At 55.3% G+C, this 115,343-nt stretch carries 100 protein-coding genes, 2 pseudogenes and 1 riboswitch (2 of these 103 only partly in view); of the genes and pseudogenes, 49 read left to right on the plus strand and 53 right to left on the minus strand.

Features of this window, described 5'->3' with window-relative positions; translation table 11 throughout:
• The 14 genes from BY447_RS21755 to BY447_RS21820 all read right to left on the minus strand — a co-directional run.
• Positions 1-936: the 5' portion of an amidohydrolase gene (locus BY447_RS21755; RefSeq protein WP_110332212.1), read on the minus strand. The gene continues 204 nt to the left of window position 1, outside the view; the window shows 936 of its 1,140 coding nt (coding positions 1-936); the start codon lies at positions 934-936; the stop codon falls past the left edge of the window.
• A gap of 11 nt (positions 937-947) precedes the next feature.
• Complete coding sequence (locus BY447_RS21760) at positions 948-2,039, minus strand: alkylhydroperoxidase domain protein (RefSeq protein ID WP_110332213.1); 1,092 nt, start codon at positions 2,037-2,039, stop codon at positions 948-950.
• Positions 2,036-3,043, minus strand: a complete 1,008-nt coding sequence (locus BY447_RS21765) for a putative FMN-dependent luciferase-like monooxygenase (protein ID WP_110332214.1) — start codon at positions 3,041-3,043, stop codon at positions 2,036-2,038. Before BY447_RS21765 ends, BY447_RS21760 begins: the two co-directional genes overlap by 4 nt.
• Positions 3,040-4,659 carry a dipeptide ABC transporter ATP-binding protein gene (locus BY447_RS21770; RefSeq protein WP_110332215.1) on the minus strand — a complete coding sequence of 540 codons (1,620 nt, stop codon included), beginning with the start codon at positions 4,657-4,659 and terminating at the stop codon, positions 3,040-3,042. Before BY447_RS21770 ends, BY447_RS21765 begins: the two co-directional genes overlap by 4 nt.
• A complete protein-coding gene (locus BY447_RS21775; protein ID WP_110332216.1) occupies positions 4,656-5,501 on the minus strand; it encodes an ABC transporter permease in 846 nt (281 codons plus the stop codon). The genes BY447_RS21770 and BY447_RS21775 overlap by 4 nt, the downstream gene beginning before the upstream one ends.
• On the minus strand, positions 5,498-6,439 hold the full coding sequence (locus BY447_RS21780; RefSeq protein WP_199226967.1) for an ABC transporter permease: 942 nt from the start codon (positions 6,437-6,439) through the stop codon (positions 5,498-5,500). Before BY447_RS21780 ends, BY447_RS21775 begins: the two co-directional genes overlap by 4 nt.
• A gap of 12 nt (positions 6,440-6,451) precedes the next feature.
• Complete coding sequence (locus tag BY447_RS21785) at positions 6,452-8,086, minus strand: TIGR04028 family ABC transporter substrate-binding protein (RefSeq protein WP_095707820.1); 1,635 nt, start codon at positions 8,084-8,086, stop codon at positions 6,452-6,454.
• Between the two features lie 213 nt (positions 8,087-8,299).
• A complete protein-coding gene (locus BY447_RS21790) occupies positions 8,300-9,529 on the minus strand; it encodes an MFS transporter (protein WP_110332218.1) in 1,230 nt (409 codons plus the stop codon).
• Positions 9,530-9,606: 77 nt separating this feature from the next.
• Positions 9,607-11,961, minus strand: coding sequence for a GNAT family N-acetyltransferase (locus BY447_RS21795; protein WP_110332219.1), 2,355 nt, complete (start codon positions 11,959-11,961; stop codon positions 9,607-9,609).
• A gap of 1 nt (position 11,962) precedes the next feature.
• Complete coding sequence (locus BY447_RS21800) at positions 11,963-13,255, minus strand: lysine N(6)-hydroxylase/L-ornithine N(5)-oxygenase family protein (RefSeq protein ID WP_110332220.1); 1,293 nt, start codon at positions 13,253-13,255, stop codon at positions 11,963-11,965.
• 1 nt (position 13,256) lies between these two features.
• On the minus strand, positions 13,257-14,819 hold the full coding sequence (locus tag BY447_RS21805; RefSeq protein ID WP_110332221.1) for a pyridoxal phosphate-dependent decarboxylase family protein: 1,563 nt from the start codon (positions 14,817-14,819) through the stop codon (positions 13,257-13,259).
• Between the two features lie 539 nt (positions 14,820-15,358).
• Positions 15,359-16,732 carry a PTS ascorbate transporter subunit IIC gene (locus BY447_RS21810; RefSeq protein WP_013196307.1) on the minus strand — a complete coding sequence of 458 codons (1,374 nt, stop codon included), beginning with the start codon at positions 16,730-16,732 and terminating at the stop codon, positions 15,359-15,361.
• A gap of 39 nt (positions 16,733-16,771) precedes the next feature.
• On the minus strand, positions 16,772-17,044 hold the full coding sequence (locus tag BY447_RS21815) for a PTS sugar transporter subunit IIB (RefSeq protein ID WP_003855084.1): 273 nt from the start codon (positions 17,042-17,044) through the stop codon (positions 16,772-16,774).
• Positions 17,045-17,091: 47 nt separating this feature from the next.
• Entirely contained in the window at positions 17,092-17,541 is a 450-nt protein-coding gene (locus BY447_RS21820) for a PTS sugar transporter subunit IIA (protein ID WP_110332222.1), read from the minus strand.
• A 433-nt stretch (positions 17,542-17,974) separates the two neighbouring features.
• Between BY447_RS21820 and BY447_RS21825 the strand changes: the two genes are divergently transcribed.
• From BY447_RS21825 to BY447_RS21900, 16 genes are all read left to right on the plus strand, one after another.
• A complete protein-coding gene (locus tag BY447_RS21825; RefSeq protein ID WP_061060761.1) occupies positions 17,975-18,709 on the plus strand; it encodes a GntR family transcriptional regulator in 735 nt (244 codons plus the stop codon).
• Positions 18,710-19,165: 456 nt separating this feature from the next.
• Positions 19,166-20,164 (plus strand): MsnO8 family LLM class oxidoreductase, encoded by a 999-nt coding sequence (locus BY447_RS21830; protein ID WP_110332223.1) that lies wholly within the window; start codon positions 19,166-19,168, stop codon positions 20,162-20,164.
• Positions 20,165-20,183: 19 nt separating this feature from the next.
• Positions 20,184-21,335: an amidohydrolase gene (locus BY447_RS21835; protein ID WP_110332224.1), complete on the plus strand. Its 1,152-nt coding sequence runs from the start codon at positions 20,184-20,186 to the stop codon at positions 21,333-21,335.
• Between the two features lie 80 nt (positions 21,336-21,415).
• Positions 21,416-22,729, plus strand: coding sequence for an LLM class flavin-dependent oxidoreductase (locus BY447_RS21840; protein ID WP_061060764.1), 1,314 nt, complete (start codon positions 21,416-21,418; stop codon positions 22,727-22,729).
• A gap of 11 nt (positions 22,730-22,740) precedes the next feature.
• Entirely contained in the window at positions 22,741-23,682 is a 942-nt protein-coding gene (locus BY447_RS21845; protein WP_110332225.1) for an ABC transporter substrate-binding protein, read from the plus strand.
• Between the two features lie 10 nt (positions 23,683-23,692).
• Positions 23,693-24,211 carry a GNAT family N-acetyltransferase gene (locus tag BY447_RS21850; protein ID WP_110332226.1) on the plus strand — a complete coding sequence of 173 codons (519 nt, stop codon included), beginning with the start codon at positions 23,693-23,695 and terminating at the stop codon, positions 24,209-24,211.
• 9 nt (positions 24,212-24,220) lie between these two features.
• Positions 24,221-25,147, plus strand: a complete 927-nt coding sequence (locus BY447_RS21855; RefSeq protein WP_033785119.1) for an amino acid ABC transporter permease — start codon at positions 24,221-24,223, stop codon at positions 25,145-25,147.
• Positions 25,131-25,925: an amino acid ABC transporter ATP-binding protein gene (locus BY447_RS21860; protein ID WP_110332227.1), complete on the plus strand. Its 795-nt coding sequence runs from the start codon at positions 25,131-25,133 to the stop codon at positions 25,923-25,925. The genes BY447_RS21855 and BY447_RS21860 overlap by 17 nt, the downstream gene beginning before the upstream one ends.
• On the plus strand, positions 25,922-26,821 hold the full coding sequence (locus tag BY447_RS21865) for an ABC transporter substrate-binding protein (RefSeq protein ID WP_110332228.1): 900 nt from the start codon (positions 25,922-25,924) through the stop codon (positions 26,819-26,821). The genes BY447_RS21860 and BY447_RS21865 overlap by 4 nt, the downstream gene beginning before the upstream one ends.
• Positions 26,822-26,972: 151 nt before the next feature.
• Entirely contained in the window at positions 26,973-27,533 is a 561-nt protein-coding gene (locus BY447_RS21870) for a non-canonical purine NTP pyrophosphatase (protein ID WP_110332229.1), read from the plus strand.
• A complete protein-coding gene (locus tag BY447_RS21875) occupies positions 27,530-28,324 on the plus strand; it encodes an SIR2 family protein (protein ID WP_010247078.1) in 795 nt (264 codons plus the stop codon). The genes BY447_RS21870 and BY447_RS21875 overlap by 4 nt, the downstream gene beginning before the upstream one ends.
• Positions 28,325-28,480: 156 nt before the next feature.
• Positions 28,481-28,822, plus strand: coding sequence for a YebG family protein (locus tag BY447_RS21880; protein WP_013196294.1), 342 nt, complete (start codon positions 28,481-28,483; stop codon positions 28,820-28,822).
• A 715-nt stretch (positions 28,823-29,537) separates the two neighbouring features.
• Entirely contained in the window at positions 29,538-30,869 is a 1,332-nt protein-coding gene (locus BY447_RS21885) for a carbohydrate porin (RefSeq protein WP_323859539.1), read from the plus strand.
• 163 nt (positions 30,870-31,032) lie between these two features.
• Positions 31,033-31,863, plus strand: a complete 831-nt coding sequence (gene licT / locus BY447_RS21890; protein ID WP_013196291.1) for a BglG family transcription antiterminator LicT — start codon at positions 31,033-31,035, stop codon at positions 31,861-31,863.
• A 138-nt stretch (positions 31,864-32,001) separates the two neighbouring features.
• Positions 32,002-33,861, plus strand: a complete 1,860-nt coding sequence (bglF, locus tag BY447_RS21895) for a PTS beta-glucoside transporter subunit IIABC (protein ID WP_110332231.1) — start codon at positions 32,002-32,004, stop codon at positions 33,859-33,861.
• A 12-nt stretch (positions 33,862-33,873) separates the two neighbouring features.
• Positions 33,874-35,268, plus strand: coding sequence for a glycoside hydrolase family 1 protein (locus tag BY447_RS21900; protein WP_110332232.1), 1,395 nt, complete (start codon positions 33,874-33,876; stop codon positions 35,266-35,268).
• Positions 35,269-35,326: 58 nt separating this feature from the next.
• Here the strand turns inward: BY447_RS21900 and BY447_RS21905 are convergent, their stop codons facing one another.
• On the minus strand, positions 35,327-36,454 hold the full coding sequence (locus tag BY447_RS21905) for a Fic family protein (protein ID WP_110332233.1): 1,128 nt from the start codon (positions 36,452-36,454) through the stop codon (positions 35,327-35,329).
• 520 nt (positions 36,455-36,974) lie between these two features.
• Here BY447_RS21905 and BY447_RS21910 point away from each other — a divergent pair.
• On the plus strand, positions 36,975-38,915 hold the full coding sequence (locus BY447_RS21910) for a methyl-accepting chemotaxis protein (RefSeq protein WP_033785110.1): 1,941 nt from the start codon (positions 36,975-36,977) through the stop codon (positions 38,913-38,915).
• 70 nt (positions 38,916-38,985) lie between these two features.
• Here BY447_RS21910 and BY447_RS21915 read toward each other — a convergent pair whose 3' ends face one another.
• Genes BY447_RS21915 through BY447_RS21935 form a run of 5 tightly spaced genes read right to left on the minus strand, consistent with a single transcriptional unit; the run spans position 38,986 to position 44,015 of the window.
• Entirely contained in the window at positions 38,986-40,068 is a 1,083-nt protein-coding gene (locus BY447_RS21915) for an ABC transporter ATP-binding protein (RefSeq protein ID WP_110332234.1), read from the minus strand.
• A gap of 2 nt (positions 40,069-40,070) precedes the next feature.
• On the minus strand, positions 40,071-41,018 hold the full coding sequence (locus BY447_RS21920) for a carbohydrate kinase family protein (RefSeq protein ID WP_110332235.1): 948 nt from the start codon (positions 41,016-41,018) through the stop codon (positions 40,071-40,073).
• 2 nt (positions 41,019-41,020) lie between these two features.
• Positions 41,021-41,860 carry a carbohydrate ABC transporter permease gene (locus BY447_RS21925; protein ID WP_110332236.1) on the minus strand — a complete coding sequence of 280 codons (840 nt, stop codon included), beginning with the start codon at positions 41,858-41,860 and terminating at the stop codon, positions 41,021-41,023.
• Positions 41,850-42,758 (minus strand): carbohydrate ABC transporter permease, encoded by a 909-nt coding sequence (locus tag BY447_RS21930; RefSeq protein WP_110332237.1) that lies wholly within the window; start codon positions 42,756-42,758, stop codon positions 41,850-41,852. The genes BY447_RS21925 and BY447_RS21930 overlap by 11 nt, the downstream gene beginning before the upstream one ends.
• Positions 42,759-42,767: 9 nt before the next feature.
• Positions 42,768-44,015, minus strand: a complete 1,248-nt coding sequence (locus BY447_RS21935; protein ID WP_110332238.1) for an extracellular solute-binding protein — start codon at positions 44,013-44,015, stop codon at positions 42,768-42,770.
• A 306-nt stretch (positions 44,016-44,321) separates the two neighbouring features.
• Here BY447_RS21935 and BY447_RS21940 point away from each other — a divergent pair, with 306 nt between their 5' ends.
• Positions 44,322-45,491, plus strand: coding sequence for an ROK family transcriptional regulator (locus tag BY447_RS21940; RefSeq protein WP_033785102.1), 1,170 nt, complete (start codon positions 44,322-44,324; stop codon positions 45,489-45,491).
• Between the two features lie 37 nt (positions 45,492-45,528).
• On the opposite strand, the gene BY447_RS21945 is transcribed toward BY447_RS21940, so the two are convergent.
• The 3 genes from BY447_RS21945 to BY447_RS21955 all read right to left on the minus strand — a co-directional run bounded on the left by BY447_RS21945 (position 45,529) and on the right by BY447_RS21955 (position 48,549).
• A complete protein-coding gene (locus BY447_RS21945; protein ID WP_033785101.1) occupies positions 45,529-46,803 on the minus strand; it encodes a Glu/Leu/Phe/Val family dehydrogenase in 1,275 nt (424 codons plus the stop codon).
• A gap of 465 nt (positions 46,804-47,268) precedes the next feature.
• Entirely contained in the window at positions 47,269-47,658 is a 390-nt protein-coding gene (locus BY447_RS21950) for a DUF1090 domain-containing protein (RefSeq protein ID WP_033785099.1), read from the minus strand.
• A 120-nt stretch (positions 47,659-47,778) separates the two neighbouring features.
• Positions 47,779-48,549, minus strand: coding sequence for a MerR family transcriptional regulator (locus tag BY447_RS21955; protein ID WP_013196278.1), 771 nt, complete (start codon positions 48,547-48,549; stop codon positions 47,779-47,781).
• Positions 48,550-48,909: 360 nt separating this feature from the next.
• Here BY447_RS21955 and BY447_RS21960 point away from each other — a divergent pair, with 360 nt between their 5' ends.
• Positions 48,910-49,305, plus strand: a complete 396-nt coding sequence (locus BY447_RS21960; protein WP_041456513.1) for a hypothetical protein — start codon at positions 48,910-48,912, stop codon at positions 49,303-49,305.
• Positions 49,306-49,348: 43 nt separating this feature from the next.
• Here the strand turns inward: BY447_RS21960 and BY447_RS21965 are convergent.
• Positions 49,349-49,808: pseudogene (locus BY447_RS21965) on the minus strand (DUF1348 family protein).
• 55 nt (positions 49,809-49,863) lie between these two features.
• A complete protein-coding gene (locus BY447_RS21970) occupies positions 49,864-50,298 on the minus strand; it encodes a 6,7-dimethyl-8-ribityllumazine synthase (protein ID WP_033735722.1) in 435 nt (144 codons plus the stop codon).
• A gap of 388 nt (positions 50,299-50,686) precedes the next feature.
• On the opposite strand from BY447_RS21970, the gene BY447_RS21975 reads away from it, so the two are divergent.
• Positions 50,687-51,394 (plus strand): phage antirepressor KilAC domain-containing protein, encoded by a 708-nt coding sequence (locus BY447_RS21975; RefSeq protein WP_013196273.1) that lies wholly within the window; start codon positions 50,687-50,689, stop codon positions 51,392-51,394.
• Between the two features lie 135 nt (positions 51,395-51,529).
• Here the strand turns inward: BY447_RS21975 and BY447_RS21980 are convergent, their stop codons facing one another.
• Positions 51,530-52,327 (minus strand): MetQ/NlpA family ABC transporter substrate-binding protein, encoded by a 798-nt coding sequence (locus BY447_RS21980; protein ID WP_013196271.1) that lies wholly within the window; start codon positions 52,325-52,327, stop codon positions 51,530-51,532.
• Between the two features lie 274 nt (positions 52,328-52,601).
• On the opposite strand from BY447_RS21980, the gene BY447_RS21985 reads away from it, so the two are divergent.
• Positions 52,602-52,985, plus strand: a complete 384-nt coding sequence (locus BY447_RS21985; protein WP_110332239.1) for a cupin domain-containing protein — start codon at positions 52,602-52,604, stop codon at positions 52,983-52,985.
• A gap of 167 nt (positions 52,986-53,152) precedes the next feature.
• Positions 53,153-53,734 carry a DJ-1/PfpI family protein gene (locus BY447_RS21990; protein ID WP_110332240.1) on the plus strand — a complete coding sequence of 194 codons (582 nt, stop codon included), beginning with the start codon at positions 53,153-53,155 and terminating at the stop codon, positions 53,732-53,734.
• 62 nt (positions 53,735-53,796) lie between these two features.
• Here BY447_RS21990 and BY447_RS21995 read toward each other — a convergent pair whose 3' ends face one another.
• Positions 53,797-54,483 (minus strand): molybdate ABC transporter substrate-binding protein, encoded by a 687-nt coding sequence (locus BY447_RS21995; protein WP_110332241.1) that lies wholly within the window; start codon positions 54,481-54,483, stop codon positions 53,797-53,799.
• The gene (locus BY447_RS22000; protein ID WP_110332242.1) at positions 54,483-55,532 is read right to left on the minus strand and encodes an ABC transporter substrate-binding protein; all 1,050 of its coding nucleotides are present in this window, start codon (positions 55,530-55,532) and stop codon (positions 54,483-54,485) included. The genes BY447_RS21995 and BY447_RS22000 overlap by 1 nt, the downstream gene beginning before the upstream one ends.
• Before the next feature lie 286 nt (positions 55,533-55,818).
• A riboswitch (guanidine-I (ykkC/yxkD leader) is annotated at positions 55,819-55,917 on the plus strand.
• A 60-nt stretch (positions 55,918-55,977) separates the two neighbouring features.
• Here BY447_RS22000 and BY447_RS22005 point away from each other — a divergent pair.
• From BY447_RS22005 to uca, 6 genes are all read left to right on the plus strand, one after another.
• On the plus strand, positions 55,978-57,033 hold the full coding sequence (locus BY447_RS22005; protein ID WP_110332243.1) for a putative urea ABC transporter substrate-binding protein: 1,056 nt from the start codon (positions 55,978-55,980) through the stop codon (positions 57,031-57,033).
• A gap of 24 nt (positions 57,034-57,057) precedes the next feature.
• Entirely contained in the window at positions 57,058-57,873 is an 816-nt protein-coding gene (locus BY447_RS22010) for an ABC transporter permease (protein ID WP_110332244.1), read from the plus strand.
• On the plus strand, positions 57,870-58,655 hold the full coding sequence (locus BY447_RS22015; protein WP_110332245.1) for an ABC transporter ATP-binding protein: 786 nt from the start codon (positions 57,870-57,872) through the stop codon (positions 58,653-58,655). The genes BY447_RS22010 and BY447_RS22015 overlap by 4 nt, the downstream gene beginning before the upstream one ends.
• Positions 58,652-59,380 carry an urea amidolyase associated protein UAAP1 gene (locus BY447_RS22020; protein WP_095707790.1) on the plus strand — a complete coding sequence of 243 codons (729 nt, stop codon included), beginning with the start codon at positions 58,652-58,654 and terminating at the stop codon, positions 59,378-59,380. Before BY447_RS22015 ends, BY447_RS22020 begins: the two co-directional genes overlap by 4 nt.
• A gap of 10 nt (positions 59,381-59,390) precedes the next feature.
• Positions 59,391-60,026 (plus strand): urea amidolyase associated protein UAAP2, encoded by a 636-nt coding sequence (locus tag BY447_RS22025; protein WP_033785086.1) that lies wholly within the window; start codon positions 59,391-59,393, stop codon positions 60,024-60,026.
• 110 nt (positions 60,027-60,136) lie between these two features.
• Complete coding sequence (uca, locus tag BY447_RS22030) at positions 60,137-63,748, plus strand: urea carboxylase (protein WP_110332246.1); 3,612 nt, start codon at positions 60,137-60,139, stop codon at positions 63,746-63,748.
• A 343-nt stretch (positions 63,749-64,091) separates the two neighbouring features.
• On the opposite strand, the gene BY447_RS22035 is transcribed toward uca, so the two are convergent.
• Both BY447_RS22035 and BY447_RS22040 read right to left on the minus strand, forming a co-directional pair.
• Positions 64,092-64,874 carry an ABC transporter ATP-binding protein gene (locus BY447_RS22035; RefSeq protein ID WP_323859531.1) on the minus strand — a complete coding sequence of 261 codons (783 nt, stop codon included), beginning with the start codon at positions 64,872-64,874 and terminating at the stop codon, positions 64,092-64,094.
• Positions 64,875-65,065: 191 nt separating this feature from the next.
• Positions 65,066-66,628, minus strand: a complete 1,563-nt coding sequence (locus BY447_RS22040) for an ABC transporter permease subunit (RefSeq protein ID WP_323859532.1) — start codon at positions 66,626-66,628, stop codon at positions 65,066-65,068.
• 990 nt (positions 66,629-67,618) lie between these two features.
• Between BY447_RS22040 and BY447_RS22050 the strand changes: the two genes are divergently transcribed.
• Positions 67,619-68,392, plus strand: a complete 774-nt coding sequence (locus BY447_RS22050) for a 2OG-Fe(II) oxygenase (protein WP_110332249.1) — start codon at positions 67,619-67,621, stop codon at positions 68,390-68,392.
• A 289-nt stretch (positions 68,393-68,681) separates the two neighbouring features.
• The gene (locus BY447_RS22055; protein WP_110332250.1) at positions 68,682-69,089 is read left to right on the plus strand and encodes a DUF4354 family protein; all 408 of its coding nucleotides are present in this window, start codon (positions 68,682-68,684) and stop codon (positions 69,087-69,089) included.
• A gap of 213 nt (positions 69,090-69,302) precedes the next feature.
• Here the strand turns inward: BY447_RS22055 and BY447_RS22060 are convergent.
• The 3 genes and pseudogenes from BY447_RS22060 to BY447_RS22070 form a co-directional block, all read right to left on the minus strand.
• Positions 69,303-69,617 (minus strand): annotated as a pseudogene (locus tag BY447_RS22060) (type II toxin-antitoxin system RelE/ParE family toxin).
• Positions 69,617-69,877, minus strand: a complete 261-nt coding sequence (locus BY447_RS22065; RefSeq protein WP_013196250.1) for a type II toxin-antitoxin system ParD family antitoxin — start codon at positions 69,875-69,877, stop codon at positions 69,617-69,619. Before BY447_RS22065 ends, BY447_RS22060 begins: the two are co-directional and overlap by 1 nt.
• A 181-nt stretch (positions 69,878-70,058) precedes the next feature.
• The gene (locus BY447_RS22070; RefSeq protein WP_110332294.1) at positions 70,059-71,267 is read right to left on the minus strand and encodes an aldose 1-epimerase family protein; all 1,209 of its coding nucleotides are present in this window, start codon (positions 71,265-71,267) and stop codon (positions 70,059-70,061) included.
• A gap of 366 nt (positions 71,268-71,633) precedes the next feature.
• Here BY447_RS22070 and BY447_RS22075 point away from each other — a divergent pair, with 366 nt between their 5' ends.
• From BY447_RS22075 to BY447_RS22090, 4 genes are all read left to right on the plus strand, one after another.
• Positions 71,634-72,191, plus strand: a complete 558-nt coding sequence (locus tag BY447_RS22075; RefSeq protein ID WP_033735696.1) for a peroxiredoxin — start codon at positions 71,634-71,636, stop codon at positions 72,189-72,191.
• Between the two features lie 24 nt (positions 72,192-72,215).
• Positions 72,216-73,457, plus strand: a complete 1,242-nt coding sequence (locus BY447_RS22080; protein WP_110332251.1) for a protein-disulfide reductase DsbD family protein — start codon at positions 72,216-72,218, stop codon at positions 73,455-73,457.
• A 71-nt stretch (positions 73,458-73,528) separates the two neighbouring features.
• On the plus strand, positions 73,529-74,083 hold the full coding sequence (locus BY447_RS22085; protein ID WP_013196245.1) for a sigma-70 family RNA polymerase sigma factor: 555 nt from the start codon (positions 73,529-73,531) through the stop codon (positions 74,081-74,083).
• Positions 74,070-74,711 (plus strand): NrsF family protein, encoded by a 642-nt coding sequence (locus tag BY447_RS22090; RefSeq protein ID WP_061060808.1) that lies wholly within the window; start codon positions 74,070-74,072, stop codon positions 74,709-74,711. The genes BY447_RS22085 and BY447_RS22090 overlap by 14 nt, the downstream gene beginning before the upstream one ends.
• A 12-nt stretch (positions 74,712-74,723) precedes the next feature.
• Here the strand turns inward: BY447_RS22090 and BY447_RS22095 are convergent, their stop codons facing one another.
• Together BY447_RS22095 and BY447_RS22100 are read right to left on the minus strand one after the other, a co-directional pair.
• Positions 74,724-75,110 (minus strand): VOC family protein, encoded by a 387-nt coding sequence (locus tag BY447_RS22095; RefSeq protein WP_061060809.1) that lies wholly within the window; start codon positions 75,108-75,110, stop codon positions 74,724-74,726.
• Positions 75,107-76,258, minus strand: a complete 1,152-nt coding sequence (locus BY447_RS22100; protein ID WP_110332252.1) for an MFS transporter — start codon at positions 76,256-76,258, stop codon at positions 75,107-75,109. Before BY447_RS22100 ends, BY447_RS22095 begins: the two co-directional genes overlap by 4 nt.
• A gap of 123 nt (positions 76,259-76,381) precedes the next feature.
• On the opposite strand from BY447_RS22100, the gene BY447_RS22105 reads away from it, so the two are divergent.
• Both BY447_RS22105 and BY447_RS22110 read left to right on the plus strand, forming a co-directional pair.
• Positions 76,382-77,152: a DeoR/GlpR family DNA-binding transcription regulator gene (locus tag BY447_RS22105; protein WP_107320361.1), complete on the plus strand. Its 771-nt coding sequence runs from the start codon at positions 76,382-76,384 to the stop codon at positions 77,150-77,152.
• A 157-nt stretch (positions 77,153-77,309) separates the two neighbouring features.
• A complete protein-coding gene (locus BY447_RS22110; RefSeq protein ID WP_013196240.1) occupies positions 77,310-77,720 on the plus strand; it encodes a GFA family protein in 411 nt (136 codons plus the stop codon).
• 16 nt (positions 77,721-77,736) lie between these two features.
• On the opposite strand, the gene BY447_RS22115 is transcribed toward BY447_RS22110, so the two are convergent.
• Positions 77,737-78,222: a DUF1641 domain-containing protein gene (locus BY447_RS22115; RefSeq protein WP_110332253.1), complete on the minus strand. Its 486-nt coding sequence runs from the start codon at positions 78,220-78,222 to the stop codon at positions 77,737-77,739.
• Positions 78,222-81,194 carry a formate dehydrogenase subunit alpha gene (fdhF, locus tag BY447_RS22120; protein WP_110332254.1) on the minus strand — a complete coding sequence of 991 codons (2,973 nt, stop codon included), beginning with the start codon at positions 81,192-81,194 and terminating at the stop codon, positions 78,222-78,224. The genes BY447_RS22115 and fdhF overlap by 1 nt, the downstream gene beginning before the upstream one ends.
• Positions 81,195-82,002: 808 nt before the next feature.
• Between fdhF and BY447_RS22125 the strand changes: the two genes are divergently transcribed.
• Positions 82,003-82,623, plus strand: a complete 621-nt coding sequence (locus tag BY447_RS22125) for a response regulator transcription factor (RefSeq protein WP_110332255.1) — start codon at positions 82,003-82,005, stop codon at positions 82,621-82,623.
• A gap of 28 nt (positions 82,624-82,651) precedes the next feature.
• Here the strand turns inward: BY447_RS22125 and BY447_RS22130 are convergent, their stop codons facing one another.
• From BY447_RS22130 to BY447_RS22150, 5 genes are all read right to left on the minus strand, one after another.
• Entirely contained in the window at positions 82,652-88,192 is a 5,541-nt protein-coding gene (locus tag BY447_RS22130) for a trifunctional serine/threonine-protein kinase/ATP-binding protein/sensor histidine kinase (protein WP_110332256.1), read from the minus strand.
• Positions 88,192-88,575 carry a response regulator transcription factor gene (locus BY447_RS22135; protein ID WP_033735675.1) on the minus strand — a complete coding sequence of 128 codons (384 nt, stop codon included), beginning with the start codon at positions 88,573-88,575 and terminating at the stop codon, positions 88,192-88,194. Before BY447_RS22135 ends, BY447_RS22130 begins: the two co-directional genes overlap by 1 nt.
• A 43-nt stretch (positions 88,576-88,618) precedes the next feature.
• Entirely contained in the window at positions 88,619-88,873 is a 255-nt protein-coding gene (locus tag BY447_RS22140; protein ID WP_110332257.1) for a XapX domain-containing protein, read from the minus strand.
• A gap of 2 nt (positions 88,874-88,875) precedes the next feature.
• Positions 88,876-89,097 (minus strand): DUF1427 family protein, encoded by a 222-nt coding sequence (locus tag BY447_RS22145; protein WP_095707777.1) that lies wholly within the window; start codon positions 89,095-89,097, stop codon positions 88,876-88,878.
• A 62-nt stretch (positions 89,098-89,159) separates the two neighbouring features.
• Positions 89,160-89,852: a hydrolase gene (locus BY447_RS22150; protein WP_013196231.1), complete on the minus strand. Its 693-nt coding sequence runs from the start codon at positions 89,850-89,852 to the stop codon at positions 89,160-89,162.
• 287 nt (positions 89,853-90,139) lie between these two features.
• On the opposite strand from BY447_RS22150, the gene BY447_RS22155 reads away from it, so the two are divergent.
• From BY447_RS22155 to BY447_RS22170, 4 genes are read left to right on the plus strand one after another with little or no spacing between them, the layout of a single operon-like run.
• Entirely contained in the window at positions 90,140-92,017 is a 1,878-nt protein-coding gene (locus BY447_RS22155) for an amidohydrolase (protein ID WP_110332258.1), read from the plus strand.
• A gap of 2 nt (positions 92,018-92,019) precedes the next feature.
• Positions 92,020-92,442 carry a DoxX family protein gene (locus BY447_RS22160; protein ID WP_110332259.1) on the plus strand — a complete coding sequence of 141 codons (423 nt, stop codon included), beginning with the start codon at positions 92,020-92,022 and terminating at the stop codon, positions 92,440-92,442.
• The gene (locus BY447_RS22165; protein ID WP_110332260.1) at positions 92,429-94,054 is read left to right on the plus strand and encodes an MFS transporter; all 1,626 of its coding nucleotides are present in this window, start codon (positions 92,429-92,431) and stop codon (positions 94,052-94,054) included. The genes BY447_RS22160 and BY447_RS22165 overlap by 14 nt, the downstream gene beginning before the upstream one ends.
• A 50-nt stretch (positions 94,055-94,104) precedes the next feature.
• Complete coding sequence (locus BY447_RS22170) at positions 94,105-94,926, plus strand: alpha/beta fold hydrolase (protein ID WP_033785059.1); 822 nt, start codon at positions 94,105-94,107, stop codon at positions 94,924-94,926.
• Positions 94,927-94,966: 40 nt separating this feature from the next.
• On the opposite strand, the gene BY447_RS22175 is transcribed toward BY447_RS22170, so the two are convergent.
• The 5 genes from BY447_RS22175 to BY447_RS22195 form a co-directional block, all read right to left on the minus strand.
• Positions 94,967-95,692: a pirin family protein gene (locus BY447_RS22175; protein ID WP_110332261.1), complete on the minus strand. Its 726-nt coding sequence runs from the start codon at positions 95,690-95,692 to the stop codon at positions 94,967-94,969.
• A 163-nt stretch (positions 95,693-95,855) separates the two neighbouring features.
• Entirely contained in the window at positions 95,856-96,836 is a 981-nt protein-coding gene (locus BY447_RS22180; RefSeq protein WP_110332262.1) for a LacI family DNA-binding transcriptional regulator, read from the minus strand.
• A gap of 67 nt (positions 96,837-96,903) precedes the next feature.
• Positions 96,904-97,965 carry a sugar phosphate isomerase/epimerase family protein gene (locus BY447_RS22185; RefSeq protein ID WP_110332263.1) on the minus strand — a complete coding sequence of 354 codons (1,062 nt, stop codon included), beginning with the start codon at positions 97,963-97,965 and terminating at the stop codon, positions 96,904-96,906.
• 26 nt (positions 97,966-97,991) lie between these two features.
• Positions 97,992-99,221, minus strand: a complete 1,230-nt coding sequence (locus tag BY447_RS22190) for an MFS transporter (RefSeq protein WP_107320374.1) — start codon at positions 99,219-99,221, stop codon at positions 97,992-97,994.
• Positions 99,222-99,366: 145 nt separating this feature from the next.
• Positions 99,367-100,278 carry a DMT family transporter gene (locus BY447_RS22195; RefSeq protein ID WP_110332295.1) on the minus strand — a complete coding sequence of 304 codons (912 nt, stop codon included), beginning with the start codon at positions 100,276-100,278 and terminating at the stop codon, positions 99,367-99,369.
• A gap of 232 nt (positions 100,279-100,510) precedes the next feature.
• Between BY447_RS22195 and BY447_RS22200 the strand changes: the two genes are divergently transcribed.
• Complete coding sequence (locus BY447_RS22200) at positions 100,511-101,527, plus strand: lipoate--protein ligase A (RefSeq protein WP_110332296.1); 1,017 nt, start codon at positions 100,511-100,513, stop codon at positions 101,525-101,527.
• 182 nt (positions 101,528-101,709) lie between these two features.
• Here the strand turns inward: BY447_RS22200 and cspA are convergent, their stop codons facing one another.
• Positions 101,710-101,922: an RNA chaperone/antiterminator CspA gene (gene cspA, locus BY447_RS22205; RefSeq protein ID WP_003855207.1), complete on the minus strand. Its 213-nt coding sequence runs from the start codon at positions 101,920-101,922 to the stop codon at positions 101,710-101,712.
• Positions 101,923-102,346: 424 nt separating this feature from the next.
• A complete protein-coding gene (locus BY447_RS22210) occupies positions 102,347-103,543 on the minus strand; it encodes an MFS transporter (protein WP_110332264.1) in 1,197 nt (398 codons plus the stop codon).
• Between the two features lie 304 nt (positions 103,544-103,847).
• Between BY447_RS22210 and BY447_RS22215 the strand changes: the two genes are divergently transcribed.
• Positions 103,848-104,597 carry an NAD-dependent epimerase/dehydratase family protein gene (locus tag BY447_RS22215; protein WP_110332265.1) on the plus strand — a complete coding sequence of 250 codons (750 nt, stop codon included), beginning with the start codon at positions 103,848-103,850 and terminating at the stop codon, positions 104,595-104,597.
• A gap of 104 nt (positions 104,598-104,701) precedes the next feature.
• On the opposite strand, the gene BY447_RS22220 is transcribed toward BY447_RS22215, so the two are convergent.
• On the minus strand, positions 104,702-105,595 hold the full coding sequence (locus BY447_RS22220) for an ABC transporter six-transmembrane domain-containing protein (RefSeq protein ID WP_110332266.1): 894 nt from the start codon (positions 105,593-105,595) through the stop codon (positions 104,702-104,704).
• Between the two features lie 104 nt (positions 105,596-105,699).
• On the opposite strand from BY447_RS22220, the gene BY447_RS22225 reads away from it, so the two are divergent.
• The 3 genes from BY447_RS22225 (at position 105,700) to BY447_RS22235 (ending at position 109,614) form a co-directional block, all read left to right on the plus strand.
• Positions 105,700-106,284 carry a TetR/AcrR family transcriptional regulator gene (locus BY447_RS22225; RefSeq protein ID WP_110332267.1) on the plus strand — a complete coding sequence of 195 codons (585 nt, stop codon included), beginning with the start codon at positions 105,700-105,702 and terminating at the stop codon, positions 106,282-106,284.
• 463 nt (positions 106,285-106,747) lie between these two features.
• The gene (locus BY447_RS22230) at positions 106,748-108,133 is read left to right on the plus strand and encodes a diaminobutyrate--2-oxoglutarate transaminase (protein WP_013196214.1); all 1,386 of its coding nucleotides are present in this window, start codon (positions 106,748-106,750) and stop codon (positions 108,131-108,133) included.
• 14 nt (positions 108,134-108,147) lie between these two features.
• A complete protein-coding gene (locus BY447_RS22235) occupies positions 108,148-109,614 on the plus strand; it encodes a pyridoxal phosphate-dependent decarboxylase family protein (RefSeq protein WP_110332268.1) in 1,467 nt (488 codons plus the stop codon).
• 132 nt (positions 109,615-109,746) lie between these two features.
• Here the strand turns inward: BY447_RS22235 and BY447_RS22240 are convergent, their stop codons facing one another.
• Positions 109,747-110,619, minus strand: a complete 873-nt coding sequence (locus BY447_RS22240) for a LysR family transcriptional regulator (RefSeq protein ID WP_107320378.1) — start codon at positions 110,617-110,619, stop codon at positions 109,747-109,749.
• Positions 110,620-110,797: 178 nt separating this feature from the next.
• Between BY447_RS22240 and BY447_RS22245 the strand changes: the two genes are divergently transcribed.
• Both BY447_RS22245 and BY447_RS23595 read left to right on the plus strand, forming a co-directional pair.
• Positions 110,798-111,811, plus strand: a complete 1,014-nt coding sequence (locus BY447_RS22245) for an NAD(P)H-dependent flavin oxidoreductase (RefSeq protein ID WP_110332269.1) — start codon at positions 110,798-110,800, stop codon at positions 111,809-111,811.
• A 340-nt stretch (positions 111,812-112,151) separates the two neighbouring features.
• The gene (locus BY447_RS23595; protein ID WP_013196210.1) at positions 112,152-112,286 is read left to right on the plus strand and encodes a hypothetical protein; all 135 of its coding nucleotides are present in this window, start codon (positions 112,152-112,154) and stop codon (positions 112,284-112,286) included.
• A gap of 103 nt (positions 112,287-112,389) precedes the next feature.
• Here the strand turns inward: BY447_RS23595 and BY447_RS22250 are convergent, their stop codons facing one another.
• Positions 112,390-113,703: an MFS transporter gene (locus tag BY447_RS22250; RefSeq protein WP_110332270.1), complete on the minus strand. Its 1,314-nt coding sequence runs from the start codon at positions 113,701-113,703 to the stop codon at positions 112,390-112,392.
• 206 nt (positions 113,704-113,909) lie between these two features.
• On the opposite strand from BY447_RS22250, the gene BY447_RS22255 reads away from it, so the two are divergent.
• Positions 113,910-114,221 (plus strand): VF530 family DNA-binding protein, encoded by a 312-nt coding sequence (locus BY447_RS22255; protein WP_110332297.1) that lies wholly within the window; start codon positions 113,910-113,912, stop codon positions 114,219-114,221.
• Between the two features lie 71 nt (positions 114,222-114,292).
• Here the strand turns inward: BY447_RS22255 and mqo are convergent, their stop codons facing one another.
• On the minus strand, positions 114,293-115,343 hold the 3' portion of the coding sequence (gene mqo, locus BY447_RS22260; RefSeq protein ID WP_033785040.1) for a malate dehydrogenase (quinone). 599 nt of this gene lie beyond the right edge of the window; 1,051 of the gene's 1,650 nt are visible here — the last part of the coding sequence; its start codon lies off the right edge, out of view; the stop codon is at positions 114,293-114,295.

Below are 115,343 nucleotides of genomic sequence, written 5' to 3' on the forward strand. Positions count from 1 at the left end.
CTCCGCGAGATAGCCGCTCTGCTGAGCGACGTCCAGTGCCACATCCACCCAGCCTGGCGTGTTAATCAGGGCAGGCGGCCCCTCGGTCCACTCCAGCTCCGCGGTCGCGCCAAATCCGGCGGCGATGCCCTGAATCAGCGAGCGGATGCGGTGTGGGATCTGCGTCCGAATCTCTCCATTGTGGGTGCGCACAGTGCCCTCCAGCTCAACGCTTTGCGGCAACACGTTCCAGGTATTCCCGGCGGTAAAGCGCGTCACGCTCAGCACCACCGTCTCCAGCGAGCTGAACACCCGGCTCGGCAGCGTCTGTAAAGCGGTCACAATATGGCTGGCAATCACGATCGCATCGATGCCTTCCTGCGGTCGCGCCGCATGCGCGCCTTTACCTTCAACGCGGATCACAAAGCGATCGACGTTGGCATAAAACGCGCCCGCCCGACTACGCAGCGTACCGAGCGGCAGGTCGGGCGCATTGTGCAGGCCGAATATCGCCTGTACGCCTTCCAGCGCACCGGCATCAATCAGCTGACGAGCGCCATTAAACGTCTCTTCAGCGGGCTGAAACAGAATCCGCACCCGGCCTGGCAGCGTGGCTTCCTGCTGTTTAAGCTGCAGGGCGACGCCCAGCATTACCGCGCTGTGAACGTCGTGACCGCAGGCGTGCATGACGCCCGGCGCCTGCGATCGCCACGGGCGATCGGTGATTTCATCAATCGGCAACGCATCAATATCCGCGCGCAGGGCAATCAGTGATTCGCCGTGACCGATTTCTGCCACCACGCCAGTTTTCAGCCCCAGCGGCAACAGCCGGATACCCGCCTGTTCAAGCCACCCGGCAATACGCTCAGTTGTGGCAAATTCATGGTTTGAAAGTTCCGGATGCTGATGCAGTTCGCGACGCCACTGCACCAGTTGTTCAGTTAAAGGCAATGTCATGTTTATCCCTGTTATTCCGGCAGAAAAGGCTCGCCCAGCGTCAGCATCAGGCGATTGGCCCAGGCAAAGAAGGCGGTGGACTGAATCAGGTCGAGCAGGTCGAGCGTATCCAGACCCTGCTCGCGCAGTGCAGCAATCTGCGACTGCGCAGGTTGCGCAGGGGTCAGCGACAGCGCTGCCGAAAAGGCGATGATCGGCTGCCAGCGGGCAGTGTGTCCGTGGGATAACACTGCGCCGGGCGCGACATTCAGCAGCTTCTGTATTGCGTCATCCTGCTTTGAAAGCTGGCTGGCTTTACGCGCATGAACCGAGGCGCAATAAATACAGCCGTTGACCTTACTGACCACGGTGGCGGCCAGCTCACGCTCGGCGCGCGGCAGCCCGCCAGCGGTGTAGAAAATGCCTTTGTCGGTCAGGGTACGCTGCTCCAGCAGCGGCAGGTTACGCCCCAGCAGACGGAAATAGTCGGAATCGGTGTGACCAAATTTTGCCAGTGTCGCCTGCTCCTCCTCACTGAATTCAGCCAGCGGTCTGGCGGGCAGCCACGGCTCCCAGCCGAGTTCCTGCTGCGTAAACGCGGTCAGCGCCGTTTTGCCGCTGGCGGTCTTCAGTGCCTCATGCCAGTGACCGGCGACGACCGGTGCCGCTTCAGCCGCGGCTTCATGGCCCTGCAGGCTGCGCAGGCCTGTGATTAACCGGCTCTGAAAACTGACGAACGCCACCAGCTGCGCCAGCGTGACAATGCCACGCGGACTCCAGCCCGCCTGCTTCAGCGTCTCCAGATGGGCAGGTGTAGCGGCAACCGGCTCGAAGGTGAGGCGATGCGCGAAATCCAGCGCGGCGCTAATCCGATCACTATCGGGCACGGGCTGCTGCGGCTGATAGTGCGTCTGCAGCTCCGACCGGGCATGCCAGCCTGCGACTTTTGCGGCCAGAAAGCGCCGCTCGGCTAACGGAAAATCGTCATCGCCCTGGTCAAATAACACGTTGTAGCTGCCCTGGGCATGGCGCGTCGCGGCGTGACGTGTCTGGCGCGCTTGGGCCAGTGCGGAAGCGGGATCGATATCCGCCAGTGCGGTAATTAAATCGTCAGGTTGACTCATGAAATTCTCCTGTCTGGTTCGCCAGCAGCACGAAGTGCGGGCGCAATATGTCCGGCAATCAGCTCAATCGAGCGCAGCGTGTCGGCATGCGAAGGCTCTGCTGAATGCACCTGGAATGAGATGTCGGTGACGCGAGGCAGCACGCTGTCCTGCGCCAGTGAGCGCGAGACCTGATCGATGCCGCCAACATGGGCATCAAACTGTGCCAGCAGGTCATCAAAGCTTGCCCCGCGAATTTCGCCACGGTATTGAGCAGCCTGCTTGCGAATGCCCGGTTCAGCGATCTGACGTGCGTAGTGGTCTGAATCCGCGACAAAGGCAGTGCGGGAGGCAAGAATACGCGGCTCAATTCCCGCCGGAAGTGCCGCAAGATAGGCATCAATCAGCGGATTCTGCAGCGCATCAAGCGGACGTTCTGCCTGGCCTGCTGGCCGTGGCTGGGTGCGCGACAGCATCAGACCGTGTCCGCCCTGGCCGGCACGGATTGCGCCCTCAACCGAAAAGGTGGCGATCCAAACCCGTCCAGCGAGCTGCGGCGCGGCGGGCCAGAGATGATTGTCCGGATGTCCCAGCGAATCACCGCGCCAGGCACTGAGCAGCGTATGCAGATTTTCTGCAAATGCCGCGCCGCGTTCGGCAAACGTCAGGCCAAAGGGTAAAAACGAGTCCGGCGTGCCGCCCGATCCCAGCCCGATTTCCAGCCGTCCGTCCGACAGCAAATCCAGTACTGCGGCATCTTCTGCGACCCGTAGTGCATTCTCCATCGGCAGCGTGATGATGGCAGTGCCGAGCCGGATGGTGCGGGTATGGGCGGCGGCGTGCGCCAGGAAAACCAGCGGCGAAGGCAGTCCGCCCTCATCCTCATGAAAGTGATGCTGAGCAATCCATGCTGTATCAAAGCCACAGCGCTCGGCATGCTGAATCTGTTCTGTAGCCAGCTGATAGCGCTGTTTAGCCGGGACGTTATCCAGCAGTCGGGTAAAAAATCCGAGACGTCGGCTCATGCTGACTCCTTGTGCGTTAACGGAACGAGCGGAGGTATCGCACCAATCAGTTCGCGCGTGTAGGGATGCTGAGGTGCACTGAATATCGTGACAACGTCACCTTGTTCCACCGCTTCGCCCGCTTTTAATACGGTGACGCTGTCGGCAATCTGTCGCACCGTCGCCAGATCGTGCGTAATAAACAGATAGGTCAGCCCCAGTTCGGCCTGAAGCTGCTGCAACAGGTCGAGGATTTGTGCCTGTACCGTGACATCCAGCGCCGAAGTCGCCTCGTCCAGCACCAGGATTTCAGGCTCGCAGATTAGCGCCCGCGCCAGGGCTACACGCTGCCGCTGGCCGCCTGAAAGTTCATGCGGCTGACGTGATAACAGGGAGAGTGGCAGTGCCACCCGCGAGGTGATCGCTTCCACCCGTTCGCGGCGCTGGCTGCGGTTCAGCTTGTCAAAGTTACGCAGAGGTTCTTCGATAATTGAATAGAGCGTCTGGCGGGGATCGAGCGAGGCAAAGGGGTTCTGATAAACAAACTGGATCTTACGGCGCAACTGTCGCAATGCCTCGCCGCGCAATCCATTGACCACAATGCCGTCCAGCGTCACTGCGCCACTATCGACGGTTTCAAAGCCCAGAACGATGCGTGCCAGTGTCGTTTTGCCGGATCCGGATTCGCCGACCAGCGCATGCGTGGTGCCGCGTGCCACCTGAAAACTGACGTTGTTCAGTGCATGTAATCGCTGCTGTTTACCCAGCGAAAAGCTTTTCATCACGCCGGTTGCCCGGATTGCCGGGGCAGAAAATCGGGCGGCCGCAGGTTTAACGCGGGCGGGTCGATCCGGCGCAGCATCGTTCAGTAACTGACGGGTGTAGGGATGTGATGGCGCGCTGATGACCTGGGGGGTGCGTCCCGATTCCTGAATCTCACCGTGGCGAAAAACAATGATGCGGTCTGCACGCTGCGCCGCCAGCGCCAGGTCGTGGGTAACGAACAGCACGGCGGTACTGGATTCCTGCCGCAGGTCATCCAGCAGATCGAGAATGCGCTTCTGCACCGTGACATCCAGCGCGCTGGTCGGCTCATCCGCAATAATGATCTCCGGCTGCAGGGCGAGGGCGATAGCGATCAAAACACGCTGCTTCATGCCGCCTGACAGCTGATGCGGAAACTGCGTAACCCGCTGTTCCGGGTGGCTGAGACCGACGCGGGTCAGCAGATCGATCACCCGCTGCTTGCGCTGTGCTGCCGGTAATCGCAGATGCAGGCGCAGAATCTCCTCTACCTGTTCGCCGACGGTTTTCACCGGATTCAGTGAGTTGCCAGGATCCTGCGGCACCAGGCTGATGCGCGCACCGCGCAGCGAGTCGAAACGCTTCTGTGACCACGGGCTGATATCGACGCCGTTGAGCCGGATTTCACCCGCTTCGCGGCGGCCGTTTTCCGCCATCAGACCCATAATGGCCTGTGCCGTGGTGGTTTTACCGGAACCGGATTCCCCGACCAGTGCCACCATCTCACCAGCGTGCAGTTCGAAGCTGACGTTATGCACCACCGGCTGCCACTGGTTGCCGCGGCGATAGCTTAGCGTCAGGTTGTTGACTGCGAGTAACGGCTGAGCGCTCATCGGCGTCCTCCTGAAAGTTGCTGACTGATGCGGTTTGCGGCGAGCACGACAGCCACTACCACCACACCAGGAAATGTGGTCAGCCACCAGGCGGTAGCCAGATAATTACGCCCTTCAGCGATTAGCAGTCCCCATTCCGGCACCGGCGGCGGCGTGCCGTAGCCGAGAAAGGTCAGGGTCGATAGCGCCAGAATCGCCTGACCAAACTGCAGGGCGGCATAGGCGATTACCGGGGTCAGCGCATTGGGCAGAATGTGACGCAACAGCACGCTGAAAAATCGGCCACCGCTGCCATAGGCCGCTTCGATATATTCACTGTGACGGATGCGAACCACTTCGGCCCGGGCCAGCCGGGCGAAGCTGGCAATGGAGGCGATGCCCACTGCGAGCGCGGCATTCAGGGTGCCAAAGCCGAGTAGAATCAGCACGCTCAGTGAGAGCAGCAGGGACGGGATCGCCAGCAGCACATCCACGGCGCGCATAACGATCGATTCAGTTTTGCCGCCTGTGGCGCCCGCCAGGACGCCCAGCGCAGTTCCGGCCAGCAGCCCGATCGCTACCGCCATGACCGCAGCGGAAAGCGAATGTGACGCGCCATAAATAATGCGGGCAAAGAGATCGCGGCCAAGCTGGTCGGTGCCGAGCCAGTGTCCGGTCTGCGGTGCCAGCCGCTGTGCGCCCGCGATGCCTTCCAGCGGGTTGGCCTGGGTAAAAAGGGCCGGGTAAAGGGCCGCCAGCACGGCCAGCAGCATCACGAAGACGGCGAGCCACAGGCCCGGCGCGAAGCGGTAACGCCTGAACGGGACGGATTGCCGGGCGGCCGCGTAATCAACCAGACTCATGTTGCACCCCTTAAGAGTTGTAAGCGTGGATCAAACAGCGGCATCAGCAGATCGACCAGCAGATTGATCACCACAAAACCCAGCGCGGAGATCATCACTACCGCCTGCAATACTGCGACATCCTGATTGTTCACCGCCTGCTGCGTCAGCTGACCCAGCCCCCCCAGGCCAAACACCGTTTCGGTAATCAGCGCGCCGGCAACCAGTTCGCCAAGCAGCAGACCCGCCACGGTAAGCACCGGCAGCATGGCGTTACGCAGGATGTGCCGCCACAGGACATATTGCTCGCTGGCACCTTTGGCCCGCGCCACCGCCACGAAAGGCCGGGTGGAAATCTCATCAATGCTGCGCAGCAGAATCTGAGCAAGCGGCGCTGAGATCGGAACCGCAACGGTGATGATTGGCAGAATCAGTCCCTGCCACGGCGTGGGATTGATGACCGGGATCCAGCGCAGCTGGAATGAGAAGAGTTGAATCAGGGCGATACCGAGCCAGAAGGTCGGCACGGAGATAAACAGCGCGGGCAGGGACTGCAGCAGATTACGCAGGAAGCGCAGGGCGGGCAGCCTTGAGAGGGTCGCCAGCACGAAAGCCAGCAGCGTTGCCAGCAGAAATCCGCACAGCGCCAGTCGCAGCGTACCGGGCAGGTTGCTGGTCAGCAGTTCACTGACCGGCACGCCCGCCTGCACCGAATAGCCGAAGTCGCCATGCAGCATCGCCGCCAGCGTATGCAGATACTGTTGCCACAGCGGGCTGTCTGCACCATAGGCCTGCCGCATCTCAGCAATCTGCTGGGGGCTCAGGCCGAGATCCGGATTCTGAAACTTGATCAGCACCGCATCACCCGGCAGCACCTGCAACAGCACGAATGACAGGGTAAACGCAGCCCACAGTACCAGCAGTCCCAGACCGGCGCGTTGCAGCAGATAGTGGCGCATCATTACCTCCGGTTACTGTTTTTCCAGCCAGGCACCATAGAGCGCCGGACGGCCTACCGCTTCAAAACTGACCCCTTTCAGCCAGGGCGCGCCCGCATAAACCTGCGGCTCTTCAAAGATAGGAATTACATAGGCCTGGTCCAGCAGATAGCGCTGAACATCACCGGTCAGCTGCAGTCGTTTTGCCGGATCAACTTCCGAGGAGACGTCCACCAGCAGCTGATTAAGTTTGTCATCACGGAAGTTTTTAACTTTGTCGCTGGAGCCACCTTTCTGCAGCAGGTTGTCGCGGTTAGCCGGATAGAAGCTGCTTTTGATCACGTCGGGATCGGCGCGGCCAACTTCGGTAACGTTAAGCGGCGTCTTCAGGGGATCCAGGTTATCCAGCGTTTTGCTGCCCGCATCACCGGCTTTGACGGTGAGGGCAACCCCCGCCTGTCGCCACTGCTGCGCGACCAGTTGCAGCACCTCTTTGTTCTGCGGCTGCGGCAGGGATTCATAGACGGTCAGAGCCAGTCGCTGGCCCGCTTTCTCCCGGATGCCATCTGCGCCCGGTTTCCAGCCCGCCTGGTCGAGCAATGTCTTCGCTTTCGCCAGATCAAACGTCAGTTTGTCCGCCAGATTGACGTAGCCCGCAGCGGTGGTCGCGACGACCGAGGTTGCCTGCGGATAGTTGGGTGAGAAGAGCGTTTCAACCACCTGCTTCGCATTAGTGGCGTGCAGCAGCGCCTGACGCACCCGGATATCACTCACCAGCGGGTTATCGGGGCGGAAGCTCAGGCTGTCGTTGACGCCCCGGGTCGGCGCGGCATAAACCGGGAAGTTCTGATCTTTCGCCTGCTTCTCATCATAAGCCTGCACCTGACGAATCAGTCCCGCCTGGCCCGCCAGCAGCGCACCGATGCGCACGCTGTCTTCCGGCGTCACAATCACTTTAATTCCGTCGAGGTTAGCCGGCCCCTGCTGCCTGATGTTTTTCGGGCCCCACTGGTACTCTTTGCGCGCCACCAGATCCACTTCACGACCGAGCTTCTCATCACTGACCACAAATGGCCCGGAACCGATGATATGCCGGGCATCACCCAGTTGATCGAAACTGCGTGCAAGGGTACTCAGCGACACCAGGCCGGAGCCAATCGTGGCGGTGCCCTGCAAAAATCCGGGCGAGGGTTTTTTGAAATAAAACTTCACCGTCAGCGGATCAATCACTTCACTGTGGTCGTAGTTATTAATCACTTCCGAAACCGGCAGACGCAGCGCTTTATTTCCCAGCCCGTAGGTATCAAAGTTTTTCGCCACCGCGTTAGCATCTAATGGCGTGCCGTCGGAAAAAGTCACACCAGGACGTAACTTAAACGTGTATTCGGTTTTATCGGCATTGGTGGTCCAGCTTTCCGCAATCCAGGGCTCAACCTGTAATGTTTCAGGATTCTGCCAGGTTAATTTATCGGTGATCTGATTAAGAATGCCGCCATTCGGGTAAAAGCCACCGGCGGGCGGATAGAGGTTGGTATGTGCCTGCTGTTCCAGATAAATCAGCGTGCCGCCTTTGACCGGCGCGGCCACTGCATTAAAAGTGAGGGTCCCGGCAAGTAATGTAAAAACCAGCGTCTGTGCGCGTGGTTTAAGGGGAAATAACGTCGTCATGGTGAATTCCTTTGTTATCAATTGCCTCAGCAGGCGGAATCATCATCGAATGACGCAACACACAGATAAAGTAACGATTTGGTCAAAGCTTATCTGAAAATAATAAATGCGGGAGTGAGTGGGAATTTATGGATGGTTTGAATATACGGAATGGCAAATAAACATCTGCCATTCCGCGGGTTTATATTTTCTTAACGACCTGCAGGAGCATTATTACAATTCGGCACATAATTTACGCTGTCCGGCACGCAGGAACGCACTCACCAGACCCAGCCACAGCAGCCCGCAGATCAGGTTCACCAGGCTAAAGCCGCCGGTTCCAAAACTGAAATACGCAGTTTTGGCGGCTTCAATGCCCAGCGCAATAATCAGGATGCTTATCATGCCCAGCATTGCCGCCACGCTGCCTTTTCCGGCATTGCTGGAAAACAGCGTCATGCGATACAGTCCGGCGTTAACCAGTCCGGTGCCGAAGCCGTAAAGACTCATTCCGGCGGTGAGCCACAGATAACTTTGCGGATCCAGCAGGGTAGCGACCGCCGCAATAGCCAGTCCGCAGACTACTGGCCAGGCACCAAGCCGTATCGGCTGTTCAATCGGCAGACGGCTGGATAAGCGGCCCAGCGTCAGGTTGCCCGCAATCATCGCGGCAAAGACCGGCACCTGAAGCAGGGCATAGTCGATGCGGCTGAGTTGCGCGCCGTGGATCAAAATCACGGGTGATAGCGCCACCCAGGCGATGCAGGGTACGGTGACCAGTCCGATAGCCAGTGAACCACGCATCACCTGACGATCCTTCAGCAACGCCACGTAACCACTGATAATCGATCGCAGCGACAGCGGTTTCTGACGATCGCCCGCCGTTTCAGGCATGGCATACCACAGCCCGGCCAGCGCCAGCGCCGCAACCGCGCCAATCAGCCAGAACAGGGTGCGCCATTCTCCCACGGTCAGAAAAGCCGCGCCTGCCAGCGGCCCGGCCAGCGGGGCGAGCAAGGCAACGTTGGCCATCAGCGCCATCATTTTGATGCTCAGCGACTCCGTGAACGCCTCCTGCACCGCTGCGTAACCCACCGCACCGATAAAGCAGAGGCTGATCCCCTGCAGAAACCGCAGCAGGACAAACTGCTCAATGCTTTGCACCCAGTGGGTCGCGATGCAGGAGAGCATAAAAAAGGCCACGCCGCTGAGCAGCACCGGACGTCGCCCGATGCGATCCGAGAGCGGACCCAGCAGCCACTGCAGCAGTATGCCACCGAACAGATAGGCAGTGAGCGAGGTGGATACCCACTCTGGCCCGACTTTAAATTCCTGGGTCACCAGCAGCATGCCGGGCTGGATCATGTCATGGGCGATATAGGTAGCGAACTCGAACAGCACCAGAGAAAGCGGAAAGATCAGATGTCGCCGGGTCAGCTTTGCCAGCGGTTGAAAAGAAGCCATTGAAGATTCCTGCAGTAAAACCATTAAAAAAGCGGCCACCAGGGTGACCGCATAATTATTTAGTGACAGTGTAACGCTTAGCGCCAGCGGGCAATCGGGTTGACCAGCGTACCGGCGAACTTAAGATTCTCGGCGGGATCGGAGAGGTTGATCATCTGCTGGTTATTCGCCAGCTGCAGGCGGTTCAGGCAGGAGCGGGTAAACTCGGCCGCGAACATGTCATAGCGCGCGAATTTAGTCGCATGCTCCGGATGCGCCTGCTGGTAATCCTTCACACACTGCGCCACTGCCTGCCAGAAATCGTCTTCCGGCAGCGTCTCTGACTGATCGAGAATCGCGCTGATAAAGCGGAAGATGCAGTCAAACACATCAGTGAAGATGGAGAGCAACTTAAGCTCCTCCGGCACTTCGACGGCCAGACGCTGCACGCCTTCCGGCAGCACCGCGTCCGGGTTCATCACGGCGATCTCTTCGCCGATATCCTTCATATAGGCGCTGACCGGAACGTTGTTCTCCAGCAGCATGATCAGGTTTTCACCGTGCGGCATAAACACCAGATCGTGCTGATAGAAGCAGTGCAGCAGCGGGCTGAGATAGCAGGTCAGATAGCGTTCAATCCACTGCTTAGCAGGTAAACCGGAGTCCGCGATCAGCGCGGGCAGCAGTGGCTGCTGGTGGTGATCGACGTGCAGGAAAGAGGCCATCGTCATCAGACGCTGGCCCGGTTGCAGGCTGGCGGCTGGATTATCGCGCCACAGCGCAGCAAACATCTTTTTATAGGCGGAGTCGCCTTTGATCGCCTGCTCGTAGTAGCGGTTGTGATAGCCAACCGACGCAACTTCACGCAGGATGCGGAAATCACAGCGTTTCAGCCAGTCATCGCCCGCCACCAGCTGTTCCAGCCAGCCGTTTATCGCAGGTGTTGTCGCCATGTAGTAGGGTGACAGACCGCGCATAAAGCCCATGTTAAGTACTGACAGCGCGGTTTTCACGTAACGCTTTTCAGGCTGGCTGCGGTTAAAGAAGGTACGGATGGACTGTTGCGCCTGGTATGCGTCATCGCCGGTGCCGAGATAAACAATATCGTGATTAGCGATGTCCGCTGCAAACACGGTCAGCAGTTTGTTCTGCCACTGCCATGGATGTACCGGCATCAGGATATAGTCCTCTGTCGCCAGCCCTTTCTTTATCAGCTGCGCATTGAACTGTTCCACGGTAGTGTCGCCCAGCTCATCACGCATCAGCTGCTCATAGCTCAGCTCGCTGAGGCTGGAGAAATGGGCGTTGCGGCGGTGGACCGCGACCCAGATAAGATGTACGGGCGCGGCCGCTTCCGGCGCATAGGCCAGATAGTCCTGTGCATCGAAGCCAATACGTCCGTTGTTGGCAACAAAGCAGGGATGGCCTTCGGTCATCGCTGCTTCTACCGTCTGGAAATCGGCTGTGACCAGCGCCTGGCTGTCGGGGGTATTCTTCTGCAGCTTATAAACGCTGCTGCACAGCGTGCTGCTGATCTCTTCCATGTAAGTTGCCAGCAGCGCCTGCGGAATCCCGATCTCACCGTTAAACTCAACGATAAATTTCAGCGCATCCAGCGGCAGCGCGTGACCGTTCTCCTGCTTGCGCAGGGAATCTGCGTCGATCTCCCAGTGATCCAGCGCCAGCCGCGACGCCCGGAAATGGTAAGTTGCTTCACCGCCCGGCACCGCCAGCTGATAACTGCCATCGTCCGTTTCCTGCGGCGCAATGATTTTTTCATGCGCAAACTCAGCAACTGCTTTGCGGATCAGCATGCGGTTTGCCTGCGCCCAGTGGTCGCCCGTCAGATGCGTGCCGTCTGTCAGTGATGGGAGGATGTTCATGGTCTGCGACTCCTGCTGTAACGCGTGTTGATAATCTTCCCGCTGGCAGAAGGCCAGCCAGGCAGTTTTATGGCCCATGTCGATGGTGTGCTGGTAGTGGAACCCGGCGCGCTTATTCAGCACGTGAATTTTTTCATTGCGCACGTCCGGTTCGACCACCACGCGACGCACCTCGGGGCGGCTGAACATGTAGTCCATCACCAGCGTGAAGACCTGCCAGCTGAAGGCCTTAATCGGCTTGCTGGCCGGGGCAATCAGAATGTGCATGCCGTAATCATCAGGCGCAGCCGGATAAAATTTACCGACCTCATCGTCGCCGGCGCGATAGCACTCAATCAGGCAGATGGGCTGATCGTTGCAGCAGCCAATCAGCGCGGCATGCGGATCCGTTGCCGTCAGCGTCTGGTAGAACGCCGCGACCTGCTCCAGGCTCTGCTGCTGCATGCCCCAGAAGCGGGCGTAATCACGGGTGACCCAGCTGTGGATTAGGGGGGCATCGCTCTCCAGCATGGGTCTCAGGGTGAACGTGCCTGCGGGGCGATCGGCACTGAACAGTGGTAGTGATTTCATCTCAGTGCTCCGATTTAGCCGGGAAGGTCTGGAAGGCGATCTGGCGCTCAATCGGATAGACCTCGCGTCCGGTCAGTTCACGCAGCAGCACAGAGTTGCGGTAGCAGGCCATGCCGAGATCCGGCGTGACAAAGCCGTGGGTATGCAGCTCGGCGTTCTGTACGAAGATCTGATTATGATGGTCGATGCTGTAGTTGCGCTGCACGTCGTAGCGACCTTTGTCATCCCAGCGCAGGCGTGCGGTAATGCCTTCTAAAAACATCGGCGGCTGATAGTGATAGCCGGTCGCCATCACCAGTCCTTCGGTGCGACGGGTGAAGGTGCAATCCTGCTCCTCCTGATGCAGCGTCAGCTCGAATTCGCCCTGCGGCAGCCAGCGCATCGCGGTCAGCGCCGAGTGGGTGAAGAGGTTGACGTTGAGATCACCGTCGAGCTGTTTCACATACATCAGGTCATAAATGCCATTGATTAAGCTGCTGTTGATGCCTTTATAGAGATTCTTATGGCGCGCATTCAGCTCATCACGGGTGGTGGCGGGCAGGGCATGGAAATAGTCGACCCACTCTGGTGAGGTCATCTCCAGCGTGAGCTTGGTGTACTCCAGCGGATAGAAACGCGGCGCGCGGGTGATCCAGTTGAGCTGATAACCAAAGCGGTCAATATCAGTCAGCAGGTCGTAGTAAATTTCCGCGGCGCTCTGGCCGCTGCCGAGTACGGTAATCGAACGTTTCTGCTGCAGTTCTGCTTTGTTAGCCAGATAGTGGCTGGAGTGCGTCAGGCGCTGACGATGCGGCTGGCTGCACGCTGGCATCCAGGCCTTCGGCCCGGTGCCGAGGACCAGATGACGCGCCTGATAGCGTTGCTTTTCACCACTTCGGGTGTCGGTCACCTGAAGGTGATAGATTCCGGCGGCCTCATCATAGCTGACATACTCGACATGGCTGTTCCAGCGCAGATTAGAGAGTTTTGAGCTGGCCCACTGGCAGTACTGGTTATACTCTTTGCGCATCAGAAAGAAGTCTTCACGGATATAAAAAGAGTATAACTTTCCCTTTTCCTTCATGTAGTTGAGCAGACTGTACGGGCTGGTGGGATCGGCAAGCGTCACCAGGTCGGCCATAAACGGCGTCTGCAGATGCGCATTTTCCAGCATCATGCCGGTGTGCCAGTCAAAGCCCGGATTTTCATCCAGGAACAGACCATTCAACCCCTCAACCGGCTCGCTCAGACAGGCCAGGCTGAGGTTGAACGGGCCGATGCCGATACCAATAAAATCATAAACGGGATTATTCATTTCAGATCTCTCCATGATTCGCCGCACTCAGCGCAGAGGCACGCACCTGTTCGCGGCCATAGTGCGCAATCAGACTCAGTACATCTTCAATGTCGGCCGTGGTCGTGGTGGGATTTAACAGGGTAAATTTCAGGTACTGACGACCGTCGACTTTGGTGCCCGCAATCACCGCATTACCGGAACGGAACAGCGCTTTACGGATGGCAGCGTTGATCTCGTCGATCTGCGCGTCGCTGGCATGTTTGCCGGGAACGTAACGGAAAATCTGGGTCGTCAGCTCAGGCGCATGCAGCACTTCAATGGCAGGATGCGCAGTTAACAGCTGGTGCGCGGCCTGAGTCAGATCTATCAGCGTATCGAAGGCGTCACCCAGCGCCGCCGGGCCCATCACGCGCAGTGTCAGCCACATTTTCAGGGCGTCAAAACGGCGTGTGGTCTGAATACTTTTGTTAACCAGATTGGGCGTGCCTTCCTGCTGCGCGCTGAGTGGATTCAGGTAATCTGCATGGTGCGTGACATGCTTCAGGTCATGGCTGTCGCGCACAAAGAAGGCGCCGCAGCTGACGGTCTGGAAGAACGATTTGTGATAATCGACAGTGACGGAGTCAGCACGCTCAATGCCGTTCAGCCGTGCGCGATGATTCTCAGAAACCAGCAGACCGCAGCCGTAAGCGGCATCAACGTGCATCCAGAGACCATAATCTTCACAGAGACGGGCGATATCGGGCAGCGGATCGATGCTGCCAAAGTCGGTGGTGCCGCTGGTGGCGACCACAGCAATCGGGATCAGCCCTTCACTGCGGCAGCGTACGATCTCCTCTTCCAGGCATTTTGCATCCATGCGGTAGTGGTCATCGTGATCAACGGCGATAACCGCGTCATAGCCCAGACCCAGAATCGCCATCGACTTCTGAATACTGAAGTGGCTGAGTTTCGAGGTAAACACCCGCCACTTCGACGCCGTCTCCGGCAGGCCGCGATGCTTAATCAGATGCCCCGGATGATGTTCCGCGCACCAGCTGTCACGCGCCAGCAGCATTGCCATCAGGTTGGATTGAGTGCCGCCGCTGGTAAAGATCCCATCCGATCCGGCAGGCAGACCAATACGGCCCAGCGTCCAGTCGATCACCTTCTGCTCAATCAGCGTGCCGCCGGCACTCTGATCCCAGGTATCAACCGAGCTGTTTACCGCCGCCATAATCTGTTCGGCCATCAGAGAGGGCAGCACGACCGGGCAGTTCAGGTGCGCAAGGTATTTAGGATGGTGGAACCAGACGGCGTCACGCAGATAGAGCTGACTCAACTCTGCCAGCGCGTCATCGTTATTGCCCAGCGGACGATCGAGATCGACATCGCTGAACTCCGCCGCCAGTTCGTGGGGCAGAATCCCGCTGAAAGGCTTCTCTACGCCAGTCACGGTGCGCGTCATCAGCGCCAGCACCTCCTGAGTCTGCTGCGACCAGGCCGCCAGTTGCTGATCGTTAAAAATAGCCGTTTCGGCTCCGCTGGCATTGGAGGCTTGCGCGAGGTCCAGTGCCGTCTGAGTGGATGAGCGTAAAAGCATTTTCAGTTCCTGTGCGTGAATACCAGTGACCCTGCCGACACAACGTCAGCAGCGTTAGAAATCCGCTCAACAACTCCAGTAAACATAAAACTAACTAACCAGATAAAAACCCTGACCATTACGTGGATTAGTGTTTTCACCTTAAAAAGAGAAAATACCGCATATTATTTGTGGATTTGGCAGCGTTTAACGCTTTGTTATATGCGGATGAGAGTGTAAATGTTAATCATTATCATTCAATTGTTTTGTTGTTAAATTTTATTTATTAGTATGTCTAATGTTGAAAGTGTGATTCAGATCACTTTTTGCGTTCGGAATAGTCCTTTTTTTTAAGGGAAAACAGGACCGGGTTGAATCAGAAATGAGGGGGTGCATTAGTGTGTGGGTAAAACAAAGGTGCGAAAACTGACAGAAATCGATATCAGGATGAGCGTGCTGCGGTCAGTCACCGTGGTAATAGCGGTGGTTCGGGCGAATCGGTCGGATATGAAGAACGGAAAAGGCAGAGAGCCTTTTCCGGTTAGCATTACAGCGCCTGATTACACTTCATTTGTTTCAGCAGGAACCTTCTTTTTAGCCATAAAGTTATAAACCACAAGCAGGCCAAAAATGCCGGTGATAATCAGGGTGATGGTTCCCTTATCCATAAAGTGCGCCATATTACCGAGCAGGATGCCTGTGACGCCAAAATCTGTATCCGAGAAAGTGGTGTTGGTCAGTCCAATCTGACCGAGTACCGGCAGCAGGGCGACAGGCAGGAAGGTGATCAACAGGCCATGCGCAAAGGCGCCGCAGATTGCTCCGCGTTTACCACCGGTCGCATTACCAAACACACCGGCTGTCGCACCACAGAAGAAGTGAGGAACCACACCGGGCAGAATCAATACCCAATGCAGCTGACCCAGGACAAACAGTCCGACCAGGCCACCGACAAAGCTGGAGATAAAGCCAACCAGCACCGCATTCGGCGCATAGGGGAAAACAATCGGGCAATCGAGCGCGGGTCTGGCTTCCGGCACCAGTTTTTCTGAAAAGCCGGTAAAGGCTGGGACAATTTCAGCCAGAATTAAACGCACGCCCTGCAGAATGATAAAGACGCCAGCGGCAAAGGTAATGGCCTGAATGAAGGAGTACACCAGGTAGTTCTGACCATTGCTGAAATTAGCCTCTACATACGCTTTACCGGCGGAGACCGACAGGATTAAATAGATAATCATCATTGTAAGCGAGATAGAGATGGTACTGTCGCGCAAAAAACTCAGGTTTTTTGGCATGTTCATCTCTTCGGTGGATTTCGATCCCTTACCCACCACAGAACCGATCCAGCCCGATAAGACATAACCAATGGTCCCGGTATGCGCCAGCGCGACATGGTCGCCTCCGATGATCTTACGCATATAGGGCTGGGCGATAGCCGGGAAGGTAGCCATCAGAATACCCAACAGCAATGATCCGGTGTAAATAAGCTGAAGACCTTCGAAACCAGCGACCGATAAAATAATCGCGATCATACAGGCCATATAAAACGTCACATGTCCTGAAAGGTAGATATATTTCAGTCGGGTGAATCGGGCGACTACGATGTTAGCCACCATGCCGAAGGCCATGATCATGGTGGTTGGCGCACCATATTTAGCCAGCGCGATAGAGACCATCGCTTCGTTATTTGGAATGATGCCCTGAACATCAAACGCATGCTTGAAAATGTCGCCCAGTGGCGTCAGAGAACCGACCAGAACGGTCGCGCCACCTGCCAGCACCAGAAAGCCCAGAATTGTTTTTACCGTGCCCTTAATCACATCAGGAAACGGCTTCTTCTGCGCAATCAGTCCGAAAAATGCCACCAGCCCGACAAGGATTGAGGGCACTTTCAGTACATCGACGACAAACTGCAAAAGATTTTGAGTAAACATATTAACCTCGAGGGTAAGGCGTTTATCTGATTATTAGCGTCAGTTTTTCTCAAAATACTCGCGTATTTTCTGCTCCACTTCTTTCAGGTCGATAATATTGTTAATGATGATGACCTTCTGTTCTGGCAGGTTTGCGCTGTAGGCAATATCTTTTGCCATCACAAACACATCCGCCACGTCAGGAGTAACAGAACCAAGATCCGAATGTTCAACTTCCGCTTCAACGCCGATTGTTTTAAGCACTTTCTTGATGTTCATTTCCATCATAAAGCTGCTGCCCAGACCTGAACCACACACTGCCATAATCTTCATATCAAACCTCATTCACTGTTGATTAAAAGTCGCGTTTTAACGGGCGGTCAGACGCCTGATAAAATCGTCATAAGTGCGTCCTGGCTGCTTGCATTAAAGAGCCGTGCCATGATGTTTTCATCGGACAGAAAGTCCGCCAGCTGGGAAATCATTTCGATATGGCTGTTACTGTCCGGTGCCGCAAACATAAAAATCGCCTTTACCGGATCGTTCTCTTCAGAGTCAAAATTCACTGCTGTGCCCAGCAGCACAATCGACAAGCCCAGCTTGTGTGCGCCTTCCTCAGGGCGCGCGTGAGGCATGGCAATCTGCGGCGCGATAACAAAAAAGGGACCAATCTCCTCTTTCTGTCGAATAATGGCATCAATATAATCCTGCGATATTGCGCCTTCAGTGAGCAGAGGCCGCCCGGCTATCGCTATCGCTTCCTGCCAGTTCGCAACGCGTTTAACGTACTGGACTTTCTCATTGTTTAACCACTTCGCCAGATGTGACATCGTTTTGCTCCTCCTCAGAATGCCTGAGTATGTACAGTCAGTTTTCTTAAAACGCTCCCTCCGCCACTTTTCAACTGAGCCTTCAGACCACAGAAGCTCAGGATAATGAAGGCCATAAGATTATTAAAAGAGCCACTATTCATAGCGTTACGAAAAACTTAGTTGCTGACTACGGGCTTAAGGTTATATTTCATCTTCGTCATCACATCTGTACATGTTGAAGATGTCTAGTCATCCTGATGATGTCCTTCGACGTGTACGGACACAACCTGTAAAGTTAAAATATCGCTGAACAGCCTTAACATCAGTGCCAATTTGATAAGTTGGTCACATATTCAGGTAGCCGAAGTAGTACTTATCCGGCAATGTCAGGCAGAACTGTACTGACACGGATTGATGGCGTTTCACCTTCACGCATACAGGAAGAGATTCGATGGTTGATGGCATCACAGAAAAGCAAAAAGAGGTTGTAGATTACATCCTCAATAAAATTAAGGATGATGGCCTTCGCCCCGGAGAAAAGCTGGATACCGAAATATCCATCGCAAAAAGTATCGGTATTACCCGTGCGACGGTTCGTGAAGCGACACGTATTCTGGTTGAGCAGCAGAGAATTTACCGCGTTAAAGGTTCAGGTATCTTTGTAGGTTCTACTGAAATAAGCAGCCAGGCGCACCGATACCATGTGCTTTCACCATTTGATTTTCAGGCGCAACGAAAAGGTCATAAAGGCGTCAGGAAAATCATTTCGGTCAGCATAATTAAGGTCCCGTCTGCTGATATGGCGCAGGCGCTCCGTATTAAAAACAGCGATCAGATTTATAAAATTTTACGCCTGATGTGTTTCGATGATATCCCTGTGGCTCTCGAACATATTCATCTGCCGGTGAATATGTTTAATAGCCTTGAATTCAGCAAGCTGGAAGTCTCAAAATATGCCTATATTGAAGAGGTTACCGGTAAGAAAGTGCAGCTCAGGGATCAGCATCTGACGGCCGTGAATGTTACGGATTCACAGACTCTGACGCTGCTTAACTTAGCGGCAGGGGATGCGGTCATTCAGCTCAATGAGACGGTTTTTCTTGATGATGGTGTTCCCTGTGAAGTAAATGTGGCGATTATTAACACCCGATATTTCCCGTTGAAGCAAAATTCACAGCGGCCTTAGTAACTATTATTTACGGTTAATCTTCCCGGAGAGAAAGACTATTTATAGAAGCTTCTTTTGACTATTTCTAAGGACTATCTCAATCTTATTACACTCTCTGGTCGTGATGCCATTTATAATTTTCTACCTTGTGCTGAAAAATTCAGGTACTAAATCTTTACAGCCGGATATTCCGCTAACACTAACAGAGACACTTTTCAGCTCTTCATACATAAGACGATTTTCTGCAAACCTTTGCCATTTAGCCGGTTTAAATCATATTAAAATCAGGCGGTGAACAACGTTTAACGCTGCCTGGCGGGCTGACATCCTGTTTCAGGGGCATTTATTTCTCTGCCACTGCTCACTTCTCCCCATTATGACGAATTCAATAAAGCATAAAACAATATGATGTTTTACCAATAATCGACTGCGCAGCACACTGGTCCGCAACCGGAATGAACAAGGACCAGGTGAATGGCATATCGATTAAGTCTGTTAGACAAAGCGCCCGTGCTGCAGGGCGAGTCGCCTGCAGCAGCACTGCAGCGCACGCTGCAGCTGGCGCAGTTAGCTGAGGAGTGGGGATATCACCGCTTCTGGCTGGCAGAACATCACAATACTGCGCAGCTCGCCAGTCCTTCACCGGAAGTGTTGATTGCCTGGATTATTGCCCAGACCCGCCATATTCGTGTCGGCTCGGGTGGAGTGATGTTGCAGCATTACAGCCCGTATAAAGTGGCGGAAAACTTTAATCTGCTCGCCTCACTGGCACCGGGCCGCATCGATCTCGGTGTGGGCAAAGCGCCGGGCGGACTGCCACTTTCTACCCATGCACTGCAACAGGGTGTCGATGCGGCTAAAAAAGGCAGCTTTGCCGAACAGCTTCAGCTGCTGGATAGCTGGCTTAAACCTCCACAGGTACAGCCTGATGACGAAAGTTTAGCCGCAACGCCGCTGCCATCACGTCCTGCTAACCGTTTTCTGCTGGGTGCCAGTGAAGAGAGCGCACGGCTGGCGGCCAGTCTGGGCTGGCAGTTCGTCTTTGCAGCTCATATCAATGGCGACCGCCAGTTGCTGGAGCATGCACTGAGTACCTTCTCTCGCCTCAGTAACGGCCAGCGCGCACTGGTGGCTGTTCAGGTCGTGGTGGCCGACTCGCCCGCCGAGGCTGACCTGCTGGTTTCCACGCTGCGTCATTATCATGTGTCGGTGAAAGACGGGCCTGGCGTCAACGTCGGCAGTCTTGAACAGGCTGAGCGCTATGTGCGTCAGGGTGGATATCGCGATTATCAGATTGAGCCGCGCACGCCGTCACTGCTGAAAGGCACCGCAGCACAGGTTCATGCCCAGCTGGATGCGCTGCACCATAATTTCGACATTGATGAGTTCGTTATCGACACACCGATTACCGAGCCGGTTGCCCGCCTGCAGTCACTGGAATTGCTGGCTACGCATCATCTGGTTGCAGCCTGAGTCTGAGTGGAGAGTCATCATGAGCAATGCATCACAACTGATTGAATGGCGGCGTGAACTGCATACCTGGCCGGAACTGTCGGGTCAGGAGTTCGCCACCACCGCCCGGCTGCGGGGCTGGTTGCAGGCGGCGGGCATCCGGCTGCTCGACTATCCCCTTGAGACGGGTCTTGTGGCGGAAATTGGCAGCGGAGAGACCGTCATCGCGCTGCGCGCCGACATCGATGCGTTGCCGATCCATGAAGCGAGCGGCGTGCGTTTTCACTCCCGTCATCCCGGCGTGATGCACGCCTGCGGTCACGATCTCCATAGCGCGGTGATGCTGGGCGCGGCGTTACAGCTTAACGCCGGGGCCGATCAGTTGCCTGGTCGGGTGCGCATCCTGTTTCAGCCCGCGGAAGAGATAGCGCACGGAGCACGCCAGTTTATTGACGCGGGCGTGCTGGATGAGGTGCAGGCTATTTTCGGCATGCACAACGAGCCTTCACTGCCTGTCGGCACTTTTGCCACCCGCAGTGGGGCGTTCTATGCCAATACAGACAAATTTATTATTCGCGTTACCGGCAAAGGCGCACATGCCGCGTATCCGGAGCAGGGCGTCGACAGTATTGTCATCGCCAGTCAGATTATCCAGGCCTTACAGGGGCTCACCAGCCGCAGCTTCAGTGCGCTGGACAGTCTGGTGCTGAGCATTACCCGCATCGACGGCGGCAAAAGCTGGAACGTATTGCCGGGCGGCGTGGAGTTTGGCGGCACGGCCCGCACTCACGATTTGCAACTGCGTGCGGAACTGGAACAGCGGGTGCGTACGCTGGTTGAGCATTTTGCTGAAGCCAATGGCGCGCAGGCGACCCTGAGCTGGCATCCCGGTCCGCCGGTGCTAATCAACGATGCGCACTGGGCAACCTTCAGCAGTGACGTCGCGCAGCAGGCAGGTTATCGGGTGCAGTCCGCCGAACTGCATCTGCTGGGTGAGGATTTTGCGTTCTATCTGCAACAGGTGCCGGGTGCGTTTGTCAGCATCGGCAGCGCCAGTGATTTTGGTCTGCACCATGCCAGCTTCACCCCGGATGAGGCGCTGATTGCCCCCGCCGCCGACTACTTCGCGCGACTGGCCCGCCAGGCGCTGCAACACCTCAATGCGCGATGTCGGGAAGCCATTCTGAACTGAATTCATCTGCAGCCCGTTAAAACACGGGGGTTCTGACAACCCTCGTCGGGCATCGCTACGACTAAAAAAGAGAGAGCATCATGACCACAAGACAACTTCGGCTGGGCACTATTCTGCATGGCGCGTCGGGAAACATGTCTGCCTGGCGCCATCCGGCGGCGCAGGCCGATGCCAGCATTAATCTGGCGTACGCCAAAAAAATCGCCCGCAAGGCGGAGCAGGGCAAGCTCGATTTTCTGTTTGTCGCCGACGGGTTGTTTATCAATGAGAAATCGATCCCGCACTTTCTTAATCGTTTTGAACCGCTGACGCTGCTCTCGGCACTGGCGGGCGTCACGGAACATCTGGGGCTGGTCGGCACAGTTTCCACTTCTTACAGCGAGCCGTTCACCGTGGCGCGTCAGTTTGCCAGCCTCGATCACCTCAGCGGCGGGCGTGCGGGCTGGAACGTTGTCACCTCGCCGCTGGAGGGTTCCGCCAAAAACTTTTCCCGCGAGAAACACCCGGAACACGCGTTGCGTTACCGCATTGCCGACGAGTATCTGCAGGTAGTGAAAGGGTTATGGGATTCGTGGGAGCAGGATGCCTTTGTACGGGACAAGGAAAGCGGCCAGTTCTTCGACCCGGCGAAGCTGCACACGCTTGATCATCACGGCGACTTCTTCCAGGTGCAGGGACCGCTCAACATCGCCCGCACGCCGCAGGGCCGTCCGATTATCTTCCAGGCGGGTGCGTCCGATGACGGTAAAAAGCTGGCGGCGCGCCATGCTGACGCCATCTTTACCCATCAGCCAACCCGTGAAGAAGCCCAGGCGTTTTATCAGGATGTGAAACAGCAGCTGGTAGCGAACGGTCGTCAGCCAGAGGATCTGCACATCTTCCAGGGTGTCAGCGTGATCGTGGGCGATGATGCGGAAGACGTAGAACGCCAGTATCAGACCACGGCGGCGCTGGTGTCGATTACCGATGCACTTAACTACCTCGGTCGTTTCTTCGACCACCATGACTTTTCACAATATCCGCTGGATCAGCCGTTCCCGGACATCGGCGACATCGGTCAGAACAGCTTTCGCAGCACCACCGACGAAATCAAACGCAAAGCACAGCAGCATGGCCATACGTTGCGCCAGGCGGCACTGGAAGCCGCAACGCCGCGTCCGCTGTTTCACGGCACGCCGGAAGAGGTCGCGGATGGCCTGCAGCTCTGGTTTGAGACCCACGCCACAGACGGCTTCATCATTAATGGCGGCACACCCGATACCTTTGAGCGTTTTGTCGACCGCGTGGTGCCGATTCTGCAGGCTCGCGGCCTGACGCGCCGCGACTACCCTGGCAGCACCCTGCGCGACAGCTTCGCCCTGAAACAACCCGTTAATCAGTTCACCTCAAAATAAGAGCCTACCTCATGAAAAAAACATCGCGCCTTCTTGCCCTGCTTATTCTGGCCGCCAGCAGCCATGCGCTGGCTGAAGGCACCAGCGTTTCCTATAACGGCCAGCGCGTCAGCCTGGAAGCCAATAAAGCGCCGGTTAATACGGTGAAAAATCCTGACGCCATCGCGCAACTGCCCGCGGGACATCACTTTGTGGTGCCGGGCTCCTTTACCGTGGCCGTGGCGGCGCAGAACTCCCCGCCGCTGACGGTGTTTTCCGATGACAACAAAACCCTGCTCGGCAGCGAGGTGGATATTGCCCGACTGGTTGCGGACAGCCTGGGATTAAAACTTAACATCGTTCCCACGTCGTGGGAAGACTGGCCGCTGGGTGTGGCCTCGGGCAAGTATGATGCGGCGATCTCCAACATTACCGTGACTAAAGAGCGCAAAGAGAAGTTCGACTTCGCCACTTATCGCAAGGACTCACTCGGCTTTTATGTCAAAACCAGTAGCCCGATTCAGTCACTGACCAAAGCGGAAGATATTGCCGGACTGCGGATCATCGTGGGATCCGGCACCAATCAGGAGGCGATTCTGCTGGCGTGGGATAAAGAGAATCAGGCAAAGGGCCTGAAAGCCTTTACGCCGGTCTTTACCAAAGATGATGCCGCCCAGACCCTGGCACTGCAGGCGGGGCGAGCCGATGCCTACTTCGGTCCTAACGTGATTGGTGCCTGGAAAGCGGCGCTGACCGGTAAAACCCGACTGGTCGGCAGCGTGGATGGCGGCTGGCCAAAAGCGGCGCACATTGCCGTTACGGTGAAGAAAGGCAGCGGCCTCGCGGAACCGATCAGCACCGCGCTGAATGGCGTGATCAGCAATGGCGATTATCAGAAGGTACTGAACCGCTGGGGTGAAGGCGTTGAGCATATCGATCGTTCTGAAATCAACCCCGCTGGCCTGGGCGACTAAGGAGCTGACCATGAGTGAATCCACTTTCCGCGAAGTTTCGCCGGAGGCCCCCGAGCTGCAACCCATTCTGGGTGGTCTGTTTGGTGAATACTCGGCACGTTATGGCGACTTTTTCTCCCGACGTAACGAGCAGGAGCAGGAGCTGACAGAATGGTATCTGCCGCCGCAGGGACTGTTTATTGTGCTGGAGCGCGACGGCGAAATCATCGCGATGGGCGCTTACAAACCTTATGACCCGCAGACCGCTGAGCTGAAACGCATCTGGACCCGCAGCGATCTGCGCCGTCAGGGGCTGGCGCTGGTGGTGTTGCAGGAGCTGGAACGGCGCGCCCTGCAGGCGGGCTATCAGCGGCTGTTTCTCACCACCGGCTTTCGTCAGCCGGAGGCGGTGCAGCTTTATACCGGTCACGGCTATCAGCCACAGTTCGATCTGAGCGGCGATCTGGAGCGTTACGGCCAGCCGCCACATGACGGGCGACTGCGCTTTATTAAAGTGATCGGCGTGTATAACGTCGCTGCGGCAAGTTAAGGAGTGACGATGAGTAAACATCAACATCTGCAGGTGGTCCCGGCACGTTATCCGGCGCGCACCGCAGGCGCTATCCTGGCGCTGTTTATCCTGGCGGGCGTGATTCAGTCAGTGGCCTTTAACCCGCGCTGGGAGTGGGGCGTGTTTGCCCGCTGGTTTTTTGATCCGGTGATCCTGCACGGCCTGGGTCAGACGCTGCTCCTGACTCTGCTGGGCACTATTTTCAGCCTCTTCTTTGGCGGTCTGCTGGCGCTGGCGCGTCTCTCCTCGTCGTGGCTGCTGAGCACCTTAGCGTGGGGCTACATCTGGCTGTTCCGCTCGCTGCCGCTCATCGTGGTGCTGATCATTCTCTATAACTTCTCCTACCTCTACGACACGCTGTCGATTGGCATTCCGTTTACCGGCCTGTCGTGGGGCGCGTTTCAGACGATTAACGTGCTGGGCCAGTTCCCTGCGGCGGTAATTGGTCTGACGCTGGTGCAGGCGGCTTACAGTGCGGAGATTATCCGTGGCGGGATCCTCGGTGTCGATCACGGTCAGGTGGAAGCCGCTTCCGCGCTGGGGCTTTCCGCCTCACGACGGACCTTCCGCATCATTCTGCCACAGGCGCTGCGCGCCATTATTCCGACCGCATTCAACGAAATCATCAGCCTGGCAAAAGGCACATCCGTGGTTTATGTGCTGGCGATGCCGGAGCTGTTTTACACCATCCAGATGATTTACAACCGTAATCAGGAAGTGATCCCGCTGCTGATGGTCGGTGCCGCCTGGTATCTGATTATCACCACCGTCCTGTCCGTGATTCAGTATTACGTTGAGCGCTGGCTGGCCCGCAGCGTGAACCGTGAGCCGCAGCCTTCGCGCTGGCAACAATGGCGCAACCGCGTCACGCCACTTCATCCGACCGAGGAGATCAGCCATGTCCGAAGCCATTGATTACCGCACTTCACACACAACAGGTGCCATCAGTATTACCGGCGTGACCAAGCGTTTTGGTAAACACACAGCGCTGGATGATGTTTCGCTGTCGCTGGAGCCTGGATCGGTCACGGTGATTCTGGGGCCGTCCGGCTCCGGCAAATCCACGCTGCTGCGCACCATCAATCATCTGGAGCGGGTCGACGAGGGATTCATTCAGATTGATGGCGACTTCATCGGCTATCAGCAGCGCGGCGACAAGCTGTATGAACTCAAAGAGAAGGCGATTCTGCGGCAGCGTATCAACGTCGGCTACGTGTTCCAGAACTTCAATCTGTTTCCGCACCTCAGCGTGCTGGATAACCTGATTGAAGCGCCAATCGCCCATCGTCAGCTGACGAAATCTGAAGCGATAGCGCGGGCGGGTGAACTGCTGGATATTGTCGGCCTGCGCCATAAAGCCGATGCCTGGCCACGTCATCTGTCGGGCGGGCAGCAGCAGCGTATCGCTATTGCGCGCGCCCTGATGCTCAAACCCCGCGTAATGCTGTTCGATGAACCGACCTCGGCGCTGGACCCGGAGCTGGTCGGTGAAGTGCTCGATGTGATTAAAAAGCTGGCGCGTTCCGGCACCACGCTGGTGATTGTGACCCATGAGATCGGCTTTGCGCGTGAAGTGGCGGACAACGTGGTCTTTATGGTGGATGGCCGGATTGTTGAGCAGGGCAGCACCACGCAGGTACTGAACAATCCGCGCCATGATCGCACCCGCCGTTTCCTGGCGCGTGTGTTATGAGGGCGCTGACGTTAACAGCGCTGACGCTGCTCCCGGTGCTGAGCTGTCCGGCGGCGGAGAAGCTCGATGTGCTGAAAAATGAGACGCCAATTCATGCCCCGGCGAATCCGCAGGCGATCGCGAAAATCCCGGCTGACTTTCACTTTATCGAGCCTGGCACGCTGACGGTTGCGACCGCCGTAACTAACTCACCGCCGCTATCGCTGCTGGCGTCTGACAACGTCACGCGGATCGGCAGCGATCCGGACATCGCCAGGCTGCTGGCCGACAGCCTGGGGTTAAAGCTGAAGCTGGTTCCGGCCTCATGGGAGGACTGGCCGCTGGGCATCAGCGCCGGACGCTATGATGTCGCGATGTTTAACATTGCCGTTACTGAGGAGCGTAAGAAGAAGTTCGATTTTGCGACCTATCGCGCTGATAACCACGCCTTTGCGGTAAAAAGCGACAGTAAAATCAGCCAGATCAGCAGCCCGCCTGATATTGCCGGTAAACGGATTATCGTCTCATCAGGCACCAATCAGGAGCGCATATTACTGAGCTGGGATCAGCAGAACCGGGCTAAAGGTCTGCCCGCGGTGACGCCGATTTACCTTACCGATGATGCCTCAGCAACGCTGACGCTTCTGTCGGGACGGGCCGATGCGATCTTTGGCCCGCACTCGATGGCTGCCTGGAAAGTGGCGTCACGCGGTCAGACAAAGCTGGTTGGCAGCGGACCGTTTCGCGCCTGGGTTGCCGTGACCACTAAAAAGGGGAATGGCCTGGCACCCGCATTGCAGACTGCGCTGGATGGCACCATCACAGGTGGGCAGTATCAGCAGGTGCTGGCGCGCTGGGGTGAACAGGATGAAGCTGTGACGCACTCCACGGTGAATCCGCCGGGCATTGTTTACTGAGTCGGCAGAACCGGCTCTCCTGCTTAAGCCGGTTCTGCAATCTGATGACCACAGAATTGAACTACACTCTCCAGCGTTAGTGATTTATCCTGCCCGCCTGTTTTCGTAAAAAATCCTCACTGCGTGGCGGAGTAATTGACCTGGAAGCCCCATGAAAATCAGATTCCTTTCTGCCAATGAGCAAAAGCTGGCGGAGGTGCGTAAGATACTCGAGCCTGTCGGGGTCGAAGTATTACCCATAGCCCGTCGCATCGAAGAAATTCAGACTGAAAACGAGCTGGACCTGGTGCGTGATAAACTGACCAAAGCCTTTTCGCTGATTGGGCGACCGTTGTTTGTTGAGCATACCGGTCTCTATCTGGATGCCCTCAATGGTCTGCCCGCCGGTCTGACCCGCATCTTCTGGAACCGCCTGGACGCTGAGCGCTTTACCGCGCTGGTGCAGGGACTGGACAGCCAGGCCGTGACGGCCAAAACGGTGCTCGGCTACTGCGACGGCCGCAAAATGTATCAGTTCTCGGGTGAACTGCGCGGCACCATCGCCGCGAAACCCGCCGGGACGCGCGGCTTCCAGTGGGATTGCGTGTTTATCCCCGAAGGCTATGAGCAGACTTTTGCAGAAATGGGCGAACTTAAGAATGAGATCTCGATGCGGCGCATCGCGCTGGATCGCTTCGCCACCTTTTTAAAAACCTCGCGGGGAGTGGCATGAAACCTGAACTCAAACGCGCCTATGATTCCGGCAAGCTGATTCTGTTTGCCGGTGCCGGTATTTCGCGTAATTTTGGCCTCCCCGAGTGGCATGAACTGATTGCTCACCTGGCTAACGAGCTGGGTTACGATCCCAAAATCTTCAATACCTACGGTACGCACCTGTCGCTGGCGGAGTATTACAAGCAAAAGAAAGGCTCGCTTGGCCCGCTGCGCAGCTGGATGGATCGCGAGTGGCACCGGCCGGATATCGATGTCCGGTCTTCTGAAATTCATACCATGATTACCCAGGGTAACTTCTCGCGCATCTACACCACCAATTACGATCGCTGGCTGGAAGCGGCGCACGAGGCGCACGGCGTTCCCTATTACAAAGTGGCAAACGCCGCTGACCTGGTCTCCCTGACCGAGGATAAGCGTCACATCATCAAGCTGCACGGTGACTTCGATGATGACACCTCTATCGTGCTCGATGAGAGCAGCTATTTTGAACGCCTCTATTTTGACTCACCGCTCGACATCAAACTGACCCATGACGTAATGGGCAACTCCGTGCTGTTTGTCGGCTACAGCATCAGTGATTTCAACATTCGTCTGCTGTTTTACCGTCTGACCAAGATGTGGGGCCGCACCGGGCTGGCGACGGCCCGGCCAAAATCGTATCTGTTCACTAACCGTAATAACCCGGTAGCCAAAGAGGTGCTGGGGCAGTGGGGGATCGAGGTGATCGTTTCCGAAGAGGACGATCCGCGCAAGGCACTGGCGATGTTCCTTGAAGAGTTGCTGGTGTAGTCAGCGTAACGTCCGGCAGAAAAGCGACAGGAAAAAGAAAAAAACCTGCGTCCGGTTAAGGTTAGCTCGGGCATAACCGATAAACTCTATTCTCTGCTGGCAAAGCATAACCGGCATGATATACTGTATGTATACACAGTACCTGAGGGCGAAAAGATGGCTGTTGAAACAAAATTTGTTGTAGTCAGAAAGGGTGAAGAGAAGATGACGTTTGCCAATAAGAAAGAGGCCGATGCCTACGACAAAATGCTCGATATGGCCGAAGCCTTCACTGACTGGCTGTTACAGCATCAACCTGCACTGGACGAATCTCAGGCAGAAACGCTGGGCCTGCTGATTGCCGAGCAGAAAGATGCGGTTCAGCATATTCTGCGCACCAGCAAACTGCCGGACGTGGCCGCAGGCGCGACGAAGCCTGAAGCCGTGGCAGAAGAGGGTGCGGATGATCAGGCGGAAGAGCCTGCTGCGAAGAAAGTACGCGCCGTTAAAGCTGCCTGATTGCCACAACGCCGGAAGCGAACCTTCCGGCGTTGCTGTTTCTGATTGACGGGTCATCTGATCTTTTGTCAGGTCATTCAAAACAAATCCTCCTGTCGTTCCCTTGCGCTGACTCCCCGCCTGCAATCTCCATGTAAATCACGAAAATCAGCCAGCTATATTTTTTAAACTCAGCGCTATAGCATCAATCAGGATTCAACAATCTGGGTTTTGGATCATTAATTTTTAAGCTTTTGACGCCGGATGACTATTTTAATTCTACTGATAAAATCAATCTTAATTAAATGAATTAGCAAGAAAACTAATATAACATTCCCTGATGGGTTTCTTACCTCATTTAGATTGTTAATTTACACCAGCCCTATGAAATGAGAGATATCAATTGTTAATTGGCTCACATTTTTTGTGAAATAATCCGACAGTGCTATTCAATTTAAAAAAGCAGTGTTAGGGTAGAGCCGTTTTCAGCGAAGGGTTGTTACTGGATAACAGGCAAAACCTAAGCGTTCCGCAGTCTTTACCACTGTGGGGTGCTTAGGTTTTTTTTTGCCTTAAATTTACTCTGGCATGCCGTAAGTCATTAATAACCTGCGCGATAATGACCCGGCGTATTCAGGCCGGGGAAACATGAGGTAGATGACAGGAGGTTAAGGACTCTCCTGCGAACTGTACATCATTAAAATCAAAACAGGTTGCTAAGATGAAATATAAAAGCATGCTGTGCGCACTCTCATTATTGACCTTTTCTCCCTTGTCGACGGCGCAGGAATGGAGCGGAACGGTATTAGGGTTTGAATCTCCACCGGATCCTGTTTTGGGTGATATGTATGGCCTTCGTAAATCGCTTAACGATAATGGATTTGCTTATAACCTGGGTTATCTGAATGAAATTGGCTGGAATGGCGGCGGTGGCTTCAATCATGCCTCACACGTTGCTTATATCGATCAGTTTGCTTTGACCTTTAATCAGGATTTGTCGCGCTGGACAAATATTCCCGATGCACGTATCGAAGCGAATATCGTTAATCGTAATCACAACGACGATCTGACCACCCGACGCGTGCAGGATCCGCGGATGAATGTTAACGATCTTACGCAGGAGAGCTGGGGCGGGCAATCGATCACCCGCCTGGGCTGGCTGACTTTTGCCCGAAGTTTCGATGACCGCAGGATGACATGGCGTATCGGAATGATGAACAAGGTTCAGACCTTCGATCAGATCATACCCTGTGATTTCCAGATGCTTTCTCAGTGCGGTGGAAAATCTGCTAACTCACTGACCTGGAACAACTGGAACGTGCACACGTGGGGAACCACGCTCGAATACCGGTTTACACCTGTTGTGACGTTAAAAGGGGGAGTAATGGAGCAGAACCCGGATGCTGCGAGCCGTCATCACGCCTGGAGTGGCTCAACCAGGCGCAGCAAAGGTGTCCTGCTGCCGGTAGAAATCGAAGCCCGCCCGATCATTAACGGCCTGCCGGGTGCCTACAACCTGGGGGTGGTTTTTACCAATGCCCCGCAAACTGACCTCTATCGCGGCCGGTCCGGTGGTGCGGGAGCCAGTGATCCCGGCGGTTATGCTTCTCATAACCGGACATGGTTTCTTTACGCCGGACTTAATCAGCAACTGACGCGACATCAGGATGACGCCAGTCGCGGGTTAAGTACTTCATTCAGTATGAGCCTGGCCGATCAGCGCACTAACTACATGCATTCGGTCTATGCCGCTTCACTCCGCTATCGGGGACTGTTTGACGCCCGTCCGGAAGACTGGATTGGTTTTGGCCTGACCTGGACGGACATGAGCAGTCAGTACGCGCGAAATCAGCGCTATATGAATACGATAGGTGGTGTTTCGGACTACCACGATACGGCATATCATCCGGTGCCCGGCCATTCGCTAAACAGCGAGTTCTATTACCGTTTCCGCCCCGTTTCCTGGCTGGAACTGCAACCCGGGATTCAGTACTGGCATCATCCGGCGGGCATATCCCATACGCAGGATGCCTGGGTGACTGAGCTTAAAACGGTCGTAAATTTTTAGGCGAATAAGAGGATTACGATCGCTGTCACGCTTTTTGTTCTGACCGATTGAGGTCACGACGAAAACTGATAGAGTGCCGGAACTGGATTGTTACTGCTTAGGCAGGCAAAACCTGATTTCTGGCCTCTGCCGGATGTCAGGTTTTTTTGTTTCTGGGGTTCCGATGAAAATCGCCAAAATTCTGAATAATAACGTGGTGATGGTTCAGGATGAGCAGGGGCGCGAGCAGGTCGTTATGGGCCGTGGGCTGGCCTTTCAGAAGCGCGTCGGTGACAGTCTCAATGACGCGCAAATTGAGAAAGTGTTTGCACCACAAAGTGATCTGCTGGTCCGTCGGCTGGAGGAGTTGTTACATCAAATCCCGCCTGAAGTGATGACGACCTGCAATTGCATCATTGATCTTGCGATACAGCGTCTCGGGAAACTGCAGGAGAGCCTGTATATCACGCTGACCGACCACTGCTTCTTTGCCATTGAAAGACAAAAAAAAGGTCTGGCGATTAAAAATGTGTTGCTGTGGGATATTAAACGTCTCTATCCCAAAGAGTTCGAGCTGGGGCAGGAGGCCAGGGCACTCATTTTCCGTCGGCTGAATGTCGAACTGGCTGAGGATGAAGCCGGATTTATCGCGCTTCATCTGGTAACGGCACAGCTCCATAACGAAATGCCGGAAGTCATGGATGTCACGCGGGTAATGCAGGAGATTCTGCAACTGGTGAAGTATCAGTTGCAGCTGGAATATAACGAATCGTCACTGAGTTACCAGCGGTTTGTCACTCATCTGAAGTTTTTTGCTCAGCGGATGCTGACGCGAACCGTGGTCGACGATGACGATGTGTCGTTGCATACGGCAGTAAAAGATAACTATCCAAAAGCCTGGAAATGCGCGGTGAAAATCGCGCAGCATTTGCAACAAAGCTATCAGCGTGAGCTGACCGCAGAAGAGATCATGTTTCTTGCCATTCATATCGAGCGGGTGAGAAAAGAAGGGTAATAAGCCCTGTAAACCGGATTGTTACTGCTTAATGCAGGCAAAACCTGAGCGCGGCCTCTGAAAGGAGGCCGTTCTCAGGTTTTTTTATTTTTGGCTCAGTCAACGGATGTCCATGGACATCCGTTTAAGGAAATCGAGATGGAATATCACACGCTGGCGCAGGATATCCTCGGCCATATTGGCGGCAGGGAGAACATCGTAAGTCTGGTGCATTGTGCTACCCGGCTTCGTTTTAAACTGAAAGATAACCATAAAGCCGATGCGGAAGGACTAAAGAAAAATCCGGGCATCATTATGGTCGTCGAAAGCGGCGGGCAGTTTCAGGTGGTGATTGGCAACCACGTTCATGATGTCTGGCTGGCTGTCCGTGCCGAAGCGGGACTTTTGGATGAGGCCCCTGCATCAGCCGAAGATAAGAAGTCAGGTAATCTTTTCAGTCGCCTGATCGATGTTGTGTCCGGCATTTTCACGCCCTTTATCGGGATTCTTGCCGCCTCCGGTATTCTTAAAGGCTTGCTGGCGCTGGCCGTGGTTTGCGGCTGGCTGTCTGTTGAAAGCGGAACCTACAAAATCTGGTTTGCGGCAAGTGATGCCCTGTTTTACTTTTTTCCGCTGGTGCTGGGCTACACCGCGGGTAAAAAGTTCGGCGGTAATCCCTTTATCACCATGGTGATTGGCGGGGCGCTCACCCATCCGACGATGATTGCTGCTTTCAATGCCAGCCAGCAGTCCGGCGCCATGATGGATGCGTTTCTCGGTATTCCTGTAACCTGGTTTAATTACAGCGCGTCGGTTATACCTATTATTCTTGCCGCTTGGGTGAGTTGCTGGCTGGAAAAACAGAGCACCCGGCTGCTGCCCGCCTCCATGAAGAACTTTTTTGCCCCGTTGATCTGTCTGAGCATCACGGTGCCGCTGACTTTCCTGGTAATTGGTCCACTGGCCACGTGGCTGAGCCAGTTGCTGGCGAACGGCTACCAGTGGATTTATGCGCTGGCTCCGTGGCTGGCTGGGGCGGCCATGGGCGCGCTGTGGCAGGTCTGTGTGATTTTTGGTCTGCACTGGGGACTGGTGCCACTGATGATCAACAATCTGGCCGTTCTGGGGCATGACTCGATGCTGCCTATGCTGTTACCTGCTGTCATGGGCCAGATTGGTGCGGCGCTGGGGGTTTTGCTGCGCAGCCGTGATGCGCGTCAAAAGGTGCTGGCGGGGTCATCCGTGACCGCGGGAATATTTGGTATCACTGAACCTGCTGTCTATGGTGTTAATCTTCCTCTGCGTCGCCCCTTTATCTTTGGTTGCGTAGCCGGCGCAATCGGCGGTGCCGTTGTCGGCTTCAGTAACACCCACGTTTATTCCTTTGGCTTCGCCAATATCTTTACCATCGCTCAGATGATCCCGCCTGGCGGTGTCGATGCCACATTATGGGGCGGAATTATCGGCTCGCTGCTGGCTCTGCTCCTGAGCTGTGCCATTACGCTGGTGGCGGGTATGCCTCGTAACAGCACGCCAGACACAGTAACCCCGGTGATGCCTGGCGAAGACGACATACTCTCACCGATGACCGGCACCGTACTGGCCCTTGATCAGGTGCCGGACGCGACGTTTGCCAGTGGCCTGCTGGGACAGGGCGCGGCCATCATTCCTTCTGACAACAAAGTCATTGCGCCCTTCGCGGGTGAGGTTGCCTCCCTGTTTCAGACCCGGCACGCCATCGGCTTGCTGAGTCATAGCGGGATTGAGCTGCTGATCCATGTGGGTATCGATACCGTCCGGCTCGACGGCAAACCTTTCACGGCACATGTTCAGGCTGGCGATAAATTTAAGCCCGGCGATCTGCTGCTGGAGTTCGATCGTCAGGCCATTCTTGATGCCGGGTATGACCTGACAACCCCGATCATTATTACTAACAGCGATGAGTATCGTGAGGTGATGAAAGTTGCAGGAAACACTGCGACTGCAGGAACACCTTTACTCAGCATCATTCATCGATAAAAGGAGAACAGGATGAAAACTTTCCCGGATTCATTTTTATGGGGCGGTGCTGTTGCCGCTAATCAGGTTGAAGGCGCATGGCGTGAAGAGGGCAAAGGCCTTTCCACCTCTGACGTCCAGCCACAGGGGATTTTTGGCCCGGTCGTGGAGCGCGTTGCGGGGAGCCAGAGCCTTAAAGATGTGGCGATCGATTTTTACCACCGCTACCCGGACGATATCAGGCTGTTTGCAGAGATGGGCTTCGGCTGTCTGCGGGTTTCAATTGCCTGGACGCGTATTTTCCCGAACGGTGACGAGCAGCAACCCAACGAGGCTGGCCTGGGTTTTTATGACCGCTTATTCGATGAACTGGCAGCGCATAACATCACTCCGATCGTGACCCTGTCACATTATGAAATGCCCTGGAATCTGGTTAAGCAGTATGGTGGCTGGGGCAACCGTCAGGTCATCGGATTCTTTGAACATTACGCGCGCACGGTGTTGGACCGTTATCAGAAGAAAGTCAGCCTCTGGCTGACATTTAACGAAATTAACATGTCTCTGCATGCGCCGATGACCGGCGTGGGTCTGCCGGAAACCAGCAGCCTGGGCGAAATTTATCAGGCGATTCACCATCAACTGGTCGCCAGTGCGCTGGCGGTTAAAGCCTGTCACGAGATCAACCCGGATGCCAGCATCGGCAATATGCTGCTGGGTGGTTTGGTCTACCCGCTAAGCTGTAAACCCGACGATGTGCTGGAAGCGCTGCAGGACAACCGGAAATGGCAATTTTTTGGCGATGTGCAGTGCCGGGGAGCTTATCCGGGCTATATGTTGCGCTTCTTCCGCGACAACAACATTCTGCTGGATATTACGGATGCCGATCGCCAGATACTCAAATCGACCGTCGATTTTATCTCGTTCAGCTACTACATGTCCGGCTGTGTTACCGCCGATGAGGCGCTGAATGAGAAGATGCGCGGTAATATTCTGAGCATGGTGCCTAATCCCCATCTTCAGAGCTCTGAATGGGGCTGGCAGATTGATCCGGTCGGGTTGCGTACCTTGCTTAATCTGTTGTGGGATCGTTATCAAAAGCCGCTGTTCATCGTTGAGAACGGACTGGGTGCCAAAGACATTCCTGATGCCACCGGCGTCGTGCAGGATGACTACCGCATCAGCTACCTCAACGATCATCTGGTGCAGGTGCGTGAAGCGATTGAAGATGGTGTTGAGGTCATGGGGTATACCAGCTGGGGGCCGATCGATCTTGTGAGCGCATCTAAAGCGGAACTGTCTAAACGCTACGGTTTTATTTATGTAGACCGCGATGACAACGGGGAAGGTTCGCTGGCGCGCAGCCGTAAGAAAAGCTTCCACTGGTATAAAGAGGTTATTGCGACAAACGGGGCCTCACTCAAAGAGTAATTGCCGCGCTCAGTGGTACATCGAGGCTGTTGCGATGTACCTCCTATTCTAATCCCGCTCAGTCCGTCTCGCGGGTAACAACCTGATAGCGCGTGCTTCGTCCGCCACCCTCCAGCCGGTAGAGACAGCCTTTCTCTACCAGATCCGCCAGATGACGGGTCGCGGTCGCTTTACTTACTTTAGCTACCTTCTGATACTGACTGGCGCTGATCCCCAGTTCAAAACCCTGCTCACCGCCGTCAAGCAGCCGGTTCAGTACTTTTACCTGTTCCACGCTCAATCCCATTCCCTGATGACGTAGCCAGAAACGCGCTTTCATCCGGGTGCGATCGATAACGTTCATCGCCTGCTTCAGGCTCTCATCCAGGATATCAAGAAACCACACCAGCCAGTCTGTGATATCAAGGCCGCCTTTCTGCGTCTGCTCAAGAATGCGGTAATAACCGGCACGCTGCGCCAGAATGGCGGGCGACATGGCATATAGGCGGATGCTCTGGCTGTCGGCCTGCGCCAGTGCCAGATCGGTTAACGCACGCGTGATACGCCCATTACCGTCATCAAACGGGTGCAGGGTGACAAACCAGAGATGACAGATGGCGGCGCGCAGCAGCGGGTCCAGCATCACGTCATGCTGACTACTGTTGAACCACTCAATAAACTGTGTCAGCTGCGGCTCCAGTCCCTGTCGCGGCGGAGCCTCAAAATGCACCGTAGGGCGATCGATGCGGCCTGAGATCACCTGCATCGGCTCACTGCCGCGCAGCGTGCCGACGCTCAGGCGCTGCACCGTCCATTCATCTGCCGGGAAAAGCCAGTGATGCCACTGAAATAATCGTTCAGGCGACAGTGGCTGGCTTCGATTGTTGATGGCATCCAGCATCATGGCGGCCAGTCCTTCTGAGCGATCGGAGACCGGATAAGGCTGTTCTTCCGTGACGCCCAACCGGCGCGCCAGCGATGAGCGTACTGACTGCACGTTTACCCGTTCCTCTTCAATCGCGGAAGAGGAAAGGATATTACTCAGCAGAGTATCCAGCGTCTGCGAATCACTGTCTGACTGCAGGCTGGCTCGTCCCAGCAGCAACCCGCGCTGCTGCTGCAGATGGCGCAGGCGCGGTAGCAGAACGGCATCCTGCCATTGAAAATCGGGCCAGTCCGGCTGCTGCCAGATCCAGTAAACGCTCATAGTGGGCTCACAGTAAGAGGAGATGAGCCGAATAGAGTTTGCTATTCGGCTCACATAATGAGTCGATAATAGCGAATATCCGGCTCACAGGCCAACCGAAAGGAATTAAGAACAAAAAAAGGACCCGAAGGTCCTGTTTTCTTAGCGGGAGAACTGCATAAAGGTGTCTGAATAGTAGTGAACGATCCAGGCAACATACGCCAGCCAGACAACCATCCCAATGGCTAATCCTGATTTACCGATCATTGATCTCTCTCCACAGTGACAAGGGGCTACAGCAACTGTTGACATAAACTGACAGTAAAAGCAGGCAGCAGTATTGTTGCAGATCAAAAAAAGCCAGTTCATACGCAGCGCCATATCTTCTTTGCGATCAATTTCCCTGAAAGACTCACAGTCAGACAGGCAGCCCGCCAGAATTACGGTAACTAAAGTTCAAAAAAACGCCGCCGATAGATGATCTCAGGAGCAACGTAATCACAAGGAGGGAAAGAAACAGATAAATTCCAGGGGAATCACTATGGCCAGTCAGTTAACACATAAGAAAAGAATGAGTACCCGTGCGCAGATGCTCATCATGGGTGGTTTGACAATCATGCTGGGATTTACCGTGACTATCGGCGTCCTCAGCTGGCAATCGGGTAAAGAACAAAAGGTACTCGCAGAAAACTATCTGCAGCAGATAGCACAGAGCCGTGCGCTTCAGGTGCAGCAGGAGCTGGGTCATGCCCGTGATGTTGCCAGTCATCTCGGGCAAAGTCTGATTGCGCTGCCGCAGGCGGGTATCACCGATCGCAAAGTTGCCGATAAAGTCATGGAGTATGCGCTGCGCGCTAATCCTGATTATCTGTCGATGTCGGTAATATTCGAACAGAATGCATTTGATGGTCGCGATGCCGGGTTCGCATCACAGCCGGGCCAGGCACCACAGGGACGCTATGCCTTTTTTGTGGATCGTGACGCGTCAGGTAAATACGCGATGCATCCGCTGCTCTCCTATCTGACGCCGGGTCAGGGCGATTACTATCTGATCCCGCAAAAATCACAAAAAGATACGCTTACCGAACCTTACAGCTATGCCTATAACGGCGTGCCGACACTTCTGACTTCTGTGGCTGCCGCGGTTATCGATCAGGGCACCTTAAAAGCTATCGTCACCTCTGACATTTCACTGGCCTCACTGCAGCAGAAAGTGAATCAGATCAAACCCTGGCAGGGTAGCGGCTATGCGCTGTTGCTCTCGAATGGCGGAAATGTGGTGTCCTCGCCAGTGAAAGAGGAAGCCGGTAAACCCTGGAAAGGCGAAAAAGATGGCTTTACGACGAAAGTCGTACAGCATTTTGATGCCGTGCTGGGCGAAGAGGCATTAGTCACCTGGCAGCCGGTGGTAATTGGTAACAGTGACAAACCCTGGTATCTCGGCGTCGTCGCACCGGTCAGTCAGGTGATGGCTGCTGCCAACCGGCAACTGATGTGGGCACTGCTGTTGATGGTGGTGAGTATTCTGCTGGTCGGCACCGTACTGGGCATGCTGTTCAGTCGTAAGGTGCTGCGGCCGATTGGCGGCGAGCCGATTGAAGCGGCAAATATTGCGCTGGCCGTCGCGGATGGCAAGCTGGATAACGCGATTGCAGTGAAAAACGGCGATCGCAGCAGCCTCTTCTTTGCGCTTCATACTATGCAAAGCCAGCTCCGGCAGATTGTCGGGCAGATTAAAGATTCCAGTGAATCTGTACGACAGGGCGCGGGCGAAATTGCAAGCGGCAACCTCAATCTGGCGTCACGCACTGAAGAACAGGCCGCCGCACTGGAGCAGACCGCAGCCAGCATGGAGCAGATCAGCGCCACGATCCGCCTGAATGCCGACAATGCGCAGCAGGCGACCAGCCTGACTGAAAACGCGACGCACATTGCCAGTCGCGGTGCCTCGCTGGTGGGCGAGGTGGTACAGACCATGGCGCAGATCGATGACAGCTCGAAAAAGATTGGCGACATTACCACGATGATCAATAGCATTGCCTTCCAGACCAATATTCTGGCGCTCAACGCGGCGGTAGAAGCAGCACGCGCCGGTGAGCAGGGCCGCGGTTTTGCGGTGGTCGCGTCGGAAGTGCGAAATCTGGCGCAGCGCAGTGCTAATGCGGTGAAAGAGATCGGCGCACTGATTGAAGAGTCGAGCGTACGTGTTGAGAGTGGCGTCCGGCTGGTAAACGATGCCGGTAAGACCATGCAGGAGATGATGCAGGCGGTGAATTCGGTGCAGGGGATTATCGGTGAGATCGTTACAGCGTCAAGCGAACAGGCGCGCGGCATCAGCCAGGTAACGATTGCGGTCAATGAAATGGATGGCGTCACCCAGCAGAACGCCGCGCTGGTGCAGCAGATGTCGGCGGCCGCCAGTTCGCTGGAAGACCAGGCGCAGCAGCTGTCGCAGACAGTGGAGCAGTTTCATCTGGCGTAAAGCGGACGTATGCTCCCTGAGCCCATATCTGCTTCACAGAGTAAAAACCCGCCAGCGGCGGGTTTTTTTATCATTGTTCCGTCAGCCGCACACCGCTGCGGGCATCGAACAGGTGCATCTTATCCGGATTCACGGTCACCGGCAGCGTGCCGCCCGGCACGGCATCGCTCCGACCAGTCAGCTGCATATGCAGCGGGAAACTCTGCCAGTTCAGATGTAATAGTGTCGACTCGCCGGTAATCTCCACAATATTCACCGTCGCCGGTTGCCCGCTGGCGTCAAAAATCAGATCGTGGGGTCGTACGCCCAGCGTCACCGGCTGATCGGCCTGCTGCCGCGCGGCGTGGTGCCAGCGACCGGGCAACGGTAGCCACTGCTCGCCACAACAGACGCCGGGCAGACCATCGCGAGGCTGGAAATGCGCATCCAGCAGATTCATCGGCGGTGAACCGATAAACCGCGCCACAAAGGTGTTAACCGGCCGGTCGTAAATCGCCAGCGGCGCACCCTGTTGCACAATCACTCCATCTTTCATCACCACAATCTGATCCGCCAGCGTCATCGCCTCGACCTGATCGTGTGTCACATAGACCATCGTAGTTTTGAAACGCTGGTGCAGAGACTTAATCTCGGCGCGCAGCTCCATGCGTAACTGCGCATCCAGGTTAGAGAGCGGCTCATCGAACAGAAATACCTGCGGATTGCGCACCATCGCCCGACCCATCGCTACACGCTGCCGCTGTCCGCCAGACAATGCGCGTGGATAACGCTGCAGCAACTGATCGATACCCAGAATAGCCGCGATACGGGCAATTTTGCTTTTCTGCTCCTCACGCTTCACCTTCTTTACCTGCATGTGAAATGCCAGATTTTCGGCAACGGTCAGGTGTGGATAAAGCGCATAGCTCTGAAACACCATCGCGATATCCCGGTCGGCGGGATCGAGGTCGTTGATCTGCTTTTTATCCAGCATAATCGCCCCGTCAGAGACGCTATCCAGACCGGCGAGCAGCCGCAGCAGGGTAGACTTGCCGCAGCCAGAGGGACCGACCAGCACGGTAAAACTGCCGTCGGGAATGGTTAAATCGAGCGGATGCAACACGCTCTGCTTTCCGTAGCGCTTTGCCACCTGTACAAGTTCAACACTGGCCATGGTCAGCGCACCTCATTGGTTAATTGGAGTTGTTGCCAGCTGGGATAGCGACGCGGAGAGCTGCTTATCGCCAGTGAGGCCACTTCAATGCCCCAGCGCAGCGCGGTGAGCGATGACTGGCGGTAGAGCAGTGCAGCCAGAAAACCGGCATTAAAACTGTCTCCGGCACCGATGGTATCCACCACCGTTACCGGCTGGGCGGCGGCAAACTGGACAGAGGCGGCGGACCAGAGACGTGCGCCCTCTGCGCCACACTTGATCACACAGCCGCCGCGACCACTGAGACGGGCGGCCAGCTGTTTACCGCTTTGCTCCAGCAAATCTGCGCCTGCTAAACCCAGCGCTTCAACCTCATTCAGCAGTAGCCAGTCGCAGTCCGCCAGCCATCCGCCCATCTCCCGACGAAGCTCATCGCTCCAGCCCGCAGGCGGCCAGCCGGTATCCACGGCCACACTGAAGCCACGCTTTTGTAGCTCGGCTAGCAGCACCGGATAGTGGTCATAAAGTTCAAGACAGAGAAAGGTGCCGCACAGCAGCACGATGTCGCCCGGCGTCGCCTGCAACGGCAGCTGAGCCAGCACATCGTCCGCGGTCAGCACGGTAATATGGCCGTGATTGCTCAGAAACGATCGTTCGTTATCGGGATGGGTAACGCCCACCGTCAGCGAGGTCTCACAGGCGTAACGCGGCCAGTGTGCGGCGCTGTGGGGAAAGTGACTGGCGAGCCAGTGGCTGAAGCCATCGTCGCCCTGATTAGCGATGGCCCGATGCGGCACCTGCATCGCCTCCAGCGCCAGCGCGCAGTTACCCGCAGACCCGCCGGGACGTAGCTCGCTGTGCTGCAGCATCACTTCCGTGCCGCGTTTCGGCCAGTCGCTGAGCGTACTCATGATTAAATCAACATTGATATTGCCCACCACATAGAGCGTGGGCGCGATGGTCTTGTCCATAATTATCCTTTACTCCCGCCGCTGGTAAGACCGCTGACCAGCGTTTTCTGCAACCAGATGGCAATAAACAGAGGCGGCACCGACGCCAGAATGCCAATCGCTGCAATCAGCCCGTCATCGGTGGCGCGTCCGGCGGTGAAGCCGGCAATCGCGACCGGCAGGGTCTGTGCCGAAATATTGCTGGTGAACAGCAGCGCATAGAAAAACTCATCCCAGGCGAGCAGCCAGCCAAACAGTGCCGCGGCACCCAGTACCGGCTTCGCCAGCGGCAGCGTGATACGCAGCAGGACCTGCCAGAAGCGCAGGCCATCCAGCCGTGCCGCCTGTTCGATATCGCGCGGCAGCGAGTCAAACTGATTCTTCAGCATCCAGGTCAGAAACGGCAGGATCAGCGAGCAGTAGACCATCACCAGACCGGGACGGGTGTTGAGCAGCCCCAGCTGTTGCAGCAGAAAGTAGAGCGGCAGCACAAACGCCACCGGCGGCACCATGTAGATCGCCAGTGCGCCGGAAAGCCAGGCATCGCGACCGCTGTAGCGTGAGAAGCTGAACGCCGCCGGTATCGCCAGCAGCAGCGAAATCGCCGTGGCGACCGTCGCGACCAGCAGGCTGTTGCCCAGTGCATGCAGGAAAATGTTGCCCGGCTGGTTGGGAGCCAGCGAAACCAGCCCCTGATAGCGACTGAAATCCCACTGGCGTGGCAGCCATTCCAGAGGCAGGCGGGAGAGATCGCTGGCGGAGCTGACGCTCATCAGAAACAGCCAGCCCATCGGGGCCAGAATGCTGATGGCGACCAGCAACGCCGCGCCGTAACGCAGCACCCGGCGCAGTTTAGTTTTCATAAGCGGAACTCCGGCGGCGCTGATGCCATAACATCAGCAGGTAAAGCGTGATTAGCAGAGCGCACATCAGGGTCATCAGGATCGCGTAAGCGGCACCGCTGCCGGCACGCAGGTAGCTGAAGGACTCCTGATAGACAAAAAAGCTCAGGGTTTTGGTACTGTCCACCGGCCCGCCGCGCGTCATCACGTAGATAATGTCAAAGATCTTAAAGGCATCGATGGTACGTAACACCAGCGCGACGCCCAGCGAAGCAACAATCGCCGGGAAGGTAATGGCGCGGAAACGCCGCCAGGCAGATGCGCCATCCAGCCGTGCCGCCTCAAACAGATCTTCAGGGATCGACTGCAGCGCTGCCAGCACCAGCAGCGTAACCAGCGGATAGTTTTTCCAGATATCTGCAAACATCACCGCATTGAGCGCCGCGTCCGGCGAGCCCAGCCAGCTGCGATAGCCATCAATAATGCCGAGCTGGCTGAGCAGGGCGTTGATGCTGCCGTAATCGGGATTAAAGTTGAGCCGCCACATCATGGCGTTGACGATGGTCGGCAGCGCCCACGGCAGAATCACCAGCACCCGCAGCACGTTGCGCCCGACGAATTTCTGATTCAGCAGCAGCGCTACCAGCACGCCAATGACGCCTTCAAAGGTGACAGACACCAGCGTGAAGTAGAGCGTGCGCCAGATAGATGCCCGAAAGTCGGGATCGCTCAGCGCATAGAGGTAGTTTTCCAGCCCAATCCAGGCAGGCGTTTCACCGCTGCCAATCAGCGCAGCATCGGTAAAGCTTAGCCAGATGGTGCGCAGCAGGGGCCAGGCGGTTAACAGCAGCATCACCAGCAGCATGGGTGCCAGCAGCACCCATGCCTGACGCTGTTCGCGTTGACGCAGACTCAGCATCATGACTCCTTAACGCAGCCGGGCGGCGCTTTTGTCCACCGTCGCCATCGCGTCCTGTGCCGGGGTTTTACTCAGCAAGACCTGCTGTAACTGTTGCTGCAGCTGGTTCGACAGGCGGGAATAGTCGGCGGTTTCAGGACGTGACAGCATCACGTTTAGCGATTTGTCCGCTGCGGCAATCAGGCTCTCCTGATCCTTTTTCACCGCCTCGTCCTGATAAGAGGATTTCCAGATCGGCAGGCTGAGCTTCGCATACTGGTTTTGCACCGGCTGCGAAGTCATGTACTGAATATACTGCCACGCCTCGTTAGCATGCGTGCTGCCTTTGGTGATCCCCAGACCCATCGAACCATTCACCGCACCCACTTTTCCTGGCGCATCACCCGGCGCAGGCATGATGCCAACATTACCGGCTACTTTGCTCTGCTTAGGGTCGTTTGCCATGTTGTACATGTAGGTCCAGTTGAGCGCGAACGCCGCATCGCCATTCGAAAACGATTTGCGCACGTCCTCTTCCAGATATTCACGGGAAGCCGGATTACTCAGGCCGTCATCGAGCGAGCTTTTCATCAGGTTCAGCGCCTTGAGTGAAGCCGGGCTGGAGAAGTCGAGTTTACCGTTCTGATAGAACTGCCCACCAAAGCCTGATACCAGCGTGGTGTAGTCACATACCAGCGCTTCCGCCTGAGACCAGCTCCAGACCAGCGGGTAAGTCACAATCTTTTTCTCTTTGATAATTTTCGCGTCATCCAGCACCTGCTGCCAGGTCTGTGGCGGCGTGGTGATGCCGGCTTTCGCCAGCATTGCTTTGTTGTAGTAGAGGTATTTGGTATCAAGGATCCACGGCATCCCCAGTGTTTTACCTTTAAAAATCACTGTGTTCATCGCGCCCGGGAAGACTTTCTCTTTCTCCTCTGGCGTAATGCGCGCGCTGACATCCTGCAACAGATCGAAGCGAGTAAATTCCGCTGGCCAGATGGCGTCGAACAGCACCACATCATAGCCATTGCCGCCTGCGCCACGCGCCGCCACAATCTTATCGTGCAGCGCTTCATAGGGAACAAACTCCAGATTGACGGTGACATCCGGATGCTGCTTCTGAAAATTCTGCGTCATCGCGCGAATGTCATTCTCGCTATAGGCCGCCTGGGTCATAAACAGGGCATTAATCTGGCTGGCCGCCACCGCGCTGCCTGCGCTTAACATCAGTAAGGCGGCAAAACCGGCTTTCAGTTGAGGGGTGTAACGCTGTGACATGGTCTTCTCCACTAGTTAGCAACAGGGCAGCAACAGGCTGTCGGTTAATTAAATCAATTTGATTGATTTAATCGGGGGCATAATTCTGGTCAGCGGGTGAACTGACCTGTCAGTATCAAGCAAACGGCGTGCCACAAGATTAAAAACAAAGCAACAGTGCCGTAACAACGCTGAAACTCAGACTGCGCTTTTATGGCAAAATTGCCTATTCTGATGCGCGGGATTTGCGTGCAGGATCAAAGATATTGTTTGCCCGAACGCTATCAGAGAACAATACTGTCGGGTCGCGCTGTAATGGAAAACAACATGAAAACCTCGGGTACAAACCTTGAACATGCGCGGGCGCACAACCGGCGTGTTGTGATTGAAGCCATTCGCCTGCACGGTGAGCTGACCCGTGCCGAACTGGCGCGCATGACGGCACTGACGCCACAGACTGTGTCGAATATCGTGGCGGAACTGGAACAGGCCGGACTGCTGACCAGCCGTCAGCCGCGCCGCAGCGGGCGCGGTCAGCCTTCAATTCCGGTCACACTCAATCCCACCAGTGCCTGGTCGATTGGCATTCATCTTGATCACCAGACGCTCTTGCTGGTGCTGGTCGATCTGAGCGGTGAAGTGCATTTCCGCCGCCTCGTGCTGGTGCAAAAGCCTCAGCCTGCTGCCACCCTGGCGTGCATTGCTGGCGTGCTGGAGGAGATGCGCGCTTTTCTGGGCACGCAGTGGAAAAAGGTACTGGGGATCGGCGTGGTGATGCCGGGACCTTTTGGCGTGGAGGGCATTTCATCCGTCGGGCCGACCACGCTGAACGGCTGGGAGCAGGTGGATATTGAGGCGGAACTCGCCGCCCTCAGCGGCCTGCCGGTAACGCTGGAAAACGACGCCACGGTCGCCGCCATCGGCGAACGCTTTCACGGTACGGCGCGCCATCTTAACTCCTTTATCTATCTCTACATCGGCACCGGACTGGGTGCCGGCATCTTCACCGATGGCCACATCTATACCGGTCATGCTCATAATGCCGGAGAGATTGGCCACATCGTGGTAGAGCCGGGCGGACGTGACTGCTACTGCGGTAATCAGGGTTGCCTGGAACGTTATGTCTCATTACAGGCCGCCTATGAATTCTGTGGTCTCGATCCGATGCGGGCGCTGCCTGAAGATCTGCTGCAGATTGAACCCGCGCGTTTCACCGCCTGGATTGAGAGCGTGATAACGCCGTTGCGTCAGGCAATCAATATTCTGGAATCAGTGTTTGATGCAGAGGCGGTGATTATTGGCGGGATGATGCCTGCGCCGTTGCTGGAGCAGATGGTCGCGCGCCTGCCGCCGCTTTATCAGTCGGTGCGTGGACGTTACCTGTTAGATATGCGACTGAAGACGGGCATGACCGGCAGCGATACCGCTGCGCTGGGGGCCGCAGCGTTACCGATCTTTGATGAATTCAATCCGCAGTTTCAGGTGCTGATGAAGTAGAAAAACGGCGCTGTCGCAGACAACAGCGCCATAAGCATTAACCCGGGTAGATACCGCGATCTTTACGTGCCATCAGGATCCGTTCACACGCCACGATATACGCCGCAGTGCGCAGCGAGCAATCCTTCTCTTTTGACTTCTCCCAAATATGAACCATCGCTTCAGTCATAATCTTATCGGAGCGACGATTGATCTCATCTTCACTCCAGAAGAAGCTGGCCATGTCCTGAACCCATTCGAAGTAGCTGACGGTCACGCCGCCGGCATTACAGACCACATCCGGCACTACGATAATGCCGCGCGTTGCCAGCATGTCATCGGCATCCGGATAGGTCGGGCCGTTTGCGCCTTCCAGCACGATTTTGCAGCTCAGCATCTCTGCGCGCTCGCGGGTAATCTGACCTTCCAGCGCGGCCGGGATCAGGATATCCATCTCAGTGGTCCAGAACGCCTCTTTATCAATGCTTTGCGCACCAGGGAAACCGGCAATCTGCTTGTGGGCGATCTGCCATTCGCTCAGCGCGGCCATATCAATGCCATCTGAATTATAAATCGTCGCCGTATGGTCCTGAATCACCACCACGCGCGCGCCCGCCTCGTCAAACAGGCGTGCTGCTTCGCTGCCAACGTTACCGAAGCCCTGAACCGCCACGCGGGCGCCTTCGATTTCAATACCTGAACGACGAGCTACTTCCCGGCCAGTAATAAACACGCCACGGCCGGTCGCTTTTTCGCGGCCCAGTGAACCGCCCAGGTGAATCGGTTTGCCGGTCACTACACCGGTAATCGTGGTGCCGTGGTTCATGGAGTAGGTATCCATCATCCACGCCATCACTTTGCTGTTAGTGCCGACGTCCGGTGCCGGAATATCTTTTTGCGGTCCAATGATGATGCCGATCTCGCTGGTATAACGACGGGTCAGCCGCTCAAGTTCACCCTCGGAGAGTTTGAAGGGATCGACCCGGATGCCGCCCTTAGCCCCACCGTAAGGCAGGTTAACCGCAGCACATTTAATGGTCATCCACGCAGAGAGCGCCATGACTTCGTTCAGGTCGACAGCCGGGTGATAGCGAATACCACCTTTACCCGGGCCGCGTGAAAGGTTGTGCTGAACGCGATAGCCTTCGAAATGGCGAATCGAACCATCATCCATCTGGAGAGGAATGTCGACAATCAGCGCACGTTTTGGATGCCGCAAAGTATCTATCCAACGTGAAAGGTCGCCCAGATAGGGCGCAACCCGGTCGATTTGCTGTAAGTAGGTGGACCAGGCAGATGTGCTGCTTTCAGACGCATAAGATAACTTATCCATAAAAAACCTTTCTTAATGAAGTTATTTATTGTGTGGAGCCGTGGATGGTAAGCGCATTGTATGGCGCGGACATAATCTAACACTTCTGAAACAAATAAGATGGGATGCCTGCCCTGTAAAAGTGCAGTTGCGCCCCAATTTGGGGCGTGCTCAGTGAATAGATTTTGAGAGATGCCCTTTAAAGGCGAATAATCATGCGATCCAGGTGCGTACTGACTGCATATAAGGGAGGATCTCGCTATCTTTCAATTCTTTGAGGGCGTTCAAAAAGTTAAATAATTGATCTTAACTTCATTGACTTTGGTGCACCAATTAAGTGCATGAGAATAAGTAATCAAAGGATTACCATAAGTAATGGATTGGGCGGGAAATAAGCAATTTAATCATCTGGTTAGATTAAATAAGATTGCTGAGGGCGGGGGAAGACAAACAGCGGGCCAGCGCTGAAAGGCTGGCCCGGAAGATTTATTGGTGCAAAGCCTGTTCGGCTTCTTTCAGCTCTTCACGCGCTTCTGCCAGCTTATCTTCGCGCTTCTGAATCTTGCTGGCACTGCGTCCTTCCGCTTTCGCTTTTGCCAGCTCCTGTTCACGCTCCTGCACCTTAAACTTTTTCTCTGCCACTTTTTCCTGGCGCTGCTTTAACAGGCTCCCTTCAGTGCAGTTCTGATCTACTTCGCGCAGCGCTTTTTCAAGGCCGGCAACCTGATGGGTATTATTGTGCTGGCGGGCGAAGGAAATCTGGGTCTCAATCTCCTGCTTTTTAGCGGCACAACCGGTCAGATTAGATGCCGCATGCGCGGCGGTGAAAGTCAGTGGCAACAGGCAAAGGCTGAGGGTCAGTAAAGTCTTTTTCATCGTAGTCTCGTCAATGAGTCAGGTTGAGGGACCAGTATACGTAGCCACCTTAAGAGATTCTTAACGGAAAAGATTATTTACTGGCGCGGAAAAGCGGGGGAATGGAAAAGCTGCCTGCTGTCAGGCAGCGCTGGAAGAGGAGGTCTGTGAAAAATGCAGATTACGATCAGGTCCACTGAGCATAACCGGAAAACCATCTTCACTCTGCTGTTCAAAATAGTCCTGCATTACCTGACTGATCCCTGCACCACACCACATAACATGATGCTGATGGATGGCGGTTTTAATAGCAGGCTGTCCGGTGGCACGTGAGTCAACCGCGACATTAAAGCCCATCGCCGTCAGACGAATCGCCTCCAGCCAGATTTCTGTTTTATCGAGTACGCTCACTGCTTCCAGAAACAGAGGAACGGACGATTCATTGCGCGATGAGACGCGCATCACTTTGTCCGCCTGCTGCTTGACGGTTTGCTCAAAACGGTGGAGCCGTCGTGATGCGCCCTGACGGTGATCGGCATAAAGCCAGACGCTAAGCGGCCGCAGCAAATTAGTGATTAAATCATCACCGCTGTAGTTACTGGACATGTTGTGCATTTGACGTGAAAGCGACAGCGGTGTGCCAAATTCAAGCTGCCAAAGCATGTCGCCCTTGCGCGCCGCCCAGCCGTAAGTCTTGACCGCTGAGGCGTCCTGCAGACCCTGCCTGATCTCGTTAAGTGTTGCACCGGTTGCCGTTAAACCAACCAGAGTGTGGATTTCGCTAAGATGAGCATTACTCCACTCGTCAGCATTCTGCTGTGATGTCAGTAATCCCTGCTTCATCCAGCGCTTCAGATTCGCGGGATGCGTGCCGGTTATCGCACAAACAGTATCAGTAGTATGAAATTGCATATCGTGCCCTCTGCTGAGGGAAAGGCCGCCGGAATTAACCGGGGATGAACAACCACTATGAACCTTATAATCGTTAATTAACAGCGTTAACGCCTGTTAAAAGCGCAAAACAGCACGCGTCACGCTGCGCTTATTCGGGTTACTGAACAGGTTAAATTCAGCGCGATCAGCAGGTTAAATGCGCTATAACTCATCATAAAAAGACTGTGTATTTATTCAGTAAAGATTCTTTACGCAATTATCTCGTAAAAGCAGCGCTGTTTTGTCCATTTTAAGAGCATGCTGACTTCCCACCCCCTTACATCCGGCCTGCAAACCGCTAAAATAGTCGGTTCTGATGATCAGGAGAAAGAGTGTCCAATGCGTTATCGTTTTACTCTCGCCGTTGTGACGGTTGCTGCTGTACTGACCGGCTGTGCGAAACACGCCGCCAGCGATGCACCAGATGAATTTGCTGCTGGTCCGACACAGATCGATGTCTCACATATCAAGACCCGCGCGGATGATGGTTCCAGTGTATTCCTGACGGTAGATGGTAAAGACGCTGGCAGATTGCCGAATGGTGAAAGCAAACTGCTGCATGTGCCGGCGGGTAAGCATCAGGTGGGGGGATATGTGCCGACGCTGTTTGGTATGGGCCGTGTCACCATTGCGCCAGTTGAAGTGACCACGTCACCTGAAGATGTCAAAAAGGTGGCCTATACGATCACCCGCAACAAAGCGACCTTTGTCGAGAACAAGGGCGAGCAGGGCTGAGTTGATAACGGCGGAGAGCAGCGCTCTCCGCTGGAAAAGCCTGTTATAGACCGAGCTCGCTCAGGGAAGGATGGTCATCCGGGCGACGGCCCTGTGGCCAGTGAAACAACCGCTGTTCTTCGCTGATTTTCAGGTCGTTGATGCTGGCATAACGCTGCGTCATCAAACGCCCAGTTCTCGTTTCCATAAGAGCGATACCACTGTAGCTGCTCGTCGTGCCACTCATAGGCAAACCGCACTGCAATCCGGTTCTGGTCAAAACTCCACAGCTCTTTAATCAGCCGATACTGCTGCTCTCGCTGCCATTTTTGCTGCAGGAACGCGACAATATCTGCCCGGCCGGTCAGAAAGGTATCGCGATTACGCCATCGGCTATCTGTCGAATAGGCCAGCGCGACACGTTCAGCATCCCGACTGTTCCAGCCATCTTCAGCGAGCCGTACTTTTTCTATTGCCTGTTCAGGCCGTGTAAATGGCGGTAGGGGCGGGCGTAAATTTTCCAACTTTCTCTCCTTAACGGCGCGGGCAAATGCGTTATACGCATCTATGACAGGTTAATCAGAGGTCGAGCGCGTGGATCTGACAGACAGCGCGTGCCGCTTCCTGACCCTTTTTAACAAAGTGCTGGGTATAGAAGTCGATGAATTCTGCCGATGGCTGGAAATTGTGTGGGGTCAGTGACACGGAGAAGACGGGCACGTTAGTCGTCAGCTGCGCCTGCATCAGACCACTCACGACCGCCTGAGCGACGAAATCATGGCGATAGATGCCGCCATCCACCACCAGTGCCGCACAGACAATCGCATCGTAATTGCCGGTCTGTGCCAGACGTTGCGCCAGCAGCGGCATTTCAAAAGCGCCAGGAACATCCCATGTTTTAATCTCGTATGAGGCACCGCGACTTTCCAGTTCCTGTTCAAACCCGGTCAGAACCTGAGAAACGATTTCGCTGTGCCAGTTAGCTTTGATAAAGGCGACTTTCAACGGCTGCATGACTTACTCCAGTAATAGATAACATTCAGTGGTAACGAGCCAGACTGAGCCTCAGCACACCGAATCAAAATAGTGAGCATCGCAGGTCAGTAACCTGCTGAGAGCCTTCACTATACTGCAATGTAAAGAGTCTGTGTCCATCAATGTGATTATATGTAAATAACAGATGGCGTCATTAGCCTTACTGGGTGCAGGAAATGTGCGCCTGCCATCGATTAGCTCGCCCTGAACACGCCTTCCAGACCGGAAAACGTCTTCTGCTCCCATGTTTGCGTAACCGGTTCCATTTACATTACTGCTTAAATAAAATACTGGATATTTGAACAGGTGTTTGTATAATAAATGGACTGCCCGCCGGGTATTGGTAGCGTTAGCGAGGGGTGAACCCATGATGATTTCGACTGAAAGCCTCAAATCTCTGGAACAATCGGTCACAATGAGCAGCCGTGAACTGGCTCAGATGACCGGCATTACACACGGAGAAGTGAAGCGGTTAATCAAAAGTCTGGAAACGGCTCAGCGTCTTTCTCAGCCACTCAAAGTAAATGACTATGAGCGGGATGGAGAAGTGCGCCAGGAGTATCGTCTCAGCAAGCGTGACTCTCTGTTGGCTGTAGCGCGTCTTTCCCCCGGCTTTACGGCTGAAGTGCTGGACCGCTGGCAGGATCGTGAAAAAACCACGCATCTGCCTGACTTCACCAACCCGGCTGAAGCGGCTCGCGCATGGGCCGAGCAGTTTGAACAGCGTCAGGCAGCGGAGCAGCAGCTGGCCCTCTCGGCTCCCAAGGCGGCGTTCTTTGATAGCTTCGTAGAAGTTGACGACTCGCTGGGTTTTCGTCAGCTCTGCAAGATGCTGAAAGTGAAAGAGCCGGAGTTCCGCCAGTTTCTGCTGGAGCGCAACATCATGTACCGCGCCAAAGGAACGCTGACGCCGCAACACTACCATCTGCAGGCGGGCTACTTTACGCTGCATACCGGTACCGGTGAAAACCAGCACGCGTTTTCTCAGGCGCGCTTCACCTCAAAAGGGGTGAAATGGGTAGCGAGTCTGTGGGCGGGACATCTCTCTGCTCAGCCTAAAGGTGCAGCCGCGTAACTTCACCTCTGGCTTTCCTGACGGTCGCCTGCACGCAACCCGTGCCGACAGGCGTGCAGATGAAAAATGCAGAATAAAAAAGGCCGCATCAGAGTGCGGCCTTTATTGATCGTTCAGGATCGATTACCGGGCGGTTTACCAGCCTTTAATGGCGTCACCCTTATAGACTTCTTCCGCTTTGGCCGCAACTTCCGGTGACTGCAGCGCAGACTTCAGCTTCTGAATTTTGTCGCTGTCTTTATTATCTTCACGTGATACCAGTGCATTGACGTAAGGCGACGAGGCACTTTCCATAAATAAACCATCGCGGTGTGCTGATAATCCAGCCTGAGCCGAGAAGTTGGTATTGATGATGGATAAAGAGACGTTTGGATCGTCTAACGTGCGGGTCAGCTGTGGCGTGTCCACTTCAACCAGCTTCAGATTTTTTGGATTTTCGATGATATCCAGTGAGGTCGGTAAATAACCCACACCGTCTTTCAGTTTAATCAGACCCTGCGCCTGAAGTAACAGCAGGCTGCGTCCCAGCGTGGTCGCCTCGTTAGAGATAGTAACGGTCGCACCATTCTGCAGTTCACTGATGTTTTTGATTTTGTGCGAATAGGCCGCAATCGGGAACACGAAAGTCTTGCCTACCACCGCAAATTTATAGCCGCGCTCTTTCGACTGATCTTCAAGATAAGGCAGGCTCTGGAAGGCGTTGGCATCAACCTCTTTGTTATTCAGTGCTTCGTTTGGCAGCACATAATCATTGAAGTTAAGAACTTCGACATCGAGCTTGTATTTATCTTTAGCAACCTGCTGTACCACCTGCCAGATTGCTTCATCCGGCCCGGTATTAATCGCGACTTTAACTTTGTTATCGTCGTCTTTAGAGCAGGCGGATAATAATAAAACAGAACTGGCGAGTAATGCCGTAAACAAACCTTTCATTATCAGAAATCCCTCAGATAGTAGATGGCTTCAAAGATAATACAGAACGCAAAGGTTGCGTACTGACGGTGGAATATATCTTATAACCGCAAAGCACATTTCGAACATTAATTAACCATCCACTCTGCTGGCCCGATCATTCCCGCTATTTTTTCTGCACTGGCTGACTGATCGTTTACTGATTCATCACGTATGAAACCCTCAGCACCATTTTCTTCTACGCTTATTGCTCAGTCACTACTGGCATTCTATTGAGTAACAACAGGGATTAACCATGTCAAAGCAGGATAACGAAATTAACGCGGTCGAAGTGATGCGCAGCAGCCAGGCCTGGAACGGTGAGGTGATAAATGCTTATCCCACTGGCGAACCTGAACTGACAGTGATGCGACTGTCACTGCCTGCTCATACGTCATTGCCCTGGCACACCCACCCGATGCCGAATACGGCGTTTATTCTTTCTGGCGAACTGATTGTTGAGGATAAAGAGAGCGGCGAACAGCGCACGTTTACAGCAGGTGAAGCTCTGAATGAAACGGTTAATAGCGCGCATCGTGGTTATACTCTGGATGAACCTGCTGAATTGGTGATCACCTATGCAGGAGTAAAAGGGCAGGAACTGACCGAGCCGCTGCCGGGAGAACCTGAAGAGTTTTAAGTAGCGGCGTTTGCCATAACACATGACGGCAGTGTTTTCGCTGCCGTTGCTAACCTCTGAAATAAACCCCGCCCGGATTTGATTCGGATCAGTAAACGGTGGGTCTGCACAGACCAGGATTAACGTTCTTTGCTCCAACCACACCCACAATGTAAAAGGATTTTTTCATGGATAAGAATGTTGCCCTGCTGCTCGCGCCCGGTTTTGAAGAAGCTGAAGCCATCATCACGCTCGATATTCTTTCACGTCTGGGCATTCGCGTGACCACTGTGGCCTGTCAGCCCTACAGGGAAGTCACCAGCTATCATCAGGTGAAGGTCGTGGCCGATGAGCTGCTGGAGGAGAATCGCGAGCGGCAGTTTGATGCGGTGATTGTGCCAGGCGGTCCGGACGGCAGCAAAAATCTGTCAGCGAATGCTGCGGTGATCGATTTTATTCGCCGACATGATGAAGCGGGTCGTCTGGTCTGCCCAATCTGTTCCGCAGCGGCCAGAGTGCTGGCACCTCACGCGCTTTTGAAGGGACGGCGTTATGTCAGTTCCGGTACCTCTTCAGAGGGGGTGACCGATGGCGTTTACGTTAATGCATCGGTTGTGAAAGATGGCAATCTGCTGAGCGGACAGGATCTGGGCGCGGCGTTTGATTTCGCCTTCGCCATTGCTTTTACTCTGACAGGTGAGGGCGACAAAGCCACTGAACAGGCGGAACACATCAGTCACAAGCTTAAAGTGGATTTCGCTAAGCTCTGATTTGATTTGGCGCCCCCGAAGCGGCAGGCTGACGGGGCGCACAGTAATTGAAAAAGCGCTTTTTATTCACAACCAAATCCCGCATCCCGCAATACCCTTTTTGCCTGATCTGAACCTAAGAACGTCGCCAGCCTTTGCGCCTGTGGCTTGATGACCGCACAGGCATAGCGTGCAACAGGATTAACAGCCGCCGGAATATTCACTACCGTCAGCCCGGCAATCCGGCTCAGGGCTGTCTGATAGCTGGCATAGCCGATAAACAGATCCGCCATATCCGCCTGAATAATCCACTCCGCTGCCAGCCTGCCTGCGGGAATGGCTGCTGAGTCACGCCCGCCAACCAGCGCGAGGGCGCGCTGGCGCACCGCTTCACCGGCGTTACCCATCCGGGAGAAAAGAATCTGCGTATAGTCACCCGACGGGTCGGCACCATGTGTGGACGTGGCGATTCGCAGCGAGTCACGGGTGAGCAACGTATACCAGTCGTCTCCAGGAAGAAGACAATCGCTGCGCACCGTAATGCAGAGCCGGTTGGTGGCAAACGGCATGACTGCCAGCGCGCGTCCGGCAGCCCGCAGCGTCTGCGGATGATCTTCACTGGCTGAAGCAAAGAGGTCGCACCGCTCACCAGCCTCAATCCGTTCGCGGAGCAGGCCAGCCGGACCAAAACGGGTTTCAACCGGCTCCGGAAAGGACGCCATTAGTGTTGGCCAGACGCCTTTCAGGCTGCCCGCCGCCAGTACCTTCATTACTCTGGACCCTGATAAGTGGTGCGATAAAAACGCTGATACCAGCGGTTAGCCAGCTTGTTCATGTCGACATCCTGAAACTTCTGCGAATAGAGTTTTTTTGCCATCCACAGTTCGCCAAGCCCCATTGCTTCCGGCATCGGATAGCCCCAAGCTTTGGCGTAGTCCGGCATCAGATAAACGCGATGGTTTTTGACCGCGTCAATCGCCTGCCATTGTGGAGAGCTGCTGATTTCATTCACGACAGAGGGGTAACGGTCCTGGACAAAAATCACCTGCGGATCCCAGGCGATCACCTGCTCCATCGACACGGTTTTAAATCCTTTCACGGTCGCCGCGGCGACATTAACCGCTCCCGCATGCTGCATCATCAGACCGGTATATTTCCCGGAGCCATAAGTAGTCAGTTGCGGATTGGCTATATAGGCGCGAATACGTTTCTCCGCCGGTATATCTTTCAGGCGGTCGCTGACGATTTTGCGACCCTGATCTGTGGCATCAATCAGCGCTTTCGCTTCGGCGGGTTTGTTGACGATCTCGCCAATCAGCGTAGTGCCTTCGCGCAGACCTTTGTCATAGGCCATTTCCTCATCACTGAGAGTCGGGTTCATTTTGTCCTGTTCACCCGGCAGGTCATGGCGCAGCGAGATAGCCACGACAGGGATCCCCAGCGCGGTAATGCTGTCGATCATCTCATGCGGGGCATAATTGGTGACAAACACCACCTGCGGATGCAGCGCCACCAGTTTCTCCGGATCAACATGCGTCAAATCCCCAAGCACAGCCATATGGTTCAGCTCAGGGGCCAGTCGCGCATAGCCGTCGCCGAGTTGCTGCTTCCAGTTCGCCATCACCCCGACGATTTTATCGGTGGCGTTCATCTGCACCAGCAGGTTCAGCGTCTGGTGCTGAAGCACAACAATGCGGTCAACGTGGTCAGGAATCGAAACCTGACGGCCAATCTGGTCGGTGATCTGGCGCGATGCCTGAGAAGAGAGTGGAAGGAGTATCAGTAAACCGAATGTGCATGTCTGCCAGAAGCGCTTCATTAACTATCCTCGAAAATCGTTATGCATTTTATTATATAGCGATAGGTGATCTGCGTCACGGTCTGGGTCATTATTTTGGGAAAGCAGCAGGTAGAAAAAGAGACTGACTGCGCATATCGCCCTTATCCCCCGCACAGCACTGATTATGTGCAATGCCCGTTGCTGGTTCACCATCCCGGTGCCTTCTGTGCCGAAAACCGTCTACATTGCTGATATTAATGGCTTTAATTTCTGGCACGCCATTTGCTGAAGTCTTAGCAGTAAGCAGCGTATGACACATTGATAGCAAATAGCTGGCTAGGGTTCCGGTTCACGCAGGTGAATGTCTGGTCCGAGAGCTGGCGACCTCTGCGAGGTTACACGGCGGGACAAAAGCCCGGGAGACAGCGGCACCATCTGGTGTCCTGCGCTGCTCCCGTTTTTTTGTGCTAACCAGAGGTCAACCATGAAGAAATCCCCCCTCCTGACGCTGATTCTTTCGCTGACGCTGCTGGTCAGCGCGCCGTCTTTCGCCGCCGTTAAAAAAGAGTTCAACATCTGCTGGACCATTTACGCGGGCTGGATGCCCTGGGGCGCCATCAGCAATGAGAAGATCATTGATAAATGGGCCAGCAAATATGGCATTAAAATCCATATCACTCAGCTCAATGACTACATCGAGTCGATCAACCAGTACACCGCCGGGCAGTTCGACGGCTGCACTATGACGAATATGGATGCCCTGACCATTCCTGCAGCCGGCGGCATTGATAGCACGGCGTTGATCACCGGCAGTTATTCCGATGGAAACGACGGCGTAGTGCTGAAAGGCGAAAACAAAAAGCTCAGCGATCTGAAAGGGATGTCGGTCTATCTGCCTGCGCTGTCGGTGTCGCACTATCTGCTGGTCCGCGGGCTGGAGAAGGCCGGACTGCAGGAAAAAGACGTTAAAGTTGTAAATACCTCCGATGCCGATATCGTCTCAGCGTTCGGCACCAGCAACGTTAAAGCGGCTGTGGCCTGGAACCCGCAGCTTTCGGTCATCAAAAAGACGCCGCAGACGACAGAAGTGTTCAGCTCATCGGCCGTGCCGGGCGAGTTAATTGACATGATGGTGGTCAATACCGACACCCTGAAAGATAACCCCGCACTCGGCAAGGCGCTGACCGGTGCCTGGTTTGAGATGATGGCGAAGATGCAGGCCGGAGACACCCAGGCGCTGAGTGCCATGGCGGCCGATTCAGGTACGGACCTCGCCGGTTATAAGGCGCAGCTGAAAACCACCCACCTGTTCTGGACCCCTGCCGAAACCCAGACCTTTGTCTCATCCCCTGAACTGGCGAAAACCATGCAGCGCGTCGCTGCGTTCTCCTTTGATAAAGGATTGCTGGGCGAGGGCGCGCAAAGCGCTGACTTCATCGGCATGCGCTTCCCGGGCAACGCCACCGTCGGCGACACCGCAAACATCAAACTGCGCTTTGACGACAGCTATCTGAAGCTGGCCGCTGCGGGCAAGCTGTAATCACCGGACTCAGGAGTATTTGGCATGCGCCACATCAACCGCTATCCCCGGCAGGGAATGCGCCTGACGCTGATGCTGTTACCGTTTGTATTGCTGATCGCCGCGTGGTTTATCAGTTCGGCAGTGCGTCTGGAGGCGAATCCCCACGACAAACTGCTGCCCGGCCTGTCGCAGATGATCGCGGCCATCGACCGGATGGCGTTCACGCCGGACAAGCGCAGCGGGGAGTATCTGCTGTGGGCGGATACGTGGATTAGCTTAACCCGTCTGCTGACTGGCCTGGCGCTCTCTTCGGTAATTGGCTTGTGCATCGGCATCGCTGCGGGCGTTTTTCCGATGACCCGCGCGGCGCTGTCACCTTTCATGACCGTGGTGTCGATGATCCCGCCGCTGGCGCTGCTGCCAATGCTGTTTATCGTCTTCGGGCTGGATGAGCTGTCAAAAGTGATGCTGATCGTCATTGGCATCACACCAATGCTGGCGCGCGATCTGGAGCATCGGGCGCGGGAAATCCCCGCAGAGCTGTTTATCAAAGCGCAAACCCTGGGAGCGAACAGCTGGACGGTGGTGCTGCGGGTCGTGCTGCCGCAGCTGTTATCCCGGCTGATTACGTCGCTGCGTCTGCTGCTGGGATCGGCATGGCTCTTTCTGATCTCCGCCGAAGCCATCTCCGCGACCGCCGGGCTGGGTTATCGCATCTTCCTCGTCCGCCGCTATATGGCGATGGATGTGATCATTCCTTATGTCATCTGGATCACGCTGCTGGCGTGGCTGATGGACCTCGCGCTGCGTCGGCTGCACAAAGCCTGTTTCCCCTGGGCGGAAGGAGGCCGGGAATGAGTTTTATCGATATCAAAAATATCTGGCAGGAGTATGGCGACCACGTGGTGCTGGAGCGCATCAATCTGCAGGTTAAAGAGGGCGAATTCTGTTCGCTGGTAGGCGCGTCCGGCTGCGGTAAATCGACATTTTTACGCCTGCTGCTCGGTCAGGAGAAGCCGACGCGGGGATCAATCACGCTGAACGGTGAGCAACTGCCCGGAGAGCCGGATCGCAGCCGTGGCGTGGTGTTTCAGCGCTATTCGGTTTTCCCTCATCTCAACGTGCTGGATAACGTCGCCATTGGCCTCGAACTTCCGGCGTCACCTCTTAAAGGCCGGTTATTTGGTGCCCGAAAACGCCAGGCACGCGAACAGGCTAAACAGATGCTGGAGAAAGTCGGGCTGGGCCATTCGCTGGATAAATATCCGGCGCAGCTTTCCGGCGGAATGCAGCAGCGGCTGGCGATTGCGCAGGCGTTTGTGATGCAGCCACGCGTGCTGCTGCTGGACGAGCCGTTTGGCGCGCTGGATCCCGGCATCCGCAAAGATATGCATGCGCTGCTGCTCCAGCTGTGGAGCGAAACCCGGATGACGGTCTTTATGGTCACGCACGACCTTGCCGAAGGTTTCAATCTCGGCACCCGGCTGCTGGTGTTCGACAAGGTGCGCATCGACCCGCAGGCCCCCAATGCGTGGGGCGCGCGTATCACCTACGACATCCCGCTTAATGAGACGCGGCTGTCACAGCTGGCGACCGGCAGCAGAAACAACATTTACCCTTTAAAGGAGACCGCTAAATGACAGAACTTTTTCATTCAGCCCCGAGCCTGCGCGAAGAGCTGCTGCCCGGTGGCGCGCATACCTCACTGATTCTGCGTAAAGGGCAGATCCTGCGTCTGACCGATATCGAAGGCGGCGCCAATGTCAGCATGATGATGCTCAATCCGCACGAGAAAAGTGAACGGCTCAATCTGCCGGATACCCTGAAAGGTCAGCACACCGCACGCCTGACCACCGGCCACTGTTTCTACTCCGACATGGGGCGCGTGATGGCCGCGATCGTTGCCGATAGCTGCGGCTGGCACGACCCGTTTGGCGGCGTACTCAACGCGGCGGAAACACAGGAGAAGTACGGTGCCGGTCGCTATCAGGAGTTGCGCAACGGCTTCTATCGCAACGGCGTGGATAATCTGCTGGTTGAGATGGGCAAATGGGATTTGGGTCTGGAAGATCTGCTGATGGTCGTCAACTTTTTCAGCAAGGTTACGGTTGATGGGCAGGGCCGTTTCGGGTTCAGCACGGACAACAGCCGCGCGGGGGATTTCGTTGAGCTTTACGCGCCCATGGACGTGCTGATGGTGCTGACCGCGCTGCCACATCCGCAGGATCCGGCCACTGACTATCATCCCCGTCCGGTCCAGCTGAGCTGGTATCAGGCCGACGATATGCAGGCCGTCAGTGAGGCGATCGTTAACCGCGGCGAAAACCAGCGTGCATTTCACAACACTCAACTTTTTGCCCTGTAAGGAGGCTGCGATGACCGTTGTCCATTCTGATCGTCGTCCTGAAGATGCCGTCTATCGGCACGTGATCCCGGCAGGCGAGCCGTGGCTGTTCGAAGTCAAAAAAGGGCAAACGCTGCGACTGCTCGACCTCGAAGGCAATCAGGCGATAGATACCCTGTTTTACAACACCGACAACCCGCGTGAACGCTACGATCCTCAGCGCACGCTGCGTCGTCAGGGCAAGGTCTATCTGACCACCGGCAGCGTGCTCTATTCGAATCTCGGCAATCCGTTGCTGACGATCGTCGCCGACACCTGCGGTCGCCACGATACCCTGGGAGGCGCCTGCTCCCAGGAGAGCAACACCGTGCGCTATGCCCACGATAAACGCGACATGCACAGCTGTCGGGATAACTTCCTGTGCGCCTGTCTGCATGATGGCCGTCTGCACAAGCGGGATATCGGCGCCAACATCAACTTTTTCATGAACGTTCCGGTCACGCCTGAAGGCGGTCTGACCTTCGAAGACGGCTTATCTGCGCCCGGAAAATATGTCGACCTGGTAGCCGAATGCAACGTAATGGTGCTGATCTCCAACTGTCCGCAACTGAATAACCCCTGCAACGGCTGGAACCCGACGCCCGCCGAAGTGCTGGTGTGGAACTGAGCCAGCCCTCTGAACTTCTCTGGCCACCTTTTTAGTGCCGGTCAGCCCCGGGGACGGCCCCAGGGAATATCGAATTTTGCGGGACGACCCGCATCCCTGAGAGTTCGCCTATGTTTGATACCTTACTGATTGCTAATCGCGGCGCGATCGCCTGTCGCATCCTTCGCACGCTGCGTGCCATGCAGGTGAAAGGCGTCGCCGTTTATTCCGAAGCCGACCTGAGCAGCTTACATATTCGCGAGGCGGATGACGCACTGAGCCTTGGCGAAGGCCCGGCCGCACAAACCTATCTGGTGACGGAAAAAATCATCGCCGCCGCGCAGCAGAGCGGGGCAAAAGCGATCCATCCGGGCTACGGTTTTCTTTCCGAAAACGCCGCCTTTGCGGAAGCGTGCGAGGCCGCCGGTCTGATTTTTGTCGGTCCCACGCCGCAGCAGTTACGGACCTTTGGCCTGAAACATACGGCCCGCGCGCTGGCGAAGGCTGAAGGCGTGCCGTTGCTGGAGGGCAGTGAACTGCTGGCGGATGTCAGCGAAGCCCGCCGCGCCGCAGAGCGTGTCGGCTATCCGGTGATGCTGAAAAGCACGGCGGGCGGTGGCGGCATTGGCATGCGCGTCTGCGGTGATGCGAATGAACTGTCAGACGCGTTTGAAACCGTACAGCGTCTCGGCCAGAACAACTTCAGCGACGCAGGGGTGTTTCTCGAAAAATATATCGAACGTGCCCGTCATCTTGAGGTGCAGATTTTCGGTGACGGAAAGGGCGAGGTTATCGCGCTGGGCGTGCGCGACTGCTCGGTTCAGCGACGTAATCAGAAAGTGATCGAAGAGACGCCTGCGCCGAATCTGCCCGCGGGCATGGCTGAATCGCTTTGCGCGGCAGCCATCGCGCTGGGTAAAGCGGTGAATTATCGCAGTGCCGGAACGGTAGAGTTTGTCTATGACAGCGCGGCGCAGCAGTTCTATTTTCTCGAAGTGAACACCCGGCTTCAGGTGGAACATGGCGTAACGGAGCAGGTCTGGGGCGTTGACCTGGTGCAGTGGATGATTAAGCTGGCGGCGGGGGATTTACTTCCGCTGGATCAGTTAGCGACCAGATTGAAGCCTAGTGGTCATGCTGTTCAGGCGAGAATATACGCAGAAGATCCGGGGCGGCAGTTCCAGCCTTCACCCGGGCTGTTAACCGAAGTCCGCTTCCCGGCGGCTGAGGGGAAAACCCTGCGCATTGACCGCTGGGTGGAAGCGGGATGCGAAGTTCCTCCTTTCTTCGACCCGATGCTGGCAAAAGCGATTGCCTGGCGTCCAACCCGCGACGAAGCAATCGCCACCCTGGCGCAGGCACTGGCGGAGACTCAATTCTATGGCGTGGAGACGAATCGCCTCTATCTGTTGCAGATTTTAGCCTTTGCGCCCTTTATCGCGGGGGAGCCCTGGACCCGCTGCCTGGAACAACTCAGCTATCAGGCGGCGACCGTTGAGGTGCTGAGTGCCGGAACCCAGACCAGCATTCAGGACTATCCAGGACGCCTAGGATACTGGGCAGTCGGTGTCCCGCCGTCGGGGCCAATGGATGATCGCGCGCTGCGCTTCGGCAATCGTCTGCTGGGGAATGCAGAGGGTGACGCAGCGCTGGAAATCACCCTGAACGGCCCCACCCTGAAATTTAACACTGAGATTCAGGCGGTGATCTGTGGTGCGCCGCTCAGTGCCACGCTGGATGGGGTCGCGCAATCAATGGACTCCATATTTACTATCCCGGCCGGGTCAACGCTGAAGCTGGGCGCGATGAATGGCGCGGGCGTCAGGAGCTATCTCTGCCTGAGCGGGGGTATTCAGGTGCCGGACTATTTAGGCAGCAAAAGCACCTTTACCCTTGGTCAGTTTGGTGGACATGCAGGACGGGCGCTGCGAAGCGGTGACGTGCTGCATCTTGCTCCGCGAACCGTGAGCGCAACCGAATCAGAACTGCCGGTTGGACTGCGTACAGATCTTGCCGCAGTGCGCTCGCTGAGAGTCATTTATGGCCCCCACGGCGCGCCTGAGTTCTTTTCGCCGGATTATATTGAGACCTTCTTTGCCACCGAATGGGAAGTGCATTTTAACTCCAGCCGTACCGGCGTGCGCTTGATTGGACCAAAGCCTGTCTGGACCCGTGACAGCGGTGGCGAAGCCGGACTGCACCCATCAAATATTCATGACAATCCCTACGCCATCGGCGCAGTCGATTTTACCGGCGATATGCCGGTGATCCTGGGGCCTGATGGTCCCAGCCTGGGGGGATTCGTCTGCCCGGTCACAGTAATCGAAGCGGATCTCTGGCAACTGGGGCAGTTGAAAGCGGGTGACAAAGTACAGTTTTTTGCGGTCGATATTCCCACTGCCCGGCGACTGGCTGAGGGCCGACGCACCGAGCTGACCACACTCCAGCCGCAGGAAACTGACTGGCAGCCTGCGCCGCTGATGTCGCCCATTGTGATGACCTCTGGTGAAGCAGATAAACGTCTGGTTGCACGTCTCTCAGGCGATACACATCTGCTCATGGAAGCCGGTGAGCCGGAGCTGGATTTGGTGCTGCGTTTTCGCATTCACGCGTTAATGCAGGCGCTGGAAGCGCAATCCCGTGACGGTATTATTGATATCACGCCAGGGATACGCTCGCTGCAAATCCATTTTCAGCCGGAGACGCTGACGCTCGATGTACTGCTGGCATGGGTGCGCGGGGAGTGGGGAACAGTCTGCATGAGTGATGACCTTCAGGTTCCGACACGCGTGGTGCATCTGCCGCTCTCCTGGGATGATCCGGCCTGTCAGAAGGCCATCGAGAAATATATGACTACCGTGCGTCAGGATGCGCCGTGGTGCCCGAGCAATCTTGAGTTCATTCGGCGGATAAACGATCTGCCGGATGAGCAGGCCGTCTGGAATACCGTATTTGAAGCCAGCTATCTGGTGATGGGACTGGGCGATGTCTATCTCGGCGCGCCGGTCGCTACGCCGCTGGATCCCCGCCATCGGCTGGTCACAACCAAATATAACCCGGCCCGAACCTGGACGGCAGAAAACTCGGTTGGTATCGGCGGCGCTTATCTGTGTGTTTATGGCATGGAGGGGCCTGGCGGCTATCAGTTTGTCGGCCGCACACTGCAGATGTGGAATCGATATCATGAAGTGGCTGACTTTGGCGGTAAACCCTGGCTGCTGCGCTTTTTCGATCAGATTCGTTTTTATCCGGTTTCAGCGAATGAACTGCTGCAGATTCGTCGGGATTTTCCGCTCGGCCGCTATCCGCTGCGCATTGAGCACAGCACGCTGCGGCTGGCGGAGTATCAGGATTTCCTCGCCCATGAAGCGGAAAGTATCAGCCGGTTTCGCGATCATCAGCAAGGCGCGTTTAATGCTGAGCGTGATCGCTGGATAGCCAGCGGCCAGGCCCATTTCGACAGCCAGGAAACCAGGGCGGATGAAGGCGGCGACGCGCCGCTGCAGCCTGGCGAGCAGGGAATTGAAAGCCCGGTCTCAGGCAATTTATGGCAGGTACAGGCGACGGCAGGCAGCCGGGTCAGGGAAGGGGAGATCCTTGTGGTGCTGGAGTCAATGAAGATGGAGATCCCGCTTCTGGCCCCATGCGACGGAATTATTCAGCAGGTCAACGTGCAGCCTGGCAGCGCAGTCCGTGCAGGGCAACGGGTAGCGGTCATTCTGGACGAAAAGGTTAAAGGATAATGGACGCCTCACAGCCTGGGTGACATCGCCGCACAGTGATAACCGGATGAATGCGCCCGCTCAGGCACGCTGGCGGGCGCAGACGCAAAATGTTGTGGGATCTGTTGTCATGGTAACTCAGCTGTTTTTCTCGCCTGACAAAGGGTGAAACCCAGCCTGTTGCCCGGCATGTCCGGTACATTATCGCACCCCAGGAACACACTCGGGCTTCGCGGAATGGGGCACGTTTCAACCGCGACAGCCCAGGCCCGCGCCCCGGAATATAAAATTCATAAAAGCGAGAAGGCAGCCCGATGCTAAAAGATCGGGTGCAGCCATCCCATGAATGGATCCCTTCAAAGTTTCAGACTGATGTGGCAGCAATCTTCATATTGAGTGTTTCCGTAATGGTATCCACAAAAGGCTTAATATTCTCAGCATTTCGTTTTCTCCCCGGAATATCGATGTGGAAGGTATCGGTGAGGGTGCCAGGCGTTCCGGTCATCAGCAGAATGCGATCGCAGAGCATAACGGCCTCTTCAACATTATGCGTGACCAGTACCATCGCTTTTGTTTTAATTTTCTGATGTTGCCATAAATGCATAAACTCCTGACGCAATTTATGGCCGGTATAAATGTCCAGTGCAGAAAAGGGCTCATCCAGTAACAGCAATTGCGGTTCTACCGCCAGCGCACGGGCAAAACCAATGCGCTGACGCATGCCGCCCGAGAGCTCTTTTGGCCAGGCATCGGCATAACCCGCAAGTCCGATGAGATCGATCATATCAACCGTACGACGATTAACCTCATCAACAGGCAGGCCCAGAGCCTGCAGGCCAAAGGCAATATTATCAAACACGGTGAGCCAGGGAAAAAGCGCAAAAGACTGGAATACCATACTGGCGTCAGGGCACGGACCTTTTACAGGCAGATCGTTGCACACCACTGAGCCGGAAGTAGGTGCTTCCAGACCGGCGATAATGCGCAAAAGCGTGGATTTTCCCGAACCGGACTTTCCTAACAGCGCGACGATCTCATTTTCATGGACATTGAAGTTAATATTTTCCAGTACATCCAGAGTGTGTCGCTCCCGGCGAAAGGATTTGGCGACATTTTTGATTTCTAATACGGTGCGTAGATTTTTCATAATCATTTCTCTTGGTAACAGGCTTCAGAATGGGTCAGTCATATTTGAACCGGGTTTCGGCATAACGATACAGGGGCTTCCAGATGAAAATAACGCACAGGGCAACCAGCACGCACATCGCAAGACAGCCCAGTGCGGCTTCAGGATTCTGACCGGCATCCGTGGTGGCGGAAATAAAGGCACCGAGTCCTTCAGCTTTCAGAGTTATACTTCCCCCAGTTAAGAACTTCAGCAGCAATAGCGGTATTCCATGCCCCGCCAGCGGCAGAGATAATACCGGTGACGAGATAGGGGAAAACGGCAGGAAGGGTATATTTTGTCCACCACATAATCCCGCCTGCACGGAATATCCGGCTGACATCCGTCATCTGCGCGGGGATTACTGACGCGCCGGCAATGACGTTAAACAGGACATACCACTGGGTTCCCAGCATAATCATCGGGATGGTCCAGCCGTTCAGATCCTGATGCCAGGCCACCAGAATCACCGCTATGACGGGATAAAAAACATTGGCTGGAATGGCGGCCAGAATCTGAATAATGGGCTGGAAAAAACGAACCAGTCCAGGGCGCAACCCTATCCAGATGCCGAGAGGAGTAAAAATAATAATGCTTAACAGCATCGCTGCAATCACGCGGGCTGCCGTCAGCCCCATCCAGGCAGGAAGATGAGGCAGATACTCCAGCGGCAGGTAAAACCATAACTGATGGCCGAAATAGAGGCAGATCACCGCAATGGAGAGATACCACACGCCTGACCACAGCCAGTTCAGGACGGAAAGCGCTGCAAACAGGCGATCGAATTTCAGGTAATACCAGGCCTTTGGCAACCGGAATAGCCAGAAATAAGCAAAAGCCGCGCAACATTTTCCGAGTAAATACCCGGTCAGAGAATGGGCCAGACAGGTATAAAACCAGGAGCCCGGTCTTTCACGCGCGCAGGTATCTTCATATTTGAACCGGGTTGCGTAACGCACCAGCGGACGGAATAACAATTGATCGAACAACACAATATTAATCACAAGGGCGAGCAGGCCCCACAACACCGCATGGATATTCCCGTCATTAATTGCGCATCCGATCCATGAGCCTATACCGGGGAGATTGAGACTCTGGTTTCCCACCGTCAGCATTTCTGACGCAATTAATGCAAACCAGGCGGCAGACTGTGAAACCATGGTATTCCACAACAATCCAGGAACAGAATAGAGGAAACCTAAACGCCAGAAACGCAGCCAGGGATTACAGCGAAAGGCAACAGTCGCCTCGGAAAGTTCATGAGGCACCACGCGTAGCGTCTGATACAACGTCAGCATCATATTCCATGCCTGGCCTGTAAATACGGCAAAGATCGCCAGCCCCTCAAGACCCATCACGCTGTGCGGATAGAGACCGAGAAAAAAAGCCGTGGTGAAAGTTAAAAAGCCGACAAGGGGAACAGACTCCATAAAATTAACGAACGGCAGAATCACTCTTCGCATCGCGGTAAATTTCGCCGCCAGCACCCCAAAAATCAGTGTGAAAATAACCGAATAAACCAGACCGATGCATAACCTCATGGTGGTCCGCAACGTATAATAGGGCAGCTGCTTGTAATCGAGTGAAAATTCCGGGAGTGATGTACCGTTAAAATACGTATGCATTTCCTGCCAGCCATAAAAAAATGAACCGGCCAGCAGGAGAAGCGTGGCGATAATAATCACATCATTAATAGCCAATCTGTTCCAGATGGAAGCGTTTTTTGTCAGTTGCATAAATTGAATCCTGATAGAGAGCGGATTTAACACTCATCTCTGCAAATATCTGGCATAACCGTGTTAATGCTGCACATTCGCAGTGAAGACGAGGTATCTCTTGCGTGAAAATGGCGCATAATCAACCCCCTCACTGATGGGGTTGAATGTTTACGCTATCATTTTCCTGATTTCAGGGAATAATACTGTCTACCTGCGCTTTAATTGCGCTCTGATAATTTTTCACCAGTCGATTTTTCAGCGCTGAAAAGAGGCGCAGAAGATATGATGTGGTCACGACCTCATCTGCAGTTGAGGTGATTACAGTATAATCACAAGCAGAAGAAGAGCAGGCCGCTTTTAAAGAAGATGGCAGATATAAGATTTTGAAAAGCATAATTCACCCCGACACATAAGGTATCGATTTAAAGATAATCACGCCCTGAGGATGGGCATAGTGAACTGATTATCTCAATCGACTGTGGCGGAGAGATAATCAGAGTTGAACCGTCAATCCCGACGGAGGTTCATCGTTAAACATATAAATCCTTAAATTAGTCAGGCCATTTGCACAGGCAAGATAACAGACGAAGACTAAATAAATTCTATACCAGAATTATATTCACGCCTTTACTCGAGCTACTGTTCATCATCAAAAGCGTCTGTTGGCAATCCTCTCTGAGATGTTTTTAATTCCACTAAACATCATCTCATGGATACCGCGTACGCCAGTCTTTCGACGGTGACTCTGGACACGTCCCAATGACCCGGTCTGCCAGAGTACGACCTTTTTTGTTGTTCAGCGTAAACATCAGGGGCAGGGCCGACAATCTCTTCTGCCTTCAGATGTTGTAATAACAGCAGGCCGTGACTTTTGCCAGACCGCAGAGTTCCGCGGTCAGATCAAATGAAAGTCTGAAGCTAATCAGAAAATTAAAGGTTGAGGGTTACACTGCTATGCGGGTTAACGTTAAAGTAATATCTCATCTGCTGATCATGAGAATTGTTGCTATGTCTGATTCCCTTGTTCGTCTCGATCTTCACCCACTGGCCGATTCTGACTGGCGTCAACGCTGTCGTGAGCAATTAAATCAGTCTGGCGCACTGGTTCTGCGTCAGTTTTTACAACGCAGCGTTTTAGAGGCGATCATCGAAGAAGGCAATGCGCAACGTCATCTGGCCTATCACACCCGCAGCAAACACAATGTCTATCTGATGAAGCCTGATGACGCTTTCAGCGCGGACCACCCGCGTAATCGGGATGTGCTCAGTACCAAAGGCTGTATCACCGATGATGTTATCGCTGCCGATTCTCCGTTGCGTCAGCTCTATAACGATGATCTGTTTAAGCGTTTCCTGTGCGATGTGCTGGGTGAGAAAGCACTCTATCCCTACGCAGACCCGCTTTCTTCGATCAACCTGCACTATGCACCTCACGGCCAGGAGCTGGGCTGGCACTTCGACAACTCCTCATTTGCTATCACCTTACTGGTACAAAGACCGCTGGCGGGTGGGGTGTTTGAGTACGTGAAAGATCTGCGGGATGCCGATGCTGGTGAGATGAACTTTGCCAGTGTCAACGCTGTGCTGGATGCGCGCCAGCCGGTTGACGCGCTGGAGATTGATGCCGGGGATTTGGTGCTGTTTCGTGGCCGTAATTCCCTGCACCGGGTGACCCCGACACAGGGCGAGGTCACCCGGATGCTGGCTGTGCTGGCTTACAATACTCAGCCCGACATTGCGTTATCCGAAACCGCGCGTATGACCTTTTACGGCAGGCTTTAATATCAGGGCGTGTCGGCAAGGGCACGCCAGCCGCAAAAGAAGATGCGCTGCATAAGTAAAGTCACTCGTCATAACCTTTAAGAGGTCTGACGCTCATTAATCCGAAAATTCATATAAAAGCAAAGTCAAAATAACAACGAATATCAGATGAGACGATATTACCTCGCATGACAGCTTATTTACCAAAATAAATCTCAAGAGGATGGCCATTATTAACGCCGGGTTTAGTCTGGTGTAGGTAAACTGATAATGGAATTAACAAACAGCCTCTACAAAAAGGATTTACTCAATGAAAAAGCTAACTACGACGCTTGTTTCTTCGCTTATCCTGTTTTCTTTTTCTTCAATAGCGTCTGAAGATTTGCATAACAAATTGATTATTCAGGCTACACCTTCCTCTGAGGGGACAGTCGTGCTTGAAGGACATCTGAAATACGAAAAAACATTCGATCTTCTGGTATACAGTAAAATCAAAGAGCCGATTGAGTTAACGGGCTTTGTCGGTTGCTACAAAGCATTTGATGAAAAAGGTAAAGAGTTTGATGAGTTTAGTGTGCAGGAAGATCTGCTGGGAGTACTGAAAGACGGCTCTAAAAAAGGTAAAGTCTCTTTCATCGGCGAGGATGACTCTATCTACAATGCCAGATTTGTTAAATGGTCTTCGCAATGTCCGGAACTGGCTAAACGTCCTCAATAATGAGGTTAGCTTAAAGCAGTAATCGCTGTACTGGCGCACTGCAGTAAGTGCGCATAATCTATCTTATGTTAAATAAGCTATCAAGCTCATGTCCAGTGGCGTAGTAAACTCCCCCTTTCACTTTTGCTTAAACGCTGAGTATGTATCGCAACTAATCTTCATGATTATATCGCTCAGGCATTCCATATCTTTCTGGAAAGACCTTTATTCCGCTCACAGAGGACTTTTCGGCTTCTCATGTTCAGAGAACAGCGTGATGATATCCCGCGAACCATGAAGGAGCCTCTCTATGCGGACTTCGGTGTCCAGCAGCCTGAACACGATAAGATAGCGTCCGTAAGCACAGGTTCTGACGCTTTGTCCCAGCTCAAGCCTCTCCTTATAGATAACCGGGGACTCTGCTATAAGCAGGCACAGCTGATACAGTTCTTATGTGAAGCTAAATGCGCGCACCGGGTTATCCTGTGCAATATAGTCACTGATGGTCTCTATATCCTGTTCTGCCAGAGGCGATATACCCAGTTTCATTATGCTTTACCACCCTCAGCCTGCCGCCGATATTTTTGCGACAAACGACCGAATACTTCTTCCGCATTTTTGCTTTCACCGCTGTTAATACCTGCGTTGACCGCTTTTTGCAGAGCATCAAGTTTGATCTGTTGTTCGCGTTCTTCCAGTGCTCTCAGACCGGCACGGATCACTTCACTCGTGTTGTTATATCGTCCACTTTCGATCTGTTCACGGATGAACGCTTCAAAATAAGGTGTTAGTGCTACGCTGGTTGGCATGTTGTTGCTCCCGCCGGATTACTATCAGTTAATAACTGTTAGTATTTCAGAGTAACACTTCTTCATCAACTTCAGGCTTAACGGTCCGCTACTGATTTGTCTGCTTAGCGTAGTGGCTAAAATACATAACGTTCTGAACTTAATAGCAAAAACCCCGACTGCTGTCAGGGTTTTAAGCCACTTACTCCTTAGCTATCGGCGTCTCGCTTACATCTATCTTCGTTTCACCCTGTATAGTCTTAATGCGTTTCTCAACGTCATTCACCTGTTCGCTGCTGTGCAGCAAGGTGTACGTCAGGTCAAATGCCGTACTGGCGCCCGGTTGCAGTTGCTTGACGCGCTTTTGCTCGCGTTCAATGGTGACCGGATAGGCGTAACTGGTGCCTGGCTCGATGCCGGTCACGTAGCCCTGTTTCAGGGTGTCAGTATTTTTCCATAAGGTCAGCATCGGCAGCTGACGGGTATCAAACTGAATCGATGCGCCGCTGTTTCCGGCTTTGTTAATCACTGCAGCGACGGTCTGGTGATTGCTGTCGGAAAGTGGCTTGATGTTGAATACCATCTCATCAAAGTCTTTGGTCGGACCTTTGTAGGTCTGCCAGTCCTTTAACCCGGCTTTTGCATAGTCATTGAACGGGCTGATGCCGGACATCGGGGCCAGGAAACGTGCGCCCTCTTCCAGAATAGGCTGGCCGAAGTTGCTGTGATAGATAATCTGATAATCGTGCGGATAGTCAGCGTAATTAGTTAACACGTCATGCAGGCTGAAACTGTTGCTGCCCGGCACATAGCGCAGCTCGGTCATGGTTTGCAAATCCGTCTTCTTGAAGGTGCTCTCTTTAATCAGGCCGCGAATACGGATTTCATGCGGTGCCGCATCAGCCACTTCAACTTCCAGCTGCGAAACCGGCGTGTTACCTGCTTTACCGTGCAGCGTGTAAATCCGGCCCTGATCGGTAACCGGATGTCCGGTCCACTCATAGCCACAGCGCACCATCATCTCGTTGAATCCGTCCAGCCAGCCCAGACCGTTGCGGCTTTCAAGGTTGATATAAGCGGGATTAACCACCTCTTTCACCGGTGAATTCCATCCCATACGAGAACCAAAGCCCTCGACACGCAGCAAATTCATGCCCCGGGTCGGGCTGAGTGTGATGGTCAGGCCATCCTGACTGTGGATGGTGATAATTTTACTGCCTTCCTGCTTGCCACCATGAAGCACTTTTTGCTCAATGCTGAACGGTTTGCCCTGGAACTTCAGCTCACTGCTGGAAATCTGCCAGTTACCCTGCTCGGTGCCCTGTTCAACACTTGTAAGCACCCAGGTTTTCGCCGCTGCTGAACCTGAAACCAGAACCGCCAGTACTGTTAACGCCAGTTTGATCTTCATCATCCGCCTCATTTGCTGAATCGTTTTTTCATTCCATAAATGGAATCTACTGTCTGAAGCTGACCAGAAACGTGACGATGCTCACCTGCCAGAAAACCGGTGCTTTTTAACAACATTATTGCGGGTTAACTCACATAAATTTTGTTCAACAAAGAATAACCACGACGCATTTTGTGCGTCACAGACACATGAGCTGTACTCGATTCAGCTCGCCTTGCAATCACAATCGACAATCCGGAATCAACGTCCTCTTAAAAAAACGTTAAAAAAATTTCAAAACCGCGCAACTTTTTTCCGTTTTAAACGAACCTTAGAAAAGAGACGTCAGACAACCCCGTCTGCTCGTTAATGGAGAGAGTCACGCCAATGAAAAACACCCTGAAAACCCTGGCCGTCGCTACGCTGCTGGCACTGAGTGTTCCGGCAACATCCGCTTTTGCGGCGTTACAGGTCGGTGAAAAAGCACCGGATTTTAAACTCGACGCCGCGCTGGCGGGTAAATCGACCACCTTCTCATTACAGCAGGCGCTGAAGAAAGGCCCGGTTGTTCTTTACTTCTTCCCGGCGGCGTTCAGTGCGGGTTGTACGCTCGAAGCGCATGACTTTGCTGAAGCGACCGATGAATTCAAAAAACAGGGTGCGACCGTCATTGGTGTCACCGCCGGTAATACCGATCAGATTGCTAAATTCTCGCAGCTGGAGTGTCGTGACAAATTTACCGTTGCCGCCGATCCGGGTGCCAAAGTCGCCGAAGAATATAAGAGCACAATGGAGATGAAGGGGCAGAAAGTCTCAGACCGCACCTCGTATGTGATTGCGCCGGACGGCAAAATCCTGCTGAGCTTCACCGATAAAAATCCTGATACGCATATCCAGAAAGCGATGGATGCCGTTAAAAAATATCGCCAGGCCAATCCGGCATAACTTCATCATCTGAGCAGGTACATCATGCTGACTGCGATTGCAGCCGCCTTCCTGGGCGGCATTATTCTGAACCTCATGCCCTGCGTGTTTCCGATGATCTCGCTGAAAGCACTGAGCCTGATCCGCCATCACGAATCGCCCTCACACGCCCGTGCAGAAGGTCTGGCCTTTTTGCTTGGTGTCGTGGTGACGATGGTTGCTCTGACCGCCGTATTGCTGCTGGCCAGGGCGGGCGGTGCGTCGGTGGGCTGGGGATTTCAGCTGCAATCGCCGCTGGTTATTGCCGCACTGATTCTGGTGATGCTCGGCTCAGCACTGAACCTGCTCGGTCTGTTTGAAGTCGGACTGTCGATCCAGCGGGTCGGCGAAGTGGGCGGCGATCGCGGTGGACTGGTTGGTTCAGCCCTGACCGGGGCACTGGCCATCATCGTCGCCACCCCCTGCAGCGCGCCCTTTATGGCCAGCGCGGTAGGCTATGCGCTGACCCAGCCTCCGCTGGTCAGTGTGGTGATCTTTATATCGCTGGCGCTGGGCTTTGCTGCACCCTTTACCCTGATCTCATTCTTCCCGGTTCTGGCGAGAATATTGCCAAAGCCCGGTGCCTGGATGATCACCTTGAAACAGGGTCTGGCGTTTCCGATGCTGGGAGCGGTGGGCTGGCTGATCTGGGTACTGGAACGTCAGGCAGGATCGGCGGCCCTGGCCGCGATTCTGGCCTGTTGTTTACTGTTTAGTTTTGCTGCCTGGCTGTATGGCATGGCGCAGAAACGCCGTATGATGGGACAGCGTCATGTGGTACTGCATGTTGCCACCGCGTTCTTTCTGGCGCTGGTCGTGGTGCCGTTACTGAATCTGAACAGTTTTGCCACGGCACCGGCTGAGACGGAAGCCGCCTCACCGGCCGCTGCCGCGGTGGCCTGGTCGCCACAGAATGTCGATGCAATTAAAGGTCAGGGTAAGCCTATCCTGGTGAACTTTACCGCGTCCTGGTGTATCACCTGCCAGGTCAACGATCGCACGTCGCTATCGACGCAGGCGGTAAAAGCGGCCATGGCGCGTACCAGCACCATTTACATGGTCGCGGACTCAACTAAATACAATCCCGATGTTGAACAGGCGCTGAGTGATTTCGGACGCGGTGGATTACCTCTCTACGTGGTCTACCCGGCAGATGGCGGCAAACCGGTGGTACTCCCGCAGGTGCTGACGCCGGGTATCGTGATTTCAGCGCTGGATCAGGCAACGGAAAAAGGAAAGAAAACCTGAGACGATTGATGAAACGATTTTCTGCTGCGGTATCAGTACACGACAACAGTGTGCTGATCTGCTGATGACTGATGTCAGACACTGATCAACGCGCACAGCACTGGCCAGCCTTAATGGCCCGGGCGCAGGCGGGCGACAGAGCAGCCTATAACCAGTTACTTAAAGCGATGGTTCCGGCCATCCGGGCACTGGTGTGCAGAAAAATCGGTGATGAGGTGCTGGTTGAGGATGTGATTCAGGATACGCTGCTGGCAATCCATCGGGTGCGGCATACCTACGATCCGCAGCGCCCGATTCTGCCGTGGGTGGCCGCTATTGCTTCTGCCCGAACGATTGACGCGCTGCGCCAGCATGGACGTCGTCAGGAGGTTCAGGATGATGAGGCGCTGCAGCAGCGGCCCGCTGAAAGTGCAGAAGCCTCAGCCGATCCCGATATCCTCTCAGGCTATCTGGACACCCTTCCGCTACGTCAGCGGGAGATCGTCGAATCCGTGCATCTGCGCGAGCAGAGCCTGGCGCAGGCAGCCGCTGAAACCAATCAGTCTCTCTCTGCCGTTAAATCCCTGTTGCATCGCGCAATGGTCAATCTTCGAAAATATGGACGGGGTCATCATGAGAAATCATGACCAGTTAATCGATCAGCTCAGCCAGTCTGCCCAGCCGGTGCAGCGTGTCTGGCCCACCGCCTGGCGCGTTGCGGGCTGGATCGCGCTCGCCCTGCCTTGTGGCGCACTGACCAGTTGGGCGTTTCACAGCAGGTTTACTGACTGGAGCCAGCCTGGCGCATGGCTGGCATTTGTCGCCGTACTGCTCTCTCTTATTATTGCGGGCAGCACGCTGGCGGCAGCCTTTACGCTGAGTATCGCAGGACGAAAACCCATCAGCCTGCGCTGGCCACTGCTGCTGGCGTTGATGTGGCTGGCGCTGAATCTGATTAACATGTCATCTGAGACCCCACATGCGGGCGCGAGCCGCTTTGGTGAAGGGATACACTGCTATCTGTTTATGCTGTCGGCCAGCGTACCGATGATGTTGATGTCCGTCATCACCCTGAAACGCACCCGTTCGCTCTATCCCGCGCGCAGCCTGGCGCTGAGCGGCTGTGGCAGTGCGTTCACCTCATCGATGTTGCTGTCGCTGTGCCATGACACCCATCTGCATATGCTCGATTTTTCCATGCATCTTGCGGCAGGCATTACCATTGTGGTGCTGACGGTGCTGGCAGGACGCCGCTGGGTCCGACTGGGCGCATAATGGCTTTGTTAATTACTCTGCGACCAGCTCAATCAGGTTTCCATCCGGATCGCGAATAATCGCTTCATAATAGCCGTCACCCGTGCGGCGCGGTGCCGCAACCAAAATTCCCGCCTCTGCTGCCCTGACAGCCAGCATATCGACCTGCAGCTTATCACCGACGCTTATTGCTATGTGTGCCCAGCCAGTGACTTCCCTGCCCGGCTGTCCCTCTGCCAAATCGGGCAGGGTCATCAGTTCAATGGTTGCGCCCTGCTCCAGTTGCATAAAGAAGGAGGCGAAGCCGGGACGGTTCCGGCTTTGATAGCGCGCATTGCTCTCCGCGTTAAACCACTCGCGCCAGAATTGCTGCTGTACCTCAAGGTGACGTGTCCAGAGTGCGACGTGGGCGATTTTCATCTGTTTTCCTTTGCCGTGTTGTGGCCCAGGTTAAGGGTTAGAGAAACCGCGCCAACGACCAGCATCAGCGCCATGATCAGTGAAAATGAGAAACCCAGATGCGTATAATGCGCCACGTAGCCAATGACGGCGGGTCCGCTCAGCACGCCCAGATAGCCGAGCGTGGTAATAGCCGGTATGGCGACCGCCTGCGGCATCACCGTCTGACGTCCGGCAGCAGAAAACATCACCGGCACGATATTGGCGCAGCCTGCACCGACCAGGGTGTAACCCAATAGTGACAGCGGCCAGAAGGCGATAAAGGTCACCATCGCCATGCCTGCTGCGGCAACCAGTGCACCACCCAGCACCACAGGCAGACGACCCAGCGACGAGATGATGCGATCGCCGGTCAGGCGCGCCACCGTCATCGCCACAGCAAAGCAGGTATAACCCAGCCCGCCCAGTGAGACCGGAATGGCCCGGACGTCGGTCAGATAGACCGCACTCCAGTCCAGCACGGTGCCTTCAGTCAGGAAGACGGCAAAGCAGATGATGCCGATAATCAGTACGCTGCCACGCGGAACTGCAAACACCGGGCCTTCAGCGGGATTGGCGTAAGTCAGTAAACCCGATACGCTGACCAGCGTCATGATAATCACCGCCGCTACCGCGAGTAAGCAGCCGGTCAGCACGCTAAAACCCATCGCCAGCAGCAGCGTCATAAAGCCAGCACCTGCAATGCCGCCCACGCTGTACATGCCGTGAAAGCCGGACATCACCGGTTTCGCAGCCTGCTTTTCCACCAGGATCGCCTGAATGTTCATGGCGCAGTCGGTCACCCCGATGCCGATGCCAAAAATCAGTAATGCCAGCGCCAGCAGCAGCGGATCGCTAAGCACCGCCAGCCAGGGGGCGCTGATAACGATCAGCGCAACGGCAACCAGGATCACCCGGCGGCAGCCAAAGCGGCTGGTCAGCCAGCCCGTCACTGGCATTGCAATTAATGCACCGACGCCCAGACAAAGCAGTAACGTGCCCAGTTGTGCTTCATTAACGCCGGTATTAGCTCGCGCGAAAGGCACAATCACGGCCCAGGTCGCAGTAATAAATCCGGCCAGAAAAAAGATGATGCGTGTTGCCTGAGCGGATGAGACGTTATTAGCCATTACGATCCTTGAGTAAATGCTTGAGAGACAAAGTAAGCGTATCGATTAGCCGCTATTGACACCCTGCCGGTAAGTGAACGATCATGCTCACTATAGCTCGTTTATGAACACTCTGGAGTCTACATGCTCGATTATGCAGCTTTCCCGCAGCAGCGGCAAGCCCTGATTCGTGAGATCCTGCAGCAGAATGGTCGTGTGGTCTGCGTGGATCTGGCCCGGCAGATGGCAGTGTCTGAGCACACGATCCGCCGCGATCTGCATGAACTCAGTAAAGAGGGCTTATGCAAAAAAGTGTATGGCGGCGCAGTTTTACAGTTGCAGGATGCAGGCACGTTTGTCAGCCGAAAAGAGCACGATCACGCAGCAAAAGCCCTGATCGCGCAGCGCTGTGCCAGTCTGGTGAAAGCCAGCAGCTGTATCTTCATAGATGCCGGCACCACCAATCTGGCGCTGGCAAAGGCGCTTCCGCCTGAGCTGAGTCTGACGGTTGTCACCAATGCGCCCGATATCGCCGCGCTGTTGATCAATCATCCTGTCGCAGAGGTGATCATGCTGGGCGGGCAGATACAAAAGAGCACCGGCGGCGCAGTCGGGCAAACCGCGATTAACCAGATTCAGGGGATACTTTTTGATCAGGCGTTTATCGGCGGCTGCGCCATGAGCCCTGAAGCCGGGCTGACCGGTTTTAACTATGCCGATTGTGAATTCAAGAAAGTCGCCATGGCCCAGAGCAATCAGGTTATCGTCGGGCTGACGGCAGATAAAATCCCCGCTGTGGCGCGGTTCAGCGTGGCGAAATGCCGTGACATTTCAACGCTGGTGGTGGAAGAGAAGCTTGATAAAATCCTGCTTGATGCCTTTGCGGCTGAAGAGATCACGCTTATCACCGTCTGAGCCAGGAACGATGGAGAACTGCGGATTGTGGTCTGATTTAAAAAACAGGCACGGTTCGAACTGCCTGAATGGGTGACACCCCGGAATCTGATGCTGCCAGACCTCCGGCTTTGGCGTAGGCTGAAAGCTGGCGGGTTAAATGACACAGGAGATCGTGATGCAAACTGAAATGACAGCGCAATGCCACTGCGGCGCAGTGGCATACCGGGTAACGCTGAAGGATGGATTCAACACCGTGCGCCGCTGCAACTGCTCGTTTTGCCGGATGCGCGGCGCGGTGGTGGTATTTGCGACAAAGGTCGAGCTGACGCAGGGTGAAGCACAGCTCACAGAGTATCGCTTCAACAGCAAAGAGGTGGGCCACTACTTCTGCTCCGTCTGCGGCATTTATACCTTTCACCAGAGCCGCTCGCAGCCCGATCAGTTTGGGGTGAACGTCGCCTGCTTAGAAGGTGTTTCACCTTTTGATTTCACCGATGTGCCGGTTTCCGATGGCATCAACCACCCTAAAGATGGCGGCGCAGGCGGTGTAGCCGGTCATCTGATCTACACCCCTACACAATCCTGAACGATCGCAGGCTGAGTTAGTCGCGGGTGGGCTTGCCACTGAAGCGGGTAATCGGCTTCTGCTCTTCACGGTCAATCTGCTGTGAGAAGACCTCAAGCACGGCGAAGATCGGCCGCAGCCCGCGCCAGAGATCCTCGTCATTAAGTAACCGGATAATGCCGCGAATACCTGGCGCGGCTTTGTCCTGACGCGCCTCATCGCGCGCCGGTTTGACCGCCATCGCGGCATCACGAACCGCCAGCAGCAGATGATTAAATCGCTCTGGTGGCACGCTGCCCAGTGTCATCATCAGCAGCGAAAGATTCTGAAGCGCGTTCTGGGTGCCGGGCTGGTTAAGACCTGAGACCAGAATTTTTCCCACCTCACTGTTTGACTTAACCAGATCGTTCGCCAGCCGCAGAAAGCCATGCTGGTGGAGATTTTGAAGCAGATCATCCATCTCCTCGCGGGCGGTCGGCTCGGTGCGTGTCGGCGTGACCTGATATTTCATCCGTTCTGCCATTAAAATTTCTCCGGTTTTTCGACGTGTTCAGGCGGTTCACGGTAGCCAGCCTGCTGCCATTTTTGTTCAATCGGCAAGTGATCCAGTGGGGTCCGACTGCCGTAGCGGAAGTTGTGTAACGGCAGCGGATTGGGCTGCGTCCGCCGTTCGATTCGCTTCATGTTCACGGCAAGCTCTTTATAAGCCGGTGTGTTGACGTCGGGATCGTGATGTTCGCCGGTGAGTGCGTTGACGCCATCCTTACCATGATGAATCGGCATAAACAGCACGTTACCCGCTACACGCCCGGTGATAACAACCGGGACATCCATCGAGCCGCGCCTTGAGGTAATGCGCACCCACTCTCCCTCGGTCAGCGCGCGTGAGGCAGCCAGTTCCGGAGAGATCTCAACAAAGGCATTAGGCGACAGCGACATCATGCGGCCACCCTGCCCGGTCTGGTTCATCGACTGGAAATGCTCCAGCATCCTGCCGTTATTGAGCAGCAGATTGTACTCTGCATCCTCCTGCTCGGCAGGCGGCTGCCAGCTCAGCGGATAAAGCCGGGCTTTGCCATCCGGGAAATTGAACCGTTCCGTGTAGAGACGCGGCGTGCTTTCACCACCGGCATTGACCGGCCAGAGCTGCGACTGCCAGCCGACCAGTTGCTCATAGCTGACGCCAGCGAAAATATCCGCAATACCCGCCGCTTCAGCCATGATCGCGCCCGGATTCGGGTAATGCCACGGGTGACCGAGGCGCGCGGCGAGATCGGTGAAGATCTGCCAGTCTGGACGACAGTCGCCCAGGGGTTTCATGGCCGGGGAAAAGTGCTGAATGCGCCGCTCGGTGTTCACAAACGTGCCCTCTTTCTCCACGCTGGGCGCACCGGGCAATACCACATCGGCAAATTCAGCCGTACGTGACATGAAGATGTCCTGAACCACCATAAACTCCAGCTTGCTGAAGGCGGCATGCACATTATCTGAATCAGCATCGGCAAACGCGGTCTCTTCGCCGGTGATGTACATTGCGCGGATTTTGCCTTCTCCCGCCTCCTGCACCATTTTGAAGTTATCCGCGCCGGGCTTGTCAGAGAGTGCATCAGGCGCGACGCCCCATGCACGCGCCCATTTTTCCCGCACCGCGTCGTCAGTGACTTTTTCATAGCCGGGATAGAGGTTGCTCAGGCAGCCGAAGTCGCTGGCACCCTGCACGTTGTTGTGTCCGCGCATCGGGTAGCCGCCAGTGCCAGGCCGGCCATAGTTGCCGGTGACCAGCAGCAGGTTCGACAGCGCCGTGCTGGTGTCGGCCCCGTGGCTGTGCTGGGTAATCCCCATCGCCCACAAGATACAGGCGCTGCCCGCCTGGCCGATTATCTCCGCCGCCTCTGTGAGTTCAGCTTCGCTCAGGCCGCAGATCTCGCTGGCATAGTCGAGCGTAAAGACATCGAGCGAGGCGCGGTACTCTTCAACCTGATTAACCCGCTGTGCCAGAAACGCCTCATCAGCATAACCGTGATCGAACATATATTTCGCCATCGCCGAGGCCCAGACGAGATCGGTGCCAGGCCGGATGCGCAGATAACAGTCAGCCCGTTCCGCCATTTCGTGACGGCGCGGATCGACAACCAGCAGTTTCTGGCCTTGATGTTTATGGCTCTGTTTGATGTGCGAAGCGATAACCGGATGGTTCTCGGAGAGATTGCTGCCAACCAGCACAATCAAATCGGTCTGCTGCAGATCCTCAATCGTTCCGGCATCACCGCCGTAGCCCACGGTGCGGAACAGCCCTTCTGTGGCCGGGTTCTGACAATAGCGGGAAGAGTTATCGACATTGTTTGTGCCGAAGATTAAGCGGGCGATTTTCTGGGTCAGATAGGCTTCTTCATTACTCGCCTTGCTGGAGCCGATAAAGCCTATCGCGTCACCGCCATAGTTCTGCGCAACGCCACGTAGTCCATCAGCAACCCGCTGTAATGCCTCATCCCAGCTGGCAGGCCGGAAGCGGCCATTCTCGCGAATCAGCGGCGTTGTCAGGCGTTCCGGACTGTTGACGAAATCCCAGCCAAATTTGCCTTTAACACAGGTAGAGATGCCATTGGCTGGCGCTTCGGCAACCGGCTGTACTTTCAGGATATGGCGATCGCGGGTCCAGATTTCAAAGCTGCAGCCCACACCGCAGTAGGTGCAGACCGTTTTGGTGCGTTTGATTTCAGACTGACGCAGCGCCACGTCAATTTTTGACACGCCGGTAATTGGCTCCATGCCGATACTGTTTTCCAGCGTTTTCACAAAGTCGATAAGCGGACGCTTCAGCCCTTCATCCATGGCGGTAAACGGTCCCGCATCGGGCTGCATGTTTTTTTCCAGCAGTGCATTGCACGGGCAGACCGTAACGCAGTGCCCACAGCTGACGCAGCTGGAACCGGCAATTTCGGTGCCGCCATCCCACAATACGCGTGGGTGCACCTGGGTGTAGTCAATGGAGAGCGTCTCGTTGACCTCGACATTCTGGCATGCCTCGACACAGCGACCGCATAAGATGCACTGGTCAGGGTCGTAGGTGTAAAACGGATTGGAGTGATCTTTCGCGTAAGGCTTGGGCTGATGAGGATAGTACTGAATCGGAATGTGCATATCGGCTACTGCGTTATGCAGCGTACAGTCACCGGTATTGTGTTCGCAGACGGTGCAGTAAAGCTCATGACGGTTAAGCAGTCGATCCATGCCCTCCTGCTGCGCGGCTTTCAGCGCACTGCCCTCGCTCCGGACCGTCAGACCCTCTTCAGTACGAAGCGTGCAGCCGCGAACCCGCTCGCCATTGGCATCGACCCAACAGACATCACAGCTTTGCAGCGGCGGTAACGCCGGGTGATAACAGACATGAGGCAGTTTTTTCCCCTGAGCATCCAGAAAATCGATAAGCGGTTGATCAGCTAACCCTTCTAGCCGTTCACCATTGAAAACAATGGTGCAGTAATTTTCACTCATATGAGCCTCATGACGACATGGCGGATAGCGCTGGGCTGGAAAAAATATCCCCGAAATGAAAGGGTTGTCTTCCAAGCGTAGTGAGTATTATCAGCCGCGCCATAAATACCGCTACGCTTATTGAGGTTAATCGCTGACAGTTAAGGCTTTTTTAAAATGTAATGACTTCTTACCGGATGAAATCAGGGGTTTTTACGCCTGCCGGGCGGGAACGACAAACAAGAAGTCTTATGCTGCTAAGCGATGAACACCCGGCTGACAATCGTGGGGTTTAATAAATCTATTTATGTATGTTGTAACTACTACGTGTGTGCAGGAACCCTTTTTTTTGTATAGCGGGTACATCGCAGCACTGCTTAGTGCCGAAGTAAGTTAGCCACTGATTGCCTGTTACCGTGCCGCTTATTCCAGAGATGAATGACGCACTGGCACGAACTTATTACGGCATCATAAAAGCGTGGAGTATTTAATTCGGTGTGCAGTTTATGGACTATTTCAGCGAATAGCGATCGCTATTCTGCTGGCCGCAATTGAGAGCTCCGTTGATTGCACAAATAGGGCACTCAGATTACAGTCCAATACTCATCAGACCGGAATAACGACGCTCAGACCATAGAATAACGCTCACGATTTAATCATATCTATCAGTAATTTATCTTATTTTTAACATACTGTTAATTATAAGATGATAATGATAACTGTTATGGTAATATCCTGATAACCCTGCCGGATGCTCACTGTTCAGGGCCTCTTTACGCGTCATGTTTAATTTAATTATCAGTAAAACTCTGGCTGGAATGAGGTCCCTATGAACCCCATTGTATATATTGTTGACGACGACGTTGCTGTGACTTCAGCATTGCGTAATCTGCTCACCGCCGACGATTACACGGTTGTCTCTTTTTCATCGGCAGATGATTTCCTGACTCATGTTATCCCTCCCCTTCCCTGTTGCCTGATTCTGGATATCAATCTGCCCGGCGCAGATGGATTCGATGTTGCCCAGGCGCTGCTCGATCGCGGTTACACGATCCCCACCATCTTTTTAACCGGCTTCGGGACCATTCCGGTCACGGTGCGGGCGATGAAAACCGGCGCTTATGAGTTTCTGACCAAACCGGTAGATCCCGATCGTATGTTGCAGGCGGTAGCGGAAGCGTTGCGCATCGCTGAACAGAATATGGCATCCTCTGAGGAGCGGCGAGAGATATTCCAGCGGCACCAGACCTTGACGCCGCGTGAAAGCGAGGTGATGCTGCTGGCGATCAGTGGCCTGCTGAATAAGCAGATTGCCGCCGAAATGGGCGTCAGTGAGATTACGGCTAAAGTCCACAAGCGGCGGGTGATGGAGAAGATGAATGCGCGCTCGCTGACCGATCTGGTCCGTGCAGCTGAGCGGCTCAATATTGACCATACCCGCCGTCGTTAAGGCCAGCACCTAAAGCTGGCCCCCACGCTTATTCCAGTGGCAGCGTAAACCAGAAGCGGCTGCCGCCTTCTGGCCGGTTCTCGGCGCCTAACTCTCCGCAATGCTTTTTGATGATCCCTTTACTGATGGTTAATCCCATACCCATGCCGCTTTTCTTGGTGGTGTAGAACGACTCAAAGATCCGTTCACGCACGCCATCAGGCAATCCGCAACCGCTATCCAGCACCTCAAATCGCAGCGTGTCATCCGTGGGATTCTCGGAGGTGAGGCGCAGCAGGGCCGCGCGCGGTAAATCATCGGACATGGCATCGATAGCATTGATGACCAGATTAAGCAGCACCTGCTGAATCTGAACGCGGTCGCAGAAAATATCTGCCCTGACCGCTTTGAGTTTCAGTTCCAGTGAAATGCCCCGCCGTTCCAGCTCGATCCGTGAGAGCGCCAGAATATCACGGGCGATCAGATGCAGGTTTTCCGGCGCAAAGCTCGGTTCATGATTGCGGGTCAGCGCCTGCAGACCACGAATAATTTCTCCGGCACGTTTACCCTCTTTAATAATCTCGTTCAGACTGCTGCTGGCATTTTCCAGCATCAACGGCTCACGCTTTAACCAGCGCAGGCTGGCACCGGCGTTTGCCACAATTGACATCAGCGGCTGGTTAATTTCGTGGGCGATGGAAGCGGTCAGCTGCCCGACGGTGGTGGCCCGTGTGACCCGAGCCAGATCCGCCTGGGCCATACGCGCGGTATCTTCTGCCTGGCGCTGTAAAGTGATATCCGAAATGGTGCCGAAATACTCTTTCACCTCGGGGAAATTGTCCACTGGTTCGCCGATACCCTTGATATAGCGGCATTCCCCATCCGGCCGGAGCACACGGAACTCAGCCTGCATGCTGCGCCCCTGGCTGACACTAAGCGTGACCAGTTCACTGATGCACGCGTGATCATCGGGATGAACGCGGGTCAGAAAATCTGCCATCGATAGCCCTTTTTGTTCAGCTGGCAGGCCAAGAATACGGCCATATTCTTCGGAGACCATCATCATGTCCTCTGTCACTTCCCAGCGCCAGGTACCGGTATGGCTGATCTTCTCGCCGAGCATCAGCGAGGTTTTGCTGGCTCGCAGCTGCTTCTCAACCCGCCGCCTATGGGTGTTCTCCTCCAACAGCTCCGCGTAGAGCCGTGCGTTTTCCAGGGATACGGCCGCCTGCGCACTCAGGGTTTTCACGATGTGGGAGTGCTCAGCTGTAAACGCGTCGGGCATCAGGCGATTCTCCAGATAGAGCACCCCGACCATGTTGGCCTGCCTGAACATCGGGACACACAACACCGCTGCGCCCGAAGCCACCAGATAGGGATCCTGGCTGAAGGGACTGAACGCCTCCGGCTTGCCGGTGCGTATCTCCTGACCGGTACGGATCACCGCTGACAGCACGGATAAAGGCAGGTCGGTGGCGAGAGGCCGCTCTTTGACAATCTGCACCCGTACCCCCTCTGCCATGCTCTCTGCCCAGGCCTGCGTCTCCGGCAGGTTGCCATCCAGAATCCGGATGAGCTGACAGCGCTGAGCACCGGCCCGTTCCAGCAGCATTCGCATCAGGGTATGTATCAACCGATCAAGGTTGATCTCCTCCGTCAGGGCGCGCACGGCGGTCAGCACGCTCTCCATGTCATAAAACGCAGCATCCTGAGTAAACGGAATCGTCGCCAGCGCGCTGTTTTGCAGCGGCGCAGACAGATGCGGATAGCGCTGCTCCAGCTGACGCACCATCGCCTGCGCACCCCAGTTCTCCCAGCTTCCTGTTGCGGCTTTAATATACGCATCTGCTGCGATATCCAGCTGCAAAGCCTTATAACAGCGGCCTGCCAGCTGATTCGCCAGCGCATGAATGTGCAGATACCCCGCCTGTCTGGAGAGACGGATGGCCCGTTCATACTGCTGCAGCGCTTCGCCCGTGTTGCCATCAAGACGCGCGCACTCGGCCCTGAGCAGAGCATATTTGTCTGCAAACAGACCGGGGTTGAGGTCAGCCCAGTCAGCAAATTTATCGAGATGGCCGCGCAGCGCGTTGCTGTCAGCCGCTTCAGGCTGGTGACTCAGTGACAATGCGCTGTAGAAATGAAAATCCATCAGATAGATATAAGCGGGCACTGCGCTAATCAGCGGACGAACCGCCTCAAAACAGCGCAGCGCCTCCCGGTATTCAGCCGCGAAGAAATGCGCCATTCCCCGATAGAGACCGGCCCAGAACCGCACCATCGCTTTCGGGCCGGATATCGGCCCCGGCTCACTGCCCGCCACCAGCGGCAAAGAGGTGACACGATCCTCTGCCCTGAATCCATTACTGTTACGCAGTTGCATCACCAGTTGCTTCTGCATCACCAGCACGTTCTCGACATCGGGATAATACGATTTGCGGGTAAACGCGAGCCCACGCTCAATGGAGGTCAGCACTGACTCAAGGTGATCGCCGCGTGTCAGCGTATTCATGATCTGATGACGCAGCGAGAGGCAGGCAAAAGAGCGGTCGCCATGCATCACCGCCACGCGAAAACTTTCGCGGGCACACTCCACGGCGACCTCCAGCGGCTGTGTCCAGATCCCCACCTGATCCAGTGGCAGCAGCGTGCGTGCTTTGTAGCGGATAAAGTTATGCTCTTCCACCAGCTCACGCGCCACACGGCCACAGGCATAGCTAAACTGCCAGGCCTGATAGCGATCGCCAGTCAGTACGCTGAACCAGGCGAGACCAAACGCAGAAGCCCCTGTCATGCCCTGGTCCAGCGTCATCTCCAGCATCCGGCAGACCAGCATCAGATGCAGTTGCGGGCAGTCGTAGGCGGAAACAAAAATGGTGCTGGCCATCAGGTTCAGCACCGACTCCGTTTCGGCATTATTGTTCAGCGGAAGCCATGAAAAAGCCGCTTGCGGGGAATCGCCAATGCGCGTCCTGAGCGACAGCCAGGCGGCGTCGATCTCTGCGTCTTCCGGATTGCGGTTGAAATGCTCACCAAAGACTGCCAGCCAGGCGAGTGCGGTTTCCAGCGCCAGATGATTGTCAGACTGACGCATATGAATTTCAGCGGAGAGACAGGCAGCCCTGGATTTTTCACTGAGTGTGCCAGGCTCACGCAGCAGTCGGGTGCAGAGCGATTGTGCGTTGCTGAGATTACCGTGCAGAAACTCGCACTCCGCCTCATCCAGACCCAGCATAAAGTCATTACCGGTCACCATCCGCTGGCTAAGCCGCTGGGCGGTGCGCAGATAGCGCAGCGCCGAGAGGTAGTCCCCGGCACGCTTCGCTCCCTGTGCAGCACGCAGACAGAGCGGATAATACCGCTCACGCTCTGAGACACTCAGCGGCAGTTCAGCAATCATGCCAATGTGATAAACCGCCCGGAATAGTGTTTCACTGTTATCCGCCGTCATCACCGCATCTGACAGCCAGGCCGCCGCCTGCTGGTGAAGATGCTGTTGCTGTCGGCGGTCGGGCAGTAAAAATGCCGCGTTGTGAACCCGATCGTGGGTAAAGGCGTAGTTGCCGCCCGTCAGGGCGATAAAACGGCCACTGACAGCAGGTTCAAGCTGCTGCTGAAGCCGTGTAACAGGCGTCCCGCTGATATGACTTATCAGGGAGAGTTCGCCGCTGGCGCCCAGGCAGGCCAGATCGCCCAGCAACTGCCGTGTTATCTCCGGCATCCGTACCAGCTGATTCAGCACCAGCGTTGCCACGTTGTCGGTGTACTGACGCGCAATCAGTGCCTGGCTGTCGTAATGCCATTTAAGCGGATTCTGACGAAAGTAAATGACCCCATCGTCCACCGCCTGACGAAAGAATTCCTGCACAGAGAGCGGATTGCCGCCGGTTTTGTCGAAAATAATCTGTGCCAGTTCGCGATGGCCACCGGGACGGGTATGCAGCCTCCCCGCCAGCCAGCGGCCAATGCGTTTCACGCTTAGCGGCTGCGGCGTCAGCGCCACAAGCCGCGCCGCGGATTCTCTGATCCGCAGCAGAAAACCGGCAATCATCGGACAGGGCATCGATTCGCCCTCCCGGAAAGCGAGCACCAGCATACAAGGCAGATGTTCACTTCGAGTGATCAGCGTTTCCAGCAGTTGCAGCGTGGCATTATCTGCCCAGTGAACATCATCAATTAGCATCACCAGCGGGCGACCCGGCGTGGCAAAAGCCTCAATCAGCGCACACGCCATCTGGTTAAACTGCTCGCGGGCGTCCGTGGCGTGGCGTACCACGGGCGGCAGTGTCCGGATATTCAGCAGCTGTTTTAATTCAGGCACCAGCTCAATGGCTAAATCGGTATATCCGCCCAGTAACCGCAGCAGTCGCCCCCGCCATTTGCTGACTTCCGGGGCTGACAAACCCAGCAGATAGAGCGTGACCGTACGAAACGCGGAGGCGATTGCGGCATAGGGGGCGGCTGGTGAATGCTGATCGGCCTTGCTGGCGGCCAGCAGAATCTGTCGGTGCTGCAGGTTTTTCAGTGCAGAGGCGATGATGGCAGATTTCCCGGAACCGGGTGCCCCGCTCAGCATCACCAGACTCTGCGTGCCGCTGCGGTTGACCGCCTCAAGCGTGGTCAGTAATGCGCGCGCCTGTGGATGCTGCGTGAACAGCGTCTCGGGGCGGAAAGTGCTGCTGAACCGCTCCTGCAGACCGGGCGTAAACGGCGCAATGGTGTTTTCGGCAGTGAGGGTCGCCTGACAGCGGCGCAGATCGGCCATCAGTCCCTGCACGGTCTGATATCCCTCTGCGGGCGACTTTGCCAGCAGACGCAACAGAATCACCGAGAGCATCGGCGGCACATCGTCTCTGACCTGATCGGCGGGCCGGGGTGCGGTAGCGATGTGATGATGAATCCACTCTGCTTCACCCGCGTCGGGTGAGCCAAATGGCAGTCTGCCGGTCAGGTACTCATACAGCACGACACCCAGGCTATAGAGATCGCTGAGGCTGCTGACCGGATGCGGCGTGCGGCCGGTATGCTCAGGAGACATATAGGCCAGCGTACCGCCTGAAGCGCGCAGACTGGTTTTGTCCGCCGACTGCGCGGCCAGCGAGGCCAGTCCAAACCCGCCCAGGCGAAAGCGCCCCTCGTCAGTCACAAAAAAGTGGCCCGGCTTGATATCGCCATGCACGATGCCCTGATGATGCGCCTGACCGAGCGTGTAGCAAAGCTGCAATGCAACCTGCAGAAAGTCAGCGATGTGTTCAGGTGGCGTGGCGAGATTGTGAGCCAGCGTTCGAAACGGAAACGAAGGATAAATCAGGGCATAACGATTGTGATAACGGGTGGTGCCGGTCGCGGTGATTGCCCAGCGCGGTGAAAGATAGCCTGCCAGCGCACGCTCATTTTTGAGCCGCTGCGTCGCCTGAAAGGTGACGTCGTCACTTTGACTGGTGGCGATAACTATGGATTCGCCAGACTGGCAGCGCGCCAGCATCCAGAGCAGACAGCCATCCTGCGCCAGCGGCGTCAGCGTGTCGAAATGGTCAATCGCGATCCCTGCGTCGTCACTTTCCTGGACATTAACCGAAAGCATACTCATCAGCGGGCTTCTCCCCTGGATAACTCGCAACGGATCAGTGTCAGCAGCGTATCAACATCAATGGGCTTTCGCAAAAACGTGACCGCACCCAGGGCGATGGCATACCACAGGGTGGTGTCATCCAGGTCTGCCGAAATAAAGATGACCGGGGGCAGTTCTGTCTGCTGTTTCAGGAGAACAAACAGCTCAAAGCCGGACATGCCCTTGAGTCCGACATCAATGATCAGCATGCCCGCCTCTGAAAGGGCATCATCATCGCTCAGGAGCGCTTCACCGGACTCATATAAGCGCGTCGGGTAGCCGTCTGAGTGCAACAGATTGCTCAGTCCACTGCGGACCGCGCGTTCATCATCAACAATGATAATACGCTGTGACAGCGCCATGCCGTTATTCTCCGGAACGCCTCACCGTGCGGTACGCGAGGACTTAAGGGGTGTTATCGCCATCGGGTGGCGGTGTTCCACTGATTTTTGGCACACACTCATGGCGAAACCACTTCAGCGTCACCGGCTGACGGCGAAGCAGACGTTTAGCCAGCGGAATGACCTGTTCACCTACCAGCATGCTGAACAGCCCCACCAGAGCAATAATCGGCGGAGCCGGAGAGTTAACGTTAATCAGCGCATAGATTACCCCGGCAAGCAGGCCCACCGTGAGAGAAATAATGTAGGATTTCAACATGTTCAGCTTATCCGCAACGGGTGTGTTTCAGGCTGATCGCTGAGCGACTGCAGGACGGTCGCATGCGCCGCAGGTATCATCGCCTGCACCAGCGCCCCGCCCAGTAACATTCCCAGCAGGCCCACCAGCGCAATCGCAGGCGGAGCGGGTGAACGGACTTTAAGCAGGCCGTACAGCACGCCAATCAGCACCCCTGCCGCCAGGGAAAGAAGTAAAGGATTCATGACCGGACTCCTGTGATGCCCGTCTGATGACCGGCAGCGCGTGCCGATCAGCAGAGCGACCCTTAGCGGACCGGCGCGTGAACCGGAGCCAGAGTACGGTGTTCACTTTTCTGACGTGATGGCGCTTTATGCACCATGGTGTAGGCATAATCCACACCAATGCCATAGGCACCTGAATGCTCTTTGGCAATATTCATCACCGCATCGTAGGTATCACGGTTGGCCCAGTCACGCTGCCACTCCAGCATCACCTGCTGCCAGGTCACCGGCACCACTCCCGCCTGGATCATGCGCTGCATCGCGTAGTCGTGCGCTTCTTTGGTGGTACCGCCTGACGCGTCGGCCACCATATAGATTTCGTAGTCGCCTTCCAGCATCGCACACAGGGCAAAGCTGTTGTTACAAACCTCTGTCCAGAGTCCCGACACCACCACTTTTTTCCTGCCGTTCGCCGCCAGGGCATCACGCACTTTCTGGTCATCCCAGGAGTTCATCGAGCTGCGCTCCAAAATGTCCTGACCAGGGAAGACATCCAGCAGCTCCGGATAGGTATGACCGGAGAAGCTTTCGGTTTCGACCGTAGTAATGATGGTCGGGATATTGAAGACTTTTGCCGCCTTCGCCAGCGCAACGGTATTATTTTTCAACACCTGACGGTCAATCGACTGCACGCCAAAGGCCATCTGCGGCTGCTGGTCGATGAAGATAATCTGGCTGTTATGTGGCGTGAGGACTTCAAGCTTTGCGTTGGACATGCGTTCACCCATAGAGGTTAAGTAACGGAATTTCCGCCAACCGGCGCGGAGCAAAAAGACGGTCAGGGCAGGTTTGTTGTCCTGCTGCTGGCTGTCTGGTCGCAGTGTAGGGCGACGTGCCACGGCAAACTATTATCTCTGCGTATAACTATACGAAGGTATAGGTATCCCTCTGTATAACTAGACGATCCCTCAGCCCGCTCACCATAATCCGGCTTATTCGTGCCCTGCTTATTGCGGCACTTCCTGTCCCGCGCTGAGTCGGGCAACCCCGTTGAGGAGGATCTATGATTACGCTGGGTAAAGCTGAACTGATACTGACCCATGGCAAATTTCACACTGTTGACCGCAGCAATCCGGTCGCAGAAGCCGTGGCAATTCGTGATGGCAAATTTGTTGCGGTCGGCACGCTGGCAGAGGCGATGGAGTATCACTGTGACGGCACCAAAGTGATCGATCTTAAAGGCCACACCGCCGTACCGGGCCTGAACGATTCACACCTGCATCTGATCCGCGGCGGGCTGAACTACAACCTTGAACTGCGCTGGGAAGGTGTACCGTCAGTGGCCGATGCGCTGCGGATGCTGAAAGCACAGGCGCTGCGTACTCCATCACCGCAGTGGGTACGTGTCGTCGGTGGCTGGACCGAGTTCCAGTTTGCCGAGCGCCGGATGCCGACGCTGGATGAGATCAACGAAGCGGCCCCTGACACGCCGGTTTTCCTGCTGCACCTTTATGACCGCGCCCTGCTCAACCGCGCCGCACTGAAAGTGGTTGGCTATACCAAAGAGACGCCGAACCCGCCGGGTGGTGAAATCCAGCGCGACAGTAACGGCAATCCAACCGGCCTTCTGATCGCCCGTCCCAATGCGATGATCCTCTACGCCACCCTGGCGAAAGGCCCGAAGTTGCCGCTGGAACAGCAGATCAACTCCACCCGCCAGTTTATGCATGAGCTGAACCGTCTGGGCCTGACCAGCGCGATTGACGCCGGCGGCGGCTTCCAGAACTATCCCGAAGATTATGAAGTGATCGCTGAGCTGCATCAGAAAAAACAGATGACGCTGCGTATCGCCTACAACCTCTTCACGCAGCGTCCGGGGCATGAACTGGAAGATTTTGAGAAGTGGACGGACATGCTGACGCCAGGCCAGGGCAGCGACTATTTCCGTCACAACGGCGCAGGTGAAATGCTGGTCTTCTCGGCGGCTGACTTCGAAGATTTCCTGGAGCCGCGTCCCGACCTGGCACCCGGTATGGAAGATGAGCTGGAACGCGTAGTACGTCATCTGGTGGAGCATCGCTGGCCATTCCGCCTGCATGCGACCTATGACGAGTCGATCAGCCGGATGCTGGATGTCTTCGAGAAGGTCAACCGCGATATTCCGTTTAATGGCCTGCACTGGTTCTTTGACCACGCGGAAACGGTTACTCAGCGCAATATCGATCGTATTAAAGAGCTGGGCGGTGGCATTGCGGTGCAGCACCGCATGGCGTTTCAGGGGGAATACTTTGCTGAGCGCTACGGCATCGAAGCCACCCGCCACACGCCGCCGGTGCAGAAAATGCTGGAGACCGGCGTTCCGGTCGGCCTTGGCACCGATGCGACCCGCGTCGCCAGCTACAACCCCTGGACCGCACTCTACTGGCTGGTTTCCGGTCGCACCGTGGGCGGCATGCAGATGTATGACGTCAGCGCCCGCCCTGACCGCGAAACGGCGCTGATGCTCTGGACCCAGGGCAGCGCCTGGTTCTCCAGTGAACAGGGTAAAAAAGGCCAGATAAAAATCGGGCAACTGGCGGATCTGGCCGTGCTGAGCAAGGACTTCTTCAGCGTGCCGGAAGAAGAAATCAAAGGCATTGAGTCGGTGCTGACAGTGGTGGATGGCAATATTGTCTATGCCGCTGGTTCGTTCAGCGCGGATGCACCGCCCGCGATTCCGGTCCTGCCTGAGTGGTCGCCAGTGGTAAACGTGCCGGGTCACTATCGCAGCGCCCCGCCGGTTGCGCAGAGCCGGGCAGGCATGATGCCCGCCGTCCACCACTGCAGCGGTCCGTGTGGGGTTCATCAACACTCGCATGAGATTGCGCGGGGTTCCAGCGTGCCGGTCGCCGAAGATAACGCCTTTTGGGGCGCGCTCGGCTGCAGCTGCTTCGCGTTTTAATCATGAATAGCGCTATTGCTCTTTCGCCCCGCACCAACGCGGGGCTGTTCTTCCTGCGCCTGACCGGCAGCCTGCTGCTGTTACAGGTGCATGGGTTGCCGAAAATTCTCCATTTCAGCGAAGAACTGACGCGAATCGAAGATCCCTTCGGGCTGGGACCGATGATGAGCCTGCTGCCGGCGATCGTGGCGGAAGTCATATGCCCGATTTTTATTATCATCGGCTGTGGAACCCGGATTGCCTGCCTGCCGATCATCGCGGTGCTGCTGGTGGCGATGCTGGTGGTTCACCCTGGCTGGTCACTGGCTGAAGGCCAGTTCGGCTGGCTGCTGCTGATTATCTTTACCACGCTGGCGCTGACCGGGCCTGGCGGCTGGCGCATCGGCGCGACAAAACCTCAGGGGAGACGTTATGGCACAGGTTAATGATATCCACCAGATCGATCAGGAACCGCCTGAGACGACTTCAGGTGAGGTTTCACCGCTACAGCCACTGCGACAGCCGGTGTTCCGCATGCTGTGGATCGCCACCGTGGTCTCCAATATCGGCTCCTGGATGAACGATGTGGGCGTGAACTGGAGCATGCTGACGCTGAGTGCCGACCCGCTGGCCGTGGCGCTGGTACAGGCAGCCAGCAGTCTGCCGATGTTTCTGTTCGCGCTGCCCTCGGGCGTGATGGCGGATATCGTTGACCGCCGCAAATATCTGCTGTTTTCCCAGCTCTGGACCTTTATCGCCGCGGCCGGGCTGACGGTGCTGGCCTGGACCGGCCATGTGACACCTGAGGTGCTGCTGGGCGCAGCTTTTTTGCTGAGCGCGGGTGCCGCCATGAGTTCACCGCCCTTCCAGGCGATCGTGCCGGATCTGGTGACTAAACCGGAGCTGGGGGCCGCCATTGCGCTTAACTCGCTCGGCATTAATATCAGTCGCGCCATCGGTCCGGCGCTGGGCGGTCTGATCCTCTCATTCACCGGTCCCTGGATGGTCTTCCTGCTCAATGCGTTGTCTGTGCTGGGCGTCGCCTGGGTGCTCTGGCGCTGGAAAGCAGAGCCGAGCGTGCAGCGCCTCCCGCCGGAGCATTTCTTCCCGGCGGTGCGTGCCGGTCTGCGCTACGTGCATGCGGCACCGGTTCTGCGTAACGTGCTGGTGCGGACCTTCGCGTTCTTCCTGTCTGGCAGCGCAGGCTGGGCTTTACTGCCGCTGGTGGCGCGTCGAGAGCTCGGCCTTAGCCCTGGTGGCTACGGCATCATGCTGGCCTGCATCGGTGTCGGCGCGATTACCGGTGCAGTACTGCTGCCGCGTCTGCGTCGTCGCCTGAGCTCCGATCGCCTGATGGTGCTCGCCAGTCTGATCTTTGCCCTGACTATGCTGGCGCTGGCTTTTGTGCGGCACTTCTGGCTGCTGAATGCATTCGAGTTCTTTACCGGCTTCGCCTGGATAGCGGTGCTCTCAACGCTGAATCTCGGCGCACAGCGCAGCGCGGCGAAATGGGTAAAAGCGCGTGCGCTGGCGGTTTATCTGACGGTCTTCTTTGGCTCTATGACCGCAGGCAGCGCACTCTGGGGACAGCTCGCGTCGCACTTCAGCATTCCGCTGTCGCTCTGTATCGCGGCGCTGGGTATGGTGCTGGCCAGCAGCACCGTCTGGCGCTGGCGACTCGATCAGGATCCCGATCTTAATCTCGACATGATCGGTGACGGCGTCAATGCACCTGCGCTGGATATTCGTCACGAACGCGGGCCGGTTATGGTGAATTACGAATACCGGATTACTATTGATGATGCACACGCTTTTACCGTCTGCATGCAGGATATGCGACGGGTCAGACGCCGCGGTGGCGCCATCAACTGGTCACTTTATGAAGATATCCTGCAGCCCGGCATTTTCGTTGAGACGTTTGTGGTCGGCTCCTGGGTCGAGCATCTGCGTCAGAAAGAGCGCTACACTATCAACGACAAAAAAATAGAGCGGCGGGTTTTCGCTTTTCATCAGGGCGAGTGCTCACCCGAGGTTCGCTATCTGGTGGCGCCAGTGTGACTGGCGTAACACCAACTTTTTATCCATCACGTCATACAGAGGGCAATACCATGAGCACCTTTAAAACGACCGACGGCACACAAATCTACTTCAAGGACTGGGGCACCGGTAAACCTGTGTTGTTCAGCCACGGCTGGCCGCTGGATGCCGATATGTGGGACAGCCAGATGAAATTCCTGGCTGATAACGGCTATCGGGTTATTGCATTTGACCGTCGTGGCTTTGGTCGCTCCGATCAGCCCTGGATCGGTAACGACTACGATACCTTCGCCTCGGATATTAATGACCTGATCACCCATCTTGACCTGCAAAACGTGACGCTGGTGGGCTTCTCCATGGGTGGCGGCGACGTTACGCGCTACATCGGCAGTTACGGCAGTGATCGCGTCGCGGCGCTGGTGCTGCTGGGTGCCGTTACGCCCATCTTTGGCAAAACGGCAGACTACCCGCAGGGTGTCGATATGTCGGTATTCGAGGGAATTCGTGAGGGTCTGCTCAAAGATCGTGCGCAGTTTATCAAAGAGTTCGCCACCCCGTTTTATGGCACCAACGCCGGACAGACCGTTTCAGATGGCGTGATGACGCAGACGCTGAACATCGCGCTGCTGGCCTCGCTAAAAAGTACCGTGGACTGCGTTACCGCGTTTGCGGAAACCGATTTCCGTGCTGACGTCGCGAAAGTGAATGTGCCGACGCTGGTGATTCATGGCAGTAACGACCAGATCGTGCCGTTTGAATCCACCGGCAAAGTGGCGGCGGAGATGATTGAGGGTGCTGAACTTAAGGTCTATGACAATGCGCCGCATGGTTTCGCGGTAACGCATCAGGATCAGCTGAATCAGGATCTGCTGGCGTTTCTTAACGCGCAGTGATGAAAAAAAACTGCGCGGTGAAAGCCGCGCAGTTTTCATTTTAACGTGTTGGATGATTCACTTCATTCGGACGCAGATCGAATAACAGCACTTCTGCCCCGTCACCGTGACTGAACGACAGCGTTTTCTCATCACGGACCCGCGCGCCGTCTCCGGCATTAAACTGCAGGCCATTGACCCGGACACTGCCCCGCGCCACATGAATATAGGCGTAGCGATCGTCCGGCAGCGTGATCGTCTGCTGCTCATCGCCCTGGAACAGTCCCGCGTAGATGCGAATATCCTGACGCACCCGCAATGCCCCGTTTTCACCCTCTGGCGAAATGATCAGTCGCAGATTACCGCGTTTATCCGCTTCGCTGACGGAGACCTGCTGGTAACCTGGCGGCGTGTTCTTCTCAGCAGGCACCACCCAGATTTGCAAGAAATGCACGCCCTCAGTACCTGAGTGGTTGAACTCACTGTGGGTCACACCACTGCCCGCACTCATCAGTTGCACATCGCCGGGAACAATCACCGAGCCGGTACCCATTGAGTCTTTGTGCTCCAGCGCGCCTTCCAGCACATAAGAGATGATCTCCATATTGCTGTGCGGATGCGCACCGAAACCACGTCCTTTAGCGACACGATCATCATTGATCACCAGCAGATCGGAGAAGCCCGCCTGTTTTGGGTCCCAGTAGTTTGCAAAAGAGAAGGTGTGACGTGAATTCAGCCAACCGTGATCGCCCACGCCACGTTGCTCTGACAATCTTTGCTCAATCATATTCTGCCCCTTCGTTGATTCGGGAAGTGCGAATGCCCTTCGATGGAAACAGCATATAAGTAAACCAGATGGTCACACAATGGCGTTAAAAAGCAATCACTGTCGCCTTTTAGTGGACAATAGAGGCGTGGTTTAACGGGGGGAAATCTGACGGGTCACGCTTTCAGCTGCTACCCCGCACCACCAGCTCACCCGGCATGATCACGCATTGTGAAGGCGCATCGGGACACATGATTTTCTGCAACACCAATTCACAGGCCCGACGGCCTATCTCCTTTGAGGGCTGTGCCAGCGTTGTCAGTGGCGGTGAGACCATTTCAGCCAGTTCGCTGCCGTCAAACCCCACCACGGCGATATCATCGGGTATCCGTAACCCCGCCTGCTGAATCGCCGTCATGGCACCAGCGGCAAGCGTATCAGACACGGCAAACACCGCGTCAGGAACGGTTTCGTCCGCCAGCAGTTGCTCCATCGCCGCTTTACCCGCGCTGAAGCTTAATTCGCTGGCACAGGCAATCGCCTGCCAGGTCAGGTGCTGTTCTTTGAGCTGGCGGATGTAGCCCTGCTGACGCAGACGGGCATATCGGTAGCGGAGGTCGTGATTGATTAATGCGATGCGCTGACGTCCCCGCGCCGCAAGGAACTGCACCACTGACTGCGCAGCGACATCATCGTCAATACCGACGCAGGAGACCTGGCCGGTGTCATCATGTTCGGCACACTGAACCCAGGGGGCCGCGCCTATCAGCTGACTCAGCTCCGGCAGCTTGCTGAAGGCATCCATTGTAATGATGCCATCCACCATTTTGCCGGAGAGCAGTTGCAGGCTGGAGCGTGAGCGTTCTATCTCCGCGCCCGAGTTGCACAGCAGGATGCGATAACCATTTTTCTCGGCGTGCGCCTCTATGCCTTTAACCACCTCGGCGCAGAACGGGTTAGAGATATCTGAAACCAGCACCAGAATCATCGAGCTGCGCGCCGTGCGCAGCTGACGAGCCAGCAGGTTGGGCTGATATTGGCTTTCTTCGATAGCCGCGAGCACCTTCTGACGATTAGCCGGTTTTACGCTGTCGCTGTTATTCAGCACCCTGGAAACCGTGGCAACTGAAACACCCGCCATCCGGGCGATTTTCTGAACAGACATAGCGATCCCTCTGGTTTAATGCGTGAAAGCTGACTCACCGCTCATCCGCTGAATCCATACCGCCATTTCAGGCGTTGCGATCCAGACCCAGCTGGTGGCGTACCGATGGGGCGTTCTCTGCTAACGCAAAATCATCAAACGCGCGGTCAGCCACGGGAATAATATGGCGACGGATAAACGCTGCACCTTCACGCGCCCCGGTTTCGCCCTCCTTCAGGCAGCACTCCCACTCCAGTACCGCCCAGCCGTCATAGTCATACTGCGCCAGCTTGCTGAAGATACCCTTGAAGTCGATCTGCCCGTCGCCCGGCGAGCGAAAGCGTCCGGCACGGGCCAGCCAGGGCTGATAACCGCCATAGACGCCGCTGCGCCCGTTAAGCTGATATTCAGCATCCTTAACGTGAAAGGCTTTGATACGCGAATGGTAGAGGTCGATGAACTGCAGATAGTCGATGTGTTGCAGCAGCAGATGGCTGGGGTCATACAGAATGTTGCAGCGCGGATGATGATTCACCTCCGTCAGAAAACGCTCAAACGTGACGCCGTCATGCAGGTCTTCGCCGGGATGAATCTCATAGCAGAGGTCAACGCCGTGATGCTCAAACACATCCAGCACCGGCAGCCAGCGCCGGGCCAGCTCGGTGAATGCCTCGTCGAACAGCGCTTCATGGTGCGGCGGCCAGGGGTAGAACCAGGGCCACGCAAGCGAGCCGGAAAACGTCGCGTGTGCGCGCAGACCGAGTTTTTCCGAGGCCGCCGCCGCACGCTTCAGCGTGGCGATAGCCCAGTCGGTGCGCCGGGCGGGATCGCCACGCAGTGTTGCTGGCGCAAAATTATCAAATGCGAGGTCGTATACCGGGTTCACCGCCACCAGCTGCCCTTCAAGATGGGTAGACAGCTCGCTGATCTCCAGTCCGAAACCGGCCAGCATTCCCCGGACATCATCGCAATACGTCTGGCTGACCGCTGCTTTTTCAAGGTCGAAAATAGCGGGCTGGTGACAGGGGATCTGCAGCGCCCGATATCCCAGCGCGGCGGCCCACTCCGCCAGACCCGCCAGCGAATTAAACGGCGGCTGCGAGGTGATAAACTGCGACAGGAAGATGCCCGGTCCCTTAACTGTTTTCATCAGTAGCTCCTGTTTTTCGCTACCGCCTAATCACGGTATTTAAACGAGAAGAAGAAGATAATCGCAATCAGCGCAGCGGCAACCGCAGGGATCCACCAGAAGATTGCCCAGCTCTGCGCGCTGGCGTGACCTGCCACCAGATGGTTGTAGAGTGCGCCGGAGATTTGCGACCCCAGCAGCATGCCTATGCCGTAGGTGAACATCACCACCATGCTCTGCGCCTGCCCTTTTACCTTTTCACCGGCAATCCGATCGGTGTAAATAAATCCCACCACGAAGAAAAAGTCATAGCAGACGCCATGCAGCAGAATGCCGAGGTAAATCAGCGTGCGCGTCTCATCACTCATGCCCAGTGCGAACAGGGCATAGCGGACAAACCACGCCGTCATCCCAATCAGCAGCATGTACTTCACACCCAGGCGACGAAACAGCAGCGGGATGATCAGCATGAAGGCAATTTCAGACATCTGGCCCAGCGACATCAGCGTGCTGACTTCGCGGATACCGGCATCCGCCAGCCAGGAGGCAGTAAACGCGTAGTAGGTGCCGAGCGGAATGGAGATCAGGGTGGCGCACAGCGCAAAGACCATGAAATGACGCAGCCGCAGCAAGGCGAAGGCGTCGGCGCAGAAGAGATCGCGGACTTTTAACGGTAAACCTTTAGCCGGTGCCGGGGTGTGAGGCAGCGTCAGGCTATAAATGGCCAGCAGGACCGAACAGAGTGCCGCCAGCTGGAACACCACGACGCTGTCCGCAATGCCGGTCACGCCGATAAAGATCCCCGCGACGATCCAGCCGATGGTGCCGAAGACCCTGACAATAGGGAAACTCTTCTCACTGCTGGCGAGACTGTGAAAGGCGATGTTATTCGAGAGCGCCAGCGTCGGCATAAAGCAGAGCGTATAGCCAAATAACAGGGCGATTAGCAACGCGCCGTTCTCTGCGATCAGTGCCTGCGGCACGAACCAGAGAATCGCTGCACCCGCCAGATTCATCACGGCCATCACTTTCTGCGAGGGAAAGAAGCGGTCCACCAGCATACCGAGCACAAACGGCGAGAGAATTGACGCAATAGGCCCGGCTGAAAACGCATCCCCAATCAGCAACGGCATATTGTGACGGGTCATCACCAGCCCCAGCGTTACCGACCAGCTGCCCCAGATAAAGAACTGCATAAACATCATCAGAGAGAGGCGCGGCACCAGCAGCTTATGCTGCACCCGCTGACCTGCACTCACCTGCACCGTTGCAATCATGAGAACCTCACGAATAAGTAATCGATTGCTTTCAGCCGGATTTAAAAGTAATCGATTACAAGCATTTATTCTTTCGCCGCGATCACAAACTGGTAACAGTACGTTATCATCTTTTCATTATTCAGCATTGTGATGTGACATCTGCTCAGGTCGTGATATCCGCTAACCGCGATTTACGAAAATGGTAGCGCTCATAAAGCACTGAATAGAGGCCGCCGCACACCACCAGAACCGCACCGATGACCGTAGTGGTAGTCGGCAGATTACCCAGTAACAGATAGCCCACCGCGACAGACCAGATCAGCGTGGTGTAATCGAACGGCGCCAGCAACGAGGCTTCAGCGTACCGCAGGCTCAGGGTCATCAGAATCTGCGTGATTCCGCCCAGCAGCCCGCAGCCTATCAGTAGCGCTACCTGATTACCGTGCGGCACTTTCCAGCCGCCCGGCAGCGTGATCAGCGACGTTAACGCTGTGGTGACGGCGAACCAGAAGGCGATGGCACCCGGCTTCTCTTTGCCGTTAAGAAACCGAATCTGGACCAGTGCGCAGGCGGTACAGAAAGCTGCCATCAGCGCCAGCAGAATGCCCGCCGACGCGGAGAGCGAGAATGACGCCGACTGCGTCAGCGAAAGATGCCCGGAAAACATCACCAGAATGCCGCTGAAACCGGTAAAGACCGCCACCCAGCGATGGTGCCGCACTTTTTCACGCAGCAGCAGTGCCGCCAGCAGCACGGTAAACAGCGGCGCAGCATAGTTAATCGCGGTGGCGTCGGTCAGTGAGATGTAGAGTAGTGACAGATAGCTGAAATAGAGGCCGCCGGTTCCGGCAAGGCCGCGCACAAAATGCCCACGAACATTACGGGTGCGAATACCCTCCAGCACGCTGCCCTGGAAACGCAGCCAGATAAGCAGCGGGACCAGTGCCAGCACAGAGCGGAAAAAGATCACTTCGCCGACCGGGATTGCGCCATCCAGTCCTTTTACACAGGCCAGCATCAGCGTGGAGCTCAACGCAGCTGTGATCTTCATCGCTATGCCAGCGGACGCGTTCATAAGGTTTTTAATCTCAGTAGGGAAAATAAGCTGTAAAATCAGCAGACTCAGACAACATACTGGCACAATGCTGTGCAGCAATCTGCCGTGATTGCGCCGCAGACGGCAGATTATCTTTTTTTGCCGCCGCATCACGGCATGAAGAGGCATGTGGGTCCGTGTTCGTGCTGGTAGACTTCTGCGCTCTGCCCTGTTTTTATGGGCCGCTTCTCATATGGAACGGGAGTTCATGATGTCCACGCTGCGTTTACTGTTATCGGAATCCAGTGATCCCTGGTTTAACCTGGCGGTCGAAGAGTGCATTTTCCGGCAGATGCCCGCCACCCAGCGGGTGCTGTTCCTGTGGCGGAATGCGGAAACGGTGGTCATTGGGCGGGCGCAGAATCCGTGGAAAGAGTGCAACACCCGGCGCATGGCGGAAGATGGCATCCGTCTGGCGCGTCGCAGCAGCGGCGGTGGCGCGGTGTTTCACGACCTCGGCAACTGTTGTTTTACCTTTATGGCCGGCAAGCCGGAGTACGATAAAAGCGTTTCAACTGCTATTATCCTGCGCGCACTGAACGCGCTGGGTGTTCCGGCGGAAGCATCCGGCCGTAACGATTTAGTGGTGAACACCGCTGACGGACTGCGCAAAATCTCCGGGTCTGCGTATCGTGAAACACCCGATCGCGGTTTTCATCACGGCACTATTTTGATGGATGCCGATCTTTCCCGGCTGGCAGATTACCTTAATCCTGATGTGAAGAAACTGCAGGCCAAAGGGATTACGTCAGTGCGCGCCAGGGTCGCCAATCTGACGGAGTTAACGCCGGGTATCAGCTATCAGGCGATCTGCTCCGCGGTAACGGACGCATTTTTTGAACATTTCGGCGAGCAGTGTGAGCCGGAGATGATCTCTCCCGATGCCCTGCCCGACCTGCCTGGATTCACTGAGCAGTTCGCAAAGCAGAGTAGCTGGGACTGGAATTTCGGTCAGGCACCTGACTTCTCACATCTGCTGGACCAGCGTTTCGTCTGGGGCGGTGTGGAGATTCACTTCGATGTCGAACGCGGCGTGATCAGCCGTTGTCAGATTTTCAGCGACAGTCTCAATCCCGCGCCACTCGAAGCGCTGGCCCAGCGAATGCAGAACGTCACTTACCGGCCTGATGCACTGGAGCACGTGCTGAGTCAGCTGGTTGCCGATTTCCCGGCACAGCAGGCGGAGCTGACAGAATTGCAGCAGTGGCTGATCGCAAGCTTAAGATGAACAGGCTCAGTCTGAGACTGGCCCGCGCGAAACGCTGTCGCGGACGAAGACATCGCGCATATATTCAGCCAGGCATAAACGCAAAAAACCCGCACAAGGCGGGTTTTATTATTATCAATTCAGGCTTATCTGCTCAGGCTATTGCCGTCATCGCGATTGTAAGCGTCATTGATAACAGAGGCTTACATAGGAACTACGTTTGCCGCTGAAGGACCTTTAGCGCCGTTTTCAATAGTGAATTCGACCTGCTGGCCTTCGTCCAGAGTTTTATAATCGTTGCTCTGGATTGCAGAGAAATGTACGAATACATCTTTGCTGCCGTCCTGAGGAGAGATAAAACCGAAGCCTTTACCCGCGTCAAACCATTTTACTAAACCAGTCATTTTATTAGACATCGATATTTCCTTAATTTATGAGCCACAAGTGGCGAAGATGGCCTGTCTTCCAGAAGGTTACTTACCAGGATTTTAGGAGGAGACTCATGAAGAAGGGGTATCTTGAGATATCGCTTGCACTGAGGACTGCTTTACTAAAACTGCTTTGATAAGGTCTGTGTTCCAAACCGAGGTCGCTATTAAGTCATGCCTGAGCGACTTAAGCAAACATTATTTTAATTTAATTTTAACATCCAGACGTCCGGAGCGCCCTGATTGATTTTTAAAGCCTTTTCAATTTTCAGGGCTGTCGGATGGATAATGATTGCTGAATGGTCTGATTAATTAAAATGACGTGATTAGCGTTGCAAAAAAAATAATACCTCAGGTCCGGGCAAATGCGGCGCAGCGGCCATGTCTGTCGCTGCGCCCTGCACTATTTCGGTCAGGCTGGCTGTACCTGCTGACGCGCAGCATGGCGCGCCGTCATTACAAACACCATCAGACCGGCCACACCCAGCGCCACGCCGACCCAGGCTGTGGAGATCCAGCCATAGCCCAGCGACACCGTCAGGCCACCGAGATAAGCGCCCATCGCATTGGCGATATTCAACGCCGAATGGTTCATTGCAGCCGCCAGCGTTTGTGAATCATTGGCGACATCCATCAGGCGAATCTGTAACGACGGCAGCAGCACCGAGCAGGAGCCAATCAGGAAGGTCGCCAGCAGTCCGGTGGCCACATGCTGAACCAGTACCGGGAAGGCCAGCATCACCAGCACGTTCCATAACAGCGTCCAGCCAATAATGTTGAGCACCGCACCATCAGCCAGACGGCCACCGACCAGATTACCGATGATCATTCCCAGTCCAAACGCCACCATCGCCCATGGAATGAGTGAAGGAGAGATGCCAGCGATATTAATCAGCGTCGGCGCGATGTAACTGAAGATCGCGAACATGCCGCCAAAGCCGACCGCGCCCACCAGCAGGGTCAGCAGCACCTGCGGGTTTTTCAGCGCACCCAGTTCGCGCATCGGATGTGCATCCGCATCGCCTGGCGTGTAAGGCACATAGCGACCAATCAGCAGGCAGGTCAGAAGACCAATCGCGCCCACAAAGGTGAACACCACGTGCCAGCTGAATAGCTGCCCAATCCACGAGCCCAGCGGCACACCAATCAGCGTTGCGACCGTCAGGCCCAGCATCAGAGACGCCAGCGCGCGGCCGCGCCGTTCAATCGGTACCAGTGAAGCCGCCACCAGGGAGGCCACGCCAAAATAAGCGCCGTGCGGCAGCCCGGTCAGAAAGCGCGCAATTAGCAGCCCGTGATAGCTGTCGGCCATTGCGCTGGCGACATTACCGATGCTGAACAGCGCCATCAGGATCAGCAGCAGCGATTTACGCGCCATCCGCGCTGCCAGGACGGCAATAAACGGTGCGCCCACCACCACACCCAGCGCGTAACTGGCGATGGCGTTGCCCGCCTGCGGTTCGGTGATCGCCAGAGAGCGTGAAACATCGGGCAGCAGGCCCATCATGATGAACTCACCGGTTCCGATACCAAAGCCGCCCAGCGCCAGAGCGAGTAATGCCCAGCGGATAAAGCCGGCATCGTCGGTTTTATGATTTTTTCTTAACAAAATTGATTCCCAATGGCCTGAACTGAAAAGCTGACGTGAGCCGGCGGGAGAAAGCAGAACGTGTTCCCGTCCGGATGAAGCGGTTTGACTATAGAAAGTCATGCCGCGCTAAGCAACCCATTTTGTGATCTGACGCACAGTTAAGGCTGCGCCAGCGGCAGGCTTCCACTGTGCAGGTCTCGAGCGAATCGTTATGTGCCCGCTCACAATCCAGAGAGAGCAGGCAGGCTTAAGTCGGGAATGTCTGCTTAACTGACCGGTTAACGCGTCTTTATTTAACAGGTTACTGAACAGGAATCAGCAGATGACGACCAGAGTGATCCTTCTTACCGGCGCCAGCGGACGCATTGGCCGGACCTTCTTCGCAGCCACCCAGAATCGCTACCGATTTATCCTGACGGATGTGCGGGAGCCCGATTACGCAATCCCCGCCCCGCATCGGTTTATCGCAGCGGATTTGTCGCAACCTGATCAGGCGGCGAAGTTGCTGGCCGAAGAACCTGTCGATACCGTCATTCACCTCGCCGGTATCCCTGATGCACAGGCCAGTTTCGACGATCTGCTGCCCGCGAACATTCTCTCCACCACCTGGTTACTGAAGGCTGCCGCAGAGCATCGCTGTCGTCGTCTGGTGTTTGCCAGCAGTGCGCAGACTATTGAGGGCTATCCGACAGATGTTCAGATACATCCCGGCATGGCTGTCTGTCCTGCAAATCTGTATGGCGTGACCAAATGTTATGGGGAAGCCCTTTGCGCTTTCTATGCCAGCCAGCAGGGTCTGAGCTGCGTGGCACTGAGAATCGGAGCGTTTGAAGCAAAACTGGATAACAGCCAGCACACTGCGCGGGATTACAGCGCATGGCTGAGTCCGGATGATGCCGTCCGCTTGCTGACCGGCGCTGTCGAGGCAGAGAACATCACCTTCTTTATTGGCTACGGCATTTCCGATAACCGCTTTAAACGCTTTGATCTGACACAGACGCGCGAGGTGCTGGGCTATACGCCGTCTGATAATGCATTCAAAACATTCGCGCCGGGTGAACTGGATTATTAAATCGGGTCGTCATGCTTAAGATGAACGACCGCCAGAAAGTTCGGCGGTCTCTTAAGCGCTGCCGGAAGCCGAATTCAGACGTAGCAGAAGCGGAATCGAGCCAATCAATGCGTTCCAGTACTCACCCTTCGACCGATGTCTTTGAGCTGTGAATATTTCTCCAGCAGCTGAGGGCCATCATCCAGGCTCATGGCAAACATCCACATATAGGTCATTACCGAATAGATATGACCGGCATTGATGCCGCCACGGCCCGACATCACCGCGATGGTGACCGCAAACAGTAGTGCCGCCACGCTACCGATAGCCAGATAGCCGCACGCTTCCCGATCCGAGAGGCGGATCCGCAGACTGGCAAGCACGCCATAGTGGCGGCCCAGTGACGCGGCGTTCGCGTTGCTGACAAAGCTCACCTCTTTCTCCAGCCGGTTGTTAAGACGGCCAAACAGCGCATCGTTCTTGCGGGTAAATCCCGGCAGGAAACAGGCGAAGAACAGCAGGATCGCCAGACAGCCTGCGCCGGTCCAGAACTCGATAGCCAGCAGCATCACTGCCGCACCGGTCATTGACGCCAGCGAAGTAATCAGCACCGGCAGATGCTTCTCGAAAAAGTCGACAAACTCGCGAGACAGCGCCACCCGCGCAGCAATCGTCGACGCGCTCTGTTTTTCATTGCGCTGTGCCACAATCACCGGCACGGCCAGCTCAGCATAGATGCGGGCAAAAGTACGGGTATCGACACTGCGCCGCGCTGCGCCGATGGCCCACATGGTAAAGACCATCGCCGCATAGAGCACCGCATGCCAGGTCCTGCCGGAGAGTATGGCGTTGATAGCGAAGCCCGCCAGCAGCGGATAAAGCAGATACATGACGTTTTCCGCCACCACCAGTAGCAGCGTGAGGAATAGCTTGCGGCTATGGCGGCGGCCAAGCATTTTTAATGTCAGAATAGCGCTGCGGGGAGCCGCAACGGGCAGGATCGTTTTTGAGGAAGACATAGTTTCTGTTTCTGATAGAGTTACTCTTGAGCGGTTGCTCAAGTACGAAAAGCAGTCTATTTGAGCAGTTGCTCAAAGTCAACGTGGCAGTGATAGAGAGAATAATGAAAGAGTCGGCTGAGGTATTAAGAACCAAAATCCTGGATGCAGCGATAGTGCTGTTTATTGAGAAAGGGATCGAAAAAGTGACCACCCGTGAACTCACCGAGTCGGTAGGTATTTCACGCAGTCATATTTACCACTACTTCAGCAACTGGCAGACACTCTGCCTGGCGGCGCTGGAACGCTTTATGCGGGTCGATTTTGAAAGTTTTGCCGACACACTGGCCGTGCTCACACCGCGTCAGCGGCTGCATACCCTGTTTGAAAGCCATCTGCCGAGTGCGCCGGATGCCACCTGGCAGCTCTACGCCTCTTTCTGGCAGACGGCAGCGCACAATGCTGCTTATGCTGCACTGGCTGAAGAGATGACTGAAGTGTGGCAGGCACTGATGGAGGGGATAATCCGTGACGGTGTCACCGACGGCACGCTGCGATGTGATGATGTTCCCCGCACCGCCAGGCAAATCAGCGCCATGCTGAATGGCTATGCGGATTTGCTGACCATAAATCCTTCAGAGTCCAAAGCTCGCGAAGCCATGACAGACCTCCACCAGTTTGTTGAATTTGCCCTGGGGCCATGCCGTTAATCCCGCTTAATACGGTTTACCTTTCGCCATATATTAATTAAATGTTAAAGAAAGGTTTATTATTTTAATTAGCGTGCAGTTTTAAGCGGCTATAAATGCGAGTTCGTCAGTTAAGCTGACTTATGCTTTTTACGTCTGAAAAGCCCCCTTTTTGATAGCGTTTTTCGCCGGAAACAGCTGTTTACACAGATTATTATCATTGACTTAGCGCCTGCTGAAACAGGTAAGCTGGTGTTTTTACGCCATTTATTAGAAAGACGTTAGCGTAGCGGCAATAATGCATGCGGTCATAAACCCACCAACTGATTGATTCCTATAGCAAAGAATGTGTTATCTGCCGACAAAATTAATCATTGAGTCGGACCTGAAAAACACCTATATTGGCCGCGCTTTACACATAGCCACCCATTTTAATTCATTTATTCAACTGTGACGCTACGCCCGTCCCGGTTGTAGGAGAGATATGATGACGGATAAAGTCCGTATTGATAGTTTGAATGCACAGAACTTAAACGCAACCAACGAAACCTATTTAGCCCGTCAGGCTGAATTTGAATCAAACGTTCGAAGTTATCCTCGCAAATTGCCGTTCGCGATTGCGAAAGCTCAGGGTGTCTGGATCACCGACGTCGAGAATAATCAGTATCTCGACTGTCTTGCCGGTGCCGGAACGCTGGCGTTGGGTCATAACCATCCAGACGTTCTGCAGAGCATTCAACATGTCATTACCAGCGGCTTGCCGTTACATACTCTCGATTTAACTACGCCGTTAAAGGATGAGTTCTCTGAGTACCTGCTCTCGTTATTACCGGGTCAGGGCAAAGAGTACTGCCTGCAGTTTACCGGTCCGTCCGGCGCAGATGCCGTTGAAGCGGCGCTGAAACTGGCGAAAAAGCACACCGGCCGTTCCGGTATCATCAGCTTCTCAGGTGCCTATCACGGTATGACCCACGGCGCGCTGTCGGTCACCGGCAACCTGTCACCGAAAGAAGCCGTAGACGGCATGATGCCGGAAGTGCAGTTCATGCCTTATCCGCACCTTTATCGCTGCCCGCTGGGTATTGGCGGTGAAGCGGGCGTGAAAGCGCTGACCTACTACTTCGAGAACCTGATCAATGACGTTGAAAGCGGCGTTCGCAAACCTGCGGCGGTGATTCTGGAAGCGGTTCAGGGTGAAGGCGGGGTTAACCCGGCACCGGCTGAGTGGCTGCAGCGCATCCGCAAAGTGACCAAAGAGCACGGCATTCTGCTGATCATCGACGAAGTCCAGGCGGGTATTGCCCGTACCGGTAAATTCTTCGCCTTTGAGCACGCGGGTATCGAGCCAGACATCATCGTAATGTCCAAAGCGGTCGGCGGCGGTCTGCCACTGGCGGTACTGGGCATTAAGAAAGAGTTCGACGCCTGGTCTCCGGGTCACCACACCGGCACCTTCCGTGGCAACCAGCTGGCGATGGCTACCGGCCTGACCACGCTGAAGCTGCTGAAAGACAACAACATCGCTGACAAAGTCGCGGCACAGGGCGAATGGCTGAAAGGCAAACTGGGCGAGCTGCAGCAGCGCTACCCGGTTATCGGCAACGTGCGGGGTCTGGGTCTGATGATCGGCATCGAGCTGGTGAAACCTGACGAGCCTGCTGACCACATGGGCAGCTTCCCGGCAGACGGCGAGCTGTCAGCGCTGGTACAGAAAAAATGTTTTGAGAACGGCCTGATTCTGGAGCGTGGCGGACGTCACGGCAGCGTATTACGTCTGCTGCCTTCCCTGCTGATCACCGATGCAGAACTGGACGTGTTCCTGGATAAATTTGAAAACGCCCTGCTGTCCGCTGGCGTGAAAGCAGTTTAAGTGGAGTGAATGCAATGTCCCGGTTAAACCCGATTCTGGCGGCCTCAGCACAGAGTACCGAGGCCTACCAGCAGGCGATTGCCCAGAGTAGCGCGGCCGTCGTTAAGTGGCTGGAACAACCTGAGATGTATCAGGGAAAAACCGTCGCAGAGCTGCGCGAGCGCATCACGCTGGACTTCAATCCTCAGGGCCTGGGTAACCAGGCCGCGATTGAACGCGCCATTGAGTATTTCCTCAAAGACAGCCTGTCGGTGCATCACCCGCAGTGTGTGGCGCATCTGCACTGTCCGAGCCTGGTCATCAGCCAGGCGGCGGAAGTGCTGATCAACGCCACCAACCAAAGCATGGATTCATGGGATCAGGCACCGTCTGCCACCCTGATTGAGATGAAGCTGATTGAGTGGCTGCGCACCCAGGTGGGTTATCAGCCTGGCGACGCGGGCGTCTTCACCAGCGGCGGCACCCAGAGCAACCTGATGGGTCTGATGCTGGCGCGTGACGCCTGGTTTGCGCGTCAGGGACATTCTGTTCAGCAGGATGGCTTAACCGGCGATCTGAAGAAGATTAAAGTATTCTGCTCAGAGAACGCGCACTTCTCCGTACAGAAGAACATGGCGCTGCTGGGTCTGGGCTATCAGTCCGTCACGCAGGTGAAATGTGATCAGTTTGCCCGCATGGATATGGATGACCTGCGTCAGAAGCTGGCCGCATCTAAAGCTAACGGCGAAAACATCCTTGCGATCGTTGCCACGGCGGGTACTACCGATGCCGGTGCAATCGATCCGCTGCGTGAAATCGCGGCGCTGGCGGCGGAAGAGAACATCTGGGTGCACGTCGATGCGGCCTGGGGCGGCGCGCTGCTGCTTTCAGAGAAGTATCGTGACTATCTGGATGGCATTGAGCTGGTCGACTCCATTACCCTGGACTTCCACAAGCAGTTCTTCCAGACCATCAGCTGCGGTGCCTTCCTGCTGAAGGAGGCACGTCACTATGAGCTGATGCGCTACCAGGCGGCCTATCTGAACTCGGAGTTTGATGAAGCACAGGGCGTGCCGAATCTGGTCTCCAAATCGCTGCAGACCACCCGTCGTTTTGATGCACTGAAACTGTGGATGGGTCTGGAAGCGCTGGGTCAGAAGCAGTATGCCGAAATCATCGATCACGGTGTGACGCTGGCGCAGCAGGTGGCACAGTACGTTAAAGAGCAGCCTGCTCTGGAGCTGGTGATGAAACCGCAGCTCGCCAGCGTCCTGTTCCGTTATCGTCCGGCGCATCTGGCGCACCTCAGCAGTGCGGATATCGCCCTGCTGAACCAGCGCATCGGGGATGCCCTGCTGGAGTCAGGCCGCGCTAACGTCGGCGTGACCGAGCACGATGGCGTCACCTGTCTGAAGATGACCCTGCTGAACCCAACGGTCACGCTGGAAGATATCAAAGTGTTGCTGACGCTGGTGGAAACGACGGCACAGCAGCTGGTGTAATTCATTACATCGGTTCACACCACAGAGGCGCCTTCGGGCGCCTTTTTATTTTTCTGCCACGCTTTTTGCTTTTAATATCATGATGACCTGTTCATCCCTGTCCCCTCCGTTCCGTTACATGGCCTCTTCATCTCAGGTCCTGTACTGGCTGATCCATTCAGTGCAAAAATCGAGGTACGCGAGCGTAATGGCCGAAGGATGTTTGTGTCGCACATAGAGCAGATGCAAAGGCGTCGAATAAGGCGGGCTTTGAGGCAATAGCCGCACCAGCTTCCCACTTTCCACATCCGCTTTAACCATGAAATCGAACAACAGGGATACGCCGGCACCGCTGAGTGCATAGTGGCGCAAAGCCTGTGCACTATTGGAGGAAAAGAATGGCTCAAATTTTACCGTCTCGTTACCGGAAGACCATTCGAAGTAGCCACTGTTAAGCCCTTCCCAGCTGGCTATCGGGCAGGTTGTCAGGGCCGCCAGCGTCTGCGGATGACCAAAACGTTCAGCCAGCGCGGGGGTTGCGACAAACCATGCCTCAATATTCATAACCGGTCTGGCAATAACATCCTCGGTATGCAGAGCACCCAGCCGGAGTGCTACATCAATCCCATCCTCATAGAGGTCGACCACTCTTTCCCCTGAGTGGCAAAAGACTCTGATATCAGGATAACGTTGCTGAAACGCATGCAGTAACTCCCACCATAACGTGAAATCCGCTGGCACCGATATGCGCAGTTTACCCGCCAGTTTGTGCGCGGATGTCACCGTTTTTCTGGCATCTTCCAGTAACTCCAGACCCGGGCGCGTCTGCTCAAAAAACTGCTGGCCTTTATATGTAGGCCTGACGCCCTTTTTGGATCGCTCCAGCAGCTGCACACCCAGAGCCAGCTCCAGCTCGTTGAGTTTACGCACCAGCGTGGAGATGGGGATCCCCGTCCGGTCACTTGCGGCAGAGAAGCTGCCTGCCTGAACAACGGTGATAAATAACTTCGTGGCGTTAAGATCCATTATCTTTCCATATATGGCAAACACCTGCCCAATTTTGCCCGTTTACTTCATATTTTCAACTATTAAACTGCCTGTTCTGGCGGTGAAGTGAAGAATAAAACGGCCAGGGGATCAGGTAACGCGGTCTGGTTCAATGAAATAAGTCTGGCGATACGCTCAGCAGAAAAGGAAAAAATCGATGAAAAATCGTGTGACGGAAATTCTGAATATTCGCTTTCCCATTATTCAGGCACCTATGTATTTTCTGACCGATGCAACCTTTGTTGCCGCGGTGTCTGACGCAGGGGGGTTGGGAATTATTGGCCCAAATGCCGGGCAGGACACCCTGCCCGAGTCACGCTTCGATGCGCTGGAACGCATGCGTGAGCAGATTCGTAAAACGAAGTGCCTGACCGACAAACCTTTTGGAGCAACGCTGATCAATGGACCAGATATGAGTTTCTGGCGGCCAACGGCTGAAATGTTTATTGATGAGAAGGTTGAGGTGGTGTTAATTAATGAGCTGCTTGATCCCGAAATATTCCATTTCTTAAAACAGCACCGCATTAAAATCATTTATCGTGCGCTGACTCCCGATGTCGCCAATTCACAACAGGCCGAAAAACTGGGCGCCGATATTATTGTCGCTACCGGATTTGATGAGGGGGGAACCGTACCCGCACGCATTATTGGTACATTCAGCATTGTCCCCATGATCGCTGACAGTGTGAAGATTCCGGTGCTGGCGGCCGGTGGCATTGGTGATGTACGTGGCGTGCGTGCAGCGCTGGCGTTAGGCGCAGAAGGCGTCTGGATAGGTAGCCTGTTTTTAACCGCGCAGGAAAACCCGGCAGATGAAAAGGTAAAGCAACTCATCGTGGCCTCAAGCGCGGAAGATTTGCTTCTTTTCCGCACCCTGCCCGCGTATTACCGGACATTACCCACCCCGCTCAGCCCCAGGCTGGCAGAGCTTGATGAGCAGGGAGCCGATCGTGAAACGCTGTTCAGCGCAATGAATGGCTATCACGCATTGTGGCAGGCGATGCGTCTGGGCAATGTTGACAAGGGCGTAGTTTCAACAGGCACCGGCATCTCAATGATAAAATCAGTGCGTTCCGTCGCAGCTATCATTGCCGATCTGGCGCAGGATTTTACTACCACGCCCGACGCACGGAAATCAGACGAAACGGTTCACAGCCTCAGGTCTGCTTAATCCTGCACCGGAATCAGCTCGCCGCCGCCGGCCAGCCAGATTCCGGTCTCCTGCATGTCGCTTTTAACAATGCCCTCACGACGTAAACTATGTATGTTCAATTTTTATTGATCAAACGCGCGGAAGAGAAACCGACGGATTTAATGATTCTGTTTAGCGCGCGTTTAATATAGAACCCGTACAAGTTCTTTATTTCATCTTATATGGATAAACCGCATCACGATCAAAAAATAACGTTTACCTTTCAGCCATAATAGACCAATATTCAACTTAACTCTTTGAATAAGCTACAATAACGGCTATTCACCTGGGTTAATTAATTCATCAGGAGTAATGGCTTATGCTGCTGCGTAAATTAATCATCATTATTATGGGTCTGATTATGGCGGCCGTGATTATCATTGCCGATAACCATGCTGATAAAGTCCGCTCGCGCGATCAGGTTTTCAGTTTATCGTCATCGCAGGATCGCTAATCTGTTCTGAATAACCAACGCCTGCACCCTCGCGGGCGTTCACGCTAACAGGCAGTCTGATGCACAGGCAGTCTGCCCGATTATCCTTTACCGCTCACATAACTTAGCGCGACGGCGGCTCATCCAGCAGTCGCAGATGATCATCTTTATTCAGCGTCATCAACGCAACAATACTGACCAGCGCAGTCGCCATCACATACCAGGCGGGAATATCAGGATTACCGGTCTCTTTGATCAGGCTGGTAATGATCAATCCGGCGCAGCCGGAAAAGACCGCGTTGGAGAGCGAGTAGGCCAGGCCCAGCCCGGTGTAACGCACGCGTGTCGGAAACATCTCGGCCAGCATCGCGGGCCCTGGCCCCGCCAGCAACCCGACCACGCCACCTGCGATAAAGACCACCAGCGCTTTGGGCAGCAGTCCGGTACTCTCTGCCTGCAAAACGTTTAACAGCGGCAGAGAGAACACCAGCAACAGTACCGCCGCTGCGACCATCACGGCGCGGCGGCCAATCCTGTCGCTCAGCATCCCGGCCGGGATAATGGTGGCGGCAAAGCCGAGGTTCGATATTACCGCAATCAGCAGTGCCTGGTTAAATCCGGTGTGCAGCGATGCCTGCAGATAAGTCGGCATGATCACCAGCCAGGTGTAACCTGCCGCCGACCACACCATCAGCCGGCAGATGCCCAGCAGAATCGTTTTCAGCGTGTCACCCAGGCTGGCGTTCACTTTTGCCTGGGGCTGTGCCTGCTGCTGAACAAACGCGGGCGTCTCTTCCATCTGCACCCGCAGCCAGAGTGCAAGCACGCCCAGCGGCAGTGCGATAAAGAACGGGATGCGCCAGCCCCAGTTCAGCATCTGCTCTGGCGTCAGCAGCACGGAGAGCAATGCCACTATGCCCGCACCTGCCAGCAATCCCAGCGCCACGGTGAAGGATTGCCACGCACCATACAGACCGCGCTTTCCGCGTGGTGCAAACTCGGTCATCAGCGACACCGCCCCGCCATACTCGCCTCCTGCGAACAGCCCCTGCAGGATACGCAGGCCGGTAACGATCAGCGGCGCTACGATACCCAGTTGGGCATAGGTCGGAACCAGACCGATAGCGGCTGTCGCCAGCGTCATCATTATCAATACAAATATCAGTGTAGGTTTTCGCCCGATGCGATCGCCCATGCGGCCAAAAACAATGGCACCCAGCGGACGGAAGAAAAAGGCGATGGCGAACGACGCATAGGTCAGCAGCAGCCCGGTCAGCGCGGACTCGCCCTCCAGCCGGAAAAAGTTCTGCGCAATCACCGTGGCCAGAAAGCCATAGACCGCGAACTCATACCATTCAATGAAATTACCGACCGAACCGGCAAGCAGAGCACGTTTTCGGCTGGCGGAAGAGAGCAGATTATCAGCAGGAGCAGACATGGCAGGCGATCCTTTTGAAGCCTCATCAGTCGCTTATGATTAGCACAATCGCTGCTCATCTGCGCAAACTTCTGCCCGTCACGTTACTTCAGGCACATAAATCTGCGGTTGCAGACCCCCACACGCTCTTTTTCACCTTCAGTTCTTGCACAACCGCTGTGCGATTGTCAGGATACGCGGCATTGAATGAATCAGGCGGAAAGATGATGAACGCACACACCTCAAACGATCCTCTGCATGGCGTCACGCTGGAGATGCAGATAAACAGTTTAGTCGCGCAGTATGGCTGGGCAGAGCTGGCAAAACGGATCAACATTAACTGCTTTAAAAGCGATCCCAGCGTTAAATCGAGCCTGAAGTTTTTACGCCGTACGCCGTGGGCGCGCGCTGAAGTCGAAGCACTCTATCTGGCCTCGTTAAACGCGCAACCGGCAGCACGCGACGAAGCGGCTGAAGAAGCCGATCAGCCACCTGCTGAAGATCCGTGGGGCAAGTGGCGCGGTAACACGCCGGAGTAACACTGAAAATGAAGCAATAAAAAAGCCCGCGCAGATAAACCTGGGCGGGCTTTTTTCACATCAGGCTGCTATTACAGCGCCATGTCGTGTTTCGCTGAAGGCGCAGCCTGCTGAGGCTGTGCTGCCGGCGCGTCTGCGGTTTTGCCTTCCATGTTGATCACGGGTGGCGTGGTCAGCTGCAGGGTCGCTGCGGTCTCATTCCAGACCTGCTGCAACAACGGCACGTTGTCATTCAGTTTCTGACCGTAGCCTGGGATCATTTTGTGGATCTTCGCCTGCCATTCCGGTGACTTAAACTCTTCCGGGAACAGTTTCTGCATCACGCTCAGAGAGATTGGCGCTGCGGTTGATGCACCAGGAGAAGCACCCAGCAGAGCCGCCACGGTTTTCTGCTGATCGGTCACAATTTCTGTTCCCAGTTTCAGCACGCCACCTTTATCCGCATCTTTCTTGATAATCTGCACACGCTGACCGGCCTGAATCAGTTTCCAGTCCTCTTTCTTCGCGTCCGGGTAGTACTCTTTCAGCGATTCGAAGCGATCTTCATCACTCAGCATCACCTGTCCAATCAGGTACTTTACCAGATCGAAGTTATCCATACCCACATCGGTCATTGGCACGATGTTATGGGTAGTGGTGGTGCTCAGCAGATCAAACAGCGAGCCGTTTTTCAGGAACTTGGTTGAGAAGGTCGCAAAGGGTCCAAACAGCACGACGCGTTTGCCATCCAGATAACGGGTATCCAGATGCGGAACGGACATCGGCGGTGCACCGGTTGAAGCCTGACCGTAAACTTTCGCCAGATGACGATCGGCGATAGCACTGTTTTCGGTGACAAGGAAAGAACCCCCGACCGGGAAGCCTGCATAGTTATCGGCTTCCGGGATGCCGGTCTTCTGCAGTAATTTCAGCGCGCCGCCGCCTGCACCAATAAAGACATATTTCGCGTCAACCGCACGTTCGTTGCCGTTTTTGGCATCTTTAATTGTGACGTGCCAGGAGTTGTCGCCGTTACGTTTGAAGTCGGTCACTTCCGATGAAGTTTCCAGACGGAAGTTATCATTCTTCTTCAGGCTGCCGATCAGCTGACGGGTAATTTCACCGTAGTTAACGTCGGTGCCG

This window comes from Pantoea sp. JKS000250 (assembly GCF_003201065.1).
Lineage (GTDB): Bacteria > Pseudomonadota > Gammaproteobacteria > Enterobacterales > Enterobacteriaceae > Pantoea > Pantoea vagans.

Coding starts and splice junctions, on each gene's coding strand:
- BY447_RS21760 (WP_110332213.1), bottom strand. CDS start 2,039: ATGAGTCAACCTGACGATTTAATTACCGCACTGGCGGATATCGATCCC.
- BY447_RS21765 (WP_110332214.1), bottom strand. CDS start 3,043: ATGAGCCGACGTCTCGGATTTTTTACCCGACTGCTGGATAACGTCCCG.
- BY447_RS21770 (WP_110332215.1), bottom strand. CDS start 4,659: ATGAGCGCTCAGCCGTTACTCGCAGTCAACAACCTGACGCTAAGCTAT.
- BY447_RS21775 (WP_110332216.1), bottom strand. CDS start 5,501: ATGAGTCTGGTTGATTACGCGGCCGCCCGGCAATCCGTCCCGTTCAGG.
- BY447_RS21780 (WP_199226967.1), bottom strand. CDS start 6,439: ATGCGCCACTATCTGCTGCAACGCGCCGGTCTGGGACTGCTGGTACTG.
- BY447_RS21785 (WP_095707820.1), bottom strand. CDS start 8,086: ATGACGACGTTATTTCCCCTTAAACCACGCGCACAGACGCTGGTTTTT.
- BY447_RS21790 (WP_110332218.1), bottom strand. CDS start 9,529: ATGGCTTCTTTTCAACCGCTGGCAAAGCTGACCCGGCGACATCTGATC.
- BY447_RS21795 (WP_110332219.1), bottom strand. CDS start 11,961: ATGAAATCACTACCACTGTTCAGTGCCGATCGCCCCGCAGGCACGTTC.
- BY447_RS21800 (WP_110332220.1), bottom strand. CDS start 13,255: ATGAATAATCCCGTTTATGATTTTATTGGTATCGGCATCGGCCCGTTC.
- BY447_RS21805 (WP_110332221.1), bottom strand. CDS start 14,819: ATGCTTTTACGCTCATCCACTCAGACGGCACTGGACCTCGCGCAAGCC.
- BY447_RS21810 (WP_013196307.1), bottom strand. CDS start 16,732: ATGTTTACTCAAAATCTTTTGCAGTTTGTCGTCGATGTACTGAAAGTG.
- BY447_RS21815 (WP_003855084.1), bottom strand. CDS start 17,044: ATGAAGATTATGGCAGTGTGTGGTTCAGGTCTGGGCAGCAGCTTTATG.
- BY447_RS21820 (WP_110332222.1), bottom strand. CDS start 17,541: ATGTCACATCTGGCGAAGTGGTTAAACAATGAGAAAGTCCAGTACGTT.
- BY447_RS21825 (WP_061060761.1), top strand. CDS start 17,975: ATGGTTGATGGCATCACAGAAAAGCAAAAAGAGGTTGTAGATTACATC.
- BY447_RS21830 (WP_110332223.1), top strand. CDS start 19,166: ATGGCATATCGATTAAGTCTGTTAGACAAAGCGCCCGTGCTGCAGGGC.
- BY447_RS21835 (WP_110332224.1), top strand. CDS start 20,184: ATGAGCAATGCATCACAACTGATTGAATGGCGGCGTGAACTGCATACC.
- BY447_RS21840 (WP_061060764.1), top strand. CDS start 21,416: ATGACCACAAGACAACTTCGGCTGGGCACTATTCTGCATGGCGCGTCG.
- BY447_RS21845 (WP_110332225.1), top strand. CDS start 22,741: ATGAAAAAAACATCGCGCCTTCTTGCCCTGCTTATTCTGGCCGCCAGC.
- BY447_RS21850 (WP_110332226.1), top strand. CDS start 23,693: ATGAGTGAATCCACTTTCCGCGAAGTTTCGCCGGAGGCCCCCGAGCTG.
- BY447_RS21855 (WP_033785119.1), top strand. CDS start 24,221: ATGAGTAAACATCAACATCTGCAGGTGGTCCCGGCACGTTATCCGGCG.
- BY447_RS21860 (WP_110332227.1), top strand. CDS start 25,131: ATGTCCGAAGCCATTGATTACCGCACTTCACACACAACAGGTGCCATC.
- BY447_RS21865 (WP_110332228.1), top strand. CDS start 25,922: ATGAGGGCGCTGACGTTAACAGCGCTGACGCTGCTCCCGGTGCTGAGC.
- BY447_RS21870 (WP_110332229.1), top strand. CDS start 26,973: ATGAAAATCAGATTCCTTTCTGCCAATGAGCAAAAGCTGGCGGAGGTG.
- BY447_RS21875 (WP_010247078.1), top strand. CDS start 27,530: ATGAAACCTGAACTCAAACGCGCCTATGATTCCGGCAAGCTGATTCTG.
- BY447_RS21880 (WP_013196294.1), top strand. CDS start 28,481: ATGGCTGTTGAAACAAAATTTGTTGTAGTCAGAAAGGGTGAAGAGAAG.
- BY447_RS21885 (WP_323859539.1), top strand. CDS start 29,538: ATGCTGTGCGCACTCTCATTATTGACCTTTTCTCCCTTGTCGACGGCG.
- licT (WP_013196291.1), top strand. CDS start 31,033: ATGAAAATCGCCAAAATTCTGAATAATAACGTGGTGATGGTTCAGGAT.
- bglF (WP_110332231.1), top strand. CDS start 32,002: ATGGAATATCACACGCTGGCGCAGGATATCCTCGGCCATATTGGCGGC.
- BY447_RS21900 (WP_110332232.1), top strand. CDS start 33,874: ATGAAAACTTTCCCGGATTCATTTTTATGGGGCGGTGCTGTTGCCGCT.
- BY447_RS21905 (WP_110332233.1), bottom strand. CDS start 36,454: ATGAGCGTTTACTGGATCTGGCAGCAGCCGGACTGGCCCGATTTTCAA.
- BY447_RS21910 (WP_033785110.1), top strand. CDS start 36,975: ATGGCCAGTCAGTTAACACATAAGAAAAGAATGAGTACCCGTGCGCAG.
- BY447_RS21915 (WP_110332234.1), bottom strand. CDS start 40,068: ATGGCCAGTGTTGAACTTGTACAGGTGGCAAAGCGCTACGGAAAGCAG.
- BY447_RS21920 (WP_110332235.1), bottom strand. CDS start 41,018: ATGGACAAGACCATCGCGCCCACGCTCTATGTGGTGGGCAATATCAAT.
- BY447_RS21925 (WP_110332236.1), bottom strand. CDS start 41,860: ATGAAAACTAAACTGCGCCGGGTGCTGCGTTACGGCGCGGCGTTGCTG.
- BY447_RS21930 (WP_110332237.1), bottom strand. CDS start 42,758: ATGCTGAGTCTGCGTCAACGCGAACAGCGTCAGGCATGGGTGCTGCTG.
- BY447_RS21935 (WP_110332238.1), bottom strand. CDS start 44,015: ATGTCACAGCGTTACACCCCTCAACTGAAAGCCGGTTTTGCCGCCTTA.
- BY447_RS21940 (WP_033785102.1), top strand. CDS start 44,322: ATGAAAACCTCGGGTACAAACCTTGAACATGCGCGGGCGCACAACCGG.
- BY447_RS21945 (WP_033785101.1), bottom strand. CDS start 46,803: ATGGATAAGTTATCTTATGCGTCTGAAAGCAGCACATCTGCCTGGTCC.
- BY447_RS21950 (WP_033785099.1), bottom strand. CDS start 47,658: ATGAAAAAGACTTTACTGACCCTCAGCCTTTGCCTGTTGCCACTGACT.
- BY447_RS21955 (WP_013196278.1), bottom strand. CDS start 48,549: ATGCAATTTCATACTACTGATACTGTTTGTGCGATAACCGGCACGCAT.
- BY447_RS21960 (WP_041456513.1), top strand. CDS start 48,910: ATGCGTTATCGTTTTACTCTCGCCGTTGTGACGGTTGCTGCTGTACTG.
- BY447_RS21970 (WP_033735722.1), bottom strand. CDS start 50,298: ATGCAGCCGTTGAAAGTCGCCTTTATCAAAGCTAACTGGCACAGCGAA.
- BY447_RS21975 (WP_013196273.1), top strand. CDS start 50,687: ATGATGATTTCGACTGAAAGCCTCAAATCTCTGGAACAATCGGTCACA.
- BY447_RS21980 (WP_013196271.1), bottom strand. CDS start 52,327: ATGAAAGGTTTGTTTACGGCATTACTCGCCAGTTCTGTTTTATTATTA.
- BY447_RS21985 (WP_110332239.1), top strand. CDS start 52,602: ATGTCAAAGCAGGATAACGAAATTAACGCGGTCGAAGTGATGCGCAGC.
- BY447_RS21990 (WP_110332240.1), top strand. CDS start 53,153: ATGGATAAGAATGTTGCCCTGCTGCTCGCGCCCGGTTTTGAAGAAGCT.
- BY447_RS21995 (WP_110332241.1), bottom strand. CDS start 54,483: ATGAAGGTACTGGCGGCGGGCAGCCTGAAAGGCGTCTGGCCAACACTA.
- BY447_RS22000 (WP_110332242.1), bottom strand. CDS start 55,532: ATGAAGCGCTTCTGGCAGACATGCACATTCGGTTTACTGATACTCCTT.
- BY447_RS22005 (WP_110332243.1), top strand. CDS start 55,978: ATGAAGAAATCCCCCCTCCTGACGCTGATTCTTTCGCTGACGCTGCTG.
- BY447_RS22010 (WP_110332244.1), top strand. CDS start 57,058: ATGCGCCACATCAACCGCTATCCCCGGCAGGGAATGCGCCTGACGCTG.
- BY447_RS22015 (WP_110332245.1), top strand. CDS start 57,870: ATGAGTTTTATCGATATCAAAAATATCTGGCAGGAGTATGGCGACCAC.
- BY447_RS22020 (WP_095707790.1), top strand. CDS start 58,652: ATGACAGAACTTTTTCATTCAGCCCCGAGCCTGCGCGAAGAGCTGCTG.
- BY447_RS22025 (WP_033785086.1), top strand. CDS start 59,391: ATGACCGTTGTCCATTCTGATCGTCGTCCTGAAGATGCCGTCTATCGG.
- uca (WP_110332246.1), top strand. CDS start 60,137: ATGTTTGATACCTTACTGATTGCTAATCGCGGCGCGATCGCCTGTCGC.
- BY447_RS22035 (WP_323859531.1), bottom strand. CDS start 64,874: ATGAAAAATCTACGCACCGTATTAGAAATCAAAAATGTCGCCAAATCC.
- BY447_RS22040 (WP_323859532.1), bottom strand. CDS start 66,628: ATGCAACTGACAAAAAACGCTTCCATCTGGAACAGATTGGCTATTAAT.
- BY447_RS22050 (WP_110332249.1), top strand. CDS start 67,619: ATGTCTGATTCCCTTGTTCGTCTCGATCTTCACCCACTGGCCGATTCT.
- BY447_RS22055 (WP_110332250.1), top strand. CDS start 68,682: ATGAAAAAGCTAACTACGACGCTTGTTTCTTCGCTTATCCTGTTTTCT.
- BY447_RS22065 (WP_013196250.1), bottom strand. CDS start 69,877: ATGCCAACCAGCGTAGCACTAACACCTTATTTTGAAGCGTTCATCCGT.
- BY447_RS22070 (WP_110332294.1), bottom strand. CDS start 71,267: ATGAAGATCAAACTGGCGTTAACAGTACTGGCGGTTCTGGTTTCAGGT.
- BY447_RS22075 (WP_033735696.1), top strand. CDS start 71,634: ATGAAAAACACCCTGAAAACCCTGGCCGTCGCTACGCTGCTGGCACTG.
- BY447_RS22080 (WP_110332251.1), top strand. CDS start 72,216: ATGCTGACTGCGATTGCAGCCGCCTTCCTGGGCGGCATTATTCTGAAC.
- BY447_RS22085 (WP_013196245.1), top strand. CDS start 73,529: ATGTCAGACACTGATCAACGCGCACAGCACTGGCCAGCCTTAATGGCC.
- BY447_RS22090 (WP_061060808.1), top strand. CDS start 74,070: ATGAGAAATCATGACCAGTTAATCGATCAGCTCAGCCAGTCTGCCCAG.
- BY447_RS22095 (WP_061060809.1), bottom strand. CDS start 75,110: ATGAAAATCGCCCACGTCGCACTCTGGACACGTCACCTTGAGGTACAG.
- BY447_RS22100 (WP_110332252.1), bottom strand. CDS start 76,258: ATGGCTAATAACGTCTCATCCGCTCAGGCAACACGCATCATCTTTTTT.
- BY447_RS22105 (WP_107320361.1), top strand. CDS start 76,382: ATGCTCGATTATGCAGCTTTCCCGCAGCAGCGGCAAGCCCTGATTCGT.
- BY447_RS22110 (WP_013196240.1), top strand. CDS start 77,310: ATGCAAACTGAAATGACAGCGCAATGCCACTGCGGCGCAGTGGCATAC.
- BY447_RS22115 (WP_110332253.1), bottom strand. CDS start 78,222: ATGGCAGAACGGATGAAATATCAGGTCACGCCGACACGCACCGAGCCG.
- fdhF (WP_110332254.1), bottom strand. CDS start 81,194: ATGAGTGAAAATTACTGCACCATTGTTTTCAATGGTGAACGGCTAGAA.
- BY447_RS22125 (WP_110332255.1), top strand. CDS start 82,003: ATGAACCCCATTGTATATATTGTTGACGACGACGTTGCTGTGACTTCA.
- BY447_RS22130 (WP_110332256.1), bottom strand. CDS start 88,192: ATGAGTATGCTTTCGGTTAATGTCCAGGAAAGTGACGACGCAGGGATC.
- BY447_RS22135 (WP_033735675.1), bottom strand. CDS start 88,575: ATGGCGCTGTCACAGCGTATTATCATTGTTGATGATGAACGCGCGGTC.
- BY447_RS22140 (WP_110332257.1), bottom strand. CDS start 88,873: ATGTTGAAATCCTACATTATTTCTCTCACGGTGGGCCTGCTTGCCGGG.
- BY447_RS22145 (WP_095707777.1), bottom strand. CDS start 89,097: ATGAATCCTTTACTTCTTTCCCTGGCGGCAGGGGTGCTGATTGGCGTG.
- BY447_RS22150 (WP_013196231.1), bottom strand. CDS start 89,852: ATGTCCAACGCAAAGCTTGAAGTCCTCACGCCACATAACAGCCAGATT.
- BY447_RS22155 (WP_110332258.1), top strand. CDS start 90,140: ATGATTACGCTGGGTAAAGCTGAACTGATACTGACCCATGGCAAATTT.
- BY447_RS22160 (WP_110332259.1), top strand. CDS start 92,020: ATGAATAGCGCTATTGCTCTTTCGCCCCGCACCAACGCGGGGCTGTTC.
- BY447_RS22165 (WP_110332260.1), top strand. CDS start 92,429: ATGGCACAGGTTAATGATATCCACCAGATCGATCAGGAACCGCCTGAG.
- BY447_RS22170 (WP_033785059.1), top strand. CDS start 94,105: ATGAGCACCTTTAAAACGACCGACGGCACACAAATCTACTTCAAGGAC.
- BY447_RS22175 (WP_110332261.1), bottom strand. CDS start 95,692: ATGATTGAGCAAAGATTGTCAGAGCAACGTGGCGTGGGCGATCACGGT.
- BY447_RS22180 (WP_110332262.1), bottom strand. CDS start 96,836: ATGTCTGTTCAGAAAATCGCCCGGATGGCGGGTGTTTCAGTTGCCACG.
- BY447_RS22185 (WP_110332263.1), bottom strand. CDS start 97,965: ATGAAAACAGTTAAGGGACCGGGCATCTTCCTGTCGCAGTTTATCACC.
- BY447_RS22190 (WP_107320374.1), bottom strand. CDS start 99,221: ATGATTGCAACGGTGCAGGTGAGTGCAGGTCAGCGGGTGCAGCATAAG.
- BY447_RS22195 (WP_110332295.1), bottom strand. CDS start 100,278: ATGAACGCGTCCGCTGGCATAGCGATGAAGATCACAGCTGCGTTGAGC.
- BY447_RS22200 (WP_110332296.1), top strand. CDS start 100,511: ATGTCCACGCTGCGTTTACTGTTATCGGAATCCAGTGATCCCTGGTTT.
- cspA (WP_003855207.1), bottom strand. CDS start 101,922: ATGTCTAATAAAATGACTGGTTTAGTAAAATGGTTTGACGCGGGTAAA.
- BY447_RS22215 (WP_110332265.1), top strand. CDS start 103,848: ATGACGACCAGAGTGATCCTTCTTACCGGCGCCAGCGGACGCATTGGC.
- BY447_RS22220 (WP_110332266.1), bottom strand. CDS start 105,595: ATGTCTTCCTCAAAAACGATCCTGCCCGTTGCGGCTCCCCGCAGCGCT.
- BY447_RS22225 (WP_110332267.1), top strand. CDS start 105,700: ATGAAAGAGTCGGCTGAGGTATTAAGAACCAAAATCCTGGATGCAGCG.
- BY447_RS22230 (WP_013196214.1), top strand. CDS start 106,748: ATGATGACGGATAAAGTCCGTATTGATAGTTTGAATGCACAGAACTTA.
- BY447_RS22235 (WP_110332268.1), top strand. CDS start 108,148: ATGTCCCGGTTAAACCCGATTCTGGCGGCCTCAGCACAGAGTACCGAG.
- BY447_RS22240 (WP_107320378.1), bottom strand. CDS start 110,619: ATGGATCTTAACGCCACGAAGTTATTTATCACCGTTGTTCAGGCAGGC.
- BY447_RS22245 (WP_110332269.1), top strand. CDS start 110,798: ATGAAAAATCGTGTGACGGAAATTCTGAATATTCGCTTTCCCATTATT.
- BY447_RS23595 (WP_013196210.1), top strand. CDS start 112,152: ATGCTGCTGCGTAAATTAATCATCATTATTATGGGTCTGATTATGGCG.
- BY447_RS22250 (WP_110332270.1), bottom strand. CDS start 113,703: ATGTCTGCTCCTGCTGATAATCTGCTCTCTTCCGCCAGCCGAAAACGT.
- BY447_RS22255 (WP_110332297.1), top strand. CDS start 113,910: ATGAACGCACACACCTCAAACGATCCTCTGCATGGCGTCACGCTGGAG.